The organism is Shewanella hanedai, from assembly GCF_007197645.1.
Taxonomy (GTDB): domain Bacteria; phylum Pseudomonadota; class Gammaproteobacteria; order Enterobacterales; family Shewanellaceae; genus Shewanella; species Shewanella hanedai.
Window position 1 is genome coordinate 1 of the sequence record NZ_VKGK01000017.1, and the last position, 115,343, is coordinate 115,343.

Here is a 115,343-nt window from a genome sequence, read left to right on the forward strand (position 1 = left end):
TGGCTCACATTTTGAGGCTGTTAGTGGGGTTGCCGTACTCGACTCCAGGAGCCATCCCAGGGCAACTAAAGTACTTCTATGATATGGCAGAAAGCCTAATTTTAGAGCCTCGACGAACGAGATCATTTCCTAGGACGGTTAAACGAAGACCTCAGAGATACGCCAGGAATAAAAAATGCCAGTAAGCTTAACTTACCGGCATTAAACCTCTAGGTTGCTATTTTTTTGTCTAGATTAAGTTATCTTTCAGGCAAGATCTCAGCAATCTGCCATTTAATGCCATTCTTGTGAAGTCTGATAGTACGATCATCAATCCAAGGACTTCCCCCTTTCAGACCGTGCATCTTGACGATGACGGTCACATCCTGAGCTGACTTTCTGAAAAAGTCGATATCGATCTCTTCTATCTCAAGTGTCACATTCGTCATGGACAAATTCAGCATGTGTCGCTGAACAGATGAGGCGATATGATAATGCGAAATGACCTCTTTCATCGGGTCGCTAACATAGAGTTGTGCTTTTTTAATGTCTTTATCGACGTATATCGCGGTGAAGAAACCTAATGAGACATCTTCAGGTGACAGGATCGGACCACTTTTTGAGGTGTCAGGACCACAGCCAAAAAGAAAAAACACACAAAATATAGCTATTATTCTCATATACTTGATACAAAGGGAATTTGGATTCAGTATCGCTATTTATGGGGAGGTTGGCAAGTTATTGGCTTAACACTGCTAATCTGTAAAATTTTAATGCTTGACCTAAAGTGTTAAATCAGTCATATCTGAAAGGATAAGTTTTAACTGTTATCCACAAAATCTGTGGACAAGTATGTTGAAGACTAGATGCATAACTTTTAAAGTGCTGTTTTTAAATGATTTATATTGCTGGTTAAAAAGTGACGCATACCTGTTTTTATCAATATTATTCAGTTTATATACAGTAACGTATTCTTTTTGTGCATAAAAAAGCCTGTCATTGACAGGCTTTTTTAGTTTGCTTCATACTAAAGTATGAAGCGTTATTTAGCTTGTTCCGCTTGCGCAGCTTGGATTGCTGTTAGGGCGATGGTGTAAACGATATCGTCAACTAATGCACCACGAGACAGATCGTTAACAGGCTTACGCATACCTTGAAGCATTGGGCCAATACTGATTAGGTCTGCACTTCTCTGTACGGCTTTGTAAGTCGTATTACCAGTATTGAGGTCTGGGAATACGAATACTGTCGCTTGGCCAGCAACTGGGCTGTTTGGTGCCTTAGATAGTGCAACGTTAGGCATAACGGCCGCATCATACTGAAGTGGACCATCGATGATCAGATCAGGACGCTTCTCTTTAGCAATACGAGTTGCTTCACGTACCTTATCAACATCAGAACCTGTGCCTGAACTACCAGTAGAGTAACTGATCATTGCAACACGTGGCTCTATACCAAATGCCGCAGCTGAATCAGCTGATTGGATAGCGATATCAGCAAGTTGGTCAGCATTTGGATCTGGGTTAATCGCACAGTCACCATAAACAAGCACTTGATCAGGCATCAACATAAAGAAGATTGAAGAAACCAAGCTTGAACCTGGTGCAGTCTTGATCAACTGAAGTGGAGGACGAATAGTGTTGGCTGTAGTATTTACCGCACCAGACACAATACCATCGACTTCATTTTGGGCTAGCATCATGGTACCAAGTACCATGTTGTCACAAAGTTGCTCACGAGCAACAACTTCAGTCAGGCCTTTATGACGACGTAGGTCAAGCATTGGCTCAACATAGTTTTCACGTGCGACATCTGGCTCAATAATTTCAACACCTTCACCAAGCGTAACACCTTGCTGTGCTGCAATACGTTCAATCTCTTCACGATTACCAAGAAGCACACACTTAGCGATACCGCGTTCAGCACAGATGCTTGCTGCTTCGATAGTACGTGAGTCATGACCTTCAGGTAGAACAACGGTTTTACGTGCTGCACGTGCCAGTTCAGTCAGCTTGTATCTAAACGCTGGAGGAGACAGTCTGTGCTCACGAGGAGAGTTTTCTGTCGCACTTTGAATCCAGTTTTGATCAATATGACTTGCAACGTACTCTTGGACTTCTTCAATGCGTACCGCGTCATCAACAGGAACTTCATGATCGAAACGTTGGATGTTAAGCGATGTCTGCCAAGTATTGGTGTCAATCAAGAAGACTGGAAGACCAGTTTCGAAAGCTTGCTCACACAGTTCCATGATTTGTGGCTCAGGCTCATAACTACCAGTAAGCAGTAGGGCACCGATTTTAACACCGTTCATGGCGGCAAGGCAGGCTGAAACGATGACATCAGAGCGGTCACCTGAGGTAACCAATAGTGAGTCAGTCTTAATGTGTGTAACCATGTTAGGTAGGCTACGTGCACAGAAAGTGACTTTACGCAGGCGACGAATGTTCATCTCACCAGCGTTAATGATTTTTGCACTAAGGTGCTTAGCAAGATCAGATGCACGAGGTGCAACCAGATCGAGGTTGTAAGGTACGCTGCCTAAAATGCGCAGTGAACTCTTACCTGGAAGTTGGAACATATTCGCTGGATCTGGACGCTGAACATCAGTGTGATCAAAGACTTCAGATAGATCTGGACGCGCACGGCCTTCATTATCAACTGGCGCACCAATTTTGTTGATCATTGCGCCAATAATACGCTTGTTGTTAGTGCCGCCCCATGACTTATGAGCGATCTCTAGGCGATTCATCAGTGCAGTGGCACTTTCATTACCGGGTGTGGCAACAAAGATGATATCGGCATCAAGAGATTTTGCGATAGCGTAGTTGATGTCGCTTGAGAACGGGTGGTTTCTAGTCTGTACTAGGCCTTCAACGACAAGGGTTTCTGTATCGTCAGTACATTCAGTGACACGAGCAATGATCTGCTCCATCAAGACATCAGTCTTATCACCGCGAATTAGCCCTTCAGCATGATCCATCTCAAATGGCTCAAGTGGGTTAACAGTGGGTGACTTACTTAAAATCGTCGTTGAACGCTCTGGTCCGCTATCTTGTGGACGTTGCTGTGCAATTGGCTTGAAAAAACGAACTTTAACACCGTGGTGCTCAAAAGCTCGAACGAGACCTAAACTGATTGAAGTGAGACCGACACCTGTGCCGATAGGGACGAGCATAATATTGCGAGACATAAAAACCTCTGTTTGAAGCTTAGACAGGCGTAGTAATACTACACCGAACTGTATGGTGCAACTCAATAAGAAGATGAGTTTTGGCCTGAAACCCAAAAAGGGTTTCAGGCCAATGTATTACTTCAGAAGACGCATCGCATCTTCTGCAATAACCCACTCTTCATTAGTAGGGATAACCATAGCAACAGTACCTTCGTCGGTAGTGATTTGGCCACCGTTACCGAAACGAGCAGCAGCGTTACGCTCTTTATCTACGTTGAAGTTGAAGATAGCTAGAGAATTAAGTACTTTCTCACGGATTAGGTCAGAGTTTTCACCGATACCACCAGTGAATACTACAGCGTCTAGACGCTCTAGTGGCACAGTGTAAGAAGCGATGTACTTAGCTAGACGGTAGCAGAAGATTTCTAATGCGAGTGTTGCGCCTTTATGACCCTGTTCAAAACCTTCTTCGATGCCGCGACAATCGTTAGTCAGTTCAGATATACCAAGTAGACCACTTTGCTTGTTAAGTACTGACTCAACTTCGTCTAGTGTGTAACCTAAACGGTTAACTAGGTGGAAGATAACAGAAGGATCTACGTCGCCACAACGTGTTCCCATTACCAAACCTTCTAGAGGCGTTAGACCCATAGAAGTATCTACACTCTTACCGCCTTTAATAGCAGTAACAGATGCGCCGTTACCAAGGTGAGCACAAATGATGTTTGTGTCAGCTTCATCTTTACCTAGTGCTTTAGCCGCTTCACGGCTGATGAATAGGTGGCTAGTACCGTGCATGCCATAGCGACGGATAGCATTTTCGCGGTATAGCTTGTATGGAAGCGCGTAGATGAACGCTTTTTCAGGCATAGTCTGGTGGAAAGCTGTATCGAATACGGCGACTTGTGGAAGTTCAGGGAATGAAGCCTGAGCTGCACGAATACCGATCAAGTGAGCTGGGTTATGAAGTGGAGCTAATGCTGCACAATCTTCAATACCGTGGATCACACTTTCATCGATGATTACTGACTGAGTGAATTTTTCACCGCCATGAACAACACGGTGTCCGATAGCATGAATTTGTGATGCGATTTCAGGGTTAGCACCAAGTACATCTTTAACGATAAATTCAACTGCTTCGCGGTGAGCAGAGAAAGCACCTAGGCTAGCTTCTTGTTTAACACCATTGACTTTCCATTTAATCTTAGCGTCTTCTAAGCCAAAACATTCGGCTAGACCTGAGATCTGGTCATCACCTGTAAGGGCGTCGATAATCGCAAATTTTAATGACGAGCTACCGCAGTTAAGTACCAATACCAGTTTATTTGACATCTTTAAAACCTTTTACAATGTAGTGAACGTTTGTCACTGAACAATAATGACTTCATAGGTAAAATCACGAAGCCGCTAGAAGTGCTCTGGGTTCAGAGCGGGGACTGCTGATAAAGCAGCTACAATGCCTTGGGGCTCTATTGCAGCTTGTGCTATTGTAAAAGCAGTATCCCATTCAATCGGTGTAACACTTGAGCATTCAAGCTTTCAAAACGTTGGTTCAAGGTCGTCAATACATGACAACTTGGCCTATGGTCAGAAAACTTAGTTTTTATTTCCCTGAGTATCGCGTTATTCGCGCCACTCAGATTGCTATACCTGTGATGCCAATGCTGGCACTACTGGCTGCAGCGAGTCAGCTGTATATCCATGGTTGGGGATTTCTTCCACAAGCCATTACATTAGCGCTGTTTTTTATTAGCTTACCTATTCAAGGTTTGCTGTGGTTAGGTTGGCGATCTCGCCATCCATTACCCTTATCTTTGTTCGAGTGGTGCGATAAATTGACCACTCAAATGATCGCCAAAGGGATCAGTTGTCGTCCATTAGGACCTAAAGCGTGTTACTTCGACATGGCACTTATTCTCAAAGCGGCATTCGAACGTTTAGACGAAGAGTATTGGGAGGAACTTTAACTAGTACCTTTTAACACTCATCGCCTCAATGCTTAGTAGATGGCGTTTAATCCAGCCTCTACAAAGACTTGTTTAATTTGTTCCATTGTTTCACCCGATGGAGGAGAGATGTCATTAAGCTCATACTTTTCTCCCATCGCTTCCCACTTATGTTTGCCCAACTCGTGATAAGGGAGTAACTCAACCTTCTCGACATTGGTCATAGGCTTAAGGAATTCGGCTAACTTCTTGGCTGAAGCAATATCATCGGTATAACCGCCAACTACAACGTAACGTATCCAGGTTTTTTGCTGGCGCTTATGTAGGTGTTCTGCAAACTGCAACGTGCGGTGATTACTGACCTTAGTGAGGTCAATATGGCGCTTGTCATCAATATGCTTTATATCCAGTAATACCAAATCAGTATTATCGAGCAGCTCATCAATGATAGGGGTATATTTTCTGACAAAACCATTGGTATCGAGACAAGTGTGAATGCCTTCTTTCTTACAAGCTTCAAAAAGAGCTGAAACGAATTCTGCTTGTAATATGGCTTCACCACCACTGGCTGTAACACCACCACCGCTGGATTCAAGAAAAGGGCGGTAGCTGATAATTTGAGACATGAGTTCTTCAACCTGCACCTCGGTGCCGCCGTGTAGATCCCAAGTATCGCGATTGTGACAGTAGAGACAACGCATTAAACAGCCTTGCATAAAAGCGATAAACCTTATGCCTGGACCGTCAACGGTGCCAAAGGATTCCAATGAGTGGATCCGACCAGTTACTGCCATTGTGACTCCATATGTAAATTTGAAATTCCTAATATTGCAGCTTTATATCGATGCGACAATCTTAAGTTTTAAATAAATATACCCAAGCTACCTTAAAATGTTGGTTTCAGAGTTCCCGTAGGATAGCTGAACAAGGCAGTGATAGAGAGAATGGTTATTCCCTTGTTGATATCACAAACGCAGTGCAGTTATTCTACGGTAACTCCCGAAGGGCATAGCGTGAAGCAACATGTTTTTGCGTTATGAAATATTGAATTAGAATAACTAGTCCAGCAATTTCATGCCTTAAACTCTGTCACTTCTCGATATGCTGAATTCCACATTTCGAGATAGTTTGGGTATCGGCTGTACTTTAATCAGTACAGCCTAGTCATAGCCCGTTATTACCTTAATATCTTAGAGATATATTAGGTATTACATACCTTTAGTGAAGGTACGAGTAATAACGTCTTGTTGCTGCTCAGGTGTCAGTGCGTTGAAGCGAACTGCATAACCAGATACACGGATTGTAAGCTGAGGATACTTCTCAGGGTTAACAATCGCATCTTCTAGCATTTCACGGTTCATCACGTTCACGTTTAAGTGCTGACCACCTTCACGGCTATCACTATGGGCGAAATAACCGTCCATTAGTGCCGCTAAGTTAGTGCGACGACCATCTTCATCTTTACCTAACGCGTTTGGCACGATAGAGAAGGTATAAGAGATACCGTCTTGAGCGTGTGCAAACGGAAGTTTAGCAACAGAAGTCAGTGATGCTACAGCGCCTTTCTCGTCACGACCATGCATAGGGTTTGCGCCCGGAGCAAATGGTGCACCAGCTGGACGACCGTCTGGAGTCGTACCGGTTTTCTTACCGTACACAACGTTAGAAGTGATGGTTAAGATTGACTGAGTAGGGATAGCGTTACGGTACATTTTCATGTTACGGATCTTAGCCATAAAGCGTTCTACAAGCTCAGTTGCTAGATCATCAACACGTGCGTCGTTGTTACCGAACTTAGGATAATCACCTTCGATTTCGAAATCGACAGCGATACCGTTCTCGTCACGGATTGGCTTAACTTTCGCAAACTTAATTGCAGAAAGAGAATCGGCAGCGATAGAAAGACCTGCGATACCACATGCCATAGTACGACGAACGTCACGGTCATGAAGTGCCATAAGAGCAGATTCATAAGAGTACTTGTCGTGCATGAAGTGGATAGAGTTCAGTGCAGTCACATATTGTGTTGCTAACCAATCCATCATAGTGTCTAGGCGACCTAGAACGTCATCAAAGTCTAAATACTCAGAAGTGATAGCGTCAAACTTAGGACCGATTTGAGTCTTAAGTTTTTCATCAACACCGCCGTTGATAGCGTAAAGCATAGTCTTAGCTAAGTTAGCGCGTGCTCCGAAGAACTGCATGTGCTTACCTACAACCATTGGGCTTACACAACAAGCGATAGCATAGTCATCTGACTCGAAGTCTGGACGCATTAGATCATCGTTTTCGTACTGGATTGAGCTAGTGTCGATAGACACTTTTGCACAGTACTTTTTGAAGTCTAGTGGTAATTTTTCAGACCATAGAACAGTGATGTTTGGCTCTGGACTTGGACCCATGTTGTACAGGGTGTGCAAGAAACGGAAGCTAGACTTAGTCACCAAAGTACGGCCATCAAGACCCATACCAGCGATTGACTCAGTAGCCCAGATTGGGTCACCAGAGAATAGCTCGTCGTATTCAGGAGTACGTAAGAAACGAACCATACGTAGCTTCATCACGAAGTGGTCAACCATCTCTTGAGCTTGTTGCTCAGTGATTAGGCCACTTTTAAGATCACGTTCGATGAAGATATCAAGGAAGCTTGAAGTACGACCAAGCGACATTGCCGCGCCGTTTTGGCTCTTAACTGCAGCTAGGTAGCCGAAGTAAGTCCACTGAATCGCTTCTTGTGCATTAGTTGCAGGAAGAGAGATGTCGAAACCATAGCTTGCAGCCATTTTCTTCATCTGACCAAGTGCACGATGCTGCTCTGCAATCTCTTCACGAAGTTGCATAGTGTAAGACAAGTCTTCACCAGCTTCGAAGCCTGCTTGAAGTGAACCAAACTGAGCAAACTTATCGGCCATCAAGTAATCGATACCGTAAAGTGCGATACGACGGTAATCACCAATGATACGACCACGGCCGTATGCATCAGGTAAACCAGTCAAAATACCAGACTTACGACAACCCATGATTTCAGGGGTGTAGATATCGAAAACACCTTGGTTGTGAGTTTTGCGTAGTTCAGAGTAAACATATTTAACGTCAGCGTTTAGCTCACGGTCATAGGCTTTACAAGAACTTTCAACCATGCGAATGCCACCATTTGGCAACATAGCACGCTTAAGAGGCGCTTCAGTCTGTAGGCCGACAATGGTCTCAAGCTCTTGCTCGATATAGCCAGCTGCGTGTGAAGTGATGGTTGATACTACTTCAGTATCAAAATCAACAGGTGCGTGAGTCGCGTTTTCCTGCTTGATGCCTACCATGACTTTATCCCAAAGCTGTGTAGTAGCAGGAGTTGCTTCAGCTAGGAAAGTTTCATTACCCTCATAAGGAGTGTAGTTAGCTTGGATAAAGTCACGAACGTTGACTTCAGTTTTCCATTCGCCAGCGGTAAAACCTTCCCACGCGTTAGCAAACTGTTCAGTTTTTTCGGTCATCGTACAAATACCTTTTAGTTGAGATACATGTTATTAGTTATCGACGTTGGCTTTAGAAAGCAAGGGTATCGATATACCAATAGCTAAGTCTTAAAAAGCTTCCTCACAATATTGTCTGGTGGAGGAAACTGGTTTCCGAGTTTGTTAAGACTCGGAGTGATCTGTCGATTTGATACCGATATGAAAATTGTTCCGTTTACGATGAATATCGGTTATCAGTAAATTGGTAAGACCAATTAACCACGTTATATTAACATAAGCAAAAATAGCCTGCATCCTAATACGTTTGGTTTTGGTCGCTAAATTCAAAAACTGTTATCTATGCATCAGTTTTTAACTAAAATAACGTTTGCACCCAAGATTAATGTCAGTTACCAAGACGATGACGAGTCACTTGTGTTGCAAAAATTTAATGCCAATGTAAAAGCTGGTAACAATTGCAAAGTCGAAATTGTTACTGCCTTAACTGAGGAATTATCTCTCTATGCAGATTGTTTATCGTCATCACTAAAACTGATATTAAGTGTTATACGAAACATCATCAGATCAATGCTGAATCAATTGAAGCTGGTTGAACCCATCATTGAGTCGATAACGAAAAGTGAAACTCACTTCTCGTTATCAATGTTTTGTTATAACAGGGCTGGGATCCCAGTGATCATACCGACAGCAAGCATGGCTGCTAAACAGATCACAAAGGCTAAGCCTGGAATAACAATGCGGTCAGCGAATGACAGTGATTTTGCACGTTCTTTGTCGCCGATTAAGCCATTGTTGTCTAAGAACATGGTTAACGCCCATGCCAGTACTGGGTTAGCAACAAAAGAGGCGAAAATACAGATACCCGCAGCCTGACTGTTCTGAGTGTTTTTAACCATCTGCATACCGGCTTCAAGTAGAGGCAAGAACACTCCCACAAGTAACGCGATTGACATGACTGGTTGCCACACCGCGATATCCATTGGGTAACCAATAATCGCGACAACGATACAAAGTAGGCCTAACAAGATTGCACCTGCTGGGATTGGACGCTTTGCCGTTGCAGCAGGGATCATGTAAGTCCCCCAAGATGAAGTGATGTTACCGCCACCCACTGCTGTACCTACTATTTGACGTAAAGAACAGGTCGTCATGGTGTCATCAACATCCATCAAGACTTTTTCAGACCCTTTAGGGTAGTTCAGTTCTTGAAAAATACGGTGTCCCAAGAAGTCAGGTGACCACATTGCCACGGCTAAAATAGCAAAAGGTAAAGATGCAATAAAATGCTCTAGATTCGGTAAGCCTAACTGCCAACCTTGCTCAGTCGAGCCCCACCAGTAAACAGGGTTAAGGTTTGGAATACCTGGTTCAGTTACAAACTGAAGATCCAGTCCTGCACCGAGGCCAAAGGCCATCGCAACCGCAGCAATAGAACAAAGTGGGATCGCCAACCAGCGTTTACCAATCTTTGCCAGGATAGCGTACAAGATCACGTTGGCCAGTAAGATGAAAAAGGCGACATAACCTAAGCTGTAACCGAGGTCATGCTTGGCTTGTAAACTTCCCGCCCATTCAAATAGTGAGCTGATTTGTCCCTCTGCGCCCATAAAGCCAAGGAAAACAAGTAAACCGCCGGCGACACCGCTGCTGGTGAGGTTCACTAAACGAGAACCGCCTTTGAGGTAGCTTAATATCAGACCAAACATACCCAATAAGATAGCCAGCGCCAACGGGTGTGCTCCAGCCAGTGCGATTGCACCAATCAGTGGGATCATTGGACCGTGGTTGCCAGCCAAGTTAGCTTTAGGGTTGAGGAACCCAGAGCTGATGATACAGAACAATAGCGCAGGGATAAGCATCTCTACACGTACAACCTGAGTCGCAAACTCTGCACCAAGGTTTACATGCTCCCATCTCTCGCTAAGACCTGCCGCCCATGCCGCCATAACCGCAGAGTACATCACGGTAATACCGATCGTTCCCGCAATGGCAGGGACAAGATCTTCCCATTCAAATCGGAAGTCTCTTCCTGGCAGGTTAAGTCTCCAACGCCTAGGCTTCATGATTTTTAGTTCATTGTCTAAGTACTCTTCACGAGTAGCAAACTCAGACACTGGACGATGAAGCTCTTGGTATGATTTTGTGGAGTCTTCGTTCTGTTGGTTTTTCACTGTTTCTGACATATTTTCTCATTCTCCGAGAAGAACATAGTGATTCATCTAATGTGATGACAACTTATAATGATCTTTGAGTGTTAGCTTGAATATGACGAACCAATTGGCTGCATTATTCATTGAGGTTAAGAACCTGCAAATGTGGTTCAGGATCTAAAGATGATCCGGCCAACGATGCTGTTGTTTCCTCTAACAATCTCTACTTAATTGGTAAGACCAATTTACCTCATAAATTTTAACACAGAGAATGAGCTTCTTCATCAAGTATCAATATTGTTGAATCAGGTGTTTTAGGTATTTGAGACCCACTTAACAACTTATACAGAGATCGCTAAACAAATACCGCCTCGGCACATATATTGCGTTGTTTATCGATCACGTATTGCTGCATATGTGTGGAGCAAGTAGCGAATCTGGCTGTGAGTTGAGATCTATCGGTCTTTTATGCTTTTCTAAAGGTATATCACAACATGCTAATCTATCGGTGTGATTGTGATCACGCTTTGAGCGATATTTACCACTAGGCGGCTAACAATTACTTTAATGGGTTTCATTTGTACTTATATGTTTGGTCATCATCAATTTTCCTTATAACAGACCAATACTCGGTAATTTAGCCATTACTTTGTGAGCGAGCATTACCACTCATAAACAGAACGAATTTGACGGAGAAAATTCAATAATAAGAGGATACGTAAAAGTTGTTACTTTACAATCACTTAGATTTTTATGGCTTTATTCTGTGATTTAACATTCTGAAACATTCACTTTTTCGTATCAAGTAATTTGATACTCACCATAATAATTATCAAATTTTATTAGCTCATATTTCTCGTTATCTTGTCAGCACAAAATAACAAGCTGAAGATACAGAGAGATATATACAAATGAAAAACAATAGATTACGACGTCTTCACCTGGATGATGACAAATGACGTCTACGAATAAGGTGAGTGAGTTATTGCCGGCTCATTCTCTCCATAAAGCAGTGGACACACCAAAACCAGTGCAGGCGAGTCTATATCAACAAGCCGAGCATTATGGGGAGTCAAAAGTCATTAAGGCGACCTGGCAATCTTTTGGTCTAGCCACTTTCGCAGGGGCTTTCATAGCGCTTGCTTTTGTCTTTTTTATCACTGTAACGACAGGGAACGATGGCAGTTCTTGGGGGTTAGTCCGTCTCGTGGGAGGCTTAGCCTTCAGTTTAGGTTTAATGCTCGTGGTGATATGTGGTGGAGAGCTTTTTACCAGTACTGTATTAAGCAGCGTAGCGTGGGCCCAAAAACTGGTGACAACACCGGACCTTATCAAATGTTGGTGCCGAGTATACGCAGGGAACTTGTTAGGCGCGATGATCATGCTGGCGTTGATAATGTCTGCGCGTATGCATGAGCTCGATGGCGGTCAATGGGGGCTCAACGCACTGCAGATCGCCCAGCATAAGCTTCATCACGGATGGATGCAGGCTTTTGTGCTCGGTATTTTGTGTAACATGTTGGTGTGCTTAGGTGTTTGGATGACCTTTGCAAGCAAAGACGCGCTGACTAAAGCGATTCTACTGATGTTGCCAGTAGCCATGTTTGTCAGTAGTGGTTTTGAGCACAGCATTGCAAACCTATTTATGGTGCCTTTAGGGATCGCGATTTCTCAATTTGCTCAACCTGAGTTTTTTACCTCATTGGGTATCAATTCTGCACAGTTTGCTGATCTAACCTTGAGTCACTTTATCTTCAACAACCTTATTCCTGTGACCTTAGGCAATATTGTGGGTGGCGGTGTGTTTGTTGGCTTAGGTTATTGGCTTATAGAAAAGTCAGTACCGGCTGTTCAAGTTCCTTCTGCCCACAGTGTTCCACAATTTGAAATCTCTGCACAAATATACCCGTTATTACCCTCTGGAGTATCGATAAAAATGCCAAAAATAATTCAAAAATTACGTGTACAAGATCTGATGGACACCAACCCGCTAACCATCTCAGCTGAGCTGTCTGTCTATGCTGGCTTGACCTTACTTGCCGATAACGATTGCAGAAGTGCACCAGTATTAGATGAGCAAAAGCGTTTACTGGGTTTTATATCGCAACAAGACTTACTTCGTAGTTTATGGTCTGAAGAGTTTGCCAGAGGCGTATCTTATAAAGTCAGTGACCTGATGCAGAAAGAGGTCATGACGTTGTCACCATTAGATCCCGTGGCTGAATTGATTGAGTTAATGGTTGTAGATCGTAATAAGCTATTCCCTGTTAATGAAAATGGGATATTAACTGGCAATACCTTCACCAGTTATGAAGAGAGATTGCGTTGTGCTTCAGCCGATAAACCTAGCATGTTCCCTGTATTGGATAAGGGAGTATTGTGTGGCGTGATCACCCGTGATGCGATTGCCAAAAAGGTATGTGATATCTATAAGGTATAGGCGTAAATCTTGCCAGCTAGCCTTGAAATGAAGGCTAGCTATGCTTTAAGTTTTCCCTCAAATAATCAATTAATAACTTTACCCTGATTGGAATTCGGTCCCGAAGTGGGTAGAGTATTTTTAAAGGAACATCTGTAGAGCTATAGTCAGGCATTACTCGAACAAGCGTTCCATTATCAATGTGTTCGTTTACCATCCAAATCGGCAGTTCAGCAATGCCAATTCCGTTGATAACTCCCGCCAGTATTGCATCACCATTGTTACTCGAAAGGTTACCGCTAACATGTATGTTTTGAATCTTTTTATCTTTGGTTAAAATGAGTTTTTTGGCTGGTTTTAGTAATGTGTAATTAATAAAATTATGTTGTTCTAAGTCTTTAATAGTAATTGGAGAACCGTGCTTCTTTACATATTCAGATGAGGCTACGAGTTGCAAAGGGTTATTACACAGGCTTAATGCTATGAGAGAGGAGTCATCAAAATTACGACTTGCCCTTATTGCAATATCAAATGAATCAGAAATCAAATCTTCTTGTGTATCACTGAGGATTATTTCAATTTTAATATCGGGATGTTTTTTGTAAAACCCAGGAAATAAAGGCACCAACACTCTTGATGAAAAGGGGATAGGGGCTGTGATTTTCACACTTCCTTTGTCAGAGTTTTGATTGCTACGTAATATGTACTCAATATTATCTATGTCGGCTAACGATGACTTGCATTGTTTGTAGTATATATTTCCATCATCAGTCACAGATAGCTTGCGGCTGTTCCTGTTAATCAATTGACAGTTTAGCTCGACTTCCAAAGCTAACACTTTTTTACTTACAGATGCTTGAGTTATGTTTAGTTCATTAGCGGCATCTGTGAAACTCTTCGTTCGTACAACTGCTTCGAATGCACGCATCGCACTTAATTTATCCATATCATTCCATTATAGAATACTATCTATTCGTATTAGGTCTTTTCATTTACATTTCCAGAACATATAGTAGTTAACACTAGATAGCTAATTAAATGCAAAACATTATTTTGGTATATTTCTTTAAAGTTATCTCTTGTTCTATTTTGTTCTATCTTGTTTATTTCGTGTTCATAAAGTGAACAGGTAGATGCGTGTGTTGTTTAATTAAATATTAACGACTATCTGGTTTATTTTAAATTCTATTTTGATGAACATGAGCATAAAAGACTACAGTATTCCAATAGAGGCTATATGTGGTCTTACGGTCATATTTTGGTGTTCATCTCAATCAGTACTGTCGGTGCAGCCCTTGAGGTGATGAATGATAAAATTGGTGGTCATGCAGAGGTTAGTTTACACGTTGTAAATGCTATGGTTGTGGTACCTACGGCCATTTTCATGGTGTCAATGTGGTTGCTCAATGATCTGTTTTCGAAGCGAAGTTTCGAGGCTAACTTACTCTATCCAGCCGCGGCAATGTTGGTATTAACGACACCATTTTTTGAGTATGGCACCTTCGCTGTGGGACTTTTACTGTTATTAACGTTAGCCATTAGGCTGAAAATGGATACTGCTAGCTCACCGACTGAGTATGTGACTAATTTATAAAAAAATCGATTATATAAATGAGGATTAAATAATGAATAACAAAAATGATCAGACAAAAAAATTCTTACCTATTTGGGTATGGGCTGTCGTGATGATACAGATAGCGCTAGTGCTTTTATTTTCTGTGGGTACCGCGATAAACCCTGGTGATTTTATCCCTAACGTGACTGAATTAAACTATGTTACGCAGCTGTATATCACGAGAAATGTAACAGTGGCATTAGGAGTGATCATTGCGTTACTGTTAAAGTCCCATAAAGCCCTTTTTGTCATGTTAATAGTTAGAGTATTGACGGACATATCCGATGTCATAACCGTGTATGCACTTAATGTAGAAGTGATTAAATCGAGTGTACCAATGGTATTGGTCTTACTTATTATTCCCGCACTACTTGCCGTTATGTATCTGTGGAAAGTGGTCAAAAATGAACAAGATGTGACTGCGTAGTAAGAGCGCTTCAGTTGAATGAAAGGTAAGTTTTGGGTTCAAAACTTTTACTTACCTTTCAAGCGTCGATAGTGGCTTAGCGGTCTTATTCACTCATGATGCCTTGTGAATCCGTTAAAGTAATTTGACGTAACTCTCCATCTGAATGTTCATTTTCTCTTGTAAGTATTGACCTTTTGTCTGCAGTGTTTCTGTTTCTATCAAAGGAATGTCGTTTTTGAAGGCGAGTACGATGGTGTTTTCATTATCGACCTCGAAACTGAGTAGTCGATTTTCAAATTCGACTGTGAGCAATTCATCTAATTTTTTTCGTAACGTAAGTGCCGTATGGCAGATGTTGAGCACCAGAACGCCATGATCACTCAGGGCATTTTTACAATCGCGTAAGAAGGATAACTGTACTTGATTTGGCTCCATACCTTGAGCGTTGTATAGATCTGAAAAGATGATATCGCTTTTTATGTCAGTGTTGTTCATATAGTTAGCAGCATCACCTATATGAATGATGAGTCGTTCTGTGTCAGGTAAGTAAAAATATTTCTTGGCTGCCTTAACCACTGCTTCACGGTGTTCTATTGCGTATACATTCAATTCACTGAAACTAGCGAGTAGCTTCTTTGCAATTGAACCTGCGCCCAGCCCCATTATAGTGGCTGTCTTGATGACGGGGATAAACAATAATCCTGTCATCATGGCTTGTGTATAACCAAGCGCTAACCCATTAATGTCATTTAATTTCATGTAACTTTGATAGATTTTTCCATCAAAGCTAAGGATCCGACTGGTTCTGGTTTGATAAACATGGACAGGGCCGTGTTCATCGACTGTTGTTGAGATACAGTGTCCGTTAATATCCATGGTATTTTAAACATCGCTTAAATACGAGGAAAGAGTAGAGCATCATAACGGATAAACGGGGCGGGTCTTTGTTTGTTTTCGTTTAAGCTTTACCATTGAGATGATTTTACAGAGATTAACGCCTATTTACACTCCGGTTAAACTTGTCGAAGAAGTGTCCTGTTATGTTTTATGCCCATGAAACTATTGGTAACAAGGGCATATTGATCTGGCCGTTAAAGTGAGTTTGTTCTCGGATAAGTTATTCTTTATTTTGTTGCTCTAAAAAGCCCTCAAACTCCACTTCATATAATTTAAACAAGACTAAGGTCACGGCAAAAACGATTGGACCATAAATTAAGCCGATTAAACCAAACAACTGTAATCCGCCGAGTAAAGAGAAAAACAGCAGCAGGGTGCTCATGCCCGTATTACCTTGCATTAACCACGGCCTGAGGAAGTTATCAATGGAACCGACGACAACGACCCCCCACACTATTAAGAATGTTCCCCACTGCCAGTCCCCAGTTAAGAACAAGTAAATTGACGCTGGGAGCCAAATCATGGCGGTGCCGACGAAGGGAATAAAGGATGCAAACGCCATCATGCTCCCCCAGAATAAACCTGGGAAACCTGCCAGTGCCATAGCAATACCACCGAGAACGCCTTGGGCTAAAGCAGTCAGTAATGAGCCTAACACCGCCGATTTAGCCACCATGCCCACTTCATTTAAAATGAGGTCTTCTTGGGAGCGTGATAACGGAATGATGTGTCGTAGATTATCGATTATTTTGTCTTGATCTCGTAAAAAGAAGAACAACACAAATAACATCAAAGAAAAATCTAAAATCGTATCGGCCAGATCACCAACTAGACCTGTACTTGCTCCTATCAAACTGCTGCTCAGTGCCGTGGCTGTTGATGCAGCGCGTTGGACAAACTCATCGGGTTTAATGGTGTCAAATGGCAACCATTTATTTAATAAGGTAATACCACTGTGGATCCAAGGGTGAGCAAAGAAAGCTTTTGCGCCACCTTCTGTCAACCATTGATAGGCATTACTCATGAAATTGATGCCTTGATCCATAATGGCTGCAGTGACCAGCAATAATGGAATTAACACCATCACGGTGACTAATGTACATGATAATGCAGAGGCCATATTGGGACTGGCGGGCATTTTATGTTGAACTCGCGCATGAATGGGCAAAAACAATAGGGAGACGATAAACCCGAGTACAATAGAACCTAAGTAGGGGGCTATGAGTAAGTAGCAGGCATAGATGGCTACCGCTAAGGAGAGCATCAATACCAGGTGTCGCGGTTTTAGTTTCAGGCTGTTCATCAACAAAACTCCAGAACAAATGAAGGTGAATCATTTGGGGACAGAATTAAATCATGGCTACCCACTTGCCACAAGTTAATTAGACCACTTAGTTGTCCCAAAACACTTGCTAGAAGACGATAGTTTTTACGTTGTTAACAGAGGGGACTTAGATGCTTGAGCAAATATACTTTTTTAAAAGGATGGCCCGATAAGTCGTTAAACTCATCGGGTAGGCTAGATTCGATTATTTCTTCATTTGTCGATTGCGGCTTAGTCGTCTTGCTTCAGTGATAATGCAATCACGCAGCGGGTTTTCACCTGAGTCGGCACGCCAAATAAACGACAGATGGCGTTGCATGTTCAGTTGTGGCGTTTGTAAGATAACCAACTCACCGTTCGCGACCTCTTTTTCCACATCAAGGAAGGGTAAGCTGCTGATGTATTGTCCATGCTTAACAAGGGACTTTAATACTGAGACCTGTTCATACTCTTTCCATACATTGAGCTTCTCGATAATGCCATGAATGGCGCCTTCGAATATTCGTCTGGTTCCAGCCCCTTGCTCCCGTAAAACCCATTTTGCTTGCTCGAGTTGCGATAAACTGGTCATTTCACATTTAGCATAGGGATGGTGAGGGGAGGAGAACACCACTAAATGATCATCAATCCAACGTTCTTGATGCAATCGAGTGTCATCATTTCTGCCCTCTATAATACCAAGGTCAAACTCATAGTTGAGTAAGCCATCAATGACATTTTCGGTGTTTTCGACCATGAGATCGATTCTTAACTCGGGAAAATCAGTATCAATTTTGCTGATTAGTTCGGGGATCAAATGCTCCGCTGCGGTTTGGCTTGAACATAACCTAAACTTTCCGCTGATAAGGTGTTGTTCGTGAAGGCCTAATTCAATATGTTGGGCATCTTGTAGTAAACGCCTTGCCTTAGGGCGTAGCCAGTTCCCCCAGTGGCTTAATGTGAGCCTATTCCCCTGACGGATAAAGAGTGGTCGCCCTAGCAAATTTTCTAACTGACCCAGTGACATACTGACTGCCGATTGTGTCATCGATAACTTTCTGGCGGCAGCACTCACACTTTCCATGCTCGCTACGGCGTCAAAAACGGTGATCTGCTTGAGTGAATACTTCATCGACTCCCTTTGGCTTCCCTATATCAAAATAACAACAATGAAAACTATCAATTTAATTGATAAGCGTATGTTTTTGATTTTAGAGTGTAGATATGGGCTTAACAAGCAGAGTTGATGATGGTGTAACAGAAGTTAGAGCAGTCTCACCCTTTTTAGGTAGATAGAGGTTTCTTTAAGTTTTTCTTCTGTATTATCTATAGGTTATAAGAGGCTGTTTTTCGTGGTCAATAAAAAAGAGCGCGATGTGATCGCACTCTTTTCAGCATTTTTCAAATGTTAATACTTAGTCTACAGAAGGACTAAACATCCCACTTAGTATATTTAGCTTTGGCTTTTTGCAACTTGTCATAGGCGACAAGTAGGCTTTGATGCTTCTTAAAGCTGAGTAATTCATTCACAGATTTAAGATCATAGCCTTGTGCTTCATTTGAGACGTGAAGCTTTGCTTCGTTATAATCGGTCTCAGTAAACATGCGCTTGAGTTTAGCTTCATACTGGTCAAGATCTTTACCGTCTAGCTCAATATTAATGATGGCCATCACTGCATGATAGAAACGCAGACGTTTCTGTTGAGCTGGGGTTATCCCACCGGCATTAAAGTCAGTCGTCCATTGTGCCCATTCGTAGGCAGATTCAAGATCATTAAGGGCTAAGTTGAGTAAACATTTGAACTCGCCCATTCTCAGTGTTGCCCAAGGTGTATTTGCATCGACGCCTAGACCTAACAACTGATCCAGTGGTTGGAACTCATCGAGATCGAGTTGATCGACAGTGTCTAAAATAGATTGAGTTAGCTCAACATCACTGCTGTCATTTAGCCATTGCTGGATCATGGCGCGAAGTGCCATACCGCGGTTATTGTTAACCCAAGTCAGCTCATAAACGGGGTAAATTTCAGAGTAACCAGGAACAAGCACGCGACATGCATAAGTGCCGAGGTGCGCGTAATCTGCAATGTAGACTTCAGCGCCGAGTTTATGGAATTGGCCTAAAAGTTGAGCGTATTCCTCTTCGGTTGTGCCAGTGAAGTTCCAATCAACAAATGGGAAATCAGCATTTTCTTTAAACATATCCCATGAGATAAGCCCTGAAGAGTCGATGAAGTGAGTTTCAAGGTTGGTATGCTCAGCCACTTCGTCGTTATCAAAAGACGGGCTAGGGAAGATGTCGAGATCCTTAAGACTACGGCCTTGAAGAAGTTCAGTTACGGTACGCTCTAAAGCGATTTCAAACCTTGGGTGTGCACCGAAAGATGCGAAACACCCGCCATTTTCTGGATTGAACAACGTGACACAGATAACGGGGTAATCGCCACCTAATGAGGCGTCAAAGCAGGTGATTGGGAAGCCTTGTTTTTCAAGCTCATCGATTGCAGCAACCACTTTGGGAAAACGATTCACGACTTCTGCTGGAATTTCAGGAAGCGATATCGCGTCTGCAATGATGCGGTTTTTAATGTAACGCTCAAAACACTCTGAAAGTGCCTGCGTGCGCGCTTCAGTCTGGCTGTTACCCGCAGACATGCCATTGCTGACAAACATGTTGCCAACGATATTCATTGGAATATAAGTGAGCTCACCGTCAGATTGACGTGTAAAAGGCAAGCTACATACGCCGCGCTCAGGGTTACCAGATTGAATATCAACAAGACCTTCTAGCGTGACTTCGCCTTCAGGATCGTAGTGATCCCATAAGGCTTGGTTCATCATGCCTTCTGGACGAGTGTTGTCAGAAACTGGGAACCATTTTTCATTGGGGTAATGAACAAAGTCGCTGTTTGCCACTTTGTCACCTAAATGGAAATCGGCGAAGAAGTAATTACAGGCTAAACGTTCGAAGTATTCACCCAGTGCGCTTGCAAGTGCAGCATCACGGCTAGCGCCTTTACCATTGGTAAAGCAGGCGGGGCAGTTACGGTCACGGATGTGCACAGACCAAACATAAGGTACTGGATTAAGCCATGAGGCTTCCTCTATATCAAAGCCCAGATCAACGAGTCTTTGTTGCATGGTGGCGATAGATACTTCGAGTGCTTCGTCTTTACCTGGAATGTAGGTGTGGTTCATTACTGCCTCTATAACAAATTGGGAATACTGGTCATTTTTGTGACACCAAGGTGTTAAAAAATGTGATTGCTGAGATCAAGTCCGCAATTGTATAGATAAGGTGGCCAAAGTGGAAATTTGAGCCGTGTGTTTTGAAGAATTTAGTGGGATTTTATGGATATTGATGATAACTATCGGTGATTAGCTTCTCAACTGAACGCTAAGATGGAGAAAGTGCTTATCCGTCGGGGGCAATTCTGCGGATTAGCCCTAGCCTGTGCACTGGCTTTAGGTATAAAATCTGCCATCTGATTTATTTTCCACATTACTTTTTATGTCCTCACTGTCTAAAACTGCACTGATGCTGACTTTAGGTTATTTTATCCTATGGTGTGCAGGTCCTCTCTTTATCGATAAAACTTGGGTGTTGTTCGGACTGCCAGTCTGGTTTTGGTTCTCCTGTATTTTAGCGCCACTCGTATTGATTTTATCTCTTGTTATTTTTGTGGGAAGAGATCATGACTAACTTACTTCCAGTGCTAATCTATTTAATACTCAGTCTTGTGATTACCCGTTGGTGGAGCAGTCGAACATCTGATACAGACTCTCTTCATCAAGATAAAGCGAAGCGCTTTTTTATTGGTGGGTCATTTCTCAATGGTCCCATGTTGGCACTGACTCTAGTTGCCACATATACCAGCGCCAGCTCCTTTATTGGTGGACCCGGCGCAGCATATCAAATGGGGCTTGGTTGGGTGTGGCTAGCATTAATACAAGTGCCGGTTGCCGTATTAACATTAGGCGTTTTAGGCCCTAAATTTTTAGCCATGCGCGAACAACAGCATGCAACCTTAATTGAATGGCTCGACAGCCGATTTCAACATGCGTGGTTGAGTCGACTGGCCATTGCGAGTTTGGTCATGGGTTTTATCGCCATGATCGCAGTACAGTTCATTGGTGGCGCTCGCCTATTTTCAGGGGTTAGCGGAATAAGCTATGAAATAGGGTTAGGCCTATTTGTATTAACGGTACTGGCTTATACCTTGACCGGTGGTTTTAGGGCGGTGGTGTTAACTGATGTTTTGCAAGGGGTGGTGATGCTGGCAGGCTTAATACTCCTGTTCGTCACTATTTTATCTCAGGGAACCTTGCCCGAGCTCATGGCAAAGGTGAATGACCATTCTCCTGAGATGCTTAGTCCTCATGGGGTTAATGATTACCTTGGTTGGCCAATGATGCTGTCGTTTTGGGTACTCATCTGTTTTGGCACCATGGGGTTACCTCACACCTTAGTACGCTTACTGGCGGTTAAAGACAGTCATTCACTTAAACGTGGCATGGTGTGGGGAACGATAATTTGTTTCCTCATGACCCTGCTGCCGCACTTGTGTGGAGTCTTGGGACGTGCGATTTATCCTGATCTGAGCGTGCCCGATGAGATAATGCCTAAATTAATTTCCGGTCTATTCACTCCATTTTGGGCTGGGGTGTTACTTGCAGCGCCCATTGCTGCGGTGATGTCGTCAGTTGATTCCATGTTACTGCAGTCGGCAGTAAGCCTTGTCCGTGACGGTGTTGTTAAACGCTGTCCTAATTTAAATGCGTTACAGCAGGTCAAACTAACCCGAGTGAGCATGTTGCTCATTACCATTGTTGCGACCTATTGGGCGATTAAGCCTCCTGAGATGATTGTCTGGATCAACTTAGCGGCATTTGGTGCCCTGCAGGCGGTATTTCTATGGCCGATAATAGCGGGTGTATTCTGGAAAAACATCAATGGTAATAGTGCATTTTTCGCAATGATATCAGGGCTGCTTAGCTACCTAAGCTTACAGTTAAATGCACCGCTAATTTGGCATGTTCATCCCATCGTACCAGCCTTAGCCTTGTCTTTATTTGTGATGCTACTATCCCATGTTATTAGTACAAAAATGCCCCAAAAGGCGCTTGATAGTTAGCTCTATGTCATAACTAACACGATGAGACTCATTATTTTAATATTGATAGGCTTAGACTGTCGATTGGTGAGTTTCATTGTGTTTAACAGCCTCATAGTTAGCGTTATTTTCTTGATGCAAATCTATAAAATGATATGTAATTAGTTTATATTTGCAGCCATATAATAATTAGAATGGCCCAAGCATGAACACGCAAATCCCTTTATCGCAAGATGGACCACCAGAGCCCTCATTAGAAACGCCAATAACTCAGCCAAAAACTTGGCAGATGCCCGATACGTTAGTCCTCATCTTTTTTGTCGCAGTCGCAGCGGCTTTACTTACTTATATTGTGCCAACGGGCTCGTTTCAAACCCAAGACGTTAACTACCTTGTTGACGGGGTTGAAAAAAGTCGCAGTGTTATCGATCCAACTTCATTTAGCTATGATCTTGACGATAACGGTGATCCCAAGCTTGCCCCTGTCGGTTTATTTGAGGGCAATGGCGGCGCTGGTTTTTTTAATTTCGCGTTTGAAGGGTTAGTCTCTGGTTCTAAATGGGGCAGTGCCATTGGTGTCATCATGTTCATGTTGGTGATCGGTGGCTCTTTTGGTGTCGTGATGGCAACGGGCACCATCGATAACGGGATATTAAAGTTAATTGATAGAACTCGTGGCAATGAATCGCTATTCATTCCTGTTATCTTTGTGCTGTTTTCACTGGGCGGTGCAGTATTTGGCATGGGAGAGGAGGCTATTGCGTTTGCGATTATCATCTGCCCGTTAATGATACGACTTGGTTATGACGGGATCACCACGGTAATGGTCACCTATGTGGCGACTCAGATTGGATTTGCTAGCTCTTGGATGAACCCTTTTAGCGTTGCGATTGCTCAAGGAATTGCTGGTATTCCTGTACTGTCTGGCTCAGGTGTACGTGTCGTGCTTTGGTTCGGTTTCACCCTCATCGGGCTTATTTTTACGATGCGTTACGCTAACAAGGTTAAGCACCAACCAACACATTCATTTAGCTATCACAGTGATGCCTACTTTCGAGAAAACCAGAGTAAAGCAAGCTTAGACAGTCGATTTAATCTTGGTGATATTCTGGTTATAGCAACGATTGTAGCAACCATCATCTGGGTTATTTGGGGGGTTGTGTCTCAAGCGTGGTTTATCCCTGAAATAGCCAGTCAGTTTTTTACCATGGGGATCGTGATTGGCATCATAAGTGTCATCTTTAAACTCAATGGGATGAAGGTGAACGATGTCGCTGTAAGTTTCAAGCAGGGTGCTGCTAATATGCTGGAGCCTTGCCTTTTAGTCGGCTGTGCATCCGGTATTCTGATCTTATTGGGTAATGGCGGACCCAGTGAGCCTAGTGTGCTTAACTCCATTTTAAACAGTGCTGGAAACCTAATCGGTCAGCTACCTAATGCGCTTTCTGCTTGGTTTATGTTGGTTTTCCAAACCGTTTTTAACTTCTTTGTGACCTCAGGATCTGGCCAAGCAGCGTTGACCATGCCATTAATGGCACCGCTTGCAGATATTGTCGGTGTCACAAGACAAGTTGCAGTATTGGCATTCCAGTTAGGCGATGGTTTCTCTAATGTATTGGTACCGACATCGGCCTCGTTAATGGCAACATTAGGGGTGTGTCGTGTTGATTGGGGAGACTGGCTTAGGTTTATCTGGCGATTTATGTTGGCATTATTTGTAGTGTCTAGCCTTGTGGTGGTAGGGGCTCATTATATGGGCTTTAACTAACCCAAAAATCAACCAACCAAGAAAATGCCAGTAATTAATCGTTACTGGCATTTTATTTTGGCGTTTATTTATGCTTTAAGTGTGCTTGGTCTGTAGTGAGAGAGATAACGATAAGTGACATAAAGCACCACTGCTGTTGATATAAATAACTCTCCTTGTGCACTATAAGCGATGAAATCTGTAAATTGACTCGATCCGTAAGATTGACTTAACCAATCAGCAGTTTTAAATAAAGCCGTTGCACCTATCACCATAGGAAAAGTAAAGGCTGCATAGCCAGGTGAGAATGGCAGTCTTAGTAAGTGAAAGAAAGCTAAGTAAATAACACTGGTCATTAGGACAGCAATGCTAAGCAAGAGTGCCACGATAATGAGTGATGGCTGGCTACTTACTGTTAAGTATCCTGCTAAAGACAAGCTCGCTGGTGCAGCCATTATCGCGATTGTTGGTTTTGCAGCATCGGCAATTGGGGCGCAGAATATCAAGCGATATAACATCACCGGTAGCATGATGAGATAACAGCACATGCCAAAGTTCAACGTTGCATTTGCAAGCCATTGGTATTGATCGCCGGGGAAACTGACCGCTGCGACTATGATCCCTATTGGGGGAACAAACCAGCTTGGTACCATATGCTCGAGTTTAAAATCAATCGCACGAAAGTAAACAAACATGGCTAAAAATACGATGTGGATGGCAATGGCTGCAAGCCAGAGAATAAGCCCCTCTGTTGGAAAGTAATGCCCTAATGCATTAGAGACAACCATCAAGCCCATGGCAAAAGTTGGGATCACACTGCCGACCACTGGATGTGAAAGTTCCTGCTTTAAAATAGCAGGGTGAAGTATAAATTTAATGACTAAAGACGTGAGGATGAGACCTGCTACAACGGCACTGATTGCTTGGCCGCGTCCACCCATGTTGGGTAGCATGTTTTCCCATGCCCAGCCTAAACTGGCAATAGCGAGTGCGAGGCCTGCCATAGGGCTGGGTAGTCGAGATGCATAATATGAGATTTTTTTGAATGAAGATTTCATCTCTATTCTCTTAGTAAGTAGTCTATGACTAAATAATAAAAGAATAGATATGGTAAGAATATTTGAGTTTAATTAATCATAGGTTAAGTATTTCTTAATCTCGAGTGAATTAACTTAAACACTCGATGGTTTACGTTTACACCTGAGTAAAGTGTGACCTAAACCTATCTCATCAATATCTTCATCTACATAGAGACCCGCTTGAGATATAAGAGATAACATCTCTTTTGAGTGATACATGCGGCTGTCGCCATTTGCCATGGCTGTAAAGTAGATTGAGGTTGCATTAACGCAATATGCGCCAGCTTCAAAGGGCTGTCTGTCCCAGTAGGTTTCTAAGATGCAGAGTTCACTGTTGACGCTCATGCTTTGGGCTGTGCGAGTTAGAATGCTTAAGATTTGCTCTTTAGAGAAACAGTCGAGAAATTGGCTCATCCAGTAGAGATCGCCATCCTGACAAAAGTCTTGTGACTCGTCGAGTAGATCACATTGAAAGCCGGAGATTCTGTCGGCTACGCCTTTCTCTTTGGCATTGGCAAGGGCGACTGCAAGTTGGCCCGGCAGATCCATGATGGTGATATTGACGTTAGGATCATAGGCTGTGCAAGCAAATGCCCATTTGCCTGTGTTACCACCAACGTCGACGATATGCTTGGGTTTGGCCTGAAAAATAAGTGGCAGTAATTGACCGAATGCATGATCTGAATAGTAATGATCAAATTCGAACCAGCTTTGCTTTACTTGGTGAGGTAACTCACTCAAGGTTGGATAAATGGTTTCCCAATCGCCGAATACCTTAAGCCCATTCGGCTTGCCTTCAAGCAAAGAGGACTCAAGTTCAAACATGCCTTGATAACAAACATCATGGACAAAGTTAAGATTAACCTTAGCCATATCATCCAGCACGAGAAAGTGGCCTATTTTGTCGAGTAGGTATCTGTCCTCTTTTTGCCAAAGTAAGCCCATGCTAAGGCCCATATCGATAAGAACGCTAATGGCATACTCTGTTAATCCGGTTTTTTCTTGTATATCAGCTAAGGAACACCCTCGTTCTGCTGAAGCCTCTATTTGCTCTAAGATGCCAAATTCAAGCAAACATCGTGCGACTTGAAAACTAATGGGAGCAAATGCGATTTTTTGTGCTTCAAATTTAGCGTCAAATGCGCTTATTTTCTTTGGTGATTGGTAGAAAGCCATAGATATTCCGGAGCCATTTCTCATGATTGAGGGACAATATCATGATCAGGCTTGTTGAAAGTATGAAATTATTCTCATAGAACCCAAATTTTTAACTATGTGATCTGAGTGCTTGGAATGTGTTATCTCACTGTGTGTTTTATGATCTCCGCAAAGAATGCAGGAAAAGTGCCTAGTCCCATAACGACAGCGATAATAAACCAGAGACTAGCGCGCTCTCCTGTTGTCGATGCACTGCTTCTTTCTACTTGGTTTATTGACGATAACATCACCATGATGATTCTAAGATAGAAAAACAGCCCTATTACGCTGGCAATGACCAAAAAGGGAAGCGGCCACAAAACCTGATTAGAGATGGTTGCAGTGACGAGATAAAATTTTCCCATAAAGCCTATCGTTAGCGGGATCCCTGCGAGCGAAAGCATTAGAACACTTAAGCTGGCAGCATGCAGTGGACGAGTCCAGAAGAGTCCTGTCAGTTGCTCCAGCTTAGTTTTCCCCTCTAACTGCATTAAAACGGTGAAGGTACCGGTTAATGTGATGAGATAAGCTGATAAATAGAATATGAGTGCTTCGAGTGGAAACTCGGCATTTTCAAGTAAATCGGCATCTTGGTTAAACAGCAGTAATAAAATCAGCAGGTAGCCGAAATGGGATATTGATGAAAATGCCAATATGCGAAGAATATTATTTTGTAACAAGGCCAATAAATTCCCGATGAGCATAGAGGCCACAGCAACGAGTCCGATGATTTCGAGGATAATGTGATCATGTTGCCAACCACCTAAATTGAACATTTTCCAAAGTACGACAAATGAAGCCAGTTTAGAGATGGTTGAGAGCAAAGCCGTTGAGGGAAGTGGTGCACCTTGAAAAATATCGGCAACCCATAAGTGGCAAGGCACCATGGAGAGTTTAAAAAAGAGCCCAATAAGAATAAAGATAATGCCAGTGGTGGATAAAAGCGGTATCGAAGATGATGAGCTGACCTCATTGGTAACTTGCTCAAATGCAAGACTGCCTGTTTGCAGGTAGAGAATGGCGATGCCCATGAGTATGAAGGCTGAGGCGACTGCCGACAGTACTAGATACTTTATTCCGGCCTCTTGGCTGACAGGTTTATCTTGTGAGTAAGCGATCAATCCGACAAAGGATAGGCTCATCAGTTCTAAGGTTAAAAAGAAACTGGCAAAATGCTCGCTGACTATCATGCCTAATGCACCTAAACTCACTAGTAAGAGCAGTAGATAAAACTCCTCTTTATGGCCCTTTTGTTTCGCTAACCAGGCGTATAGTTGCAGCCAAAGAAAGATGAGTATGCTTAACATCAATAAACTGAGCAGGCTACTCACAGGGGAAAAGGCAAATAGTCCGTCTGATGAATTCGGCAAATATAATAATATGCACTGGCTAAAAAAGGCACCAATGAGACCGAGTCCGGTTATCACATATGCCAAGTTATGGGCGCGTTTAAGTGCGATGGCCAGTAACAAGATCAATATGGTGATAGAGATGATCATCGCAGGGAGAAAATGAAGGCTCATAGCTGCACCTCTATTAGTAGGATCTCTGGTTGAAAGGATGCTTGAAAGAGTGAGGCTATCTCGATTAATGAGCCATTGACCAAATTGAAAATGGGCTGAGGGTGAAGACCCATGAATATGAGGCTCAAACACATCAGCATTAAGGTTATTTTCTCTTTAGCATTCAGATCTGTGATGATCTGCTTGGACGTATGTCCTGTTTTATTCTCTCTGTTTTCATCAGCGTTCACGCTTACGCCAAAGAAACTCTTTTGGATCATGCGCAGTGAATAGACAGCCGCCAATATCAGTCCAGATGTTGCCACTAGCGCAAACATCGGAGCTTGTTTAAAGGTGCCAATCAGCACTAATAACTCAGCGATAAAATTACCAAGACCTGGCATGCCTAAAGAAGCCATACCAAAAAATAACCCCATGGCTGACAGTTTAGGCAAGGTGCTCCAGAGTCCACCGAGTTGATTGAGATCTCGAGTATGAAACTTATGTTGGATTAATCCAACCAACATAAACAGAGCTGCGGTGCTAACTCCGTGTGCCAACATCTGCATGACAGCACCTTGTAGCGCATAAAAATTGAGGCTAAAACAGCCTAAGAGCACAAAGCCCATATGACTGACACTTGAATAAGCCACTAGACGTTTAAGATCCGTTTGCGAAAAGGCCATCATGGCGCCATAGATGATACTAATCCCCGCAAGTCCCATCATTAGCGGTGACCAAAATTGGCTGGCATCAGGGAACAGAGGTAATACAAATCTAAGTAACCCATAGCCACCAGTTTTGAGCAGAACGGCTGCCAGTATGATACTGGCTGGCGTTGGTGCTTGTGTGTGAGTGTCAGGTAACCAGCTATGGAAGGGGAAAGCGGGCAGTTTGACGATAAACGCGATAATAAAGCCTAGACAGATCCATTTGGCAAATTCAGAGTCGATGGGCGATTGCACCAATACTTGATAATCGAAACTAAGAATTTGAGTTTGCTGATAATGTAGTACGGCCAGAGCAACGATACTCAAGAGCATCAATAACCCTCCGGCTTGGGTAAAAAGGAAGAACTTTAATGCGGCATAGCGACGGTTTTCATTGCCCCATATAGCGATAAGAAAATACATGGGGACTAGCATCACTTCCCAAAAAACGAAGAAAAGTAGCAGATCCATCGCCAAAAACACACCAATAATGCCTGCTAATGTCCACAAAAAATTGCCATAGAAGAAACCTGAATGTTGGCTTATCTCGTTCCAAGCTGAGGATAAACCGACCAGTCCCATTAAGAGTGTTAATAGGATTAACACAAAGCTGAGTCCATCCATGGCGAAGTGGGCACTAATATTGAGTCTTGGGATCCAGGCAAGTGTTTCATCGACAAGCCAAAGATTTGAGGGATCCATACTGGTGAAAAGTTTAATCGAGATTAAGAAGGCTAACGACAAGAGTAAGCACAGACTGGCTATCCATTTGGGTGCATCTTGGTGTACTCGCTGGCTCCAACATGCGATAACACCGCCAACAAGTGGCAGTAAGATAAGAGTAAATAACATCATTGTATTAACCCCCACGCGATGGCCAACACGCAAAATATCACCAGACTCGCACTGTAGTGCCGTAGTTGCCCTGTTTGAAAACGGTTGAGCTGTCGATAGAGCAGTGAACTGAATGTTTCAAGCTGACGATAAGCTAAGTCGATGATATCTCTTCGGTTATATTCTGTGACGAGTTTAAAGGGCTTGATAAATATCAAGCGGTATAATCTATCGAAATCCCAACCCGATAACAAAAACTGATGCAGTTTTTGCTTAAGACTCACAGAGGAACCTTCCGATGGCGTTGTGGGCGTAAAATATCCCTTAATAAACATGAACCAAGCTAAGGTGACGGTGAATATGGGTAAGAGGATCGGCAACCAATGTTGGAACAAGCTAAGAGTATGACCAGGTGATGCAGAGTCTGCTGGTGCTGAAAAGTGGGTAAATAAACCTTGAGGCTGTACACCACCAACGAGTGACAGTAGCATCAAGATCATGAGCACTATTACCATTGCCGTTGGTGTGTTATGAGTACTTGGCTGGTTTAATTTGCCAAAGAAAACAATAAAAAACAGCTTAGCACTGTAAAGCGCTGTAAAAAATGCGCCAATGACACCGCCCCACCAAAGTAAAGGTTGATGCGCAAGAAGTGTTTGTTCAAGGATGAGTTCTTTACTAAAAAAGCCTGAGGTCATGGGAAGCGATGCTAGCGCGGCGCATCCAATGCCGAATGAAAAGGCTAGCAGTGGCTGAGACTTTCTTAATCCTCCCATTTTAAAAATGTTCTGCTCATGGTGCATGCAGTAAATCAATGCTCCGGCACTGAGGAACAATAGCGCTTTAAAGAAAGCATGGGTCATTAGATGAAATACGGCTGCTGAGGCGGAGCCAACACCAAGGGCTAAAAACATATAACCGAGTTGGCTAATGGTTGAGTAGGCGAGTATGCGCTTTAGATCTGATTGAGCCAGCGCTGACGTCGCGCCTAAAATTAAGGTGACCACCCCGATAATGGCGATAAAGTGAAGTACATCGGGAGCGAGTTGAAACAGATCCATATTTCTTGCTACCAGATAGATACCTGCAGTGACCATAGTCGCAGCGTGGATCAAGGCGCTAACAGGCGTGGGACCTGCCATGGCATCGGGAAGCCAGGACTGTAGTGGCACTTGAGCGGACTTACCTGCAGCACCAGCAAATAACAGTAGGCAGCATAAGCTGATTATTTCGGTTGTTGGCAATTCATCCATTTGCAACAGTTGTTGAGATTGTAGCTGTATCTGTTGGATATTTAAGGTATCGAATTGGTAAAAAAGCAAAATAATGCCGATTAACATGGCGGTATCACCGATACGTGTGATGATAAATGCCTTATTCGCGGCTTGGCTATTCTTTTGCTCTCGATACCAAAATCCAATAAGCAGGTAACTGCATAAACCCACACCTTCCCATCCTAAGTAGAGCAAGATCAGATTATCGGCGAGCACCAGAAATAACATGGCTGAGACAAAAAGATTGAGATAGGCAAAAAAACGGCACACATCAGGATCATCTTTCATGTAGCTGGCTGAATAGAGATGTATCAGCGCACCCACACAGGTAATAATGGTCACCATTATCAGCGAGAGTGGATCGAGATAAAGGGTAAAGCCTAAAGATAAATTATCAATGGAAAGCCATTGTCCAAGCGATACCTGAAGCACAAATTGTGCTTGGTCCCACAATTGGACGTTTAAGATTAATGCCAATAATGCCGAGAGGCTTATAGAACCAACGGCGATAATTTGAGTGAGTAAAAGTTTAGGTTGCCAGAAAATCAGCAGGCAAGCGCTAAACAAGGGCAGCAGCGGGATTAAGCCAAGCAATATGGTCATATTAGCCTCGCAACTTAGTCAGTGTATCGACATCGAGATTTTGTTGCTGTCTGTAGATCTGTATGACCAAGGCCAGTCCAACGGCGACTTCTGATGCGGCCAAGGTGAGCACCAGCAGATACATAATTTGCCCATCGTTATTGCCATGCAGATTAGATGCTGCAACAAATAACAAGATGATCCCATTAAGCATGATTTCTAGGGATAGCAGGATAAAGAGTAGGTTTCTCCTGCTTATGAGGCCAAATATGCCGATGGCGAACAGTGAGAAGCTCAATATTATGACCCATAGTGTCTCTATCATGAGTTTGCCTTCTGCTGTTTATTTGCTAATTGAGTCTCTTCTGGACTGAGGTCAACGTCTACATGTTTTGGTGTTTTACGCGCAATGTGTATGGCGGCGATTAATGCAGAGAGCAGTAACATGGCGGCAATGATGACCAACAAACGATAGGGGCCGTAGAGTTGTATGGCGAGAGATTTGACGGAGTTGGGCTGTGAGGTGTTATCGCGTTGAGCTGAATCCTGTTCTGCCTCATTGCTAATCGCGCTAAGAGGAACAAGTGAAGAGTTCATTTCTAGCGGCTGCACACTAATCATGAGCAGTTCAGCAATGAGTATTGTGGCCAGTAATAGCGGACCTTTAGCATTTTTCAAACTAAACAGGGCTTTCTCATCAAGGTTACTTTTCTCGCCTTGGTGCAGCATCATGGTGACAAACACAAACAGCACCATTACGGCTCCCGCATAGACAATAATCTGCAGCGCAGCGGCAAAAGGTGAGCCAAATAAGAAAAAAATCAGCGCGATAGCGATCATCATTGTCACTAGATAGAGCAGAGCATGTACTGCATTGTGGGCAGTCACCGTCAGTAGTGCCGATATAAGGCAGACGATTGCAGTAATCATAAAAATGGCTTCAATCATAATCTTGTCCCTTTGCCTGTTTAGGGGAGACCTTGTTGATTCTCATGGCAATAAACTCCTCACATTGATGGGAGCTAATTCATTTTGAGCGTCTCCTTTCTCTTTGCCATCGATGGCTTTCCCACTGACTTTGTAGAAATTGTAATTATGGTATTTACCAGGACCTGAGATAAGCAGATGCTGCTTCTCATAGACGAGATTTTGTCTGTCATATTCAGCCATTTCTACATCGGGGGTGAGTTGAATTGCGTGGGTAGGGCAGGCTTCTTCACAAAACCCACACATGATGCAGCGGGAGAAGTTAACGGTGAAACTTTCAGCTTCCCAGCGCCCGTCTGGTTTCTCTGTTTTAACCACCGAAATACAATCGACAGGGCAGGCGACAGAGCAAAGATTACAAGCGACGCATCGCTCTTCACCATCGGGATCACGAGTTAAGACGATTCGGCCACGGTAACGAGGCGACAGGTAAGGCTTCTGTTCCGGGTACTCGACAGTGTCAGCACGAGTAAAAGTGTGCTTTAGGATTGTGATTAGCGTTCTTATTTGACTTAACATGTCACGCTCCTCTTAAAAATCTGTAGTTAAACACCTATGGTTAATTTCCATACTGCGGTAAGCAGCAGATTTAACAGTGCTAATGGCAGTAAAATGGACCAACCAAAGCTCATGAGTTGATCGTATCTGGGTCTTGGGATCGCGGCGCGAAGCAGAATAAAAAACATCACGAAAAAGACGGTTTTGAGTGTGAACCAGACAATGGGTGGTAAAAATGGTCCCTGCCAACCACCGAAATAAAGTGTGGTGATTAAGGCGGAGATGAAGATCACCCCTAAGTATTCTCCAATGAAAAACATACCAAACTTCATGCTGGCATATTCGGTATGAAACCCTGCCACTATCTCCGTTTCAGCTTCAGGCAGATCAAATGGGGCGCGATGACTTTCGGCAACACCAGCAAACAGAAACAGTAAAAAACCTAGCGGTTGACTGAGAATAAACCAGTATTGGCTTTGGGCATGAACGATATCATTGAGGCTGAAACTACCGGCGATGACGACAACGCCCATCAAGGCCAGTCCCATAAAGACTTCATAGGAAAGCATTTGAGCCGTGGTTCTTAGCGCACCTAAAAGGGCATATTTACTGTTTGATGAGAAGCCTGCCAACATAATGCTATATACAGACAAGGAGCTAAGGGCCAATACAAATAGCAAGGCGTTATCAAACTCAGTGATCTGAATATCTGGAGAGAATGGAATAATGGCGAAGCCAAGCAAAGTCATGATCATCAAGATCATGGGTGCGATAACAAATAGGGCTTTATCTGCAAACGGTGGGATCCAATCGTCTTTGGTGAAAATTTTTATCATGTCGGCGATAACTTGAAATAGGCCAAATGGACCCACTCGGTTTGGTCCTAATCTGTCTTGCCAAATACCCAATAAGCGTCGCTCTAGCCACGTTGACCAAGCGGCGGCAAGCAGCAAGACAATCAGAATCGCCAGCGGGGTTAAAAGAGAAGTTAACTCAATCATGTTTTCTCCTCATGCGAGGGGCGCTGTAATGGTGTTTGTAATTGCTCTTGCATCGGCTCTGTAGATGATTGCGGCGCAAGTTCTTGTTGAGGCTCTGATGTGAGTTCTGGTGTAGAGAGTCGAGTCCATTTCACCCAAGTGCCAAGTCGCGAGAAATATTCGCTTGGAATTAGAATTAACTCCTTGGCTTGGCTTGAGTTCAATATGCACGTGAGTCCGACTTGGGTGTTGGCAGTATATAAGCTGATGGTATCTCCTTCAGCTAATTGCCATTTCTTCGCTGTTTCAGGGTGAATACTCGCCCGCATTTCTGGTGCTAATGAAGCAAGTGCTGTGGAATATTGTGCAAGTTCAAAATCGGCATAGAGATTTGCAGAGGCGCCCAGTCTGATCTTGTCATTGTCATGTTCAGAAGCAAGTGACTGTGCAGATGGATAACATGGAACTGTTATTTTCATCGAGCTTGATGTGGGGAAAATCTTTATGCCTTTATTCCAAATCGACCATAAAGAGTCTGTGGCTTGGTCATGACTGGCTTGACCACGGCTTTCACCTTGATCAGAGTTCCATTTAGGTGACCACCGATTAGCTGGCAGTACTGAAATAGGTTGCACTAGCGTTTGACGAAATCCAGCTACGCCCTCCATGGAGTTATTAATTGGGGCCATTAAATCGATAATGGGCTGGCTCTCTTTCACATCGTCAACAGCGTGAATTGCGGTTCTACTGCTGTCTCTCACCGTTTGTCTGGCTATTCTGAAAGGGGAGAGTTCATTGAACCTTGTCAGCTCAGCAAAGGATTCCATCTTCTTTAGTAGGGTCAATTTAGCTGATATCCAACGCACCAACTCGCCATAACTCGGGAGTGCGATTAGCGTCGACAACCATTGCCATGGTGCTAATCGGTCCTTGATGGGAGACATGGTAGCGAACGAAAATTGTAGCCTTCCTTCAGAGCTTAAACTGCAACCGTATGATTCGGAAAATGAGGTAGCGGGAAGAATGAGGTCTGCCATGCTCGCTGTTTTAGTAAGGAGTTGATCGATAACGATGATCTGTTTGACTTTGTTTAGGGCATTGTCGAGCTGTGTATTGTCTAGATAACGGTAAAGATCGGTCTCTAATATTATTAAGGTTTCAACAGACTCAGTATTGAGTCGTTCGACCAGGGAGTCTAGCCCTTGTACTCTTGAGCCATCACTTGCACCATCATTTGGCCCCTTATTTGACTCACCATTTAATAATAGCCCTAGGTGAAGGTCGTTTGCAGCTTGAGTTGCGGCATAAAACCCTGTGTTTGGGTTGAGCTGTTTAAGTGTGTTGGCAATTTGAATACTTAATGACAATAATTCTATATCTCTGCTTTGAACACCGGTTAACAATAAAGGTCGCTGGGCACTTAGCAGATCGTCGACGATACTTTTGGCCTCGTTCGACACTGATTCATCTGGACTTTGATGAGTACCAAGTAGCTTCTCATCTAACAAAGATGCGATCTCTTCAAGTAATACTATCTGCTCAGTAGGGTGTAAAACCATGCTTTGGGTTGCGATGGATGTCAGTTCACTGGCCTGGCTCTCAACGATATGCAGAGGTGATAATGTGGTTTGGGCGATATTGCGAACTGCGCCATCTTGCCAATGTTGTACGCCAAGTTTGGCTGCTTGCTTCAGTCCTGCATTACGACTCATCTGTCGTACGCTTAATGCCAGTCTCGGTGCTGTGTGGGTGATATCTTCGTTGATAATAAGCGTGGCATCACAGGTTTCAATTTCTGTTAACGACATGGGACTCAACGAGGTGTCGTTGTAGGTTTTGCATAAGAGATTTAATAGCTGAGCGTGGCTATCATTGATGCCAAGATAAAATTGCGCTTCGCCAACGAGCTTTAACAGCGCCCCGTTATTTTCGATGTGAGTTCGAACAGAGCCTACAGCAATACAATTCCCTGTTGGTTTATTGCAATACTCACTCAGCAGCGCTTGAGCTTGTTCTGAGGTGAGTATGTCTGTGGTTTTACGCTCATTATTACGCTTAAGTGGCCATTCTAGGCGTTCACTGTGATTGACATGCTCATAACCAAATAGGCCAGTATTACAGAGGAAGTGGCCATTAATGTCATTGTGTTGGCGATTGGTGACCCTTCTTATGCTGCCGCTGCGTTCGCCTAGTGTGAGGTTACAGCCCAGACTGCAGTGGGGGCAGACTACAGGGGCGGTTTGTAGATCCCATTTACGGCTGTAATGGTGTGAAAATGGCTTATCGGTAAACACGCCAGTGGGGCAAACTTCAGCAAGGTTACCTGAGAAAGGGCTTTCAAGCACACCAGATTCAGCACGTCCAAAATAGAGGTGGCTTTTAGAACCAAACACATTGAGATCGCTACCGCCACAATAATCGCGGTAAAAACGAACACAACGGTAGCAGCTGATACAGCGATTCATCTCATGATTTAGCAAAGGCCCTAAAAATTGGTTGAGATGGGTGCGTTTCTTTCCCGGATAACGACGGTTGATGTGTTTGCTCATCAAGGTCATATCTTGCAGGTGACAGTTTCCTCCCTCTTCACACACAGGGCAATCATGAGGGTGATTGGTCATGATGGCGGCAATATTGGTTTCTCGGAACTGTTGTGATTTGTCATCTTGAAGAGAAACAATCATGCCTTCGCTTACGGGCGTCATGCATGACATGACTAAACGGCCTCGGATATCTTCGCTATTTTGATATTGCATGACAGCGCATTGTCTACAAGATCCAACTGAACCCATGGACGGATGCCAACAGAAATATGGCAAGTTTAACCCTAAGGATAAGCAGGCCTGAAGTAAGTTCTGCCCTTTATCGACATCATAAATTTGGTTATCTATGGTGAGTGAGAGGGTAGCCACACTCTCAACATTGTTGCTGCCAGTATTAGACTTGCTCATGGCTCTCACCTCCGTCTGTATTCATAGAGCGAGAATGGTCAGCATCGAGTTTCAGGGATTGTTTTGCATGGAAAGGACAGCAAGCTTGCGTAATATGAGACTCAAAATCCTCCCTGAAATAGTTAAGCGCGCTTTGTAAAGGCTCTACTGCGCCGGGGGCTAGGGCGCAAAAAGTATTGCCGGGGGCGGCAAAACGGCAAAGTTCTTCAAGTTGGGTGATATCTTCAAGTTCGCCTTCACCACGCTCAATTTTCTCAAGTAATACTTGAGCCCAAGGTAAGCCATCACGGCAAGGTGTGCACCATCCGCAAGATTCTTGAGCGAAAAATTTAATCAGGTTGAGTACCATCGAAACTGGGCAGTATTTATCATCCAATATGATGATGGTACCGGTGCCCATTCGACTTCCCTGTTTGCCGATGGCGTCATAATCCATCGGGACATCTAAATGTTTTTCCACTAAAAAGTCGGTGGAGCCACCACCGGGCAGAAAGCCCTTAAGTGAGTAGCCGTCACACATACCGCCAGCGTGTTGCTCAATAATCTCTCTGATGGGAGTTCCCATTGGCAGTTCCCACAATCCGGGGTTGTTCACTCTGCCACTGACGCCAAAAATTTTGGTACCAGCGTCATCTTCACGTCCTAGCTCTTTAAACCATTGAGGGCCAAAATTAATAATGTGTGGCAGATTACAGAAGGTTTCGACATTGTTGACGATGGTGGGTTTGCCCCATAAACCAGCGACTTGAGGAAAAGGCGGCTTAGCCCTTGGAGTGGCGCGTTTACCTTCCATTGAATTGATTAAGGCGGTTTCTTCGCCGCAGATATAACGGCCTGCACTCGTATGAAGGTGAATGTCGAAGCTTAATTCCGATCCTAAGATATTCTGACCTAAAAGTTTAGCGTCTCGACACTCATTCAGTGCCTGAGTTAATCGCTCTTCAGCTAAGTAGTAGTCACCACGCAGAAAGATATAACCGATCGAAGCCCCTAAGGTTTGTGCTCCGACAAGCAGACCTTCAATGATTTGATGAGGCGTTTTTTCCAATAACATGCGATCTTTAAAAGCACCGGGCTCCATCTCATCAGCGTTGACAATGAGATAGCGAGGCGAGGGGGCATCATCTCCCCTTGGTACAAAACTCCATTTAAGGCCTGTGGGAAAACCTGCGCCGCCTCGTCCTCTGAGATTGGACTCTTTGAGGGTGTCGAGGAGTTGGCCTTGACTCATCTCCAAAGATTTACGAAAACCTTGGTAGCCACCATGGTTTTGATACTGCTGAAGACACCAGCTTGCTTCATCTGAGGTGATGAAGCGCGTTAAGGGGTTATGGGGGAAGGTTTGACTCATTTATTCACCTCGCCTAATGCCCTAATTAACTCAGGTATTTCGGTTTCAGTCATATTCTCGAACAGTTGTTTGTTGGCTATCATGACTGGTGCTTTATCGCAGGCGCCCAAACAAGGAAGTGGTATCAGGGTGAAATGATTATCCGCTGTTGTCTCACCTGCATTGATATTCAAGTGATGGCTTAGACACTGACGAATATGCTCAGCTCCCATTAAGTCGCAGCTGATCCCGTCACAAGGATGCAGCACTATGGTTCCAACGGGTTGGCGAAAGATGAGGTTATAGAAAGTGGCGACACTGTCGAGATCTGCAACGGGAATATTGGTGTAGATGGACAAGGCATTTAAGCTAGCATCACTGATCCAACCTCGTTCTGCTTGAATCAACTTTAGAGCATCGATGGTGATCCCTGCAAGTTGAGGAGAGTGAGATATCAGGGCATCAATGCCATGCTGCTCTTTTTCGCTCAAGCCGCTAGCGTCAGTTTCAACTAATGCTATGGGGATCGCTTGTTGGGGTCTATTTGCCATCATATCTCCTACCTGTCCACGTCGGCCATTACAAAGTCGATACTGGCTAAAATCACAATAAGATCTGCCACCATTAAGCCTTTTGCCATTTTAGGTATCATCTGTAAGTGGGCAAATGAAGGTGTGCGGATTCGGGTGCGATAACTTGTGTTGCTGCCATCGCTAATTAGGGTATAGGCGTTGATACCTTTGGTGGCTTCAACGGCGAAACAAGACTCGCCTTTGGGCATTACCGGTCCCCAACTCACATTCAGGAAGTGCTGAATTAAGGTTTCAATGTCCTGTTTGCTACGTTGATTAGGTGGTGTCGTTAATGGATGATCTGTTTTAAAATCTCCTTGGGGCATGTTGTTGATACATTGTTGGATAATCTTAACGCTTTGCCTCATCTCATCTATTCTAAGTTGGCATCTGTCGTAGGCATCGCCATTGTTGGCTGTGGGGACTTCAAACTCATAATTCTCATAGCCTGAATAGGGACGCGTTTTACGAAGATCTAAATTGAGTCCAGTAGCGCGTAAACCTGCGCCGGTAATGTTCCAATCTAACGCTTCTTGTGTGTTGTACTTACCAATTCCGACAGCACGTCGCTTTAGGATGCTGTTATGCATCACCATGACTTCATATTCATCGAGTTTTTTAGGAAATTCATCAATAAACTCTTGCATCATTCTGTCCCAACCTTGGGGAAGGTCTTGAGCTAGACCACCAATTCTGAACCAGCTTGGGTGCATGCGTGCCCCTGTTATGGCTTCTATGATGCCAAACAGTTTCTCTCTATCGATGAACAGATAAAAAATAGGGGAGAGCTGACCCACATCTTGGGCAAATGTTCCAAAGAACAGCATGTGACTTAAGATCCGAAAGCATTCAGCTAACATGATCCTGATGCATTTGACTCGCTCTGAGACTTGAATGTTAGCCAGCTGTTCTATGGCCAAAATGTAGGGGAAGTTATTCATTACTCCCCCGAGGTAATCTATCCTATCTGTGTAGGGAATAAAGCCATGCCAGGTTTGGCGTTCAGCAATTTTTTCAGCACCTCGGTGGTGAAAGCCAATATCGGGAACGGAGTTGATGATGTGTTCACCGTTGAGCTGCAAGGCTATGCGGAAAACGCCATGAACACTGGGATGATTAGGTCCCAGATTTAAGAACATGTAGTCATTATTTTTGTTGTTTTCCTCCATCCCCCAGCGTTTTGGATCGAACTTGAGTGCCTCTTGCTCTATGGCTAAGCGTTCATCATCTAAGCTAAATGGCTCCGTTTCTGTGGCGCGCCCCGGAAACTCTTTACGCAGTGGATGACCTTTAAATGTGGGAGGTAGCAGAAGACGGTATAGATTCGGATGGTCATCGAATACGATACCAAATAGATCCCATGCTTCTCGTTCATACCAATTTGCCGAAGGCCAAAAACCGGTAATAGTTGAGATATGAGCTTGATCTTGAGGGAGTGCGACTTTAAGCCTGATATCTTGGTTACGACTCACTGACATCAGTTGATAAATTAAGGTGAAATCTTTCGCTGGGATCGTGTTTTTATCCAATCTAAGTCGCTCGTCGACAGCATAAAGATCAAACAGAAGGTCGAAAGGTTGTTGCATCCCTTTGAGTAGTTTAAGTGCTGGAATGAGCAGTGTTTTATCTATCCAAAGCGTTAAAATCTGATCAACACAGGTTTGTTGCTGCGACGAGCCGCGCAATAAGCTATCAAGCTCGGGTAACATGGCTAGGCTCAATGTTTGTGGATTTTTTTCGGACTGAATCTTATGTAGTGACATTGCTTTAGTGTTTATGTTCATGATCACACCTCGTCTGGCGGTGTGAGCTTATCGGCTTGGATCCTCTGCTCATGTTTTTCATCGCGCATATTGCGACAGGCAAAAACTTGGATCTCTTCAGGCGTGATTGTTCTATTAAGCGGTCTGGCTTGGCGAGGTTCCCCTTTTTGTATTGCCTCTTGCAGAAGAGTCAGTCCATACATCAAGGCTTCGGGTCTTGGGGGGCAACCAGGAACATAAAGGTCGATAGGGAGAAAACGATCTGCACCTTGCACTACGCTATACACATCATACATGCCGCCAGAGTTGGCACAGGAGCCCATGCAGATCACCCATTTAGGCTCTAACATCTGATCATAGAGATGTTTAATCACAGGCGCCATTTTAAGAAAAACAGTACCGGAAATAACAATAAGATCAGCTTCCCTAGGGGTTGCTCGGATCACTTCAGAACCGAATCTGGCGATATCATGGCGGCTAGTAAACGAGGTTGCCATCTCAACATAACAGCAAGAAAGGCCAAAATTAAATGGCCAGAGGGAGTTACTTCGCCCCCAAGCGACAAGATCTTCGAGTCGGGTGACAAGTAGATTTTTCTCAACCACTTCTTGCATGGTTTGAGGCGACGTAGGAATGATGTCAGGCTTACTCAGTTGCCAGCGCATGGCTACTCTCCTTGTTGTCTTTTACCCCAATCGAAAGCACCTTGTTTAATTTCATATATCAGTACGATGAACAGAGCTAAGATGAAAAGGCTGGCAGTGGTTAATCCGGGCCAGCTCGTCTCTAGCACAACCAGAGACCATAAGTAGAGGTAAACGGCTTCGATATCGAAGATGACAAAGGAGATAGCAATTAAGAAATAGTTAACGTTCCAACGAATATTGGTATCCCCAACTGGCACAATGCCAGATTCGTAAGGGTAACTATTTTTCCTTTTATGACCTCTAGGGTTTAGCGCATGGGAGACAAGCAACATTGTCACGGTGACAATGACGATAGCGAAAGCGTAAAAAATAAAACTCGCAGATACCATAACCTAGCGCCTTATTCTTTGTTTCTTATATTTATTAGCTTGTTGGCTTGGAGGAGAAAAGCATAAACAATATTGTGCAAACTGCCTGATTTATGAACAATGATCAAGTTAAATGCACAATTAATAGTCAATATTGCAAGCCAATATCTTTGATCTTCTATCTACTATTAAGGCTCAGCGTGAGGCTTAAGCAGGTAAAAAAGAGCACGTTAAAACGTTATATATGTCACACCAAACGGGAGTGACCTTGCTTGTACATGGCTTTTAATTGGTCATCGATAGCCTTTAAAACATCCGAGCGGCTGATCACGCCGATAAGTTTGTTTGATTCATCTATGATGGGGTAGATTTTGGGTTTCGAATGAGTCATTTGTTGGGCGAGGTCGAGCACTGATGCATCTGGGCTCACAGTTAGAGGCTTATCATGCATGATGTCGCCAATGACATAATGATCTTCATTTAGATAGGTCGCTTCGAGCATTTTGATTAAGCAATCTTGTTCAGAAAGAAAACCAATAACATGATTGTTTTCATCGATAACAGGTCCACCTATCTGCTTGGCGCGAAGAAAGATTTCAACGGCTTCAGCAATATGCATATTGGCTGTAAATGTCACTGGACGTCTGTTCATAAAGCTGGATATTTTAATTGATTCCATATCAAATCCCTTAATTGCAACTTAGTAGTCCTGTCTGCCATAGTAAGATAACCTATAGGTGGATGAACTCTTTGGTTATTTTCTTTCATTGCTTATAAGATTAGTCTGGATTTATTTATATTGTTCAATAAATTAATTTTTATCTATGGCTGAACAAATACCTATTAGTTTTAAGGTTAGTTTTTTGGATCTCAAGTCCTGGCTAACATGAAAATTACGAACTGACTCAAGGATCTGCAATGACTCACCTATTGACCTATGTTGGACGTCAGACGAGCCGAAGTGATGGAGAAGCGCGTAGGGTTATTATCCTCGAAGCCACGCTCAGGTTGATTGTTAAAGAGGGGATCCGCGGAGTGCGTCACCGCGCTGTGGCAAAAGAGGCCAATGTGCCTTTAGCTTCTACAACTTATTACTTTAAAGACATTAAAGTTTTGATCAGTGATTCACTAACTTATTTTGCCGAAAAAACCTTGTGGATGAATAAGGTACTAGAAAGTCGCAGTTTCGAGTTAATCAATTATCTGAGTAAGCAAGGTAACAATAGAGATGAACAACTACAGATACATTTAACTCAGTTTATTTGTGAACATATACGTGAGCAGGTTAGGCATAGCGATGACAGAATTTTAGAGATGGCATTTCACGAAGAAGCATTAAGAAGCCGTCAGCTAGCCGATGCGATTATCACTTTAGATGATTCTTTTTTGGCAACCATTAAACTGTTTTTTGAGAAACTGAACTCAAGCACTCCTTTAGCGGATGCCTATCAGGTGTTGGGGCTGATTAAATTATTAGAATATCAGTACGTGATGAGGGGCAATATTGATAAAGATAAGAGTCAGTTTGAACATATCGTCAATTCAAGCGTTAGAAAAATTATTGGAGCTAAAACACCAACGAGTCTGGATAGCTAAGCGCGATAAAAAAACCAGATTTAATCTGGTTTTTTTATCTTGTTTATTGCCGTTATTGCACGTTTTCTGAGTCGCCAAATTCGCCTTGGAATAGGACTGATGATAGGTAACGTTCTGCCGCAGAGGGTAAGATAACGACAATCGTCTTATCTTTAAACTCTGGTAGTGCCGCAATACGGTTTGCTGCTACAACTGCAGCACCAGAAGAGATCCCAACCAGAATACCTTCCTCCTTCATTAGACGCTGAGCCATCTCAATGGATTCTTCATTGGATACAGCTTCAACACGATCAATCATCTCTAAATCTAAGTTACCTGGAATAAAGCCTGCGCCGATACCTTGAATTTTGTGCGGTCCAGGTTTTAACTCTAAGCCTGAAATGGTTTGTTGAATAACAGGGGAATCAGCTGGTTCAACCGCCACAGACGTGATCGCTTTACCTTTCGCGTTTTTAATATAACGGCTTATTCCTGTAATCGTGCCACCAGTGCCCACACCAGCAACAACCACATCGACTTCACCATCAGTATCATTCCAGATCTCTGGACCCGTGGTTTTTTCGTGAATTTCTGGGTTAGCTGGATTATCAAACTGCTGTAATAATACATATTTTTCAGGTGCGGATTGGCGTATCTCTTCCGCCTTATCAATTGCACCTTTCATGCCTTTAGCACCTTCGGTCAATATCAAGTTTGCACCGAGGGCTTTAAGTAGTTTACGACGCTCCAGACTCATTGTGTTTGGCATGGTTAGGGTTAGCTTGTAGCCTCGGGCTGCAGCAACATAAGCCAGCGCGATACCTGTATTGCCTGAAGTCGGTTCGATTAATTCTTTATCTTGGGTTAGGGTGCCTTTTTTCTCAGCATCCCAGATCATATTGGCACCGATACGACACTTCACACTAAAGCTAGGATTTCTGGCTTCTACTTTAGCTAAAACATTACCTGGGCTAACGCGCTTAAGGCGAACAAGAGGGGTGTTACCGATAGTATGTGAGTTATCTTCGAAAATGTTGCTCATGGGTCACTTGCTCCTAACAATATTGTTATTGAATCATAATCGCCTTTTACAGCAATAGAAGTGATTGTTTGTTCTTCGTTATTCTTTTTAGTTATGAATGATTTAATTCTTATGAGTAAAATCTACGTTGCTTAGCCGTTAAAAATGTTAATCTTCGTTTTTATGCATAACACATTAAGCATCATTTATAGCGTTTACTTTGAAACAGAATATAGATTATATTCGATTTGAGTGTAAGTGTTTGCCTTTGAAAATGAATCATTTTAATAAAAATAATAAGAAAGTGAGTTGATATGACTAAGGATAATCAAGACCCAGATCCTAAATCCATGGTGACTCCTTTTGCCTTCGAAATCGCACCAGAAATTCTTTATACCCCACTGGCAAGCCCTTTAAAAAGGGGCTTAGCCATGACGATTGATGGTTTACTTGTTGCAGTGTTGGCTGAGCAGGCGGGCTGGATATTTATATTACTTGTGGCTTTAACCCTATTGATACAAAAAAAGAGCCGTGAAGTAGGTAAAATTTTTAAATGGGGTTTGTACCTGCTCATGCTTGTCATGATGATTTTGGTGGTTACTGAGCACTTTACCTCATCGGACAGTTCGAGTGTAAAGGGAGATGTGACCGACGGGCGTGAGATAAGCTCGCTTAATGTGATTGAGGATTTGTTAGGTTATGGTCCCAAAATTATCAGCTTTAGCCAATGTATGGATAGTAGTTGCGCCGAAAATGAGCTTTTACATCTGCTCCTTGCCATTAAAAAGTCAAGCTTAAGCCTTGATGAGCAAACATCGATAGTCACCAATTTAATTAATGAACTTCCTCTTTCAATAGATGAAAAAAAGCGGTTATTAGAGACGATGAATACCGATCTGAATCAGTCTTTGAGTGTTTATCCTTCAGTTTTAGAGACTAATTCGGCGCAGATAGACTCGCTACAATCTCAGGAAAATGCTCACAGTAAAGAGATGAAAGACATTACCGCGCAATCCTTGGAGAGTCAAAATGAGGCTTCACAGTTTTTTGATGAAAAGCAGCTTGTTGATCTCGAACAATTAGATATAGAAGAGAAAGAACAAGAGCAAGAATATAGTCTACTTGCTTGGGCGAAAGGGATGTTGAATGATTTGGGGCTAGGTTTTGGTTGGGCTGCATTTTATTTTACCGTTTTTACCGCTTGGTTTGATGGACAAACTTTAGGTAAAAAGTTATTTCGGATCCGAGTTGTCCAACTCGATGGAACAGGGTTGTCACTCTGGGACTCTTTTGGACGTTACGGCGGTTATGGTGCTGGGTTTGCAACAGGTTTACTGGGTTTTTTACAGATCTACTGGGATGCAAACAGGCAAGCGATTCAAGATAAAATATCGGCAACAGTGGTTATTGATTTAAATAGATTAACAAAAGATCAGACGAGTTCTTACGACACAAAGCATAGTACTACCAGAGCGCCAGAGACATTAATCCCTTTAAATTTACTCTTAAAATTTCAATCAAAGGTTAGGGAACTAATTGCTAAATGATGAATTTAGAAAGAGAGAATGTGGGATTCATGGCTCTGCAAGTTGAAGTTTGAGGAGAATAGGTTGCGAATATTAGTCGTCGAGGACAGCAGAGTCGTGTCCCGTATTTTACAACACCTTATCGCGCAAGAACTGGGTTGCGAAGTTGATTTTGCAGAAGACATGCTCAGTGCTGAACAGTTATTAAAAGAGCATAAATACTTTGTTGCTATCACCGATCTTAATTTACCCGATGCCCAGAATGGGGAGGTAGTGACGTTGGTGCAGTCTCATCAAACGCCTTGCATCGTGTTGACGGGGAGTCTGGATAGCCAGCAGAGAAAACGCTTACTGCAGCTTGGTATTGTTGATTATATCTTAAAGGAAAACCGTTTCAGCTATGAGTATGTCGTCAGGCTGGTAAAACGCCTTAAACGCAATGAAAATGTAAAAGTGCTGGTGGCCGATGACTCGTTGGTTAGCCGCAAGTTTGTCAGGAATTTACTGGAGCAACAGTTGTTTCAAGTGATCGAAGCTGATGATGGATTGTCTGCATTTGAGATATTACAGTCCCAGTCGGATATTACTTTGCTTATCACTGATTATAATATGCCTGGTCTAGACGGTTTTGGTTTGATTCTCAAAGTGAGAGAGATATTTAGTCGAGAAGAGTTGGCTATTATTGGTTTATCCAGCGATGCCGATGAGAGCCTTTCTGCTCGTTTCATTAAAAATGGAGCGAACGACTTTTTGCAAAAACCTTTTGTTCATGAAGAGTTCCATTGCCGAGTTCTTAACACATTAGATTCTTTAGATATGATACGTAAGCTCTGGGAACAGGCTAATTTAGACTATCTAACGGGGGTGTATAATCGTCGCTATTTCTTCGGATTATTTGAAGAGCAGTTGGAACAAATTAAGCTGAAAAAAAGTAGCTTAACGGTCGCTTTACTAGATATCGATTTTTTCAAGAAAGTGAATGACACCTATGGTCATGACGTAGGCGATGAAGTGTTAGTGGAGTTCTCTTCTCGCTTAAATCGCTTATTCGGACAGCATTTTACGGTATCTCGTTTTGGTGGTGAGGAGTTTACTGTTGCTTTTAAAGGGTTAAACGAAGATAAAGCGTTCTCCTTGATGGATACGTTTCGAGCTCAGTTAGAAGCCGAACCTATTTTAACCTCCCAAGGCCCATTAACGATAACCGTTAGCACAGGAATTGCCGGCTTTACTGATGGCAGTTTAGATAACTTAATCAATCGAGCCGATAAAGCCCTTTATGACGCAAAAGAACTGGGTAGAAACTTAGTCTGTATTGAATAGATGGTTTAATGATAATGATGAAAGCGGCTTCGGTAAGTGCAGTATGGATGGCCGCTATCGTTTTTAGTACCCACTGATATGAAGGCGTATTTATGTTAAATCAATGGGTTGCCTTAAGTTGTTGCTGAGTGGTTTCCAATCAATATGCAATAATACTGAAGTTGCTAAGTTTCTCTAAAGCTACCTGTCTTGGGTTTAACTTTTCACAAAATGGAGTAAACGGTTGTTGGCGGGCATTGCGTGGTCGTTAACTAATTTCAGCCCCTGACCCCCTGCAAGTTGTTCTACCCACTCTATATCTCGAATTGCACTTCTTGGGTCTTGTTGCGCTAATCTGATATCAAATAGGGCATTACTCTCACTGGTATATTTTCCTGCGTAATTGAATGGCCCATAAATACAGAGTTGACCTTGAGTTTGTAAGTGAATTCCAACACCTTCAAAGAATGCCTCTACCATCTCTTCAGACATGATATGCAGTGTATTCGCTGTAAAAATGCCATCGATATTAGTGTCAGTAGGGATAGGCCATGGTTGAGTGACATCAAGTACTAAGGGTAAGCGCAAATTAGGCTGTTCAGTTAATGCGAGTTGTTGCTTTATTCCCTCAATATAAGCATTTTGATCGCTAGTTTGCCAGGTAAGGTGCGGTAAGTTTTTGGCAAAATGAACTGCATGTTGTCCTGTACCTGTGCCTATTTCGAGCAGGTGAGCGGAGGTTGAAAAAATGGTATTAATAATACTCAGTATTGGGGCTTTATTATTTTCACAAGCTTGAGAAAAGGGGAGTTGGCTAATGGTCATTCTTCGATACTCAATTAATGTAATTCAAGTTTATACCCAAGCTACTTGGAAATGCAGAATTCAGTGGGAATTTAATGCACTTTAAGCAAGATATTGTTTGCAGTTAATGGTTGTTCCCTTAGCAAAATCAATAACGCAGAATAAAGAGCATTAAAACCCATCGTAGAAGGCTTTGCGCAAGCCCACTTCGTTGTTGCATTAACTTAAAAGGGAGTCACCATTCCTACGTCAATGCGTCTAGAATTGCACTCGCGCAACGCCTCTGAAACTAGTATTCTCAGGTAGTTTGGGTATATACCGCTATGGTATGTTTAATTTACACTGTATCGTGAATAATCGATTCAAAGAAGAGGGTGACAGATTTATGGTGTTGTATTTATGAAGGTGTTGCTATGAGGCTTACTCAAGTGAGCCAAGATCATGTTTTGCAGATGATGAGTTGGTTTAATGATGCCGATTCTCTTTTTTCATGGGCAGGCCCTGGTTTTCGTTATCCATTTACTCATTGCAGCTTTACCGAAGATCTTAAACTCGACACTTCAGTGTCGTTTTCTCTCGTGACCCATGACGGTGAACTTGCTGGGTTTGGTCAATGTTACCTTCGTCATGATAAATGTCATCTTGGTCGATTGCTCATTGCACCCAATTTTAGGGGCAAGAGGTGTCAAATAGGCCCACTGGCATCGTTGAAAGTCAGTCATATTCTAATTCATCAATTGATTGAGCAGGGATGCAAGGAATTAGGGGTTAGGTTAATCCCAGGGTCAGTCTCTTTATTTGTATTAAATCATAATCTAGCTGCACTTAACCTCTATCTCTCATTGGGGTTTGTTGAGAGTCTGTATCCTGAACCGATCCCGATAGATAACTGCATCTATATGATAAAGTGAGTCTCCACTTAAATCAGCTTAAAACGTAAATTGTACGTGAGGCGTTAATGTCTGAATATCTAGCCAAGATTAGCTGGAAGCGCACTGCTGATGAAGCTTTTGTCGATAATCAATACAGTCGAGGCCATCTTTGGTCTTTTGACGGTGGTGCTAGCGTTAGTGCATCTTCTTCGCCTCATATTGTTCCCTTGCCATTTTCTGTTGAGGCTAATGTGGATCCGGAAGAGGCATTTGTCGCTTCGATTTCTAGTGATACCAACCTCATTAAATATGTGGTCAGTTCAGAGCCACTCAGGCTTTTTAATTCAAGGCGCATTGATGAGGAAATGCTTACCCCCTTTTAAGTCAATGCAACACGGAAGTGGAACGCCTGAGCCGAGAATCACTGTTAGCGTCAATCATCTGTCTTGCCTACAGCACTTAGCATTCCCGCTGAAAGAACAGATATTTAGTAGGATTGGTATAATATGTTATTTTTTAGGCATTGCGGCAAAAATAAAGTGGCTTGTTGATGAGTACCAAGACAATGCGCTTGGGGGATTGGGAAGGGTGAGTACGGAAATATGACCATGACCAAAGTGATTTTTTCTGGCCAGAAGCAACCAACCTCAGCTCAACTTGAAAAAGTGCATAATCAATCCCACCAACAGTGTTTTATCGCCAACTCAGTCAAAACCGAAATGGTGATTGAAATTGTGTTATAACCGTTGAGGTTTAGCTTTCGATGTATTACAAAGCGGAACGGGGTTAAATAGGTTAGCTTAATTAAAAACAAGTCGAGCACTGGTCCTGCTCGACTTAACTCGGGTTGTACATGATGACTTGCTCTTAGGCTAGTTTCATGTTTTTCACATTCAAAAAACAGCAAAATAATTGAGTGGCAGATTGACTGCTTGTGCTCGCTCCCTAGGCGGTTTTTCATTGTAAGTTTTTGTTTTCTCATTGCACAAGTCAACTCGAAAATTAAGATTAACAAACTATCTGTCTAAATAATTAGACTAAAACCGCTAGCAATGTTAAAAATATGTTTTCGTTATTCGAGAGCGGCAAAAATTGTGGAGCTCGAATCTAGTATCAACGGCCAGTGGCAAAAGGAACTTATGTTCACTACACCAGAGATAGTAAAATCGCTTCGATTGTCACAAGGATATAGTGTCACTGAATTAGCGAGCAAGATGGGTTGCAGTCGACAAACCATATATAACTGGGAGGATGGTATTTCCGAACCTAAGCTGTCTCAGTTTTTACATTTATGTGTGATTGTCGGATTAAGTCCCACTAATCTTCTGCCTAAAATACCATCTAACATGAAAGGTCAGTCCATCTCAGATAAGGAGCTTCAAGATGATAGTCAACAATCTTCCACCCACATACCAAAGTAATCAATCTACTGTGGCGTCAAAAAGCGAGTCTGAAATCACAACAAAAACCAGTGGAGGGTCAGTCCAGCCACCACCAAATGCGCAAATCGCTGAGTCTGTTACTTATGCCCGTGGTATTTCAGGTATTGAATCACCGATTTTGGTTAGAGATCTGCAAGTTTCAGAGAACTTAACTCATATATCAATTAGTGTTTGAATGCTGTTCGATGTGGGGTTGTTAGTTAATATGTTGTCTGAAAAAAATTAATGATAATAAGTGTTTACTATTAAATGAAATGCAAATCAGGATTTGTTTGGTCTTATGAATGAGTATTTCCTATTATTTAATCGTATTGAGTGGGCATTAATTTTTATTGCTTTTGCTGTTTGCTTTCAATCTCCTAACATTCGCTGGTTAATCGGTAATATTATTGTTTTAAAGACGGTAGATATTTTAACCATAGGCATCATTGTACAGTGGGGGGCATTTTATTATCTTGCTATTTCACTCTATGATGTCGTGATTATTTCAATGATATTGAAACGCCAAAAAACAGCTGGTTATATTGCGAGTCTAAAGATCCCTTGGCTGAGTCGACTAGCTAGAAGCTCAGCTCAATATTATAATCTTACAAGCAATGAAATTAGCCTGATTATATTGTACTTGTTCTCTATCGTTATCAACTTGGCTTCGCTTGCAGAGCGTTTGATACGAAAGTACTCAGAATTTGATCCTATGTTCATCTATAACAACTACCCAATGGCCAAGTTTGTGGTAACCGTTTTGAGTGTGCTCATTCTTTGTTCTTTAGCAATAAATGGCGCGAACAATATCTATCAGGACAGAAAGTCGAATAAACTATAGCTGTTGTTTGAGGTTTATTGATGGATATGGAGTTGGCTACAAAGCGCTATAACCAACTCTGAGATGGGGCTATTACGTTTTTAAATGGAGTATTAACATTCCGCTTTACCTGCTTCTTTCGCCTTTTTAATATCAAAATTGTCCAATAAAAGTAGATTGTCAGCTAAAGCGGATTTTAGTTTGGTTGCCGGCGGCTTTTTCTTTGAATGATTTAAAGATTCCCTTCTTGTGACAGACTCTAGTAGTGCTTCAAGTTTCTCCGGAGAGTTAATTTCGAGTTCGGGTAATTTGTTCGTGGCTGCATCATTATAAAGCTTAAACTCATTTTTCAGATTTTCTTGGGCTTCTTTAATCCTATTCATTTGCGCTTCTCCATTTTAAAATGCTTAGTTATTAAGCTAGTTCATAAGTGGTTTTTTCGCAAGCAATTGAATTTGTCATATAAAACCATATTTTTAGTGTGTGAAAAAGCGATAAGATTATTTCAACGTGAAAAGGAACGTTAATTCAAGAAAAACGCGAATTGTGGGCAATGAAATTGAACAAACGTGTGGGCTTAGCGATGAGATATATAAAAAGGCTCTCTTGAAAATATGAGAGCCTTGATTGTTTTATTGTGTAAGCAACTCCCTAAGTAAAATAGAAAGTAGCAATATACTGTCGGTCAATTTATTTTACAGGTGTCGTTAGATCGATATTGTAGATGGCAAAACCAAACTCATCGGTTAAGTCTGTACGCTTAGTGAGTGGTCGTACTTGGTTCTCCGTGACAAATTGATCTGCGAGTTCACTGTTTTGAGTTTCGAAACGGATATCTAACTCAGTCGTGGTGTTGATTGTTACGAAATCCCAGTTATTATCAGCTGAAGGATCAACTTCAGAATGAGCTTCTGTTTCATCAGTAATGTATTGTGCTAGTGCTTCACGGTTACTGTCTGGTAATTCCATTATGACGAAATCAGAACCTGTACCGGCAAACTTCCCACCAAATGCACGGTAGTTGTTGGTCGCGATAATGAACTCTTTCTTAGCTAAGTCAGCATCTGTGAATACGTTATTATTTTCATCAGTATAAGTGAGCCCAACAATACGATTTGCTGTGGCATTTACAACTTTACAGTCACCATCAAATTTCGTTGGTTGTGTCACATCGATTTTGTATGTTACGCCATCAATGACATCGAAGTTATAGGTGCGATGTGTATCCCAGTTGATGAGGTATTGTGGGATCGTGACGTTTGGATCGACTTGATTGAACTGATTAGCACTGCACTCTAACCAATCTTGGATCTCTGCCCCTGTGACTTTAACGGCAACCAATGTGTTTGGATACAGGTAAAGATCGGCGGCATTTTTATAGGTCAAGTCGCCTGCGGGCACTTGCACGTAAGAATCAGCATCTGCCGCCGTACTATGACGTCCACCTGCTTTAAAGGGCGCTGCAGCTGACAGCACTGGTATATCTTTAAGTTCGTCAGTTAGGTTGGCCTCTACTTTGGCAATTTGCGCATCAGATACAATTTGCACTGATGGATCATCTTGAACTAAGGTCAGGAAGCTGTACATGTCAGCAGAGGCTCTACCGATTGGTTGGTCGACATAGTCGAGTGTGCCTTGGTGTTCGAGAGCCACTGCATCACGAATGCCATTATCTGCACTTACTAGCTCTGGAACATCTGCATTTTTGTCGTAAATTGGCGATGCTTTTGCTGTGCGGTCGATAACGACCCATGCACCATTTTTCATCTCTAGCTTAAGATCGACAATACCGAGGTTATCTCCCCAACGACCAGGCATAACAGCAGCAACACCATTGATGGTGCCTTTCTCTAAGTCAGCATTTTCCAGTCCTTCGAATGTTGCAGATGGGAATACTGAATGGCTGTGACCAAACGTGATTGCATCAATCCCTTTAACGAGCGAAAGGGCATAAGTGGCGTTTTCGTCGTTAACATCTGTTGGGTTTGACGGCGTGCCTACACCTGAGTGTGGAATGGCGACGATAACATCAGCGCCTTCGGCTTTCATCATGGGGATGAACTTCTCAGCCGCTTCAACAATGCCCATTACTGAGACTTTACCTGATAGGTTTTGCTTATCCCAAAGTAGAATTTGTGGGGGGACGAAACCGATATAGCCAATCTTCACAATTTGTTGATCGCCATTGCTGTCGATAACGGCTTTTTCTTCAATGATATAAGGAGTGAATAAGTTGTCACCTTTGGCTTTACCTTCCCAACAATCTGCTTCGCACAGCACGTTAGCGTTGATGTAAGGGAAATTAGCCCCTGAAAGTGCCTCACTGAGGAAATCTAGGCCATAGTTGAACTCGTGGTTACCTATGTTCCCGACAGAGTAACCAAGGGTGTTCATGGCTTTGTACGCTGGGTGTGTGCCACCAATGGTATTATCACGCTTAAAGTTATCGGCAACAAAGTCACCCATAGGGCTGCCTTGCAATAGATCGCCATTATCAACTAACACGAAGTTGCTGACTTCAGCGCCTTGCTGCTTAATTAGACTGGCCGTTCTGGCAAGGCCTATGGTTGGATCATACTTTGTTTTGTAATAGTCATAATCCATGATGTTAGTGTGTAAATCTGATGTTTCAAGAATACGAAGATCGACTTGAACTGCTGACACTTCCTCTTTTTTATCATCAGAAGTACAAGCTGTTAATCCTAGCGTTGATGCGATCACTACCGCGAGTATTTTTTTATTAAACATATCCATCGTTCTCTTTTTTTATTTAGACCCCGAGAGAGTGCCATTGCATCTCCCTCATTTAGCTGATGAGATAATCTTTGTTATGCCCTATCAGCATGATGGATTATAAAGAAATTCAATGGCATTTATGTGATAACTGATAGGGTTAAAGTGATGTTTTTTGTGATCAGCGTGTTGCTTGCTGGATTTGTGAACTTCGGCGTTGTATGTGTTGTTACATAAGTTGATGGTTAGTTTTAATGATGTGATCTTTTTGTATTGCTGTTTGGTTCGTGCGTAGTGGATTTAATACTAGTTATTGTTTCAGCGTGATTAAGACATCGTATTCGACGTTTTAAATTGATATTTAAAACATTAAAAGGAGGGCTGCCTTGACATTCAAACATAAAAAAGCACGGCATTAGCCGTGCTTTTTAGTCTTATAGGAAGTTACTTATTCAGAAGTCCACGACTACGAAGTAATGGCTCTATCCCTGCTTCTTTACCGCGGAACTCTTTATAGAGTTTCATCGGATCTTCACTTCCACCTTGCGACAGCACTGTATTTCTAAATGCATCGGCAGTGGCTTTATCAAAAATGCCATTCTCTTTGAAGGCTTCAAAGGCATCGGCACCTAAAATATCAGACCATAGGTAGCTGTAGTAGCCAGCAGAGTATCCACCTGAGAAAATATGTGCGAAGTAAGTACTGCGATAACGAGGTGCAATCTCACTGATTAAGCCCATTTTATTAAGTGAATCAGCTTCAAATTCAGCTGCATCTTTTGGTGTGAAGTCAGTGAGTGTATGCCAATCTAAATCCAGTTTTGTCGCTGCCATATATTCAACCGTTGTAAACCCTTGGTTAAACTTACTTGCAGCTTGGATTTTTTGAACGAGTTCCTGAGGGATCACTTCACCTGTTTTATAATGCTTAGCGAACTGAGCAAGCACTTCAGGTTGAGTCATCCAATTTTCCATCACTTGTGATGGGAACTCGACATAGTCACGTGGTACTGAAGTACCTGCCTGTGAGCGATAATTCACATCAGATAGCATCCCGTGCAGTGCATGGCCAAACTCATGGAAGAGCGTACTTGCTTCATCGAAGGTAAGTAAAGATGGCTCGTCGCCAATTGGGCGAGGGTAGTTGAGTACGTTAACGATAATTGGCATAGACTCGACACCATTCATATCGTATTGCTGACGGTACGAGTTCATCCAAGCACCACCACGCTTACTATCACGCACGTAGTAGTCACCCATAAAGATAGCCATTAATGAGCCATCTTTGTCATACACTTCCCATGTACGCACTTCTTCATTGTATTTAGGTAGATCGGTACGTTCTTTAACGGTAATACCGAATAGACGATTAGCCGTATGGAACACGCCTTTTAAGGTGTTTTCCAGAGAAAAGTAAGGCCGAGTCTGTTGCTCATTAAAGCTGTATTTAGCGACGCGAATTTTGTCGGCATAATAATCCCAATCCCAAGCCGCAAGTTTGAAGTCGCCACCTTGCTCATCGATAAGCTCTTGCATCACAGCGACTTCAGCTTTGGCTTGACCTAATGCCGCAGGCCATACCTTGTCCAGCAAGTCATAGACGTTTTCAGGCGTTTGTGCCGTGCGTTCTTCGAGGACTAAATGGGCATGGGTTTTATAGCCTAATAGTTGAGCACGCTCTGCACGAAGAGCTGCCATCTTGGCTAAGATCTTCTTGTTGTCATTGGCGTTGTTATTGTTACCGCGCTCGACATAGCCTTTGTAGATGTTTTCGCGAAGTTCACGATTATCAGCGTAGGTCAGAAAGGGGGTGATAGAAGGGCGTGATGTGGTGAATACCCACTTGCCTTCATGGCCGCGCTTTGTGGCCGTTTGTGCTGCTGTGTTGATTACATCGCTTGGCAAGCCAGCGAGATCTTTTTCACTGTCTATTACAAGTTCAAATGAATTGGTCTCAGCCAATAAATTATCACCGAACTCCAAGTTCAATTTACCTATTTGATCATTCAATGTACGCAGGGTCGTCTTATCTGCTTCATTGAGATTGGCTCCGCCACGAGCGAAAGACTTATAGGTGTCTTCCAGTAGTTTTGCTTGAGCTGTATTGAGGTTTAAGGTTTTGCGCTGCTCATACACGGTTTTTACTTTCTGGAACAGTTTGTCATTCAATAAGATGTCATCACCGGCTGCTGAAAGCATAGGTGAGACCTCTTTAGAGATCACTTGGAGCTCATCATTGGTGTCAGCACCTGTGAGGTTATAGAAGACGCTGGCGACTTTTGAGGTGAGGTCACCTGAAAACTCCATCGCTTCAATCGTGTTCGCGAAGGTTGGAGCTTGAGGATTGTTGATAATAGCTTGGATTTCAGCTTTGTTTTGTGCAATACCCGCTTTAAAGGCGGGTAGGTAATGCTCGGGTTTGATCTTATCGAAATCAGGAATGCCAAAATAGGTGTCGTATGGCATAAAAAATGGGTTAGACGCATTATTTTCGATGATCTGCTGTGCGACTGCATTCGGTGCCACATTTGTTTCTGCTGTGGTTGAAGCGTTGCTACATGCACCTAAAGCTAACGTGAGTGCAATGGCTGATACTAATGGTTTGAGGGTTAATCCCTTCATAGTGTTATATCCCCGACTATTTTTGTTAAGTTGTTTTTATTTTTTTACGTTAATAGTTCTAAGTATCATGGTTGAAGGTGTTAAATCCATTGAAATTATGTTTAGTTTGTAACAAATGTTTTGAATGGTGTGTTTTTATACATTATCTGGCTGATTTTATGGCAAACTAACAGAGTTTCCTGATCATAATAACAATTGGATAACCGATGAAATACTTAACTAAATCGATAACTTTAGCCATAAGCTGTGTGATGGCTTTTTCTGTACAGGCGCTCAGTCCAGAATCTCAGTCTGTTGCGGATTATGCAGTTAAAACCTACGAGCAGGCGATGGTAGATTCCTTGACCAAATTAGTCAGTTTTAAGACGGTAGCAACAGAGGGGATGACACCGGATAATGATCCTGAATTTATCGGTTTTAAGGCAGAGCTTAAACAATTGGCTCTAGAGCTGGATTTAAACTATTTCCTAATGCTTTGAGTTTTGGGCCGACAATGCCAGACAAAGAGTACACGGGACATACTGAAAATGAGTTTATGACACAGGAGCAGTTTATGCTGAATTTGAAGATGTATACTGCCGCATTTATCGAACTCGCGGTGGAGAAGTAATACCAATCAGTATAAGAAGTTGATCTACTCAGAGTGTTTTTTGGCAAACTAATTCAAGGCGAATGAAAGACATAATGGTTGTTCCCTTATGAGTTCATTCAACACAGAAGTAGGCAGCCAAAAACACTCCTTACAGGCGAGTTTTAGCGGTTCTGATCCTGTGTTAACGAGCTTAACCGTAGAATAACTATGCTCTTCACTCGTTGCCTTGCCTCAGAACCGCTAAACTCTCGCTGAGCGATCAAATCTTTATACTGATTGGTATAATACCTAATTGAGTTATAAAAGTTATGTCAGAAAATAGAAAACGCCAGAGCTTATGACTGCACTGGCGTTTTTTGATGAAGTTAACTGATCTGATTACGAGATAGTTAGTAACCTAAGGTTTCACTGCCTGCGCGTCTTGGATCGGATGCACCAAATATCCCTTGCTCTGTTACCATAATTGATTGGGTTGAGCCCATGGCATTATTGACCTTAACCTCATGTCCCTTAGCTCTTAACAGATCGATGGTGTCGCGATTTAAACTATGTTCTACGCGTAAGATGTCGGGTAACCACTGATGGTGAATACGTGGTGCAGCCGTCGCTTCGGCGATATTAAGATCGTGATCAATCACATTCATGATGATCTGCATAGTGGTGTTGATAATACGCGAACCACCCGGGCTGCCAGTGACGATAAAAGGTTTACCGTCCTTCATCACTATGGTTGGGCTCATCGAGCTAAGAGGGCGCTTGTTACCTTCAACGGCATTAGCATCACCACCCACTAAACCATAACCATTAGGCGTTCCCGGCTTGGCAGAGAAATCATCCATTTCGTTATTGAGCAGTATGCCAGTTCCTTTTGCAACCAAACCCGAACCATAACTGAAGTTAAGGGTGTAAGTATTGGATACGGCATTGCCCCATTTATCGACAACCGAATAATGGGTTGTCTGGTTACTTTCATAAGGCGCTAGGTTACCAGGCTTAACCTCACTGCTGGGGGTCGCTTTATTGATGGCTATCTGACTGGCGAGCTTTTTAGCATAATCTTTGTTTATCAGTGCTTGTACTGGCACAGTATGAAAGTCTGGGTCGCCTAAGTATTCACTGCGGTCAGCATAGGCGCGTCGCATGGATTCAGTCATTAAATGTAAGGTCGCAGCGGTGTTATGGCCAAGCTTGTCGATAGGGAAATGCTCAAGCATATTGAGCATCTCTATGATATGCACGCCCCCAGATGACGGTGGTGGCATAGACACAACTTGATAGCCTCGATAATCTCCCTGAACAGGTTGGCGTTCAACAACTTTATAATTTTTTAGATCCTCTAACGTCATGATCCCGCCAGCTTCTTGAATGGCTGTTATTATTTTTTCAGCTGTTTCGCCTTCATAAAACCCTTTACTGCCTTGTTGTGCAATAAGGGATAGAGAATGGGCGAGTTCAGGCTGTTTAAGTCGATCGTTGACTTGGTAATCACTGCCATCTTTTTTATAGAAAATCTCGGCTGAGCTTGGCCATTGTGCAATACGACGTTTTAACCCAGTCAGTGAGGTTGAGAGATCTGGCGTAACATCAATGCCATTTTTAGCCATTTTTATCGCCGCTTGAGTGACTTGCTTCATGGTCATGGTGCCATATTTATCAAGTGCTAACTCCATGCCCATTACTGTGCCAGGAACACCCACCGCTAGACCATGCTCTCGGCTAAGAGCGGCAACAGGATCACCTTGTTCATTGAGGAAAATATCTTTGTGGGCTTTTGATGGAGCCATTTCGCGATAATCGATCGCTATGGTTTTGTTTTGATCTGCAATATGAACCATCATAAAGCCGCCACCGCCAATATTACCGGCTCTAGGGAGGGTTACGGCCAGACTAAAACCGACCGCAACCGCGGCATCTACTGCATTACCACCTTGTTTTAATATTTCAACGCCAGCTTGTGTGGCTAAGGCTTCTTGACTGGATACCATGCCATGTTTAGCCCATATTGGTTGCGCCGTCGCCTTGTGACTATATATGGATGTTTCTGCAGCTTGGACTGGTGTAACGAGTATTGTGGAGAGGCTGATGATAGGTACTGCTATCGACATAGCAACAAATAAGGTCTTGAACGTGCGCATAGTCTTCCTTGTTATTAGTTATAATTAATTATCAGTGCAATGTGACGTTAAAGAAAACAAATTGCAAGTGTTAGCGATGTTACGACTACTTTGAAGGAATAAAATACTAGCTAGCTCTGATAGGACTTACTAATTATACCCAAGCTACCTCAAGATGCTCGTTTCAGAGCTTCCGTAGGATAACTGAACAAGGCAGTGATTGAGGATAATGGTTATTCCCTTGTCGATATCACTAACGCAGTGCAGGGATTCTACGGGAACTCCCGAAGGGCATGGCGAGAAGCAACATTTTTCTGTGTTATGAAATATTGAATTAGAATAACTAGTCCTACTATTTCATGCCTTGAACTCTGTCACTTCTCGACATGCTGAATCCTGCATCTTGAAGTTGTTTGGGTATATACTCATTTAAATTATTGTTTTTTATCCTTAGCGAGCCTAAACATTCATGTCAGAGATCCGCATTGAGTTTAATCCCGAAATCACATCAATCCCTGCGGATGAGTGGAATGCGTTAATGGCAGATAAGTCTGGTAAATCAGCGGGAGTTAATCCCTTTACACGGCATGAATATCTAGCTGCATTGGAGTCGAGCGCTTGTGTTTGCACTAAAACAGGTTGGACGCCTATGCACCTCATTGCTTATCAAGGTGATCGGCGGGTTGCGGTCATGCCGCTTTATGCTAAGACTCACTCCTATGGTGAATACATCTTTGATTGGGCATGGGCAGAGGCATACGAACGTAACCAAATAGACTATTACCCTAAGTTGGTTAGTGCCGTTCCCTTTACTCCTGTAACCGGTTCACGTGTCGGGATGTGTGAAGAGTTAAAGGAAGGTGAGGCCGCGCAAGTGTGGTCTGCGATAACCAGCAGTTTATTGGAGTTGATGCAACTTGGTGGATATTCAAGCTGGCATGTTCTGTTTCTTCCTCCTGATGAGTGTGAGCAATTTTCGAATAGAGGTTCACTGGATCGGTTAGGCACTCAGTTTCATTGGCAAAATCATGGATATAACAGTTTCGATGATTTCTTGGCAAGGATGAATTCCCGCAAGCGTAAAGATATTCGTAAAGAGCGAAGCCGGGTTGCTCAACTTGGGCTTAATATTCGCTTTATTGATGCCAGTGAAGTAACAGAAACTCAATGGCAGGCTTTTAGTCACTGTTACCAAATGACCTATGCTAAACGTTCTGGTCATCATGGTTATCTAAACTTGGCGTTTTTTAAGGCGTTAGCGGTAAGCATGCCTGAGCAGATTAAGCTGTTGTTGGTGGAGACCAAAGATGAGGAGGGCCAAACGGCAAAAATTATCGCTTCAGCTCTCTATTTTTGTAGCGATACCCATCTTTATGGACGTTATTGGGGAGCATTAGAGGCTGTGGAAGATTTGCATTTTGAAGCTTGTTACTATCAAGGCATCGAATATTGCATTCAACATGGTTTACAAACATTCGATGCCGGAGCTCAGGGAGAACATAAAGTTTCCCGTGGGTTTGAGCCGATAGATATCCACTCAAACCACGAGATTGCCCACCCTGGATTTCGTGATGCGATAGAGCATTTCACGCATCAAGAAAAGGCTCAGGTAACTTGCTATATAAAAGAGATGACTAAAGGGTTACCTTTTAAATCTGGCGATTAACCGAGTGCTAGCCAGATACCTACGCCAATCATTAAACTACCCGCGATACGGTTTAACCACTTGATGTTATCACCACGACTTAAAAAGAGTTTCAAGCTTTTTCCACCGGTAGCGTAGGCTATCATACTGATAAATTCGGTGAACAGTATTATGCTTAACAGGGCGATAAACTGAGGAGCTAACTCTCTATCAACATTGATAAAAGGAGGAAGTAGGGAGATCATAAACGCCCAGCCCTTAGGGTTGGCAATGGCCGTAATAAAGCCTTGTGACACGAGAGCGCCATTACTGATCCTAGATGATTGCTCATCGAGCTTTGCCATTTTGCCTTTAGCGCGCCACATCTGCACACCGATATAGGCTAAATATATCCCACCAACCCACTTTAAGAGTTCAAATATTTGTGGGTAATTAAGCATGATGCTGGCGACGCCCATAACGGCGGCAACAGCAACAAGGGCGACTCCGACGAGCTCGCCGACCATCATCCATAAAGTTCGGCGCACTCCAATGCTCATCCCGAGTGTCATGGCTAATGTCATGCACATTCCTGGTGTGATTGAAACGAAGAAGAAAGTAGGTAAAAAAACCGCAAGCAGTGCGAAATCCGGCATGGTAAAGATTACAATTAAGTGATTAAGGGAGGGGATTTTATACCTATATTTGGTCACTGAAAACAAAAACCAGCCACATGGGCTGGTTTGATAACGCATTGATGCTAAATCTGTAAACCATTAGCTCAAATGATGACGAAAACTCAGTGTTTTATAGAACACCGCGGCGCTGTTGGTCACGTTCGATAGACTGGAATAGTGCGGTAAAGTTACCTTCACCAAATCCAAGGTTATTCTTGCGCTGTATAATCTCGATAAAGATTGGACCAAATAGATTCTTAGTAAAAATTTGCAGTAGATATCCATCTTCATCACCATCGATCAAAATCTGATGATGCTTAATGCGATCTCGGTCTTCTGTGACTTGAGGTAACTTGTCGAAAATCGTTTCGTAGTACTCAGGGATAATATCTAAGGTTTGGATTGACGACCCTTCCATCGCATCGAGTGAAGCGACGATGTCACGGCTTCTGAAGGCTAAGTGCTGTACACCAGGACCATCATACTCACGTAGGTATTCATCAATCTGGTTCTTCTCGTTGCCTTTACCTTCGTTGATTGGAATACAGAAGCTTCCATCAGGTGAACGAAGCGCGTAAGAAACCAATGCCGTTTGAGAGCCTTTAATATCAAAGTAACGCACTTCGGTGAAACCAAAGATATCTTTGTAGAAATTAGACCAGAATTCCATCGTACCTTGGTAGACATTATTGGTGAGATGGTCGACTTCCATGAAGCCCTTTTCTTGGGTAATAATTGGATCTTCAAGGTCAACAAAATCATTTTGATAGATATTGTTTTCTTCACCAAATATATCGATGAAATAAATCAGGCTGTCACCAATACCGTAAATAGCAGGGTATGGATGATCTTTACTGGATTCTTGTGCTGGTTTTGCGCCACGAGCAACAGCACCTTCGAAAGCAAACTTGGCATCTTCAACGCGCCAGCCCATTGAGCAGATAGCTGGACCGTGAGTCTTAGCAAACTCAGAAGAAAATCCACTACGTTCGCTATTCAGCAGGAAGTTAATATCATTCTGTTTATAGTAGGCAATCTCTTTTGTTTTACTTTTTTTCAGTTTAGAGAATCCGAAATCGATAAATACCTGATGCATGAAATCAAGTTCAGGTGTGGCAAATTCAGTAAATTCGATGCCCAGTAATCCCAGTGGATTTTGTTCGCTTGCCATTTTCTTATCCTCATTCATGTAATGAACACTCGCGGCCACTCTATCGATGGCTATTAAATGAAACGTTAACGTTTCACTAAACGTTGCGGTGAACGGTGCTTCTTAATATTTAAAAAGCTAGGGTCTTCTCACTGTTTCACCCATATGATGTCTACTTGTTTATCGGTGTAGCTCATAAACAGAGTGTTCAGCGTGATCTATCTATCAATCTAGTAGGTGACATCAACAAAGAAAAGAATAATAATTAGCCTGATTCAATCTAATTATTTGATGGTATATTTAGATTTACACCTTGGAGGTCATATGCGGATCGATGTTGATGCTTTTAAAGTGCTGGAAGTTTTAGTCCAAGAGGGGAGCTTTGCTAAGGCTGCAGAGCGTTTGCATAAGGCTCAGTCAGCAGTGAGCTACCAAGTCAAAAAACTTGAGCAACACTTAGGTGTAAATCTTTTTTGTCGCGATCAGTACCGTGCTGAATTAACACCTGAGGGCAAAGTTATTCTTGCCGAGGGACAAAAGCTGTTGCAATACCTTGCCAATATTGAACATTTAGCCAGCAGGTTTAGTGATGGCTGGGAGCCAAAGCTTGAACTGATTGTCGATGGTTCGTTGCCGATGGAACCCATAATGAAAGCATTAAAGCGTATGGCATCGGAAAACATCCCGACAAAAATTCAGTTAAATGTTGAGTTTCTTGGTGGTGTACAGGCTCGATTTGAGCGAGATCATGCTGACTTGATGTTAGTGAAAGACTATAGAACAGGCCCTAACTATCGCCCACAATCACTCCCAGATATCACCAGTATTCTCGTTGTTTGTGCAACACATCCTTTAGCGTTAGAAAAAAATATCTCCTTGTATGACTTACAAAGACATGTGGAGTTAACAATCGAAGATTCATCACCAGACATTAACTATTACGATGAATTGCAGTTTGGTGGCGACAAGGTGTTCTATCTTTCTGACTTTGCGATGAAGAAAAATGCGCTGGAGATGGGGCTTGGTTTCGGCTGGATGCCTGACTTCCTTATTCATAAGGAGCTTGAGAGCGGTGAGATGGTCGAAGTTGATTTTAATGGCGGCAGTCAATACAGCTTTAGCCCTAAATTGGTTTCGACTATGCAGAGGCCATTAGGCAGGGCGGGGCTGCTATTTACTGAGTTCATTCTCGATGAGTTTGCTAAAGCAGATTTATGATTTCGTCGTTTTCGACAATTTAAATGACTTGTTGAGCATGCAGTCCTTTATTGCGTTGCAAAATGAAACACTCACTTGTTTCATTTACATTTAACCATGGTTCGAGCGATTGTTTTTGCGTGACATATTTTGCTAGTAAGACTGCTGCGTTAATAAATAACTATCTTCAGTGTTTAGCTAAGTGGTTGTAATATAATACCAATGTGGTGGAAAAACCTTAATTGACACTTCATACCGTTAAGCTTGGGTTCAGTTACTCTCCCTTAGGATGAGAGCACTATTGAATTGGATATGTTGGTACAGCATATGCAGTTCTATTGAAGTAAGTTGTTATTAGGGGAAGAATCTTCATTTACACGAGCACATTTTTCCCGCTTGTAGGAGGTGTCAGATGGAACCATTATTGCAAAGACATACATCCGATTTTTATACTAAATATGTAAGTGACTTAGCCTGTGGTGAGCAAGCACTATCAATATGTAAAATAAGTGATTTCATCGATGAGCTTGCCGATAATCGATTATTACTAGCTGATTTTAACTGGGATGATTGGTACAGCAATAGCCATTTAGTTGATAAACCAGAATACATTGCCAGCGCCAGTTTATATGAATGCCAACTTTTACTGACTGCGATGGCACGCTTAGAGCGATTAAGCCCCGGAGTGATGGATAATATGCGCCATAATGGTGTATTACTGGCGATATTAGCGCGATTTAATTGCATATCATTAACGTTAAGTTGATAAAAAAACACCAGCTTATTGCTGGTGTTTTTGCGTTAAGTTTTCAATTTAGGTTTTGAAAAATATTAAGTCCTACTCAGCAAAGGGAGCGGGCCTTGGCGTTTTGGCATTTGAAGGCGGTAAAATAGGCAATACTATTTGAGGCTGATCACCGGTTAATGATTTAAGAAAGGCAACCATCTCTTGAGTTTCTTGCTTCGATAGATCTTGCCCTAATTGAATCTCAGCCATCACATTGACGGCTTCTTCCAAAGTCCACGTCGCACCGTCATGGAAGTACGGATAGGTTAGTTCAATGTTTCGTAACGTCGGCACTTTAAATACGTTCATATCTGCTGCGTTACCTGTTACGGCAATTCGACCTTCTGCAGGGTTCTTTGTATGGAATGGTTTGATTAATCCCATTTTCATGTACATGGTTCCGCCAACAGCAGGGCCGTTGTGACAACTCACGCACCCTTTGTCTTTAAATAACTGATAACCTGCGGTCGCTTCCTCAGAAATGGCAGATTTATTGCCGAGTAAATACTGGTCAAAAGGACTGTTTGGCGTGACGAGTGTTTTTTCAAAGGCAGCGATGGCATCGGTAATATTATCGATAGTTATCTTTCCGTCGCCGTATACATTTTCAAATCTGGCTTTGTATGCAGGCATAGAATCGATAGTTGATACAGCAAGCTCGTGCGAGAACCCCATCTCTTTTGGATTGGCGATAGGTCCGCCTGCTTGTTCTTTGAGATCCTTAGCTCGCCCGTCCCAAAACTGTGCCAAACCATATTCAGCATTTAATACGGTTGGTGAGTTAATTGGGCCCTCTTGCCAGTTATGGCCAATTGAGGTTGGTAATGCATCGACACCACCAGTAGATAAATTATGACAAGAGTTACATGAGATAAACCCTGACATTGATAGTCGTGGTTCGAAGAAAAGCATCTTACCCAACTCAACTTTTTCCGGTTCAGTGATCATCACTGGTTGAATGATCTCAATAGGTTCTTTAGCCATAACAGAAGAGGTATAAATTGCTGCAATAATGGCAAGTGCTAGGGGAGAAAATGGTTTCATAATAGACCTTAGAATAAGATGTTTAATTCGATTCAGATTATCGACGCGACATCATATTCAGTTCTAGAAGTTTTTCATAACACTTTGTTTCGATAGAGACTATCGTGGATTTGGATTAACTCTTCGTGAGAAAGATCTCGGAATTGTAGGGGGATTTAAGGTAGGCTTCTTGCTTGAGTTCATGCTTTGTTTAAAAGTGTGAATTTGATGATTGTTTGTGAAAGACAAAATGCTGCAATGTTATGACAATTTCATCTTTCTTAATAAAATTTTTCTGTCGATCCAAGCGGCAGACGTTGATAATTGCTTCTGGCTTTTACGCAGCCAGATTTTAGCCCAAGGGTATTCCAAACTTAGAATCGCCAAACCTATGGGTAAAAGTAACCAAGCAGGACCCGGTAATATCAGTAAAGCAGCCCCAAGTAAAGTCAGTCCTCCTCCTAGCACTGTAATGGCAGTCTTTCGTAGCATAAGCACCTCTCTAGTTATCATTTAATCTCATCTTCTCACTGTTTATTGTTTGCTTTCCAGCGAAGAATTGTAACAAAGGTTGATTTATTTTTGAGCAGCTCAGGCTATACTTTATAGCCTGATTACTGTATTCACATACTCGTTTGCAGTTGTATCAGCCTGTTTATTATTAGGGAGGATTTGATATCTATGGTGATAATTTCATAATTTGTTATCGCAAGAATAGAATGCGAATAGTGACTCTTTGTACTCTTATAGGGATACTTGGAGGTTTTTTTGCGCCCCAGATTAAAGCTGATACTTTGCACTTAACCTCTCTTCATTGGCCGCCGTATTCGAGTAGTAAAATTCAAGGCCAAGGGGCTGTTATTGCGATCACTCGTGCGGCGGTTAACGCCATGGGTCATGAGCTTGTCGTGGATTTTTACCCATGGAGTCGTGCTGTTAGATTAGTGAATCGACACAACTCTAAGTATGAAGGTTATTTACCTGCTTATACTTTTCCGACAGAAAAATTTGTATTTTCAGATGTCATTGGTAGTAGCCCACTTGGTTTAGTCGAACAAGATCGACACCCCATTAGCTGGTTGCAAGTATCCGATCTTAATCAATATACCTTAGGTGTTGTCAGGGATTATGTGAATTCCGCTGATCTTGATGCGATGATTAAGTTGGGGACTCAGAAAGTTGAAGTGGTTAATTCCGATGAACATAATCTCAGAAAAGTGGCGACAGCCAGAATTGATGCTGCTGTTATGGATACCAACGTGTTGAAATATCTTCTCTTGCAAAAGGAGTTGAAGTCATTGAGTAAAAAGGTTCAAGTCAACAAGAAGACGTTAGAAAATAAACAGATGACAATTGCGTTTAATAATACCCCTGAGGGGCATTTTTGGCGCGATGTGGTCAATGCTGGATTAACCAAAATAGATAAAGACTCAATGCTTGCTGATTACATGGAAAATACCGGAAATAAATAGCTTTTATGGCCAATGTCAACAAATTAGCAGCCTTAAAATGACATCTTTGACAGCTGCTATATCCACTAATATGCGTTACAGCGTATGTTTTCCAACTTCCCAGCCTTCTAGTGCTAACAAGCTTTCCCCTGATGCAATCGCCCCCTCTTCAAGTGTGGTGGCCATTGAGTCATTCCATCTATTCAGATATCCAAACAGGGAGATCACGCCCAGTATTTCAACTATTTCATCTTCTTCCCAATGCAGATGTAGACGCTCATTGAGTTCTTGATTGACGCCATTAGGGACTGTTGACGCAGCGACGGAAAAATCCAGAGCGACTCTTTCTGCGTCACTAAATGCGGGGTGGGTTTGATACTCCCACACATTGTCTAGTTGCGCTTGTTCTGCACCATAGCGTTCAGCCGCTCTAATGGTGTGTGCTTGGCAATATCGACAACCAGTGACATGACTTGATACATACGCGATTAACCGTTTGAGTGAGCTAGTGACGCGTCCTTGATTGTCCATTACCGCCATATTGAGGTTGATAAAGGCTTTCGCTATTTTTGGCCTTCTCATCATGGTCAATACACTATTAGGACAAAAGCCTAAGGTTTCATTAAAAAAGCGCGCCAGCTCTATCACTTCCTGATTCGATTCATTCAACGGGCTAACTAATGGCATGGTTAAGCTCTCTTCTCTATCAAGTGAATATTCAGCTTACAGATTCTCTTTTCGGTAAAAAAGAGACACTAAGTGAACAGAAGAACGGTACAATTTGCATGAGATGTTTAATATTGGTATTTTTTCCTCCCCTGTATCGGTATTAATGCGGTGAATATTTAAAGAGTGATGTCACAATGTCGAATAAGAAATACCAGAAAGTGGCTGAGTCACTGTCACAACAGATCTTAACGGGCTGTTTTCAACCCGGTGAAAAGATCCCGTCGGTTCGGGCAAGTCGTGAGCAATTTAATGTCAGCATGACCACGGTTCAAACAGCTTATGGGATTTTAGAAGACAGTGGGTTGATTAACAGCCGTCCTGGTTCTGGTTATTTTGTTTCGCGCTTACCTGATGTTGATCATTTAACGCCAATGAAACCACAAGATATTTCAGTTTATAATCGCATGATGTCAGTGTTAACCGAATGCCATAAAGAGGGCGTTACAAATTTAGGTACAGCGGTGATATCGCCAGATTTATTGCCTATAAATCAGTTAAAAAAGATCCTGAACAAGCTAACTCGTTATCATATGCTTGAGTTAGTCTCTCCTGAATTTTCGTCAGGCTTCTTACCTTTAAGAAGAGAATTTGCCAAACGAATGCTCAATGTTGATGTGGAAGTTCATCCTGATGATATTCTAGTCACAGGAGGTTGTCAGGATGCTATCGCTTTAGCGCTCAGTTCTGTGGCAAGTGTCGGTGATATTATCGCTGTTGAAAGCCCCTGTTTTCCGGGTTTACTGCAGGTGATCGAATCTTTAGACATGAAGGTGTTGGAGGTGCCTAGTTCCCCCGTTTTAGGTATGAAGCCTGATGCTCTGCAAGATGCGTTAATGAACTGGCCAATTGCCGCCTTAGTGTTGGTTCCCTCATTTAGTAATCCCACTGGCAGCCTTATGCCTGTGGTGAATCGAAAGAAAATTTTGGCATTATCTGAGCTGTATGATATTCCGTTAATAGAAGACGATCTGTTTTCTGAACTTAATTATCAAGGCAAACCTTTACCAGCAATAAAGTCGATGGAGAGTAATGCGAATGTGATCTATTGCTCTTCAGTGTCTAAGTCTTTAGGCTCAGGATTCAGGCTTGGTTGGTTATGCGGTGGAAAATATCATCGTAAAATAAAGAAGTTAAAAGCCTTTAGAAACGTATCAGAACCTTTGATTATCCAGATGTTAATTGCTGAGTTTATGAAGCTGGGAGGCTACAGTCGGCACCTTAAAAAGTTGAAAATGACACTGCATCAAAATCAAAAATGGCTGCAGGCTTGTATTCACGATTCTTTCCCAGAGGGAACAAGAGTTAACCTCAGTGATGGTGGATATGTATTGTGGATTAAGTTGCCCGAACAGTGCGATTCCAGACTCTTGTTTACTCAAGCTATCGACAATGGCGTGGCTTTTTTCCCTGGAGACGTGTTTTCACAGCATGAGCATTATATTGGCTACATAAGATTGAATTTAGCCATAGAGTGGGATAATGCTATTGAAAAAGCAGTTAACACGCTAGGGGAGTTGATTCATCAACAAATTGAGATGAATCAACGGGAACCCTAGTTTACATTATGTCAGATAAGCTAATACTTTACGCTCTCGCGACAACGGTTTGGCCTATTGGCGTTAAGCTCAATATGGCTAACTTAAGGTGCTGTATACCAAATGGAATACCTATAATGGTGACGAAGCAGGCGACGGCATGAGTAAGGTGGCCGATGGCGAGCCAGATCCCGAAAAGTAGGAACCAGACTATATTCCCTATCGTTCCGAATGCACCAGTGCCTATATCTTCGTTACCAGTGAGGTTTCTTCGGTTCATGTGATCTTGACCAAATGGCCAGAATGTCATTTCACCTATCACAAAGCATGCACGCCCGAATGGGATACCTATAATACTGATATAGCAAAGTAAACCTGCTAGCCACCAAGCGAGCCCCATCACGAAACCACCGAGAACAAACCAAGCTATGTTAAATATCAAACGTAATATTGCCATTAAATGACTCCTAATAAAGACGAAAGCTCATAGAAAGAGCACTGATTTAATCATTTCTATGATCACGTTCTACTAAGCTATTTTCATGCCAATATTTTATGTTGTTGATACAAGGAGTTTTTATCGTTTTATTCTGTTTTTTCTACTCATTGAGTTGGTCAACAATACCTGTAATTAGTTATTTTTCTCAATTGGTCAAAATGGTAAAATATCCAAGTAATCGTTGGAGGTCTATTTGATGAGATTGGTATCATATGAAGTTAAGTAACACACCTGTTGATTCGATTAACATGTTCGACAGGGATATTTTTATTAAGCGGGACGATCTTCTTCATCCAGAGTTTTCAGGCAATAAAGCCCGTAAGTTTGCTTATTTTCTTGCACGTGACTTCCCTAGTGTGGAAAAACTTATCGGTTATGGTTCACCTCAAGCAAACTCTCTCTATTCTATGTCAGCATTGGCTAAACTTCGTGGTTGGGAGTTAGACTTTTATGTCGATCATGTTGCTGCACACATTAAGACTCAAACTGAGGGGAATTATGTTGCTGCCCGTGCGAATGGTGCAAATATTATTGACCTTAGTGAGTGTCCTGACAGAGAGGGACGTTCCAGTGAGCAGTATATTACAGATAAAATATTGGTTGATGAGCCCAATGCGCTGTTTGTGCCTGAAGGCGGGCGTTGTGAATATGCCGAATTCGGTGTTGCGCAGCTGGCTAAAGAGATTATTGACTGGGCAGAAGAAACAAGTCAGCAAACATTAACTGTATTTCTCCCTTCAGGGACGGGAACGACAGCACTGTTTCTCAATAAATATTTTATCGAGTCTAACGTTAATATTCGCGTTTTGACTTGTGCATGTGTGGGCGGAGATGACTATCTGAACCTGCAGTTTACTGAACTTTCTCAAGAAAAGGCATTTCATCCGAAGATAATCTCTCTGCCGAAAAAGTATCATTTTGGTAAACTGTATCGTGAATGCTATGAGATGTGGAAACGTGTTGGTGAGCAAGGTATTGAGTTTGAACTGCTGTACGACCCAATTGGTTGGCTTACGCTTGAGGCATATGTAAACCATTGTGGCGAACACGGCCCTATTATGTATCTACATCAAGGGGGCTTATTGGGAAACTGCAGCATGCTACCAAGGTATAAACGAAAATTTGGGTAATGAAAGAAAGTTAACAGGATTGGTTTTTAACTGGGGAGTTTTAGGTTTTACCAGTTGGTCAGGCTAAGTATCTGTGAAATTGATACGGCCTAGACCAAAGGTAGATGTTACTTGAATGCTTAATAGCCGATGTAATGAAGTCGGTCCTATCCGTTCTTTTTAAGAACACTCGATACTGATAAGAGGAGAGTATCGAATTGCATTATGTTGACTTTTATAACGTGTGTTGCGATTTACTTGTTGCTTGAAAGCAACCATTTCATAAACGTTAATGCTTCTGTACGCTTAGAAAATGTCTGTCTATTTTTCCCAACGCTATCGGTGAATGCGATAGAAGACTTGTTTAGAGAAATAGAATTTACTGGAAAACTTACTGTGATCTCATGACCATTTATGTTGTACGACATATGTCATACTCCTTTATATTGTTGTACTGCTTTATTGGCAGTGAATATGTAACTATAAAATATCCTTAGCATTTTTGCGAAAGATGAATTTAGGGTTCGTTTTGAGCCTACCCATCTTCGGCATCTTAATCAAGACTATTCTCAATCTATAAATGTTAGCGTTTGTAACAGTTTAGATTTGAAGTTCATTGACTTAGTCAGATTTAATCATAGTGGTATGACAGTAATATGACTAGTTTTTAGATGCGAACCAGGTGTATTAATATTTTTGCGAGGTATTGACGAGAGGAGTCAAACAAAAAGCAAACTACTTTAACAAGGGTACTCAAAATCAAATTGCAGTATACCTGTCGCTTTCCAAGTGTCAATATTTATTTTATTAATTACTTCGTGTTTAAATTGCCTTCATAAACTGCTGTTTTATTAGGTAAGTAGTAGTATTTACAGGTATTATGTAAAGAGAAATGGGTGTAAATGAGATGTTTATGTCTCCGGTTGTATTGCTAATTTCAGCAATGTTAGCGGCGAGCGTGTTAATGTCACTTTTGAAGTAGACGTTTGATGTTAGACCCTTGATGGGCGATGGTTTACGCGAGAAACAGGTGAATAAATAACACGTCAAACAGGTGCCTTTATATGGGCATTATGGAAGTTGTGCAATAACATGGTTCTAGAATTATTCCTGTTGTGTTTTTAGCTGCTAAAATATAATTATCTATGAGTAGGTGAGTGTCATGTATGCCATCTTGTTCGAATTGAGACTTTGGTTCGACTATGGATTTACTGGCTACCATTAACAAGCATTACTGTCAGAGACGAAGTGTCTCTTATTTTCCGAGATTTGTATTATGGCAAAAGTACTCGATTCAGTTGACCAACGCACGCAATTAGTCGGTGAAAACCGCTTAGAACTTTTATTATTTCGTATTAATGCGACTCAACTCTTTGCAATAAATGTATTTAAAGTCAAGGAAGTAGTGAAATTACCTCCGTTAAGTTCTTTGCCCGGTAGTCATAAGAGTGTCTCGGGGGTTGCTAATATTCGTGGGACCTCAATTCCAGTGATTGATTTAAGGGGCGCGATCGGCTTTTCCCCTATGACCGACGCTCAAGAACGTAATTTGATTATCACGGAATATAATCGAAGTGTTCAAGGTTTCATGGTAGGTAAAGTTGAGCATATTGTGAATATGACTTGGAGCGACATTTTACCTCCACCTAAAACGGCAGGCACTCATAATTACCTCACTGCAATATGTAGACTTGAGATTGATGATGTGATCAATATGGTGTCGATCATTGATGTAGAGAAAGTACTGGCTGAGATCATTAATTATGATATCCGCCTATCTGAAGGTGTCTTGGATGAAGAGCTAGCCAAAAAGATGGTAGGGCATAAGATCCTTATCGCAGATGACTCATCTACCGCAAGAAGGCAAATTAAAGAGACATTAGAACCCTTAGGCATTGAGATACTGGAAGTGTCTGACGGCCTACAGGCACTGCAGTTACTGCAGAGTTGGTGCGATGGGGGAAAATCGGTTTATGATGAGATTTTAATGTTGATTACCGATGCTGAAATGCCAGAAATGGATGGATATAAACTCACCTCGGAAATCCGGAGTGACGAACGCATGAATAAACTCTTTGTCGCGTTAAATACATCACTGAGTGGCAGTTTTAATGAGGCGATGGTCGTGAAGGTGGGCTGTGATCGATTTATCTCAAAATTCCAACCCGATCTCTTGGTCGGTGTTGTTCAGGATTGCCTTAGGAAGTAAAAGTGGATTGCTAATTGACGCAATCCATTCCAAGAAAAAGCAGCATTATGCTGCTTTTTTATAACAGATAAATTAAAACCACGTTGAGTTACTTAGCTCTTCACCTTGTTCAATGGCAAGATCTTTTAAAACCTCTTGTTTAACTCTTTTATTTGAAGTGATATTAATGCGGCAAAGTCTAACGGCGTAACCAAATCTGGCGCGTCCGACCTGCGATACAACCGCTTGAAGAAACAGTTTATCTAAACCTAAAGTTTCGCTGTAGTGACTTATTGCTTTTGACAACGAGGGATACTTTACACCGTCAAATTCAAAGTTTGAATTGACTTGATCACTCTCTAACGGAACACCGTCAATAACGATTGGCCAGCTAGGTGCATTGACTCTGTCTCTGGCGATGAGGTACATCATCCAGCCACTTTTTTTAAACCCTTCAAATACCTTACAAGAAAACTCAGAATCGATGAGCTCCTGCTCTGTCCAATTAATGCCAATCGCTAGATGCTTTGCATATATGCGCATCAGCTCATCCTTTACCGCTACCTGACATTCCCATATAGAGGTCAATTTATGTTGTTTTGCCAGTTTTAAGCACTCTTTACAGGCGGGTACTGACAAGCTTGGATGTGAGGTGTGGTTGTTGGCATGATATTCAAAGTGAGCATCGCATGGTTCTGCACAAAACCAACAGGTATGGCGAAGATCGAATGGAATATCGATAAGGGGGATAGATAGCGTCATAAGATTTTAACCTGTCTGACGCCATTATTCATCTTGTTCATATTAAATGACTTGATTTAATCGAGAAGGATTACTCCTCTTCGACATTAACCAAAGAATTAGCAAGAATGATAGGGTCCATCTCTAGACAGTCGTGGTTTTCTTGCCAGTTTAAGCCAATTAACACACCATCTTCATTAAGATCTGCTATCCAAAATTCGAGAAGCTCGGTTAACGTGATTGCAACAGGCGAATATTCAGCCCACTCTTCAGTACAGTGAACTTTAGCTTGAGCTTCCGTTGACCATAGAGGCATAACATCAGTGTCTTCATACTCAGAAGAGTCACAAACGACCCAACCTTCACCTGATTCATCTTGCAGTCCCCAGACTACCTGGTGTTGTTTAACATCTTCGATAAAGCTGGTTAATATTGGATTTGTTTCTGTCATTTCAGGTCTCTTCTGTGTGGTATTTCTTCGTGGCCATTATACGACATCAAGTGTATTCGCCAAGTGAATCTTTACCAATTACGAAGCTAATTTACTCAGAAGATAAAATTTGAACTCAGAATGAATGATAAAGACACAATTTTAATCCAACCTTCATAAAAAGTACGATATATCAAAATTAAGGGGAATTCCGTCTTGCTTGAGTATGGTAATTATGGCTCAATTTGAATTCGGGATCTTAGGGCCTTTTTTAGACTGATATGTCGGCCTGTGTTCATCAACAACATTTTTGGAGTATTCATCATGATTAAAAATGTCTCTTTAGTATCAGTGCTACTTTTCTCTAGTTTGGGGTCATCTCTTGCTTTTGCTACTGATTTTCCTAGTTGTGTGGTTGAACTGCAAAAAACGGCCAAAGCTCAAGGGTTGTCGACTGATACTATCGACAATACTTTAGGTAAAGTGAAGTATGTTGCCCGTGTCATCGAACTTGATAAGAAGCAGCCAGAATTTAGCCAAACTTTCGATAACTACTTTAGTAAGCGTGTTACTGACTGGCGAGTAAAAGAGGGCAGGCGTCTATTGGAGGAGAATAGAGAGTTCTTGAACCAGCTAAAAGCACAATATGGCGTTCCGCCTCAATATTTGATGGCTTTTTGGGGGTTAGAGACTAATTTCGGTTCCTATAAAGGCAAAATGCCAGTTCTGGATTCATTGGCCACCTTAGCGTGCGATCCTAGAAGAAGTCAGTATTTCACCGGTGAATTGATGAAAGCCCTTAAGTTGAAAGAGGAGTATCAATTTGAAGCCTCTGACATGGTGGGCTCTTGGGCGGGCGCTATGGGACATACTCAATTTATGCCATCGGCGTATGCCGCGTACGCTATCGATGGCGACGGTGATGGAAAGGCCGATCTCTGGAATAGTACTGCTGATGCTTTGACCTCTGCCGCGAACTTTTTGCAACAACTTGGCTGGCAACGAAATGAGCGGTGGGGACGTGAAGTCAGTTTGCCAAACAATTTCAGTTATGAGTACTTAGGCAAAAGCCACGAGCAACCATTGATTAAGTGGGCAGAGCTTGGTGTGATGACAAGTGAGGGCAAATCTATTTCTACACCAGATATGAGTGCCGCTCTGTATCTTCCTGCTGGTTATACAGGTCCTGCATTTTTTGGATATAAAAACTTTGATGTGATTATGCGCTGGAACCGTTCGACCTTCTATGCGATTGCTGTGGGTCATTTAGCTGATCGTATTAATGGTGGTGTAAGCCTGAAAGTCGCTCCCCCTAAGCAAGATAATTTAAGTCGAGCTCGAGTTAAATTGCTACAAGCAAAGTTAAATGAGAAAGGATTCGACGTTGGTAAGCCTGATGGGGTTCTGGGCTCTAATTCAAAATCTGGATTACGCCAATTTCAACGTTCGGCGGGCTTAGTCGCTGATGGGTTCCCGAGTGAAGCAAGCTTTGCAGCCTTAGGTGTGCAGTAAAATCTAGCTTAAACTCTTAGCTCTTGTATAAATACTAGAGCTACTAGAGGAGTTTTGGTAAGCTTCGTTTCCAAAATTTAAGTCAGTATTATGGTTAAGGACAATTAATGAGCATTAAAAACGATATGGTAGTTCAGTTTAATTACACATTACGTGATGAACAGGGCGAAGTATTAGAAACCAATGAAGGCTTAGATCCAATTGCATACCTTCATGGCCACGACAATATGATGCCGGGTGTTGAAGATGCCATTACTGGTAAAACCGCTGGTGAGAAGTTTTCAGTTACCCTAGCACCTGAAACGACTTATGGTGTTCGCAATGAAGAAGCGACTCAACGCGTATCTGTTAAGCATCTTCAAGGCGAGAAAGTGTGGAAAGCAGGCATGCGTGCATTGTTAAATACTGATCAAGGTCAACGCCAAGTGACAGTAATTAAAGTGGGTAAGTTCATGGCAACTGTTGACGTTAATCACCCGCTTGCGGGTCGAGAGTTAACGTTTGATATTGACGTGATTGACGCAAGAGATGCGACAGCTGAAGAGATTTCACACGGTCACGCCCACGGCAAAGGTGGTCACCACCACTAATCGTTTCTCCCAAATAGCTTGGGTATAAGATTAGATAGGCAGAAAAAACCAGCAAGCATGCTGGTTTTTTTATTTTACGGTTACTTTTCAGGAACAGACTATGGTCATCGATTTCTCACAGGGGAAGATTATTCTGACACCATTTGAGGTGCAGATTAAATTATCCGCATCAGGTAGTGGGATGTATGCCATGGCTGAAGATCTTACGTTTATTGATGATGCCTTAATCATAAGCGCTGATGCAGGCTCAATAAAATGGAGTCTTCGTCTGGATACGCTTGAACAGCTGTTGATGATCCGTGCAGAGATTGGTATTGGTTAATACCAATCAGTATAAAGATTTGATCGCTCAGCGAGAGTTTAGCGGTCCTGAGGCAAGGTCATTAATTGCTCCTGCATTAATGACATTCACCACATCCATGTGGTTTGCAACGAGTGAAAAGCATAGTTATTCTACGGTTAAGCTCGTTAACACAGCATCAGAACCGCTAAAACTCGCCTGTAAGGAGTGTTTTTGGCTGCCTATTTCTGCGTTGAATGAACTCATAAGGGAACAACCATTATGTCATCCATTCACCTTGAATTAGTTTGCCAAAAAACACTCTGAGTAGATCAACTTCTTATACTGATTGGTATAATGTGTCAGTCTGGGTCATTTGGAGTGACTAAAGTTCAGGTGTAGCAAGTACCAATGCATTTTGATGGCAAAAATATAAGTGATAACAATCTAAGGAAACATATGTCAGTAGTAAAATTAGAGCGGATAACCATAGAGCCACAATCTAAAGCCACAGCCTGTGTTATTTGGCTTCACGGTTTAGGCGACTCAGGTGCGGGTTTTGCGCCAGTTGTTCCAGCGCTCGGTTTACCAGCAGATAACAGCATACGTTTTATCTTCCCTCACGCTCCAGAGCAGGCGGTTACCATCAACCAAGGCTATGTTATGCGTGCTTGGTATGACATCAAGAGTATGGATTTACACAATCGAGCAGACATGCAGGGCGTGTTAGCGTCTGAAGTATCTGTAAGAGCCTTGATTCAAGAGCAGATTGATTCAGGTATTCCAGCAAACAGAATCGTGCTTGCAGGTTTTAGCCAAGGCGGCGTGATGAGTTTATTTACTGGACTTAGATATCCAGTACAACTTGCTGGCATTATGGCGTTATCTTGCTATTTACCTACAGCAGATAAGCTTCCTGAAGAGTTGAGTGAAGCGAACAAAACCACGCCTATCTTGCAGCACCACGGAGAGCAAGATGATGTTGTGCCTGTCAGTTCAGGTAAGATGGCAAACACGTTACTCAAAACCGCTGGCTATAACACGCAATGGAAAACGTATCAGATGCCGCACAGTGTTTTACCCGAGCAGTTAAATGACATCGGAGCCTGGTTACGCACTGTACTGGCTTAGTTTTTGCTTTCTAAATGATGTTGTCGGCAGATGATACTGATGTGGATTACTGTCGACTTATCCTCCTTGTTCTTAATTCAGAAAAATCCGCCTGCAAACTGATTTAATATAAGTTGTTGAAAATAACTATAAGTTTATTGGGCTTATAAGCCTTCCTTCATTTTTATTCTGCTTTAACAACCTTATTTTTATTATCTGTTTTTATATACGCACAGTAGTGTCCTATAAGTATATGTTTTAACAAATATTTTACCTATTTTATTTAACCTAGTTAACAGTTTTTTCATTACATTTTGGTATGATTGGAATTAGCGAGATCAGAGAATCCGTAATTTTAATTATTAAAAATAACTAAAGGGTTGATGTAATGATGAATAAACTAGTCAAAGGTTTAGTCGCAACAGCAGTTTTGGCTGCATTAGCAGGTTGTAACAGTAGTGATGATGACAACACGCCTTTAACAGCGTGTGAAGCGGCAGGTGATGCTTGTACTCAATTTACCGTGATCCATACTAACGATAATCATGGTCGTTTCTGGCAAAACAAGAACGGTGAATACGGTATGGCGGCTCGTAAGACTGTCATTGAGCAGATCCGCAACGAAGTTGAACGCAATGGCGGAGAAACCATTTTACTGTCTGGCGGTGACATCAACACGGGTGTTCCAGAGTCAGATATGCAAGATGCAGTACCTGATTTTATCGGTATGAGCATGCTGGGTTATGATGCGATGGCGGTGGGTAACCATGAGTTTGATAACCCATTATCAACGCTAGATATGCAAGCCACAATCGCTCAATTCCCTATGTTAGCCGCAAACATCTATAAAAAAGACCTTCAAGGTAATGTTACTTCAGAGCGTTATTTTGAACCATACCGAGTGTTTGAAATTAATGGTCTTAAGGTGGCCATCATAGGTTTCACTACGGTTGATACACCTAAGGTTGTTAGCCCTGATAACGTCGCTAGTTTGCATTTCACCAATCCTCAAGATGAAATTCAAACCGTTCTTGCTGAGATTAAGGCTAATGAAAGCGTCGACATGGTGTTTGCCTTGACTCACATGGGTCATTACGCAAATGGTGAGCATGGCACGGAAGCTGCCGGAGATGTGATGCTTGCTCGTTCATTAGAGCAAGGCCAATTACAGGCGATTATCGGCGGTCATTCGCAAAATCCTGTCTGTATGGAAGGCGATGATTATGCTGACTTCAACCCAGGTGATGAGTGTAAACCTGATATCCAAAACGACACCTTTATTATGCAAGCCCATGAATGGGGTAAGTATGTCGGCCGTGCTGATTTTGAATATATGGATGGTAAGTTGACGCTTGCTAGCTATAAATTGATCCCAATTAACCTTAAAGAGAAAAATGAGAATGACGAGCTTGTTTTCATTACCGAAGAGATAGAGCAAGATCAATTGGTTATCGATGCGCTGCAGCATTACCAAGATCTTGGACAAGAACTGCTCGATGTTGTTATCTCAAGCACTGATGGCAAGCTTGAAGGTGACCGCGCCGTCGTACGTGTTGAGCAGACAAACTTAGGTCAACTGCTAACTCGTGCTTATGGCGATTGGGTTACGGCTAATTTCGAACCAACCGTTGATTTTGGTGTAATGAATTCAGGCGGTATTCGAGATTCAATTGTGCCGGGTGATGTGTCATACCGTGATGTACTCACCGTGCAGCCATTTAGTAATGATGTGGCGTTTGTCACCATGACAGGATCTGAGGTTGAAGCATATCTAGCTAATGTGGCTTTAAAGACTGGCGGCGGTATGGCACAGTTATACCCTATGGATATGTCGGTGACTTGTGATGCGGTTGAAATAAACCCTGATGCAACCCCATCTGATATCGTTAAAATTAATAGCCTAGGTGGCCGTACATTCAACAAGGCTGAAAACTACACTTTCTCACTGATTAACTTCAGTGCGAAAGGTGGTGATGATTATCCTAAGATTACAAATCATGCAAACTATGTCGACACTCAACGTAGTGATGCATCAGTGCTTCGTGAATACTTTGAGAAAACGCCAAGCATTAAAGTTGCTGATTACGATCCAGCTAATGGCGGTCACCCAATATTCTACCGTGGTGGAAGCATCGTTAAGAGCTGTGCTAAATAGTCTCTTAACCAAATAAAAGTCGCGGATGTTTTGATAAGAGCAGCGTTCAATAAGCTGCTCTTTTATATTTGCAGCCTTTATTCTACCCAAGCTTTGAAGCTTATCATTTAACATACTCAAAAATTGGTTAATGAAATGCGGTGAATAATGAAATATATTTGTAAAAATATCGATAGTTGTGAGGGCCAACTGTTCTCTATTTACGTTGAATGTAATGCTTTTGCCTGCTAAAGCTAATCGTTTGAATTAACATGAAAGTCTCGCAGGATTTATCCATCAGGCTATATCTTCAATAACAAATTCATCAAAACCTCTTCTCACTTGTTTTTTACGCAAAACAATAAACAACACAAAGCCCCGTATCCAGCATCATATTTGCAGTAAAGTGTCACTCAAATGACACATTTGCGATACATTATTTGCTATTATGTCCGCCAACGAGATCATAGAATCCGTAATTTAAAAAATGATGGTAATACTTAAAACTATTCAAATAATAATCTAGGGGTTGATAATAATGAAAAATTTGTTAATTAAAGGACTTGTCGCAACATCAGTGCTGGCAGCATTAACAGGGTGTGGCAGCGATGATAATGATGCGCCGGTTAAACCGACGACTTGTGCCGAAGCGGGTGAGGCATGTACTACTTTTACGCTTCTTCATACTAACGATAACCATGGCCGTTTCTGGGAGAACAGGCATGGCGAATATGGTATGGCTGCGCGTAAGACGCTGATCGATCAGATCCGTGCAGAAGTCGAGTCAAATGGCAGTGAAACGATTTTGTTATCAGGCGGTGATATCAACACGGGTGTCCCTGAGTCTGACTTACAAGATGCACGTCCTGATTTTGTCGGTATGAATTTGATTGGTTATGATGCAATGGCTGTTGGTAACCATGAGTTTGACAATCCATTAGCCACTGTTGAGATGCAGCGTGAACTGGCTAATTTCCCAATGTTGGCAGCCAACATTTATGACAAAGCATCAGGTGAGCGTTATTTCGATGCTTATAAAGTATTTGATGTAAACGGCCTACGAATTGCGGTAGTTGGATTAACCACTGAAGATACGAAAAAGATTGGTAACCCCGAATTTATCAGTGGCTTAGAATTTACCGATCCTGCTACAGAGATCCAAAAAGTCATTAAAGATATTAAAGATGCCGATGCTGCGGATATCATTTTTGCGACGACCCATATGGGACATTATGCCGATGCACAAAACGGTAGCAATGCATCAGGCGATGTAGCAATGGCGCGTGCGGTAACTGCAGGCGATCTACAAGCTGTCATTGGCGGTCACTCGCAAAATCCAGTGTGTATGGAATCAGGCACCAACAATTATGCTGATTTCAATCCAGGCGATGACTGTACTCCAGATAAGCAAAATGGCACTTACATTATGCAAGCCCACGAGTGGGGCAAATATGTTGGCCAAGCAGACTTCGAATATTTCAATGACGAGCTACATCTTGCAAGCTACAAGCTCATTCCAGTTAATTTGAAGAAGAAAAATGAAGCTGGCGACCGTGTACTTATCGGTGATGAGATTAAGCCAGATGGTACCGTGTTAGAAATTCTTAAGCAGTACCAAGAAAAAGGTCAAGAGCAGTTAAGCGAAGTGATTGCCACCACTGCTGAGGTGTTAGAAGGAGACCGCGCTAAAGTACGCTTTATGCAAACTAACCTAGGTCATTTAATCTCAACAGCTCACACGAGTAAAGTTAATGCCGATGTGGGTGTGATGAACTCTGGTGGTGTACGCGCTTCAATAGATGCAGGTGATATCACGTATAAAGATGTGCTCACCGTGCAGCCATTTGGTAACTCGATAACCAAGAGTACTGTAACCGGTGCTAAGTTAACTGAGTATCTAGGTGCGGTCGCTTCACTACAAATTGATTCAGGTGCTTATGCTCAACTCACTGGCGTGACGATGACTGTCGATTGTATAGCAAAAACGGTTGATATCAGCGATGTGAATGGCAAAGGCTACGATGCTGCAGCCACATACAGCTTCACTGTTCCTAGCTTTAACGCTGCAGGTGGAGACGGCTATCCAGTTCTCACTCCTGTGATGACAGGCTTTGTTGATGCTGCTGTAATGTATGACTTTTTAAAGGCTAAAGGTTCTATAGCAGCGGGTGAGTTCGCGCCTACTGGTGACGTTGTTTATGAGAACTCGATGAATGCATATGGTTGCCAAGTGCTAAGTCAGTAAATGTTTAGGTAAACCATATCAACAAAAGGTAGCTTTCAAGCTACCTTTTTCTTTTGGGAGCATTTAATACTTTTTTACTGACTACCCTTGAAAAGTTAAATCCTCGTCTACATATAGTTAAGTATGGAACGCTCAATGAGGTTTCTAGTTAATAAAATCTTGATGCCTTCGGGGTCTAAGTTTATTAACGAAAACAGGGTGCGACAGAGAGTAGAGTGTTCTACAGATGTTGGCCAATATATACCCAAACTACCTGAGAATGCTGATTTCAGAGACGTTGCACGAGTTCAATTCTAGACGCATTGACGTAGGAATGGTGACTCCCTTTTAAGTTAATGCAACAACGAAGTGGGCTTGTGCAAAGCCTTCTTCGATGGGTTTTAATGCTCTTTATTCTGCGTTATTGGTTTTGCTAAGGGAACAACCATTAGCTACAAACAATGCCTTGCTTAAAGTGCATTAAATTCCCACTGAATCCTGCATTTCCAAGTAGCTTGGGTATAGTCATTATATTGCTTTATAAAAAGGATATACATATGCGTAATTATGATCTAACTCCCTTATACCGTAGCGCCATTGGTTTCGATCGTTTAGCCCAGCTTGCAGAGCATGCTGCATCGAATAAAGGCAATTCGGGTTACCCGCCATACAACATTGAACTGCTTAATGACACACGCTATCGCATCACCATGGCCGTTGCTGGCTTTGCTATGGATGAGCTGGACATTACCAGCGAAGGCGACAAGTTATTAGTTAAGGGCACCAAAGCCGAACAAGATAAAGAGCGTAAATACCTCTATCAAGGCATTGCAGAGCGTGGTTTTGAGCGAACATTCCAGCTTGCAGATTATGTCACCGTGATCGGTGCCAACCTTGAAAACGGTCTGCTCAATGTCGATCTTGAACGTAAAATACCAGAGGCATTAAAGCCTAGAAAAATCGACATAAGTACGTCGAGAATGATTGATTCAGAGTAGTTTTTATAGCCTGGACTCTATAATTTTAAATAACATTCAGAAGATCAAAAAGGGAGCCTAAAGCTCCCTTTTATATAGAAATATGTTTATCCCACCGATAGAGAGGATTTGTCCTTCTTAAGCTCGCATGGATTTCTCACCACGGCTAAGGCCAACCACACCAGAGCGAGAAACTTCAATGACCTTAGTGATTTCACCAACGGCACAAATAAAGGCATCTAGCTTAGCGCTGGGCCCCGTGAGCTGTACTGTGTATAGCTCAGCTGTAATATCGACAATTTGAGCGCGGAAAATATCAGCCGTACGTTTAATCTCTTCACGAACATTGCCTTTGGCTTTTACTTTCACCAGTGCCAGTTCTCGTTCGACATGTTCAGACTCTGTAATATTGGCCACTTTCAAAATATCGATCAATTTATGTAGCTGTTTTTCAATCTGCTCGAGTACATTTTCATCCGCAAACAGGGTGATATTGAGGCGAGATAACGTCGGATCATCTGTTGGTGCAACGGTTAAGGTTTCAATGTTATAACCGCGCTGCGAAAACAGGCCAACAACACGAGATAGTGCGCCTGGTTGGTTTTCAAGTAATACCGATAGAATACGACGCATTAGCTTTTCTCCTTTTTGCTCAGCCACATTTCGTTCATCGCACCACCGCGAATAAGCATAGGGTAAACGTGTTCAGTCTGATCGACATTGATGTCGACAAATACCAATTTATCTTTCATTGATAGCGCTCTTTCGAGTTCAGATTCAAGTTTAGCGGGGTCGCTAATGGTGATGCCAACATGGCCATAAGCTTCAGCAATCTTGGCAAAGTTGGGTACAGAATCCATATAAGAGTGTGAGTGACGGCCTGAGTAGATCATGTCTTGCCACTGCTTTACCATACCTAGAAAGCGGTTGTTAAGATTGATGATTTTTACGGGAATATCATATTGTAATGCAGTTGATAGTTCCTGGATGTTCATCTGAATTGAACCATCACCAGTAACACAAAGCACGGTTTCATCAGGCATAGCAAGTTTGACGCCCATTGCCGCTGGAAGGCCAAAGCCCATTGTCCCCAAACCGCCAGAGTTGATCCAACGACGTGGCTTATCAAATGGATAATAAAGCGCAGCAAACATTTGGTGTTGACCCACATCTGATGCCACATATGCATCACCATTAGTGAGCTTATGTAAGGCTTCAATGACCTCTTGTGGCTTAATCTTATCGGTTGTTTTGTCGTAGGCTAAACTTTTTTTAGCGCGCCAGTGATTGATATCACTCCACCAACTATCGATGGCTGCTACATCTTGGTTTTTGTCTTCAGTAGCGTCTAATTGGGATAACATCTCATCGAGGATATTATCCGCCGAACCCACAATGGGGATGTCGACCTGAATCGTTTTTGAAATTGAAGATGGGTCGATATCGATATGTAAGATCGTTGCATTAGGGCAATATTTCTCGACATTATTGGTGGTTCTGTCATCGAAGCGTACACCAATACCGAAAATCAAGTCGCAGTTATGCATCGCCATATTGGCTTCATAACAGCCATGCATTCCTAGCATGCCTAAGCTATTTTTGTGACTGCCAGGGAAGGCACCTAAACCCATTAACGTGCTGACAACTGGAATGTTGAGCTTTTCAGCAAGCGCTAAAATTTGCTTATCACACTCGGAAATAACGGCACCACCACCCACATAAAGTACGGGCTTCTTGGCGGCTAATAGTGCGTGTAAACCACGGCGGATCTGCCCTTTATGGCCCGATGTTGTTGGATTGTAAGATCGCATGCTGATCTCTTTTGGATACTCATAATCAAACAGTATCGCAGGATCCATACAATCTTTCGGGACATCGACAACTACTGGACCAGGTCTACCACTGGCAGCAATAAAGAAGGCTTTTTTGATTATTTCAGGAATGTCTCTTGCATCGGTGACGAGGAAACTGTGCTTCACGACTGGACGTGAAATACCTATCATATCGCATTCTTGGAATGCATCATTACCGATTAAATTACTGGGTACTTGACCGGAGACAATGACCAGTGGAATAGAGTCCATATAAGCGGTTGCGATACCTGTAATGGTATTTGTCGCGCCTGGACCTGAGGTGACAAGAACAACCCCAACTTCGCCAGTAGCACGAGCGTAACCATCGGCCATATGCACGGCAGCTTGTTCGTGGCGTACTAAGATATGTTCAATTTTTGACTTTTCGTGTAGGGCATCATAGATATCTAACACGGATCCGCCTGGATAGCCGAATATATGTTTTACGCCTTCGTCAATAAGTGAACGGACGATCATACTGGCGCCTGATAACTTCTCCATTTGTAAACCCTCATAAGTTACCGCTACGGTATGCAGTATCTAGATACAGCGACGGTAATCGCTTAAATATATTGAGTTTGGACGGTGATCCTTACTCTCGAAATGCCAAATGACTTTTGGTGTGAAAGTCATATCCACCCTGTAAGGTGTGACATCTGTCTCAAATGAACAGAATTTCATCATATAAAAAAGAGCACATATTTCAAGCCTTTTATGTAAAAAAAGCCATTAAATGAAAAATAATCCGCTTAAAGGGGTTATTTGAATGTTTCTCCGTACAAATAACGCTCAAAAGTGAGGTTATTGAATGTCTGTATTAACACCATTAGCTGCAAAAAATTGACAACATCCGACTAAAACAACAGCACTTAACATCAAGGCTGAAAAGGGAACTGCTGTACCCGTATAAAATACTGCGAGCAAAGGACCTGCCATTGCGCCACAGCCAAAACGTAGCGTGCCAATAACTGCCGTTGCCGTCCCCGTCTCTTTTTTAAATTTCATTAACACGATAGCATCTGCGTTGACTGACATTATTCCTAAAAAGCCCATGAAAGGGATCAACATCAATACGGTGTAGTGAAAACTGAGCTCAAATACGTTAACCAGTAAAAGTGCAGTGCCTGCAATTATGGCCATTAAGGTTGAGACTTTTAGCATTAACCTAGACCCATAGCGCACTACTATTCGGCTATTGATCACATTGGCCAGCATGAGTGCCCCCACGTTGATACTAAAGAGAATGGCGAATAAGGACTTATCTAAGCCAAAGACCTCCATATAAACAAAGGGGGAGGCGGTTAAATAACAGAAAAAAGCAAAAGAGGTCAGTACGCCACTGGCGATATGCAATTTAGTACCAGGCTTGGTAAATATTACCGCATAAGCCCCGAAGAATGATTTTTGACTGCGGCTACTTTTATCACTATCGCTTGGCATCTTTAACTTCCAGATAACCAAAGTCAGTAGTAAACAGGCATAGGTGGCTAAGATGAAGAAGATCAGGTGCCACTCACCAAACTCTAAGATAAGGCTGCCTAAACTTGGGGCGATTAGCGGTGCCAGCATCATGATTAAACTGACGTAAGACATACCTTTAGCAGTATTGTCCCCGTAGACTTCTTTAATATACCCAGGTACAACCACAGTGGCAGCAGCGCCGATAAAGGCTTGTGCAAATCGTAATGCCAAAAAAAGTTCAATACTGGTGACGAAGGCTAAAGCTAAGCTGACAAACATAAAACCAGTTAACCCGAGTATCACCATCGGGCGTCGACCAATTCTGTCTGCGATAGGACCAAAACTCAGCATTCCCAGCGCATAACCAGCAAGGTAGAGACTCAAGGATTGTTGCACAGTCGTGATGTCAGAATGAAAACTGCTGGCTAGGGTGGCCATCGCCGGCAGATACATATCGATAGCCAAAGGCGTAATCGCGACAATGGCTGCTAGCATGGGGATTAAAATGGCAAGGTTGACGATTGATGCTGGAGTTGTAACGGATGACCGATGTAATTCTGATCGCACTAAAAACCTCTTGAATAAACTTGCATGGATAACGTCAACGAAACTAATTATACCTTACTAGAATTCAATATGTCGAAAATTAACCAATCCTCTCTTTGGGCCTAATGAGCCTTGCCGCTAATACGCTCAAGCTTAAAATACTAATAAACAACAGTGCGATAGCAGGTGATTGCAGCGAAAAATCCACTGTCGAATGAAGTAACATATGTACCATGGCTATCGCGCAACCAAATGATACACCTTGGTAAAGCGGTGTGCGCCTTTTTACCATGGTGTGCAGACTGAGCCACAAACAATATAAAATCATGCTACCAAGCAGTAAGGTTATCGGTAATCCAAGCTCTACAGCAAATTGAATATAGTCATTATGGGCATGATCATAAAAGCCAGAATAGGGCAACGGATGATACGACGGGAAGGTCGAATAATAACTGCCGCCACCGGATCCAAATAGAGGGAACTCAGCAATAATGGGCAGTGAGTCTCTCACCACTTCATCACGGGTTTCCGACGCTAAACTTGTTTCCATCAAACGTTGCTTGACTTTTTCGACCCCAAAAATCGCACCAATTAAAATCAAATCAAGTACAAAAAAGCTGACAATCAAGAGTCGTAAGTGTTTTGGCTTTCGATGATAAAAGAAAAACGCAAACACACTCACAGATGCAAGTGCGATAAAAAAGGCAGAGTTACCCATGCGTGATCGCGTTAGAATAAGGGCGATGATCATAATGATCAAACTCAGACGGATCACCATCTTCGGGCTTAAAATCATTTGTGCAATGCCACGGGCTTTATGCCAAAACTTATCACCAGAACCATTAAGTGATAACTGACTAATTAACACCCCGATACCGATAGATAGCGTTAGCGCCAAAAAATTAGCCAGTTGGTTTTGGTACATAAACGTACCCATGGCTCTATCGGTATAAGCCACATCAAACACTGGGCTACTCATGCCAACATTAAGGTTTAACCAAGCTGCATAAATTCCCTGAAACAAGCCAGTGATCACAATGATGAGTGCAAAACGATACAGCCGATGACTATCACTCACATAGTAAAACACCATCGAGGCAAACAGAGTTAATGCCAGTGTCTTCAAAAACATAATGTGCGTTAACGAAGGGTCAAGTGACAAGGTATCGAGTGGTCGTGAAAACAGAGGGCCAAGACCTGGTGTCATCTGTAACACTAGCCAAAGTGTGGTAACGACAAGAGGGATGATAACAGGCCAACAAAATCGGGGTGGGAAGGGCGTGTCGTTGTGTCTAAATGTAAAAATTAAATGTACTGCAAATACCATAAAGACGAAGAATTCGATACTCGAACTGGCCCAAATGCGATTCGCGCCTAACGGAATAGGGGCATAAAAAACAATGGCGCATAGGGAATAAAAAATGAATGAAGAAAAGCGAGAACGAATAGGCATAGAAACTTCACAAGCATATAAATAAAAATGAACAAAGACAGTCATAAAAAATAGAAAGGACTAAGCCCTTTCTATTTTTTCTTTAACCTAGATAGCTAGAATGTGAGGCTTATTGGCCGCCAGAAATTCCGCCGCCACCACCGCCGCCACCTGAGTTGTTGTTACCAGAACCAGCATTATTACCAGGAGCTGCAGGAGCCGCTGTTGGAGCTGTAACACCTGTAGTAGGCGTACCAGCTGCAGTGGCTAAAGATGCGGTTGTTGCATCAACGCCGCTAGCAATGGCTATCACTGTGACAGTATCAGGATCAACGCCAGCATCGACTGCAGCAGCAATAATGCTAGAAGTCGCTGTAGAATCAGCAGGAGTAGCGGTAATGGCAGCAGCTAAAATGTCTGCAGTCGTTTCGCTATCGGCACCAAATGTCGCAACAGCAGCAGTCACTAGACTTGCGGCCATATCAGGATTAGCAGCAACTGCAGCAGCAATTAAGTTTGCAGCCATCTCTGGGTTTGCAGCAACCGAAGCCATTACGTTATCAACAAGGCTGCTACCTTCAATTGCTTGTGCTTCTGGGTTCATTCCAGTAGCAATAGCCGTGTTATCAGCAATGGCTGGAGCCGCTGCAATGGTCGCAAGTAAAAGACTTGCGAGGGTTACTTTCTTCATATAAAAATATCTCTTTTATTAGTTGGTTAATCATTTAAAGATAATGCACTGGGTGAAAAAAAATTGTTATTTTCCTTTTCACGTTCAAATAAATGCATCGTTTGTTGGATATAATCTCCCTGCACGCCATCGCAATGCAGTTCGTTTAAAATAGCCAAACTTTCGGCGTATTTAACATGGGGTGATAACACTTTAATACCCACGCTATGTCCAATTTGAGTCACAGCCTGAATAAAGTAGCGATTTTCGGGGTGCTTATCTAAGTCGCGAATAAAAGCACCATCGATTTTCAAATAATCAATATCCAAGCCTTTAAGATACTTAAAAGAGGTAAAGTTTGAACCAAAATGCTCAATACAAATCTGACAACCCAAATGTTTAATAAAGTGAATAAAGTCAATGCTAGATTCAACTGATGCAAGTATCGCGCTTTCACTCACTTCAAATACAATGTTAGGTAAGGTTTCTTGGTTATCATGATGGAACTGTGATAACCATTGTCTAAAATCAACATCATGTAGGGATTGATGCGTTAAGTTAATCGCCACCGTTACACCAGATGCAAAACTGCTTAGCTTAGCGAGCTCTTTGAGCGTCTTTTTATCGAGTGTTGTTGATTTATTTAAACGTTCTGCCATCGCATATAGCTGATTATTCGCGATACTTTCCTGATTAAAGACAAACTGAGGAAACAACTCGAAATACAAGACTTCATTATTTTCACAAGATTTGACGGGTTGAAACATAAACTTGACGTTATCAGACGTAGCGATGTCATCAATCATGCTGGACCACTGACGTAAGCCATGAGTGGATTTAACCTCGATATCGGAGTAAATCACCCCATCTTTGCCTGTTGAACTTTCTTGGGTTAACAAAGTATCCAGTTTTGACAATAACGAACTCAGATCGTCTTTCTTAGTATAAGAAGTGGCAATAATCTCACCAAATCCTTGAGGATAAGCCGTCGAGTTTAATGCCGAGAAACGATAATGAAGTGACTCACACAAGGGCATGATATTGTTGGCAGCATCTTGAGTGGTGAATAAAAAAGTACCGCCAGCCCCACGGAAAAGCTTAAAGCTGCTAAGTATTCCGAGTTTTTCATTAATAGCTTGTGCTACCAAACAAATATAGGCATCGCCAGACTTATAGCCTTGCTCAATATTGATGGTTTTCAAAGAGGGCAACTGAATCATACCGAACGTGGCAAGGTCTTTTGGTTCCATTTCCACTAAGTCAGCTTTAAATTGACTCTCAAACGCACGACGGTTACCTAATTGGGTTAAGGGGTCGACATACAAGTCTTTGTTGAGCTTGTCAGCGTGCTGACTCATCTGCATAAACGATATTTGAATATTGGTGACCATGGTATTCATCGCAGTAATAACAGTGCGCAACTCACGTGTCATGGGCAATTTATCAATCAAAGAAAACTGTTTGCGTCCCACAGACACTGCTTGTTGTTCAACTTGCGCTAATGGTCTTAACACGGCTCTTAAAATGAGGTGTGCAATAAACAAGGATAAAAGGCAAATAATGAACGATGATAAAAAATTATTGATCCCGTGTTTCCATAGCTTGAAATAAGAATACCCAGGGTGACTTTTAACACTTAAAGTACCAGCCATGTTCCAACCGTTGTTAAGCTCTGTAACCGCGAGTGGTGAATTTAATGAAAAAGTATCAATAAACCAATCGGGTACACCATCAACGGACACTGGGTTTGCACGCTGATGCACCACGTCTTCGTCAACGTCATGCAATATAATTGTTTCGTAATAGCCAGAGTCAAAAATCGCCGCGATCATGGTTTCGATGATGACAGCGTTACTGCTATTACCATCCAAATAAGGGGTGATCGACAACCCTAAACTGGTCGCCGTATCTTGAGCGTGAATTTCCATCTGCTCGTTTAAATAATTGCGGGTGGTATTAATGTTTATCCAGCTACTGCCAATAAACGAGACGATCGCAATACCAACCACTAACGCATAGAGTTGTGCTTTTAAACTTAAACCAGCCTGTGTGTTCGTGTGACTCATCTACCTACCTATCCTTTTTACTTGCTGGCACATTCATTTCGACCTGCTCAATGCGTTGTAACAACTTAGTCCAAGCTGAAACACCACTGCTGTTTTTAACCTTTTTACCTAACCCTTTGGCTTTCGACATCCACAAGCCTGAACCGTTAAAGCTATAAATTGGCTTTAAATCTGGGCGTTTGTTAGCAGGAAGAATACGTGGGTTAAAATTATCGAGTACCAAGGGGATCGCTTTCTTATTTTCAAAATAAATCAGCACCATGTGTGGCTCATCTATCTGCAGTTGCCTTACATACATCAATCGCAGTTTTCCCTCGGGTATACCAAGGGCAAGGAGGCTGAAATATTTAGCAATGGCGAAGTCTTCACAGTCTCCTCGTCCTCGTCCTAGCGTTTCAGCTGGAGAGGCCCAATAGTCTTCTTTGTCCCAGAGTGATAAATCCGTTTCGTAAATCACACTCTTATTAATAAAGTCATTGATTTTATTAATTTTATTCCAGTCATCGTTACCGCTATTTTCGACAAGAAAAGTCTCCCAGTTTTTGGCTCGAACTTCAGCTTCTTTGCCATACACTGCGCTAAATTTCTGATAAAAATCCGCTGTAAAATGTTCCTCTAAAAAACAAGAAACAGTGAAAGGAATAAGTAAAAGCAGTATGCAGAACAGCACAATAAAATATTTCAAATCACTCCCTGTCCTGAAATGGTGAACGACAAACATTATTAGACGATGATAATTGGTGAAAAGACACACAACGAAATTAAGCTGAGTACTCAGTTGAGTATAAAGCAAACTAAAAAACACTAGCAAGCTGTTTTTATTAACGTAATTACTATTTTTCAACCAAAGTAGGTTCAGATCACATTCTGGATATAAAAAAGTTGATTCGGTTGCTACACATGTGTATATTTCCGTAAAAAATCTAATGTTAAAAATATTTAATGCTGAGTGCGGTTGAACTATACATGATTTGTTGTATTTTTTATTGTTTAAAATCAGTAGTTAGCGTGTCTTTTGTTATTTAACCTAACATATGTATCATTAGTTTTATCTATGACTAAATTAAGGATCTAGAATAATATGACACGTAAAGTAACTAAAGCAGTGTTTCCTGTTGCGGGGCTAGGTACACGCATGTTACCTGCTACCAAAGCTATCCCCAAAGAGATGTTGCCTATCGTTGATAAACCACTTATTCAGTACGTAGTAAACGAAGCCGTTGCGGCTGGCATTAAAGAAATAATTTTAGTGACTCACAGCAGTAAAAACGCAATTGAAAACCATTTCGACACCAGCTTTGAGCTAGAAGCCACCTTAGAAGCGCGAGTAAAACGCAGCCTGTTAAGTGAAATACGCGCAATTATTCCAAAAGGCGTGACGGTTATTTCCCTGCGACAATCTGCGCCACTGGGATTAGGCCACGCCATTCTAACGGCGCGCTCAATCGTCGGTGAACAACCCTTTGCGGTGTTATTACCTGATGTGATCATCGACAAATACTTAAGCAATCACAGCAGCGACAATCTGGCCGAAATGATCAATCGTTTTGAGCATACAGGTCATAGCCAAATCATGGTGGAGTCAATCCCCCATGAAAAAGTAAACCAGTATGGCGTCGTCGATGTGAGCAGTAATGTAGATCTTGAAGTGGAACTAGATGCAGAGCGCGATGCGGGTCTTGATGCCGGTTTTAATGCGATAGCCAACAAAAAGCAACGCACCATGCTGCCCGGTCAAAGCGCCGTGATCTGTGACATGGTTGAAAAACCTGAGCTGGACCAAGCACCAAGCAACCTGGCTATTACTGGCCGTTATGTATTATCCGAGAAAATCTGGGATCTATTACAAATCACCACCCCAGGCGCTGGCGACGAAATTCAACTGACTGATGCGCTGCATAAGCTACGCGAAATCGAAACCATCGAGGCGTATCACATCAAAGGTAAGTCACATGATTGCGGTTCTAAACTCGGCTACATGATGGCCAACGTTGAGTACGGCATGAAGTGCGGCAAATTAGGCGAAGAGTTCAAAGCAGCACTTCACAGCCATCTAGCAATAGAAGATGCCAAGCAAAGCACAGAGCAAGATTCGCAGCAAGAAGTGGCTAGGGCTGAGTTTTAAGCGGTAAGCCATAAGTTTTAAGAAATAGCACAAGCACTAAGTAATAGCAGAAAGCAGTAAGAAGCTTTAAGAGATAGCAGTAAGTCGTCCTCTTGAAAGGGGCAGTAGATCATTGGCAGCGTGTTTAGCGGATTTATCATTTGATAAAACCGTGCGGTAGCTATGGTGCCGCTTCAAAAGTGAAGACCACAAAGTGAAGAGACCACGAACGAGAGACAGGATGTCGAACTGGCACTTGTATATGGACATATTTGGTAGTTTAGAAACTCGCTCAGCGAGTGACAAGACAAGGGCTTCTCACCACGGAGGACACGGAGCGCTGCGCTACACGGAGAAGAGCTGGAGTTTTTGGAGATAAGGTTTTGTACTTGCTTTACTCCGTGGTCCTCCGTGTTCTCCGTGGTGAATCGCTTTTTTAGGCAGGTAAGTAGGTAGTTAATTGCGGTTTTGTCATTTGATAAAACCGTGCGGTAGCTATGGTGTCACAGACCTTTATCTTTCTTCGTTATCGCTGTGGTGAATAGTTCTGTCAGTAGTAGCCCCGTGCTATGTAATTTTTTCTGGTCTTAATCGTGTAATCGAGATGAGCCGTTCCTAGCTCACATTTTTAAAATTTAATTTATTGAAGAGTATTATGGATATTTCCCAAGCGCGTATGACCCATTTGAAACAACTTGAAGCTGAGTCCATTCATATTATGCGTGAAGTGGCCGCTGAGTTTGATAACCCAGTAATGCTATATTCAGTGGGGAAAGACTCAGCAGTAATGCTGCACTTATGCATGAAATCGTTTTACCCAGCTAAACCCCCATTTCCATTAATGCACGTTGATACCACCTTCAAATTTAAAGAGATGATTGAGTTCCGTGACCAAGCCGTTAAAAAATACGGTATGGATTTAATCGTGCATAAAAATGAACAAGGCATTGCAGCGAATATCAATCCTTTCGATCACGGCAGTGCAAAATACACAGACGTAATGAAAACAGAAGGGCTTAAGCAAGCATTAAACAAACATCAATTCGATGCTGCATTTGGTGGTGCTCGCCGTGATGAAGAAAAATCACGTGCTAAAGAACGCGTGTATTCATTCCGTGACAAAAATCACCGTTGGGACCCAAAAGTTCAGCGTCCTGAGCTGTGGAATACATACAACGGCAAGGTCAACAAAGGCGAAAGCATTCGCGTATTCCCATTGCCAAACTGGACTGAGCTTGATATTTGGCAATATATCTACCTTGAAGGTATCGAGATTGTACCGCTTTACTTAGCGAAAGAGCGCCCAGTAGTCGAACGTGACGGTGCGCTAATCATGGTTGATGATGCGCGCCTGCCGTTACACGAAGGTGAAGTACCTATGATGAAAAGCGTACGTTTCCGCACCTTGGGTTGTTACCCACTAACAGGCGCTGTTGAATCTGAAGCCGCCACGTTGCCTGAGATCATTCAAGAAATGCTTTTAACCAAAACATCTGAGCGTCAAGGACGGGTCATCGACCATGATTCGTCAGGCTCGATGGAAAAGAAAAAAATGGAAGGCTATTTCTAGCCGACTTTCTGAATTAAAAGAAATTCACCACGGAGGTCACAGAGCGCTGCGCTACACGGAGAAAAGCTGGAATTTTTAATACTTTACTCGCTCTTGCCATACTCCGTGTCCCTCAGTGTTCTCCGTGGTGAGCCGCTTTATCTTTTATAAGTAAATCAAAAGATAGATATCACCGCAACGGCCGAAATTAAATGAGCTTATAGCTAGCAGCTTACAGTTTCTCCTAGGATTTATATGACTACCGAACAAACGCTTTTAGAAACAGATATTGAAGCCTATTTACAAAAGCATGAAGACAAAGACATGCTGCGCTTTTTAACGTGCGGTAATGTGGATGATGGTAAATCAACCCTGATTGGTCGCCTGTTACATGACTCCAAACTGATTTTCGAAGATCACATGGCCGCGATTAAATGCGACTCTAAAAAATACAACACCACAGATGGTGAGTTTGACTTAGCCCTATTAGTTGACGGCCTGCAGTCTGAACGTGAGCAAGGTATTACCATTGACGTGGCTTACCGCTATTTTGCTACCGAAAGCCGTAAGTTCATTATTGCCGATTGCCCAGGGCATGAGCAATACACACGTAACATGGCAACGGGCGCATCAAACTGTGACCTCGCGATTGTGATGATTGATGCGCGCTATGGAGTGCAAACCCAAACTAAACGTCACTCATACATCGCATCCTTATTAGGGATTAAGCACGTAATCGTCGCGGTAAACAAGATGGATTTGGTTGACTATAGCCAAGCTGAATACCGCAAGATCAAATCGGCTTATAAAGCCTTTGCGCAAGACTTGAACATTCCTGACATTCGCTTTGTACCGATTTCAGCCTTAAAAGGCGACAACGTAGTAAACAAGTCTGAATCAATGGATTGGTATCCTGGCGCGACGTTGATGGAGCTGCTTAATTCAGTCACTATTAATGAAGATAAAAATCTAGAAGACTTCCGTTTCCCTGTGCAGTTTGTTACCCGTCCGAATCTGGATTTCCGTGGTTTTTGCGGCACGATTGCGGCTGGCGTGATTAGCGTCGGTGATGTGATCACGGCGATGCCATCGGGTAAATCGTCAACAGTTGCACGTATAGTGACTGCAGATGGTGACTTAACCAATGCGTTTGCTGGTCAAGCGATAACCATTACCACCAATGATGAAATCGATATTTCCCGTGGTGATGTACTCGTTAAATCTAATCAATTAGCAACAGCGTCAGACAGCTTCGAAGCAACCATCGTTTGGATGGATGAGGTTGCACTGCAACCGGGTAAAGAATACGAGTTCAAAGTTGGCACTAAAAACACCTACGGCCGCATAGGAAGCATTAATCACCGCATAGACGTGAACACGCTTAAGCAGATTGAAGTTAATGCAATGCAACTTAACGAGATTGCGTCTTGTAATGTCCACGTTTCAAGCCCTGTAGTGATAGATGTTTATAACAACGTGAAAGGCACGGGTTCGTTTGTAGTGATTGACCGCTTAACTAACGTGACTGTTGGTGCGGGGATGATCACTAAAACGACTGTGAGCGAGGCTCGCAGCTCAAAGCTCGAAGCTCGTGTTTATACGCAGGCTGAAATTGAGCTCAATGCGTATGTTAGGAAGTGTTTTCCTGAGTGGGATTGTCATGTCGTGGAGTGTATAAAATACTAATGTTAAGACTAATTATCGGCAAAGCTTTTTGGGACAGTGCTAAGAAACTAAAACAGTTCCTAAGATTTTCATTTCATTCAGTTTTTAACAGCTATTATGATTCTATTGATTATGTAGTTAATGATGAAAAAAAAATAGTATACATCGTTAATTCTAAATGTGGTTGCAGCACTTTTAAACGAACCCTAGCGTTAAATGATGAGTTTGATGGCGAGAATATTAATTACCAAGAGATACATAAGCGTACAAAAGAGAAAGGTTTAATTACAAAAGTATTATCAGAAGAGCAAAGGAAATATTTTCGTTTCACGTTTGTAAGGAATCCATATAAAAGAATTGTTTCATTATACATTAACAAATTCCTGGATAACGACAAAATCAATGATGGTTTAGGTTTCGAATATTCATCTTATTTAGGCGGTTATATAAATAGAGAAATTAGTTTCGAACAGTTTGTAAAATTAATAGTAGTCATCCCCAATAATCTGGCAGAACGCCACTTTATGAAACAGTCTGACTTGGTTTATAATCAATCAGAAAAGATAGATTATATTGGTAAGCTAGAGGATTATTCTAATGATATTATCGATTTGGAATCTAAGTTAGGTTTTAAAATGTCAAACGGAAATGAAAGTAGAAAAGAAAATCAGTCTAAAACATATAACTATATGGATTATTATACTAAAGAAACGTTTGAGCTTCTTCATGAGTTCTACAAAAAAGACGTAGAGAAGTTTGAGTATCTAGAAGAAGAAAAAGAACTTAAAACACATTTAGGAATTAAATAGTGAAGAATATAGCGGTTATTTTAGCTGGTGGGAAAGGTAGTAGATTTGGTTCTGAACTGCCAAAACAGTTTAGTAAAGTTGCAGGTAAAATGGTTATTGAACATACAATAGCCGTTTTCGAAAATAATAAGTCTATTGATGAAATTTGTATAATATCTAACTCTGAATCAATACACTTGATTGATGATTTAGTGTTGAAAAATCAATTCAGTAAAGTTAAAAAAGTTCTTTTAGGTGGGAAAGAAAGATCAGATTCTAGTATGGCAGCAATTAATAGCTATGACTTTGAGTGCAATTTAATTTTCCATGATGCTGTTCGCCCATTAGTCACTGATATCATAATTAACAATACAGTTAGTGCATTGTGTAAAAATAATGTTGTCGATGTAGCAGTCAAAGCTACAGATACAATAGTAAATTGTTCTAATGGCTTAATTAACAATATACCCAACAGGGATGATTTGTGGAATGGACAAACTCCTCAAGCATTTAAAAGAAGTGTAATTAAAAAAGCTTATGAATATGCACTGTCAGATCCAGAATTTTTGGCTACTGATGATTGTGGTGTTGTGAAGAAATACCTGCCAGTTGAAGATATTTATGTGGTTGAAGGCGATGTTACAAATATCAAATTAACTCATAAGCAAGATTTGTTTTTAATTGACAAGTTATTCCAATTAAAAACTACAGAAATAGTTGAACGTTACAATGTAACTAAACTTAATGAAGCAATGAAAAATGATGTTGTCCTCATAGTAGGCGGTTCGTACGGTATAGGAAAAAGTTTTCATGATGAGTTGATGAGAATTACCCATAATGTTTATAGTCTGTCACGTAGTGAGAATGGAATTGATATAACCAATTATACTGATGTAAATAACTTTATTGAAAAGATTTATAAAACTCACGGACGAATAGATAAGATAATTATTACTGCAGCAAAACTAGACAAACAACCATTATTTAACATGTCAATGGAAGATGTGATATCGTCGGTGGACATTAATTATTTGAGTGTTATAAATATTCTGAAGAGCTCTTATGAATATTTAAAGGAATCACGTGGTAAAGTTTTGTTATTTACATCCAGCTCATACACCAGAGGTAGATCTTCATATTCTATATATTCATCTACGAAGAGTGCAATAGTAAATTTAACGCAGGCATTATCTGAAGAGTGGTATCACGATGGTATAACTATTAATTGTATTAATCCAGAAAGAACGAATACACCAATGAGAACTAAAAACTTTGGAAATGAAGATCAAAAAACCCTTTTGAAAAGTGAAGATGTAGCAAAAGTTTCACTTATGTCTTTTTTAACAAATATCAATGGTAGTGTTATTGATGTAAAGGTGAATAATGAGTGATTTAGATTTAAAGCCATTACATGATGTTTTATATAAGTTACTTAATCAACTAGATGAATTCTGTAGAGCGAATAATATAGAATATTGGATTGATGCAGGGACATTATTAGGTTATAAACGCCATGGTAAAATTATCCCATGGGATGACGATATTGATATATGTATGAAAAGGGCAGATTATGAAAAATTTATAACGACTTATAAAGGACGGGAAGGATATGAGTTAGTAACTTTTGATAATAATGATAAATATAAAAAGATTAATATTCCATGTAAATTAATGTACACACATAGCCGTGTTAAAGAGACTTACGATATAGAACATAATGTCACCGATGTATCATTTGGTATTTTTTTAGATATATTTCCTTATGATAAGTATTCAAATAATTATGTTGTAAGGCGTTCTCAAAGATTGTTGTCAATGTTATATAAATGTAAATACGCTTCATTTACGTCAATGCCTTCAATGTTGAAAAAAATTATGGGAACAATAGGGAGGATATTACCTATACCATTACTTTACTGGGCGAAGAATCAACAGCTTAGAGTTATGAGTTTCTCTAATAATGGAGTGTACTCAGCGGGGATCGAAACGCCTTTTCATCGTGCAATATTTGAAGAAGATGAAATATTCCCACTAAAAGAAGTAGACTTTAATGGTTTTATGGTCTTCGCACCGAATAATATTGATGTATATTTAGAAAAGATGTTTGATAAAGATTATATGTCACTTCCACATGAAAGTAATAGGGTTTGTCATATTGAGAGTTATGAAATTTTAAGTAGACAATAATATCTCAATTAATCCCTATCATAATAGTTGAGGTTTATATTTTTTAATTCGTTATTTATTATCTTCACTGTTTGGCGTTTGTATGGGGTTTTATAGAGTTTACAAAACGATTCAATAAAGTGATGCGAGAAAAATTTCCGGTAAGGGTTTAGTTTGTTTAAAATAAAAGAAATGTTATATGTCATGTTAATTCCTCTGCTACTTTATTTTCTTCTGGTGGAGTTAACCGGAGTGATAAATTACAAAGTATATGAATTAGTATATGTGTTTCTACTTCTTTCAGGTTTGATTTGTTTTTTTTTAAATAAGAACCAATCAGCGTTAACGCTTTTGTACTATTTTTATTTCATTTTATTTTTCGCGATCCCTTTTTTAATTCAGAAATACAATGGAATTTATCCTTGGGGCGTTCATTATATTAGTGAGGATAATTTATCTAAAGGGTATTTAATTCTTATTTATTTCCAGGTGTTTTTTATGTTAGGAAATAATAAAAAACATGTAAGTAGGGAATATAAAAGTAAAGATAAAGATTTCCTTTATATGATTAGAATTACGAATGTCGCACCGATAGTTTTGTTGATATTTATGGCCGCATATGGGTTTGGTGATTTTTTTATAGGAAGAATGGAAGACGTTATAATAGAACGTAGTGGGTTTAAAGTATTTATCCAAATGCTAGTATTTATTTTATTTTTTACTGTGCTAACAATAAACAGGTTTCACTCTAATCAAATAAAGATCCTTTTTATAGTTACGGCGTTATTGCTTGTTGCATATTTTCCATTAGCACAACCACGATTTACACTATTAGGTGTACTGTTGGCAATTTATTTTTCATTTGTTAGAATGAGTGATTTCAATGTGAAAATAATAAATTTCCTATTATTTTCAATAGCGTTGGTTTTAGTTTTTCCTTTTATCAAATACATTAGCAAAGATGGTTATAGTGTGCTTAATGAAATAGCTAATATTAATATATATGACCAATTCTTACATATTGATTATGATGCAATGTTATTATTCATGGAAACAATTCTGTATCTTGATAGTAATGATTTTTCATATGGATATGGTTTTTTAGGGGTCGTATTCTTTTTTGTCCCTAGGGCGATATGGCCTGAAAAACCATATGGTACATCTTTTGAAATTAGTGAGTATTTTTCATATTATTATAATAATTTATCTAACCCATTACCATCTGAACTCTATTATAATTTCGGAATAATTGGTGTTGTAATTGGAGCTTTCCTTTTTGGACGTGCAATTACTTACCTTGAATTTAAACGTTTAGAAATATACTCCAACAAGTACAGTATTAGTATTTTTGATATTTACACTATGGTACTTTACTCTACCTCGGTTGCTTTTATTGTAATTACATTAAGAGGTTCTTTAAATGCAGTGTTTCCTATGTTTGGTTTTGGTATATATATACCACTAATGCTCATGTTTTTCTATAAGAATAGGTATGGTAAGTGAATATATTACTGGTAAATGATTTTGAAAAAAATGGTGGTGCAGAAACTGTTTTTAATGAACAGTTTAAATTATTAAAGTCAAAAAATATTAACGTTTATAAGTATGTTTACCAAAGCAGCAAGATTAATGCACTTAGTTATATATTTAATATAAAGGCACTGATTGGGTTGTTAAGGTTTGTTAGAAAAAATGAAATTAATGTTGTGTGGATTCATAATTTTTATCACTTGCTATCCCCTTCGATATTGGCTATTAAATACTTTTCCGATGTGAAAATTATTTATACAGCGCATGATTTTCATCTTGTGTGCGCAAACCCCTCATTTCAGTTTTTTGAACAGAAAAATGGGTATAATTTCAAACGATTTACGTTTAAAGACTTATTAACAAAAAGATTAGATAGGAGAGGTGCTGTTTATTCAACTTTACGTAAAGTGCAGTGGTTTTTAAATTATAAACTATTGAAACTGCATAGAAATATTGATGTAGTAACTGCACCATCAACATTTCTGTTGGGGAAAATAGAAACAGTACACAAAAACGTAAAACTATTAAGAAATCCTTTAATCAAACCATTAGAAGCAAGTTTTAAAGTTGAGTATGATGATCGGTTATCCTTGTTATATATAGGTAGGTTAAGTGATGATAAAGGTGTTTTAGAGTTTTTAGATCAGGTTGAAAATTCAAAATACATTAAGGATATAATAATTGTTGGTGATGGCCCTCAATATGAAATTTTAAAAAGTAGGTTTAAAAATAACTTTATAATAAAGTTTGTAGGACGTATTGAGAACACTGAAATTTCAAATTATATCTTACAATCAGACTTGTTATTTTTATCGTCGCTATGGTATGAAAATGCACCGATGACTATATTGGAGGCCGCACAGTATAAGAAACAGATCCTTTTAAATGACATAGGAAGTCTATCCTGTTTTGGTCGGCAAGTTGGTAATGCTTGTTATTTCAATATGGAAGTTAGAAATGTTGACGAGGTGCTTTCTCAGTTAGTAAATAGAAAGTTCGTGGTCAACCTAAATAATCGTGAATTTTGTTATGATAAATATTTTAATGATATAAATTCAATTTTAAATTGCGTAGGTTGAGTAAAGTGAAAGTAGCTATTGTACATGATTGGTTAGTTGAATCTGGTGGTGCTGAAAAAGTACTTTCTGAACTTGTAAATATATATCCACAAACGGAAGTTTTTTCAACTGTAGATTTCTTATCTGACGAGCAAAGACATATTATTCTAAAAGGAAAGTTTGCAACTACCAGCTTTATTCAGAAATTACCAAAATCAAAAGATTATAAAAAATATTTCACTTTTATGCCTTTAGCTATATCAAGTTTTAATCTGTCAGAATTTGATTTAGTTATAAGTAGTAGTTCTTCTGTAGCTAAAGGGGTTGTAACAGGTCCTAATCAGTTGCATATTTGTTATTGTCATTCACCTATGCGTTATGCTTGGGACTTACAACATCAGTATTTAAAAGAAAGTGGCTTTGATAAAGGCGTTAAGGGCTTTTTAGTTAAATATTTCCTACATAGGATGAGGAAGTGGGATGTCACCTCTTCATTTTATGTAGACCATTTTGTTGCGAATTCAAATTTTATAGCACGAAGAATTAAGAAGTTCTATCGCAGAGATGCGGATGTTATATATCCAAATGTTGAAGTTGGTGAATTTGATCTCGTTAAAAACAAGGATGATTATTATTTTACTTGTTCACGAATGGTACCTTATAAAAAGATTGATCTCATAGTCGAGACGTTCTCAAATATGCCTGATAGAAAGTTAGTTGTAATTGGAGATGGTCCTGATATGGATAAGATAAAAAGTAAAGCCACGAGTAACATTGAACTGATGGGATACCAGAGTTTTAGTGTATTAAAAGATAAAATGTCTCATGCTAAAGCTTTTGTATTTGCTGCTGAAGAAGATTTTGGCATCGTCCCTGTCGAGGCCCAAGCATGTGGTACACCTGTTATAGCCTTTGGCAAAGGCGGAGCTCTTGAAACAGTTAAAGAGGGGGTTAGTGGTATTTTCTTTAAAGAGCAGAATGTTGATTCATTATCTGATGCAATCAACATATTTGAAACAATGAAGTTTAATCCTGTTTTAATAAGAGAGCATGCGGAACAATTTTCAACAGAACATTTTAAGTCACAAATTCAATCTTTAGTGAATAAGAAATTTAAAGAGTATCAATTGGACTGTGTCTTATAACGCACCATTCAAACATTCATGTATCCATTAAACTTTTATGTACATTTCTTTTTATATGTAAAGTATTTTAGTAACAAGGTACCTTATGATCTTACCCGTAATAATGGCTGGCGGTAACGGCACTCGGCTATGGCCGCTTTCTCGTGGCAACTACCCTAAGCAATTTCTGTCGCTACATGGTGAGCAAACCATGTTGCAGCAAACACTGTCACGTTTAGAGGGCATAGAGCACCAGCCTTGCATGCTTATTTGCAATGAAGAGCACCGCTTTATTGCAGCAGAGCAAATTAGACAATTGAATGTGGCCCACTCTGGCATATTTCTAGAACCCGTTGGTAGAAACACGGCGCCGGCTATCGCGTTAGCGGCATTTAAAGCCCTTGAGCAACAACAAAATAGTGGTGTTGATGAAGCGATACTGTTAGTGCTTGCCGCCGATCATGTGATTGAAGATATTGGTGCATTTCAAACGGCGGTAAAGCACGCACAAGAGCATGCTGCTAATGGCAAGTTAGTCACCTTCGGTATAGTCGCGGATAAGCCTGAAACGGGCTATGGCTACATTAAGCGCGGTGACATAGTGGCGAGCCAGCAAGATCAAATAGCCTTTAGTCTTGATAGTTTTGTTGAAAAGCCCGATCTCACCACGGCTCAACAATATCTATCCAGTGGCGATTATTACTGGAACAGTGGCATGTTTATGTTCAAGGCCAGTGTCTATTTACATGCGCTCAAGCAATGTAGCCCTGAAATCTATGCCGCATGTCAACTAGCCATGCTCGGTCAAGCAAACGATAGCGATTTTATTCGTGTCGATACCGCAGCTTTTACTGCGTGTCCTGATGATTCGATTGACTATGCGGTGATGGAACCAATGTGCCAACAAGATAATGACTGCGCTGTCGTCGTTCCTCTTGTCGCAGGTTGGAACGACATTGGTGGTTTTAGTGCCTTGTGGGATATCAGTAACAAGGATCAAGATGGTAATGCTTGCAAAGGTGATGTCATGACTGTTGATAGTCATAACTCTCTGATCCTTAGTGATGACAAACTCATTGCGACGATTGGTGTTAATGATTTAGTGATTGTGAGCACTAAAGACACCGTTTTAGTGGCCCATAAAGATAAGGCTCAAGAGGTTAAAACCATTGTCAATGAGCTTAAAGCGCTGCAACGTAGTGAAGTGACTTCTCATCGTGAAGTGTACCGCCCTTGGGGTAAGTATGATTCGATAGATAATGGTGAGCGTTTTCAAGCTAAACGTATTACCGTCAAGCCCGGCGCCAAGCTCTCAGTACAGATGCACCATCACCGCGCCGAGCATTGGATTGTGGTCTCTGGTACTGCCAAAGTGACCAATGGCGATAACACCTTGTTACTGACAGAAAATCAATCGACTTATATTCCTATCGGTACCATTCATGCCCTTGAAAACCCAGGTGTAATAGAGCTTGAGCTGATTGAAGTGCAGTCAGGTTCATACTTAGGTGAAGACGACATCGTCCGTTTTGAAGACAAATATGGTCGTGTTTGAGTTCGTTAATAAAGTAGCAAGTCAGCACCATTAGAAAATAGAAAATAGAGAGTAGAGTGAATCAACATGTCTGATAAGTTAACTGCATTTAAAGCCTATGACATTCGAGGTCAGTTAGGCACAGAACTAAACAATGACATTGCATACCGTATTGGCCGTGCATTTGGACAGTACTTGTTTTCAAAACTAGCGCTTTCGGAACATAAGTTGTCGGAAGCTGCACGAAAAAAAGTGGTTGTCGGTGGCGATGTACGCCTTACCTCTGCAGAGTTAAAACTTGCATTAGCAAATGGGCTGATGGACGCGGGTGTTGATGTTATTGACATTGGCATGACGGGCACTGAAGAAATCTACTTTGCGACTAAGTTCCTTGGCATAGATGGTGGTGTTGAAGTAACTGCAAGTCATAATCCAATGGATTACAACGGCATGAAGTTAGTGCGTGAAGACTCAAAACCAATCAGTGGTGACAGTGGCCTACGTGAAATCCAACAATTAGCAGAAGCAAATAACTTTGCGTCAGTAGTTGAAGATCAACGTGGCACACTAACGCAGCAATCGACCTTGATTGAGTATGTCGACCATTTAATGACTTACATCACGCCCACTAATATCAAACCGATTAAATTGGTTGTTAACTCGGGTAACGGTGCGGCAGGTCATGTTGTAGATGAACTAGAAAAGCGTTTTCAAGCATTAAATATCCCTGTCGAATTTATTAAAGTTCATCATGAAGCAGACGGAAACTTCCCGAACGGTATCCCCAATCCTTTATTGCATGATTGCCGAGCAGATACTGCCAATGCAGTCATCGAACATAACGCTGATATGGGTATTGCATGGGATGGTGATTTTGACCGTTGTTTCTTGTTTGATGAAAATGGTGAGTTTATCGAAGGTTATTATATTGTTGGATTACTAGCTGAAGCATTTTTACAAAAAGATGCCTCACAAGGTAAAAGCGACACTAAAATTATCCACGATCCACGTTTAAGCTGGAATACGATAGATATCGTAGAAGCGAATGGCGGCGTGCCTATCATGTGTAAGACGGGTCACGCTTTCATTAAAGAACGTATGCGCAAAGAAGACGCGGTATATGGCGGTGAAATGAGCGCACATCATTACTTCCGTGACTTTGCTTACTGTGATTCAGGCATGATCCCTTGGTTGCTTGTTACAGAATTACTGTCTGTTAAAAACATGAAACTGTCAGAGACAGTAAAAGAACGCATTGAAGCCTACCCATCGTCAGGTGAAATCAACTCAAAACTGGTAAACCCTGCTGAAGCAATCGAAAGGGTTCGCGCACAATACGAACCTGATGCGTTAGTTGTTGATGAAACAGATGGTATTAGCTTAGAGTTCTCTTCGCAAGCTGGGGATTGGCGTTTTAACCTACGTTCATCAAATACTGAACCTGTAGTTCGTTTAAATGTTGAATCACGTCAAAACATTCCGTTGATGGAAGAAAAGACCAAAGAGTTATTAGTCTTACTTAGGTCTTAATAACAAATGAAAGATAAAATAAAAAACGTCATTGCTAATAGTGAACATCGTAATACAGCCATCAATGCATTTATAGCACTCTTTATTCGTGTATTAGGCGCTGGCATGGCGTTCATTTTTAATCTATTAGTGGCAAGGCATCTAGGTGCTGAACAGTCGGGTTACTTTTTTCTAGCTTTTGCTTTGGTTATGTTTCTATCTGCTTTTTGCCGAATTGGTTTTGAGAATACAATTTTGCGATTCTCAGGTATTGCAGCAAAACAGCAGCAGGGTAAGTCAATTACAGCCATATTACATTATGCATTTAAATATACCTTGCCCCTGGCTGCATTGATGAGTGTGTTGTTGTATTTGATGGCAGAGCCTTTAGCTGTGTATGGTTTTAGTAAACCTGAGATGATAACTACATTAGAAGCGATAGCCCCTGCGATATTTGGTATTTCTATTGTGACGCTACTCGCAATGAGTTTACAAGCGCAGCAAAGGTTAACGGCTTCGATACCTTGCCAAAATATTGTGCACCTTGTATTAACTTCAGTGGCTATTTTAGTGTTTAGCATATCGACAGCCACTGAGGTGAGTGTTGTATTTTCAATAGCCTTAATTGTGTCATCAATTATATTTTACACAATATGGTCGAAGGGACTTAATCAACAAGGTCAAGGTTCTACTAAAAATAACCAACTGTTAGACAACAAAGAGTTATTGCCTAATACCAAAGCGCTATGGACTAGTGCTCAATCGAATTGGCTGATCACCATGATGGGGCAAACGGTGCAATGGATAGGACCGTTAATAGCGGGTATGTGGTTATTGGCGGAAGACGTAGCCTATTTGTCTGTTGCCATGCGTATCGCCATGTTGACTAGCTTTATTTTGATGGCGATTAACTTAGTGGTAGCACCTAAGTTTGCCGCGTTCCATGCCAGTAAAGATATGCAAGGCTTACGCAGTACCGCCCTGTTTTCGGTGCGGTTATTAATATTGTCCGCCGTGCCGATTGTGTCATTCATGTTTATATTCCCTGAATTTTTAATGGAGCTATTTGGTGAAGACTTTGTCAGCGCCGCAGGGTTATTACAAATTTTGGTGTTAGGTCAGTTTATTAATGTGGTCACGGGATCTGTGGGTTATCTACTGACCATGTCAGGCCATGAGCGAGATATGCGTAATATTACCTTAGTAGCAGGCATTATGGCTGTGGTATTAACCTTATTACTAACCAAGAGCTACGGTGTTACCGGTTGCGCCATAGCAACTGCAACCAGCCTGGCATTTCAAAACCTTGCCGCTGTTTACTTTGTCAAAAAACGCTTAGGGTTTAATACCCTACTGTTTTGGCAGAAGATATGAAGGGATTAGCTATCAGCTTACAGCTTACGGCTAACAACTTATCGGTCATTTTATGAATCTAGAACAATGGACTGTGATGGCTATTTTCGTTGGTACGTTAATAGGATTGATTTCATTTCAAAAGTTCCCTGAACGCGTGTTTGCAGTTGCCTGTTTAGCTTGTTTAGGGTTCTCTTTTATTAGCAAAGATGAGCTATTACATAATGCAGTCAACCCGGGTTTAGCCACCTTGTTACTGCTGGTGATTAGCTCCTTTGCATTTGAACGTACCAGCTTATTAAGACGTTTGTCGGCGATATTATTTAACGGATCGAAAACCAAGAGTTACTTCAAAACATTAGTGGGTACGGCATTAGCTTCGGGGTTATTAAACAATACTGCTGTTGTGGTCACATTGATCAATCCGGTAAAAAATAATACCTTGATCAATCCTGGCAAACTGTTACTCCCGCTCTCTTATGCCGCGATACTAGGTGGCACATTGACGTTAATTGGCACTTCGACCAATTTAATCGTTAACTCCATGCTATTAGAGCGAGGGCAGGTTGGTTTCTCATTTTTCGATTTTACCCAAGTTGGCATCGTGGTGTTAATTTGTTGTTTAAGCGTTATGGCGCTGACAATCCGTTTTTTACCTGTAAGTGATATTGAACAACAGCAACTGCATCACTATTTTGTAGAAGCTGAGGTAACAGCGGCGTCTTCACTTTGTGGTCAATCGGTTGAGGAAAATGGTTTACGTAATTTAGAGTCCTTGTTTTTAGTGGAGATCATCCGTCAAGGACGACTTATTACGCCTATTGCGCCAAGTGAAGTGATACAAGCGCAGGACAAACTGATCTTCTCTGGTGATGTTAGCAAGGTTAAGGTGCTACGTCAGTTTGATGGTTTAACGACTTTTGCTGAAGAGGACGGTTTGCTACGGGATAACTTAATCGAAGTGGTGATTAAACCAGGTGCATCTGTTATCGGTAAAACATTAAAAACCGCAGGTTTTCGTGCTCGGTTTGATGCCGCGGTGGTGGCTATTCGTCGTGAAGGGGAGCAGCTTTCAGGTAAACTCGGTGATATTGCCATTCAAAGTGGTGACTTTTTGGTATTGGCGGTGGGGCATGATTTTGCTGAAAGACCAAATTTGGCCAAAAACTTCTATGTGATAAGTGACGTTGTCACAGCCAATATGCTCAGTGGTATCAAAGAGAAAATAGTGCTTTGGGGTTTTGCCATTAGCGTATTAAGTTCTGTGGTGTTGGAGCTATCACTATTTAGTTGCTTTCTATTTTATTTGGCCTTATTAACCGCCACTAAATGTTTGTCATTGAATGAAGTTAAGCGTCGTTTACCCATTGAGTTGTGGATCATAGTAACCAGTGCGCTTTGCTTAGCCACTGCGCTCGATAATAGCGGCATCACGGCTTTACTTGCAGATGCTGCTGATCAGTACTTGCATGATAAAAGTGTTTATATCGCCTTTATCGGGGTGTATTTGATGACTTTGGTTTTAACCGAGTTAATTACCAATAATGGCGCCGCTGCATTAACATTTCCGATTGCATTTAGTATCGCTTCTGGTTTGGATGTGAGCTATTTCCCCTTTGTGATGGCTGTCGCTTTTGGTGCCAGTGGCAGTTTTATCAGCCCTTATGGTTATCAAACTAACCTCATGGTATTCAATGCCGGTAATTATAAATTAATCGACTTTGTTAAATTCGGACTCCCAGTCTCTATTATCTATAGCTTGGCGGTTATCGTCATGATCCCCATCGTGTTTCCGTTTTAAAAAGTAGTTCTTAGCTTACACCTTACAGCTATCAGTTGTCAGCTCACAGCTTAAATTAGGATTTTAATGTCAAATCAAGTTTATAAAAATGTCGATACAGAAAGTGAAAAATCATCCGATGTGGTTTGGCACCTAGCCAGTGTGACTCACGAAGATCGTGTGCTCAGTCATGGCCACAACCCCGCGGTGCTTTGGTTCACCGGATTAAGCGGATCGGGTAAATCAACGGTTGCTAATGCGGTGGATAAAATGCTGCATGATATGGGGTGCAAAACCTATGTGCTCGATGGTGACAATGTCAGACACGGGTTAAATGGCGATTTAACCTTTACAGACACTGACCGCATTGAAAATATTCGTCGTATTGGTGAAGTGGCTAAGCTATTTGTTGATGCGGGTTTATTAGTATCAAGTGCCTTTATCTCTCCTTTCATCGTTGATCGTGACATGGTGCGTAAACAATTAGCAGAAGGTCAGTTCATTGAGGTGTTTATCGACTCGCCATTGGCAGTATGTGAGCAACGTGATCCTAAAGGCTTATATAAAAAAGCCCGCAGTGGTGAAATCAAAAACTTCACCGGCATAGACTCCGCTTATGAAGCGCCTATATCACCTGAAGTACATGTTAAAACGGCTGAGTTATCTGTAGAAGATTGTGCCAAGCAAGTGATTAATTATTTAAAAGCGGGCGGTATGCTAACAGTTTAAAACTATCAGCTATCAGCTATCAGCTATCAGCTTCAAACTTACAGCTCGCAGCTTCTCTTAGGATATTTATGAATTACGATGTTTTTAATGGTGATGCTGACGGTATTATCGCATTACTGCAATTACGTTTGAACGAGCCGAAAAAGGCGCAATTGATCACTGGGGTTAAACGTGACAATAACTTGCTCAAACATGTTGATATTCAACAAGCACGCTCAGTGGTTGCACTGGATATTTCGATGGAAAAAAATACCCAAGCATTGCAAGCGATATTAGCCAATGACATTGAAGTGTTTTATTGCGATCACCATCGTACAGGTGAAGTACCAGTGTCAGCTAAGTTATCGCTATTAGTGGATACAGCCCCAGAAGTTTGTACTAGCTTATTGATCAATGAATTGTTGGAAAACAGATATATCGATTGGGCGATAACAGCAGCCTATGGGGATAACTTGGTAAGCAGAGCCGATGAACTGGCATTGCAACAGGGGTTAACTCAGTCACAAAGTACATTCCTATGCGAACTGGGCACTTTAATTAACTATAACGGTTATGGTGCGTCACTGGCGGATCTACACTTTGATCCTGCTGTCTTGTATCAAGCGTTATTACAATATGAGAGCCCATTTGCAGTTGAAGCAGATGAAGAGTCAGTGTTTTATACCTTACGTCAGGGCTATCAAGCAGATCATCAAAACGTCAGTCAATTAGTGCCATTTATTAGCAATAATACTTGTGAAATATACCAGTTACCTTGTGAAGGTTGGGCAAGGCGTATCAGTGGTGTTTTTGGCAATGAATTGGCTAACCGTAATCCAGACAAAGCGCACGCAGTATTAACACTAAATGCTGATGGTAGTTATATGGTGAGTGTTCGTGCCCCTTTGAATAACCGCACGGGTGCTGACGAGGTTTGTGTACAATTTGCTACTGGCGGTGGCCGTAAAGCGGCGGCTGGCATTAATCAATTGCCTGAAGTGGTGATAAATCAATTTGTTGATGTATTGATGTCACAATATCAAAACTAACAGCGGCATAAATCATCTCCCATGTATTACCCAGTAAATCCATTTCTGGTGAGTATGGTTATTTTTTTAATAACACAGAGGGGGAAGATGAAGAAGCCATAGTCAATATGATCCGTCAGTCAGGTGCAAAACTGTTATTTGTCGCGATCACGTCACCTAAGAAGGAAAACTTCATCAATAAGTGGCAAGACAAACTGGGTGTGGATTTTGTCATGGGCGTCGGCGGTACGTTTGATGTGGTGGCAGGTAAGGTGAAACGTGCGCCACTTTGGATGCAGAAATATGGCTTAGAGTGGTTGTACCGTGTGATTCAAGAGCCTGGCCGTATGTGGAAACGCTATTTAGTGACCAATACTAAATTTGCTTGGTTGATACTAAAAGAGCGCTTTTATTCTAAAAAATGATGTAATTCATTTAAGACCCTCAGGTAATGCACCAGAGCTTCGTTGTTATGCAGAATCTCGATCTCACGACTCAGCCTACGAGTTAGTGAAGAAGGTGTTATCGACACTATCACAGTAGTCATTTTTACTGATTTAGGGCTAAGTTCTGATGTTAATGACTTTACCTTAAAACCTCAAAACTAACACTTGTAACGGATCGGGGTGGTTTTTTTATCTGTTTTAGCTGGTATTTTTAGGTTGTTCATCTGTATATACATGTAAGTAGCGTGGTAAAAAACTGCGCAGTCAAATAGAACCTGTTTTTGTAACACAGGTGTAACCCTTTATTTTTAAACAAAAATATTGTTAGTCTTACCAGAAGTGTTAATATTCTGCCAGTTTTACATGCCAAAAATTAATTGTTAATAGCTTGTCATAAAGAGATATTTTTATTGCGTCCTTCAAAAACTTTTTCAACTAGTTCTAATAGTTATTCGTCTGTGTATCGTCTTATTGATTTGGCGGTCATATTTCTATCATTACATCTCGCGGCAGAGCTTTATAAGATCCCCCATAGTCATGCTTATTCCACTTTAGCATTATGTGTTTCGGTGATTTTTTTATACCTTGCAGAGACATTCAAGTTATATCGCTCTTGGCGGATTGGCCGTTTTACTTCAATGCTGACCAATGTTTGGGGGTGTTTAGTCGGCTCTTTCTTACTGGTGCTGTTACTGGTTTTTCTATTGAAACAAACTGAAGTGTTCTCTCGTGTCACCCTCGTTTTGTGGTTTACGATCGCGCTATTGAGCAGTTTGTTTTGGCGTGTTGCGCAACAACTCTATATTAAAAAACGACGCTTGGCAGGACATAACATTAAACGGGTGGCGATTATTGGTGCCACGGCTTCTGCTCAAGATATGCTTACTGAGATAAGAGCGCGTGATGAGCTTGGTTTTAGTTTTGCTGGTATTTATGAAAATAAAAACCGAGCGAGCTGCTTTGGTGAGACCTATCTAGATGTCCGAGGTGACATTAATGATGCCATCAATCTGGCTCGTGATGGCCGGATTGATATCTTATTTATTGCATTACCGTTAAAAGCAGATAAGCGTATTACTGATATTTTACGCCGCCTTGGTGATACGACGGTTGATGTGCATTTTATTCCTGACTTTTTCATCTCAAATTTAATCCATGCCCGTATAGCTCATGTTGGGGATATCGACACGCTCAGTGTGTTTGAGTCGCCTTACTTGGGGGCAAAACAGTGGATAAAGCGCAGCGAAGATGTGGTGTTTGGCAGCATTATATTAGCCATTATTGCCATTCCTTTGTTGATTATTGCCATGGCGATAAAGCTGACATCTAAGGGACCTGTGTTGTTCAAACAGCGCCGTTACGGTTTAGGCGGAGAGGAGATTGAGGTGTGGAAGTTTCGTTCGATGAGCGTGATGGAAAACAGTGACAAGGTGGTGCAAGCGACTAAAGGCGATAGCCGAATTACACCTTTGGGTCGATTTTTACGCCGTACATCACTGGATGAACTGCCGCAATTCTTTAATGTACTCAACGGCAGTATGTCTATTGTGGGCCCTCGTCCACATGCCGTCGCGCACAATGAGGAATATCGCGGTTTAGTACAGTTTTATATGCTGCGCCACAAAGTTAAGCCTGGCATCACTGGTTGGGCGCAAATTAACGGTTGGCGCGGTGAAACTGACACCTTAATAAAGATGGAGAAACGGATTGAGTTTGATCTGCAATACATCAAAAACTGGTCGTTACGCCTCGACATTAAAATTATTTTTCTAACCATTTTTAAGGGATTTGTTAATAAAAATGCCTATTAATTCAATACTGATTTCACGGAGCAATAAAATGATTCTTACCCCATTAAGCCGCGCAGTGACCGCTGCGCTGTGTGGCCTTTCTTTCAGTGGAGCTGCGCTTGCTATTGAGCCTGCTGGCCACACAACTGAATCTGGGGTTGTGATCACTCCGCTATTAGATACTGGGCTTAAATATGATGACAATATTTTCAGTCAATCGAATAACGAAACCAGTAGCAGTATCTACACTTTAGCGCCTTCGGTTAACTTTTTACTTGATGATGGCGTAAACCAGTATCAGCTTGATGCAGCTTTTGAATCTGGCACCTATTTAGACAGTTCTGACGATAATTACCTTACGGGTAATTTGGCGGCCAGCACGCATTTAGAAGCAAGTTCGAGCTCACGTTTTGATGTGTCTTTGATGGCAAATTGGGATTCTGAAGAACGTGGTACGGGTCTTAGTGAAGGCACTGGTGATAGTATTACTGAACCATTGACTTTTGTTGAGCAGACAGTCGCTGCCACTTATGAATATGGTGCTATGTCATCGAGTGCACGGGTTGCATTTGACGCTAAGTATTACAACAAAGATTATACTAACTATGCCGAGATCACTGAGTTTAACAATTACGACTCGCTGTATTTAGGTTCAACGTTTTTCTACACTACCAACGCTAGCACCGATGCTTTTATCGAATTAAGCCGTGATGCTATCCGCTATGACAAGCTTAAAACCAATACTGTCTCACGTGACTCTGATGATTACTTCGCTCTGGCTGGGGTTACATGGGAAGCAACTGCACTCACATCTGGTTCGGTAAAACTGGGTTATCAACATAAAGCATTTACCAGTAGCGGCCGTGAGGATTTCAGTGGTTTAAGCTGGAATGCTGAAGTGACTTGGCAACCACTGACTTATTCAAGCTTTATGCTAACGACTTCGCGTATGGCACGTGATCCGAACACTGAGGGTGATTACATCGATGCAACCTTGTATGGCGTTAATTGGACCCATGATTGGAGCGAGATGGTCAGCACTAACTTAGGTGCCAACTATACGCAAGAAGACTACAAGGGTAATACCAATCGTCAAGATGAAACATTTAGTCTTAACGCCAGCGTTGATGTTGAACTGCGTCGCTGGTTAGGGGTTTCACTGTATGTATCTATGACTGATAAGGACTCTAATCGCGATAACATCGCATACGATAAGAGCATTATCGGAGTTAATTTTACAGCGTCGTTGTGATCCTGAATTTAGGATAATCCTAGATTAGGGTAAACCCAATATTAGCTACACCACCTCGACATGCACAATTGTGCATGTCGAGGTTTTAAGGTCAATTAATGAAAAGTTTGTATCTATTTGTTTTACTTTTGCTTGCACCTGTTAGTTGGGCGCAAGATCTTTATCTGCTGGGTGCTGGCGACAAAGTTGCGATTAAAGTATTTGGTCACGAAGATTTATCTATTGAAACCTTGCTTGGTAATAGTGGCAAGATCAATTACCCATTCTTAGGTGAAATTAAGGTGGTAGGGATGAGCCTTACCCAAGTTGAGCAAGTTATTATTAAGGGATTGAAGGGCGATTATCTTAAGAATCCTAATGTGTATGTGCATGTAGTGGAATATCGCCCATTTTACATTCACGGTGAGGTTAAAAAGCCGGGTGGGTATCCATATCAACCGGGTTTGACAGTCAATCAAGCTGTGGCTTTGGGTGGCGGGTTAACTGAGCGTGGCTCACAAGACAAAATAATCATATCGCCGGAAGGCAAAAAAGATCAGCATATTAATGCCTCCCTTAATCATGTGGTTAATGCCGGCGACACCATCACAATCGAGCAAAGGTTTTTCTAATGAGTACACCATTTCCCTCGGCGCTTAATTCGTCAGCCGAACAGTCCGGCAACAAGCCTAATGCTGAAGAGGTGATTGATCTACGTCAGTATATTAAGGTCATTAATAAATACAAATGGCGTATTGTTCTATTAGCGTTCACGGTTGCTGCACTTGCTGCCGTGGTCGCGTTAAATATTACCCCACAATACCGCGCTACGGCGACTTTGCTGATTGAGGCTGACCAAGCTAAAGCGGTTTCGTTTGAAGAGATTTACGGCCTTGATTCAAACCGTAAAGAGTATTATCTCACGCAATTTGAAATTTTAAAGTCACGCAATATTGCTCAGGCTGTAGTGCAAAAGCTTAATCTGAAAAATCATCAAGATTTTCTCTCTGAACCCTCTTTTGTTGATGATATTAAAGCGTTAAAAGATTCAATTCCGTTTATCCCTAAAAAAGAAGTTG

The 115,343-nt window shown here is 41.7% G+C and carries 99 protein-coding genes and 2 pseudogenes (1 of these 101 running past the window's edge); 52 read left to right on the top strand and 49 right to left on the bottom strand.

The features are described 5' to 3' along the window. A pseudogene (locus FN961_RS14155) lies at positions 1-185 on the top strand (IS4 family transposase); the annotation flags it as partial. 54 nt (positions 186-239) lie between these two features. Here the strand turns inward: FN961_RS14155 and FN961_RS14160 are convergent. From FN961_RS14160 to ackA, 3 genes are all read right to left on the bottom strand, one after another. Continuing rightward, complete coding sequence (locus FN961_RS14160) at positions 240-659, bottom strand: hypothetical protein (protein ID WP_144040833.1); 420 nt, start codon at positions 657-659, stop codon at positions 240-242. A gap of 362 nt (positions 660-1,021) precedes the next feature. Continuing rightward, positions 1,022-3,172 (bottom strand): phosphate acetyltransferase, encoded by a 2,151-nt coding sequence (gene pta / locus FN961_RS14165; protein WP_144040834.1) that lies wholly within the window; start codon positions 3,170-3,172, stop codon positions 1,022-1,024. A gap of 117 nt (positions 3,173-3,289) precedes the next feature. Next, the gene (gene ackA, locus FN961_RS14170; RefSeq protein ID WP_144040835.1) at positions 3,290-4,486 is read right to left on the bottom strand and encodes an acetate kinase; all 1,197 of its coding nucleotides are present in this window, start codon (positions 4,484-4,486) and stop codon (positions 3,290-3,292) included. Positions 4,487-4,677: 191 nt separating this feature from the next. Here ackA and yfbV point away from each other — a divergent pair, with 191 nt between their 5' ends. Further along, complete coding sequence (yfbV, locus tag FN961_RS14175) at positions 4,678-5,121, top strand: terminus macrodomain insulation protein YfbV (RefSeq protein WP_144040836.1); 444 nt, start codon at positions 4,678-4,680, stop codon at positions 5,119-5,121. A 32-nt stretch (positions 5,122-5,153) separates the two neighbouring features. Here yfbV and pflA read toward each other — a convergent pair whose 3' ends face one another. From pflA to FN961_RS14190, 3 genes are all read right to left on the bottom strand, one after another. Beyond that, on the bottom strand, positions 5,154-5,894 hold the full coding sequence (gene pflA / locus FN961_RS14180; protein ID WP_144040837.1) for a pyruvate formate lyase 1-activating protein: 741 nt from the start codon (positions 5,892-5,894) through the stop codon (positions 5,154-5,156). Between the two features lie 414 nt (positions 5,895-6,308). Then, entirely contained in the window at positions 6,309-8,591 is a 2,283-nt protein-coding gene (pflB, locus tag FN961_RS14185; protein WP_144040838.1) for a formate C-acetyltransferase, read from the bottom strand. Positions 8,592-9,223: 632 nt separating this feature from the next. Further along, a complete protein-coding gene (locus tag FN961_RS14190; protein ID WP_144040839.1) occupies positions 9,224-10,756 on the bottom strand; it encodes a DUF3360 family protein in 1,533 nt (510 codons plus the stop codon). Between the two features lie 922 nt (positions 10,757-11,678). Between FN961_RS14190 and focA the strand changes: the two genes are divergently transcribed. After that, entirely contained in the window at positions 11,679-13,163 is a 1,485-nt protein-coding gene (gene focA, locus FN961_RS14195) for a formate transporter FocA (protein ID WP_144040840.1), read from the top strand. Between the two features lie 34 nt (positions 13,164-13,197). Here the strand turns inward: focA and FN961_RS14200 are convergent, their stop codons facing one another. Further along, on the bottom strand, positions 13,198-14,088 hold the full coding sequence (locus FN961_RS14200) for a LysR family transcriptional regulator (protein WP_144040841.1): 891 nt from the start codon (positions 14,086-14,088) through the stop codon (positions 13,198-13,200). Between the two features lie 222 nt (positions 14,089-14,310). Here FN961_RS14200 and FN961_RS14205 point away from each other — a divergent pair, with 222 nt between their 5' ends. Beyond that, entirely contained in the window at positions 14,311-14,736 is a 426-nt protein-coding gene (locus FN961_RS14205) for a low temperature requirement protein A (protein ID WP_268241166.1), read from the top strand. A gap of 31 nt (positions 14,737-14,767) precedes the next feature. Then, the gene (locus FN961_RS14210) at positions 14,768-15,184 is read left to right on the top strand and encodes a hypothetical protein (protein WP_144040843.1); all 417 of its coding nucleotides are present in this window, start codon (positions 14,768-14,770) and stop codon (positions 15,182-15,184) included. Positions 15,185-15,298: 114 nt separating this feature from the next. Here the strand turns inward: FN961_RS14210 and FN961_RS14215 are convergent, their stop codons facing one another. The 4 genes from FN961_RS14215 to ycaO form a co-directional block, all read right to left on the bottom strand. Beyond that, positions 15,299-16,042, bottom strand: coding sequence for a spermidine synthase (locus tag FN961_RS14215; RefSeq protein ID WP_144040844.1), 744 nt, complete (start codon positions 16,040-16,042; stop codon positions 15,299-15,301). Between the two features lie 241 nt (positions 16,043-16,283). Continuing rightward, positions 16,284-17,366, bottom strand: coding sequence for an AI-2E family transporter (locus FN961_RS14220; RefSeq protein ID WP_144040845.1), 1,083 nt, complete (start codon positions 17,364-17,366; stop codon positions 16,284-16,286). A 226-nt stretch (positions 17,367-17,592) separates the two neighbouring features. Beyond that, entirely contained in the window at positions 17,593-18,498 is a 906-nt protein-coding gene (locus tag FN961_RS14225; RefSeq protein WP_144040846.1) for a LysR substrate-binding domain-containing protein, read from the bottom strand. A gap of 299 nt (positions 18,499-18,797) precedes the next feature. Beyond that, a complete protein-coding gene (ycaO, locus tag FN961_RS14230; protein WP_144040847.1) occupies positions 18,798-20,564 on the bottom strand; it encodes a 30S ribosomal protein S12 methylthiotransferase accessory factor YcaO in 1,767 nt (588 codons plus the stop codon). A 497-nt stretch (positions 20,565-21,061) separates the two neighbouring features. On the opposite strand from ycaO, the gene panF reads away from it, so the two are divergent. Both panF and yfcC read left to right on the top strand, forming a co-directional pair. After that, positions 21,062-22,501, top strand: a complete 1,440-nt coding sequence (panF, locus tag FN961_RS14240; protein ID WP_144040849.1) for a sodium/pantothenate symporter — start codon at positions 21,062-21,064, stop codon at positions 22,499-22,501. A gap of 268 nt (positions 22,502-22,769) precedes the next feature. Then, a complete protein-coding gene (yfcC, locus tag FN961_RS14245) occupies positions 22,770-24,248 on the top strand; it encodes a putative basic amino acid antiporter YfcC (RefSeq protein WP_221936122.1) in 1,479 nt (492 codons plus the stop codon). 68 nt (positions 24,249-24,316) lie between these two features. On the opposite strand, the gene FN961_RS14250 is transcribed toward yfcC, so the two are convergent. The 16 genes from FN961_RS14250 to FN961_RS14325 all read right to left on the bottom strand — a co-directional run bounded on the left by FN961_RS14250 (position 24,317) and on the right by FN961_RS14325 (position 42,180). Then, positions 24,317-25,285 carry a TDT family transporter gene (locus tag FN961_RS14250; protein WP_144040850.1) on the bottom strand — a complete coding sequence of 323 codons (969 nt, stop codon included), beginning with the start codon at positions 25,283-25,285 and terminating at the stop codon, positions 24,317-24,319. A 114-nt stretch (positions 25,286-25,399) separates the two neighbouring features. Continuing rightward, positions 25,400-26,482 carry a methyltransferase gene (locus tag FN961_RS14255; RefSeq protein WP_144040851.1) on the bottom strand — a complete coding sequence of 361 codons (1,083 nt, stop codon included), beginning with the start codon at positions 26,480-26,482 and terminating at the stop codon, positions 25,400-25,402. Between the two features lie 122 nt (positions 26,483-26,604). After that, complete coding sequence (locus tag FN961_RS14260; protein WP_144040852.1) at positions 26,605-28,026, bottom strand: NADH-quinone oxidoreductase subunit N; 1,422 nt, start codon at positions 28,024-28,026, stop codon at positions 26,605-26,607. Continuing rightward, a complete protein-coding gene (locus FN961_RS14265; protein WP_144040853.1) occupies positions 28,023-29,570 on the bottom strand; it encodes a complex I subunit 4 family protein in 1,548 nt (515 codons plus the stop codon). The genes FN961_RS14260 and FN961_RS14265 overlap by 4 nt, the downstream gene beginning before the upstream one ends. Further along, the gene (gene nuoL / locus FN961_RS14270) at positions 29,567-31,426 is read right to left on the bottom strand and encodes an NADH-quinone oxidoreductase subunit L (protein WP_144040854.1); all 1,860 of its coding nucleotides are present in this window, start codon (positions 31,424-31,426) and stop codon (positions 29,567-29,569) included. The genes FN961_RS14265 and nuoL overlap by 4 nt, the downstream gene beginning before the upstream one ends. Before the next feature lies 1 nt (position 31,427). After that, on the bottom strand, positions 31,428-31,730 hold the full coding sequence (nuoK, locus tag FN961_RS14275; RefSeq protein WP_144040855.1) for an NADH-quinone oxidoreductase subunit NuoK: 303 nt from the start codon (positions 31,728-31,730) through the stop codon (positions 31,428-31,430). Beyond that, on the bottom strand, positions 31,727-32,353 hold the full coding sequence (locus FN961_RS14280) for an NADH-quinone oxidoreductase subunit J family protein (protein WP_144040856.1): 627 nt from the start codon (positions 32,351-32,353) through the stop codon (positions 31,727-31,729). Before FN961_RS14280 ends, nuoK begins: the two co-directional genes overlap by 4 nt. Before the next feature lie 42 nt (positions 32,354-32,395). Beyond that, positions 32,396-32,911, bottom strand: coding sequence for an NADH-quinone oxidoreductase subunit NuoI (nuoI, locus tag FN961_RS14285; protein WP_144040857.1), 516 nt, complete (start codon positions 32,909-32,911; stop codon positions 32,396-32,398). Between the two features lie 26 nt (positions 32,912-32,937). Beyond that, positions 32,938-33,891 (bottom strand): NADH-quinone oxidoreductase subunit NuoH, encoded by a 954-nt coding sequence (gene nuoH / locus FN961_RS14290; RefSeq protein WP_144040858.1) that lies wholly within the window; start codon positions 33,889-33,891, stop codon positions 32,938-32,940. After that, positions 33,888-36,821 (bottom strand): NADH-quinone oxidoreductase subunit NuoG, encoded by a 2,934-nt coding sequence (gene nuoG / locus FN961_RS14295; RefSeq protein WP_144040859.1) that lies wholly within the window; start codon positions 36,819-36,821, stop codon positions 33,888-33,890. Before nuoG ends, nuoH begins: the two co-directional genes overlap by 4 nt. Next, the gene (nuoF, locus tag FN961_RS14300) at positions 36,808-38,172 is read right to left on the bottom strand and encodes an NADH-quinone oxidoreductase subunit NuoF (protein ID WP_229814770.1); all 1,365 of its coding nucleotides are present in this window, start codon (positions 38,170-38,172) and stop codon (positions 36,808-36,810) included. The genes nuoG and nuoF overlap by 14 nt, the downstream gene beginning before the upstream one ends. Beyond that, entirely contained in the window at positions 38,169-38,702 is a 534-nt protein-coding gene (nuoE, locus tag FN961_RS14305; protein WP_144040860.1) for an NADH-quinone oxidoreductase subunit NuoE, read from the bottom strand. The genes nuoF and nuoE overlap by 4 nt, the downstream gene beginning before the upstream one ends. Positions 38,703-38,710: 8 nt before the next feature. After that, entirely contained in the window at positions 38,711-40,507 is a 1,797-nt protein-coding gene (nuoC, locus tag FN961_RS14310; protein WP_144040861.1) for an NADH-quinone oxidoreductase subunit C/D, read from the bottom strand. A gap of 2 nt (positions 40,508-40,509) precedes the next feature. Beyond that, complete coding sequence (locus FN961_RS14315; RefSeq protein WP_221936123.1) at positions 40,510-41,100, bottom strand: NADH-quinone oxidoreductase subunit B; 591 nt, start codon at positions 41,098-41,100, stop codon at positions 40,510-40,512. Positions 41,101-41,153: 53 nt separating this feature from the next. Next, positions 41,154-41,522: an NADH-quinone oxidoreductase subunit A gene (locus tag FN961_RS14320; RefSeq protein WP_144040863.1), complete on the bottom strand. Its 369-nt coding sequence runs from the start codon at positions 41,520-41,522 to the stop codon at positions 41,154-41,156. Between the two features lie 226 nt (positions 41,523-41,748). Beyond that, positions 41,749-42,180 carry a CBS domain-containing protein gene (locus tag FN961_RS14325; RefSeq protein ID WP_144040864.1) on the bottom strand — a complete coding sequence of 144 codons (432 nt, stop codon included), beginning with the start codon at positions 42,178-42,180 and terminating at the stop codon, positions 41,749-41,751. A gap of 239 nt (positions 42,181-42,419) precedes the next feature. Here FN961_RS14325 and FN961_RS14330 point away from each other — a divergent pair, with 239 nt between their 5' ends. Then, on the top strand, positions 42,420-43,097 hold the full coding sequence (locus FN961_RS14330) for a TetR/AcrR family transcriptional regulator (RefSeq protein WP_144040865.1): 678 nt from the start codon (positions 42,420-42,422) through the stop codon (positions 43,095-43,097). 52 nt (positions 43,098-43,149) lie between these two features. Here FN961_RS14330 and cysK read toward each other — a convergent pair whose 3' ends face one another. Continuing rightward, complete coding sequence (cysK, locus tag FN961_RS14335; protein WP_144040866.1) at positions 43,150-44,118, bottom strand: cysteine synthase A; 969 nt, start codon at positions 44,116-44,118, stop codon at positions 43,150-43,152. A 293-nt stretch (positions 44,119-44,411) separates the two neighbouring features. Between cysK and FN961_RS14340 the strand changes: the two genes are divergently transcribed. Both FN961_RS14340 and FN961_RS14345 read left to right on the top strand, forming a co-directional pair. Then, a complete protein-coding gene (locus FN961_RS14340; RefSeq protein ID WP_144040867.1) occupies positions 44,412-45,644 on the top strand; it encodes an RDD family protein in 1,233 nt (410 codons plus the stop codon). A gap of 63 nt (positions 45,645-45,707) precedes the next feature. Continuing rightward, complete coding sequence (locus FN961_RS14345; RefSeq protein WP_144040868.1) at positions 45,708-46,946, top strand: diguanylate cyclase; 1,239 nt, start codon at positions 45,708-45,710, stop codon at positions 46,944-46,946. A gap of 195 nt (positions 46,947-47,141) precedes the next feature. Here FN961_RS14345 and FN961_RS14350 read toward each other — a convergent pair whose 3' ends face one another. Beyond that, positions 47,142-47,750, bottom strand: a complete 609-nt coding sequence (locus FN961_RS14350) for a DUF938 domain-containing protein (protein ID WP_144040869.1) — start codon at positions 47,748-47,750, stop codon at positions 47,142-47,144. A 392-nt stretch (positions 47,751-48,142) separates the two neighbouring features. Here FN961_RS14350 and FN961_RS14355 point away from each other — a divergent pair, with 392 nt between their 5' ends. The 6 genes and pseudogenes from FN961_RS14355 to FN961_RS14375 all read left to right on the top strand — a co-directional run bounded on the left by FN961_RS14355 (position 48,143) and on the right by FN961_RS14375 (position 50,866). Next, the gene (locus FN961_RS14355) at positions 48,143-48,640 is read left to right on the top strand and encodes a GNAT family N-acetyltransferase (RefSeq protein ID WP_144040870.1); all 498 of its coding nucleotides are present in this window, start codon (positions 48,143-48,145) and stop codon (positions 48,638-48,640) included. A gap of 47 nt (positions 48,641-48,687) precedes the next feature. After that, positions 48,688-48,891, top strand: a pseudogene (locus tag FN961_RS14360) (OsmC family protein); the annotation flags it as partial. 318 nt (positions 48,892-49,209) lie between these two features. After that, positions 49,210-49,344, top strand: coding sequence for an OsmC family protein (locus tag FN961_RS26195; protein ID WP_268241165.1), 135 nt, complete (start codon positions 49,210-49,212; stop codon positions 49,342-49,344). Between the two features lie 396 nt (positions 49,345-49,740). Further along, positions 49,741-50,022, top strand: coding sequence for a helix-turn-helix domain-containing protein (locus tag FN961_RS14370; RefSeq protein ID WP_144040871.1), 282 nt, complete (start codon positions 49,741-49,743; stop codon positions 50,020-50,022). Next, positions 49,985-50,218, top strand: coding sequence for a hypothetical protein (locus FN961_RS25825; RefSeq protein ID WP_185972797.1), 234 nt, complete (start codon positions 49,985-49,987; stop codon positions 50,216-50,218). The genes FN961_RS14370 and FN961_RS25825 overlap by 38 nt, the downstream gene beginning before the upstream one ends. A 105-nt stretch (positions 50,219-50,323) precedes the next feature. Further along, the gene (locus FN961_RS14375; RefSeq protein WP_144040872.1) at positions 50,324-50,866 is read left to right on the top strand and encodes a hypothetical protein; all 543 of its coding nucleotides are present in this window, start codon (positions 50,324-50,326) and stop codon (positions 50,864-50,866) included. Between the two features lie 92 nt (positions 50,867-50,958). On the opposite strand, the gene FN961_RS14380 is transcribed toward FN961_RS14375, so the two are convergent. The 3 genes from FN961_RS14380 to FN961_RS14390 form a co-directional block, all read right to left on the bottom strand. Next, positions 50,959-51,228 (bottom strand): hypothetical protein, encoded by a 270-nt coding sequence (locus tag FN961_RS14380; RefSeq protein WP_144040873.1) that lies wholly within the window; start codon positions 51,226-51,228, stop codon positions 50,959-50,961. Positions 51,229-51,535: 307 nt separating this feature from the next. Then, positions 51,536-53,593 (bottom strand): bifunctional 2',3'-cyclic-nucleotide 2'-phosphodiesterase/3'-nucleotidase, encoded by a 2,058-nt coding sequence (locus tag FN961_RS14385; protein WP_185972795.1) that lies wholly within the window; start codon positions 53,591-53,593, stop codon positions 51,536-51,538. A gap of 429 nt (positions 53,594-54,022) precedes the next feature. Then, complete coding sequence (locus FN961_RS14390; RefSeq protein ID WP_144040875.1) at positions 54,023-56,200, bottom strand: M3 family metallopeptidase; 2,178 nt, start codon at positions 56,198-56,200, stop codon at positions 54,023-54,025. Between the two features lie 206 nt (positions 56,201-56,406). Here FN961_RS14390 and FN961_RS14395 point away from each other — a divergent pair, with 206 nt between their 5' ends. Beyond that, positions 56,407-56,679, top strand: a complete 273-nt coding sequence (locus FN961_RS14395) for a hypothetical protein (RefSeq protein ID WP_144040876.1) — start codon at positions 56,407-56,409, stop codon at positions 56,677-56,679. A 502-nt stretch (positions 56,680-57,181) separates the two neighbouring features. On the opposite strand, the gene ggt is transcribed toward FN961_RS14395, so the two are convergent. Next, positions 57,182-58,927, bottom strand: coding sequence for a gamma-glutamyltransferase (gene ggt, locus FN961_RS14405; RefSeq protein WP_144040877.1), 1,746 nt, complete (start codon positions 58,925-58,927; stop codon positions 57,182-57,184). Positions 58,928-59,375: 448 nt separating this feature from the next. Between ggt and FN961_RS14410 the strand changes: the two genes are divergently transcribed. Continuing rightward, positions 59,376-60,572 carry a GNAT family N-acetyltransferase gene (locus FN961_RS14410; protein ID WP_144040878.1) on the top strand — a complete coding sequence of 399 codons (1,197 nt, stop codon included), beginning with the start codon at positions 59,376-59,378 and terminating at the stop codon, positions 60,570-60,572. On the opposite strand, the gene FN961_RS14415 is transcribed toward FN961_RS14410, so the two are convergent. Beyond that, positions 60,569-61,186, bottom strand: a complete 618-nt coding sequence (locus tag FN961_RS14415) for a LysE family translocator (protein ID WP_144040879.1) — start codon at positions 61,184-61,186, stop codon at positions 60,569-60,571. The two genes, FN961_RS14410 and FN961_RS14415, sit on opposite strands and share 4 nt — an antisense overlap. Before the next feature lie 151 nt (positions 61,187-61,337). Continuing rightward, the gene (gene hppD / locus FN961_RS14420; RefSeq protein WP_144040880.1) at positions 61,338-62,378 is read right to left on the bottom strand and encodes a 4-hydroxyphenylpyruvate dioxygenase; all 1,041 of its coding nucleotides are present in this window, start codon (positions 62,376-62,378) and stop codon (positions 61,338-61,340) included. A gap of 303 nt (positions 62,379-62,681) precedes the next feature. On the opposite strand from hppD, the gene FN961_RS14425 reads away from it, so the two are divergent. Beyond that, positions 62,682-63,575 (top strand): LysR family transcriptional regulator, encoded by an 894-nt coding sequence (locus FN961_RS14425; protein WP_144040881.1) that lies wholly within the window; start codon positions 62,682-62,684, stop codon positions 63,573-63,575. 391 nt (positions 63,576-63,966) lie between these two features. Continuing rightward, positions 63,967-64,320 carry a DUF6508 domain-containing protein gene (locus FN961_RS14430; protein ID WP_144040882.1) on the top strand — a complete coding sequence of 118 codons (354 nt, stop codon included), beginning with the start codon at positions 63,967-63,969 and terminating at the stop codon, positions 64,318-64,320. A gap of 72 nt (positions 64,321-64,392) precedes the next feature. On the opposite strand, the gene FN961_RS14435 is transcribed toward FN961_RS14430, so the two are convergent. Further along, complete coding sequence (locus FN961_RS14435; protein WP_373293467.1) at positions 64,393-65,325, bottom strand: cytochrome-c peroxidase; 933 nt, start codon at positions 65,323-65,325, stop codon at positions 64,393-64,395. A 300-nt stretch (positions 65,326-65,625) separates the two neighbouring features. Further along, the gene (locus FN961_RS14440; RefSeq protein ID WP_144040884.1) at positions 65,626-65,856 is read right to left on the bottom strand and encodes a PGPGW domain-containing protein; all 231 of its coding nucleotides are present in this window, start codon (positions 65,854-65,856) and stop codon (positions 65,626-65,628) included. Positions 65,857-66,083: 227 nt separating this feature from the next. On the opposite strand from FN961_RS14440, the gene FN961_RS14445 reads away from it, so the two are divergent. Beyond that, a complete protein-coding gene (locus tag FN961_RS14445) occupies positions 66,084-66,836 on the top strand; it encodes a substrate-binding periplasmic protein (RefSeq protein ID WP_144040885.1) in 753 nt (250 codons plus the stop codon). Positions 66,837-66,911: 75 nt separating this feature from the next. On the opposite strand, the gene FN961_RS14450 is transcribed toward FN961_RS14445, so the two are convergent. After that, positions 66,912-67,502, bottom strand: a complete 591-nt coding sequence (locus FN961_RS14450) for a carboxymuconolactone decarboxylase family protein (RefSeq protein ID WP_144040886.1) — start codon at positions 67,500-67,502, stop codon at positions 66,912-66,914. A gap of 176 nt (positions 67,503-67,678) precedes the next feature. Between FN961_RS14450 and FN961_RS14455 the strand changes: the two genes are divergently transcribed. Continuing rightward, on the top strand, positions 67,679-69,100 hold the full coding sequence (locus FN961_RS14455; protein ID WP_144040887.1) for an aminotransferase-like domain-containing protein: 1,422 nt from the start codon (positions 67,679-67,681) through the stop codon (positions 69,098-69,100). Between the two features lie 28 nt (positions 69,101-69,128). Here the strand turns inward: FN961_RS14455 and FN961_RS14460 are convergent, their stop codons facing one another. Then, positions 69,129-69,536, bottom strand: a complete 408-nt coding sequence (locus FN961_RS14460) for a YccF domain-containing protein (RefSeq protein WP_144040888.1) — start codon at positions 69,534-69,536, stop codon at positions 69,129-69,131. Between the two features lie 254 nt (positions 69,537-69,790). Here FN961_RS14460 and FN961_RS14465 point away from each other — a divergent pair, with 254 nt between their 5' ends. Beyond that, positions 69,791-70,708 carry a pyridoxal-phosphate dependent enzyme gene (locus tag FN961_RS14465; RefSeq protein WP_144040889.1) on the top strand — a complete coding sequence of 306 codons (918 nt, stop codon included), beginning with the start codon at positions 69,791-69,793 and terminating at the stop codon, positions 70,706-70,708. A 233-nt stretch (positions 70,709-70,941) separates the two neighbouring features. On the opposite strand, the gene FN961_RS14470 is transcribed toward FN961_RS14465, so the two are convergent. Continuing rightward, positions 70,942-71,115: a hypothetical protein gene (locus FN961_RS14470; protein ID WP_144040890.1), complete on the bottom strand. Its 174-nt coding sequence runs from the start codon at positions 71,113-71,115 to the stop codon at positions 70,942-70,944. 848 nt (positions 71,116-71,963) lie between these two features. Between FN961_RS14470 and FN961_RS14475 the strand changes: the two genes are divergently transcribed. After that, the gene (locus tag FN961_RS14475; protein ID WP_144040891.1) at positions 71,964-72,896 is read left to right on the top strand and encodes a chemotaxis protein CheV; all 933 of its coding nucleotides are present in this window, start codon (positions 71,964-71,966) and stop codon (positions 72,894-72,896) included. A gap of 72 nt (positions 72,897-72,968) precedes the next feature. On the opposite strand, the gene FN961_RS14480 is transcribed toward FN961_RS14475, so the two are convergent. Both FN961_RS14480 and FN961_RS14485 read right to left on the bottom strand, forming a co-directional pair. Continuing rightward, positions 72,969-73,637 carry a hypothetical protein gene (locus tag FN961_RS14480; protein ID WP_144040892.1) on the bottom strand — a complete coding sequence of 223 codons (669 nt, stop codon included), beginning with the start codon at positions 73,635-73,637 and terminating at the stop codon, positions 72,969-72,971. Positions 73,638-73,707: 70 nt separating this feature from the next. Next, positions 73,708-74,067 carry a DUF2750 domain-containing protein gene (locus FN961_RS14485; protein WP_144040893.1) on the bottom strand — a complete coding sequence of 120 codons (360 nt, stop codon included), beginning with the start codon at positions 74,065-74,067 and terminating at the stop codon, positions 73,708-73,710. Positions 74,068-74,370: 303 nt separating this feature from the next. Between FN961_RS14485 and FN961_RS14490 the strand changes: the two genes are divergently transcribed. The 7 genes from FN961_RS14490 to FN961_RS14525 all read left to right on the top strand — a co-directional run bounded on the left by FN961_RS14490 (position 74,371) and on the right by FN961_RS14525 (position 82,894). Next, positions 74,371-75,558 carry a lytic murein transglycosylase gene (locus tag FN961_RS14490; protein ID WP_144040894.1) on the top strand — a complete coding sequence of 396 codons (1,188 nt, stop codon included), beginning with the start codon at positions 74,371-74,373 and terminating at the stop codon, positions 75,556-75,558. A gap of 107 nt (positions 75,559-75,665) precedes the next feature. Then, positions 75,666-76,148, top strand: coding sequence for an FKBP-type peptidyl-prolyl cis-trans isomerase (locus FN961_RS14495; protein ID WP_144040895.1), 483 nt, complete (start codon positions 75,666-75,668; stop codon positions 76,146-76,148). Between the two features lie 100 nt (positions 76,149-76,248). Then, positions 76,249-76,470: a DUF3389 family protein gene (locus FN961_RS14500; RefSeq protein ID WP_144040896.1), complete on the top strand. Its 222-nt coding sequence runs from the start codon at positions 76,249-76,251 to the stop codon at positions 76,468-76,470. Between the two features lie 417 nt (positions 76,471-76,887). Further along, positions 76,888-77,559 carry an alpha/beta hydrolase gene (locus tag FN961_RS14510; protein ID WP_144040898.1) on the top strand — a complete coding sequence of 224 codons (672 nt, stop codon included), beginning with the start codon at positions 76,888-76,890 and terminating at the stop codon, positions 77,557-77,559. A 367-nt stretch (positions 77,560-77,926) separates the two neighbouring features. Continuing rightward, positions 77,927-79,693: a bifunctional UDP-sugar hydrolase/5'-nucleotidase UshA gene (gene ushA / locus FN961_RS14515; protein ID WP_221936121.1), complete on the top strand. Its 1,767-nt coding sequence runs from the start codon at positions 77,927-77,929 to the stop codon at positions 79,691-79,693. A gap of 517 nt (positions 79,694-80,210) precedes the next feature. Beyond that, positions 80,211-81,917 carry a bifunctional UDP-sugar hydrolase/5'-nucleotidase UshA gene (gene ushA, locus FN961_RS14520; RefSeq protein WP_144040899.1) on the top strand — a complete coding sequence of 569 codons (1,707 nt, stop codon included), beginning with the start codon at positions 80,211-80,213 and terminating at the stop codon, positions 81,915-81,917. 536 nt (positions 81,918-82,453) lie between these two features. Next, the gene (locus tag FN961_RS14525) at positions 82,454-82,894 is read left to right on the top strand and encodes an Hsp20 family protein (protein WP_144040900.1); all 441 of its coding nucleotides are present in this window, start codon (positions 82,454-82,456) and stop codon (positions 82,892-82,894) included. Between the two features lie 117 nt (positions 82,895-83,011). Here the strand turns inward: FN961_RS14525 and ilvN are convergent, their stop codons facing one another. The 7 genes from ilvN to FN961_RS14560 all read right to left on the bottom strand — a co-directional run bounded on the left by ilvN (position 83,012) and on the right by FN961_RS14560 (position 91,586). Next, entirely contained in the window at positions 83,012-83,506 is a 495-nt protein-coding gene (gene ilvN, locus FN961_RS14530; protein WP_144040901.1) for an acetolactate synthase small subunit, read from the bottom strand. Further along, entirely contained in the window at positions 83,506-85,227 is a 1,722-nt protein-coding gene (locus FN961_RS14535; protein WP_144040902.1) for an acetolactate synthase 3 large subunit, read from the bottom strand. The genes ilvN and FN961_RS14535 overlap by 1 nt, the downstream gene beginning before the upstream one ends. A 300-nt stretch (positions 85,228-85,527) precedes the next feature. Beyond that, a complete protein-coding gene (locus FN961_RS14540) occupies positions 85,528-86,754 on the bottom strand; it encodes a multidrug effflux MFS transporter (protein WP_144040903.1) in 1,227 nt (408 codons plus the stop codon). 79 nt (positions 86,755-86,833) lie between these two features. Then, entirely contained in the window at positions 86,834-88,186 is a 1,353-nt protein-coding gene (locus tag FN961_RS14545) for an O-antigen ligase family protein (RefSeq protein ID WP_144040904.1), read from the bottom strand. A gap of 109 nt (positions 88,187-88,295) precedes the next feature. Next, positions 88,296-88,856 carry a hypothetical protein gene (locus FN961_RS14550; RefSeq protein WP_144040905.1) on the bottom strand — a complete coding sequence of 187 codons (561 nt, stop codon included), beginning with the start codon at positions 88,854-88,856 and terminating at the stop codon, positions 88,296-88,298. A 26-nt stretch (positions 88,857-88,882) separates the two neighbouring features. Further along, positions 88,883-90,901 (bottom strand): bifunctional diguanylate cyclase/phosphodiesterase, encoded by a 2,019-nt coding sequence (locus FN961_RS14555; protein ID WP_144040906.1) that lies wholly within the window; start codon positions 90,899-90,901, stop codon positions 88,883-88,885. A 4-nt stretch (positions 90,902-90,905) separates the two neighbouring features. After that, positions 90,906-91,586: a transglutaminase-like cysteine peptidase gene (locus tag FN961_RS14560; protein ID WP_229814775.1), complete on the bottom strand. Its 681-nt coding sequence runs from the start codon at positions 91,584-91,586 to the stop codon at positions 90,906-90,908. Positions 91,587-91,982: 396 nt separating this feature from the next. Here FN961_RS14560 and FN961_RS14565 point away from each other — a divergent pair, with 396 nt between their 5' ends. From FN961_RS14565 to FN961_RS14665, 21 genes are all read left to right on the top strand, one after another. Further along, entirely contained in the window at positions 91,983-93,026 is a 1,044-nt protein-coding gene (locus FN961_RS14565; protein WP_144040908.1) for a UTP--glucose-1-phosphate uridylyltransferase, read from the top strand. Between the two features lie 634 nt (positions 93,027-93,660). After that, positions 93,661-94,575, top strand: coding sequence for a sulfate adenylyltransferase subunit CysD (gene cysD / locus FN961_RS14570; protein ID WP_144040909.1), 915 nt, complete (start codon positions 93,661-93,663; stop codon positions 94,573-94,575). A 234-nt stretch (positions 94,576-94,809) separates the two neighbouring features. Next, positions 94,810-96,240, top strand: a complete 1,431-nt coding sequence (gene cysN, locus FN961_RS14575) for a sulfate adenylyltransferase subunit CysN (protein WP_144040910.1) — start codon at positions 94,810-94,812, stop codon at positions 96,238-96,240. Beyond that, positions 96,240-97,028: a sulfotransferase family 2 domain-containing protein gene (locus FN961_RS14580; protein WP_144040911.1), complete on the top strand. Its 789-nt coding sequence runs from the start codon at positions 96,240-96,242 to the stop codon at positions 97,026-97,028. The genes cysN and FN961_RS14580 overlap by 1 nt, the downstream gene beginning before the upstream one ends. After that, on the top strand, positions 97,028-98,398 hold the full coding sequence (locus tag FN961_RS14585) for a bifunctional cytidylyltransferase/SDR family oxidoreductase (RefSeq protein ID WP_144040912.1): 1,371 nt from the start codon (positions 97,028-97,030) through the stop codon (positions 98,396-98,398). The genes FN961_RS14580 and FN961_RS14585 overlap by 1 nt, the downstream gene beginning before the upstream one ends. Next, entirely contained in the window at positions 98,391-99,194 is an 804-nt protein-coding gene (locus tag FN961_RS14590; RefSeq protein WP_144040913.1) for a LicD family protein, read from the top strand. Before FN961_RS14585 ends, FN961_RS14590 begins: the two co-directional genes overlap by 8 nt. Positions 99,195-99,671: 477 nt before the next feature. Beyond that, the gene (locus tag FN961_RS14595) at positions 99,672-100,676 is read left to right on the top strand and encodes an O-antigen polymerase (protein WP_144040914.1); all 1,005 of its coding nucleotides are present in this window, start codon (positions 99,672-99,674) and stop codon (positions 100,674-100,676) included. Continuing rightward, entirely contained in the window at positions 100,673-101,782 is a 1,110-nt protein-coding gene (locus FN961_RS14600; protein WP_144040915.1) for a glycosyltransferase family 4 protein, read from the top strand. Before FN961_RS14595 ends, FN961_RS14600 begins: the two co-directional genes overlap by 4 nt. Positions 101,783-101,787: 5 nt before the next feature. After that, complete coding sequence (locus tag FN961_RS14605) at positions 101,788-102,906, top strand: glycosyltransferase family 4 protein (protein WP_144040916.1); 1,119 nt, start codon at positions 101,788-101,790, stop codon at positions 102,904-102,906. A gap of 85 nt (positions 102,907-102,991) precedes the next feature. After that, a complete protein-coding gene (locus FN961_RS14610) occupies positions 102,992-104,440 on the top strand; it encodes a mannose-1-phosphate guanylyltransferase/mannose-6-phosphate isomerase (RefSeq protein ID WP_144040917.1) in 1,449 nt (482 codons plus the stop codon). A gap of 66 nt (positions 104,441-104,506) precedes the next feature. Continuing rightward, positions 104,507-105,949 carry a phosphohexomutase domain-containing protein gene (locus FN961_RS14615; RefSeq protein ID WP_144040918.1) on the top strand — a complete coding sequence of 481 codons (1,443 nt, stop codon included), beginning with the start codon at positions 104,507-104,509 and terminating at the stop codon, positions 105,947-105,949. 6 nt (positions 105,950-105,955) lie between these two features. After that, positions 105,956-107,302: an oligosaccharide flippase family protein gene (locus FN961_RS14620; RefSeq protein ID WP_144040919.1), complete on the top strand. Its 1,347-nt coding sequence runs from the start codon at positions 105,956-105,958 to the stop codon at positions 107,300-107,302. Between the two features lie 52 nt (positions 107,303-107,354). Beyond that, the gene (locus FN961_RS14625) at positions 107,355-109,082 is read left to right on the top strand and encodes an SLC13 family permease (protein WP_144040920.1); all 1,728 of its coding nucleotides are present in this window, start codon (positions 107,355-107,357) and stop codon (positions 109,080-109,082) included. A 66-nt stretch (positions 109,083-109,148) separates the two neighbouring features. Further along, positions 109,149-109,790: an adenylyl-sulfate kinase gene (gene cysC / locus FN961_RS14630; protein ID WP_144040921.1), complete on the top strand. Its 642-nt coding sequence runs from the start codon at positions 109,149-109,151 to the stop codon at positions 109,788-109,790. Positions 109,791-109,858: 68 nt separating this feature from the next. Further along, complete coding sequence (locus FN961_RS14635; RefSeq protein WP_144040922.1) at positions 109,859-110,818, top strand: DHH family phosphoesterase; 960 nt, start codon at positions 109,859-109,861, stop codon at positions 110,816-110,818. 41 nt (positions 110,819-110,859) lie between these two features. Further along, entirely contained in the window at positions 110,860-111,222 is a 363-nt protein-coding gene (locus FN961_RS14640; RefSeq protein ID WP_280525064.1) for a WecB/TagA/CpsF family glycosyltransferase, read from the top strand. 4 nt (positions 111,223-111,226) lie between these two features. Beyond that, a complete protein-coding gene (locus tag FN961_RS14645) occupies positions 111,227-111,340 on the top strand; it encodes a hypothetical protein (RefSeq protein WP_229814776.1) in 114 nt (37 codons plus the stop codon). Positions 111,341-111,653: 313 nt separating this feature from the next. After that, positions 111,654-113,054, top strand: a complete 1,401-nt coding sequence (locus tag FN961_RS14650) for an undecaprenyl-phosphate glucose phosphotransferase (protein ID WP_144040923.1) — start codon at positions 111,654-111,656, stop codon at positions 113,052-113,054. 28 nt (positions 113,055-113,082) lie between these two features. Beyond that, positions 113,083-114,285, top strand: a complete 1,203-nt coding sequence (locus tag FN961_RS14655; RefSeq protein WP_144040924.1) for an outer membrane beta-barrel protein — start codon at positions 113,083-113,085, stop codon at positions 114,283-114,285. Between the two features lie 98 nt (positions 114,286-114,383). After that, positions 114,384-114,896, top strand: coding sequence for a polysaccharide biosynthesis/export family protein (locus FN961_RS14660; RefSeq protein ID WP_144040925.1), 513 nt, complete (start codon positions 114,384-114,386; stop codon positions 114,894-114,896). Continuing rightward, positions 114,896-115,343, top strand: partial view of a GumC family protein gene (locus FN961_RS14665; protein WP_144040926.1) — the beginning only. It continues 1,832 nt past the right edge of the window; the window shows 448 of its 2,280 coding nt (coding positions 1-448); it begins with the start codon at positions 114,896-114,898; its stop codon lies off the right edge, out of view. Before FN961_RS14660 ends, FN961_RS14665 begins: the two co-directional genes overlap by 1 nt.

What these genes read in the sequence shown, in the direction of transcription:
- FN961_RS14555 (WP_144040906.1), bottom strand. Translation starts at nt 90,901, where the DNA reads ATGAGTCACACGAACACACAGGCTGGTTTAAGTTTAAAAGCACAACTC.
- FN961_RS26195 (WP_268241165.1), top strand. Translation starts at nt 49,210, where the DNA reads ATGACCAAAGTGATTTTTTCTGGCCAGAAGCAACCAACCTCAGCTCAA.
- FN961_RS14200 (WP_144040841.1), bottom strand. Translation starts at nt 14,088, where the DNA reads ATGGATAAATTAAGTGCGATGCGTGCATTCGAAGCAGTTGTACGAACG.
- FN961_RS14250 (WP_144040850.1), bottom strand. Translation starts at nt 25,285, where the DNA reads ATGAAATCTTCATTCAAAAAAATCTCATATTATGCATCTCGACTACCC.
- FN961_RS14385 (WP_185972795.1), bottom strand. Translation starts at nt 53,593, where the DNA reads ATGTTTAATAAAAAAATACTCGCGGTAGTGATCGCATCAACGCTAGGA.
- ilvN (WP_144040901.1), bottom strand. Translation starts at nt 83,506, where the DNA reads ATGCGTCGTATTCTATCGGTATTACTTGAAAACCAACCAGGCGCACTA.
- FN961_RS14370 (WP_144040871.1), top strand. Translation starts at nt 49,741, where the DNA reads ATGTTCACTACACCAGAGATAGTAAAATCGCTTCGATTGTCACAAGGA.
- FN961_RS14510 (WP_144040898.1), top strand. Translation starts at nt 76,888, where the DNA reads ATGTCAGTAGTAAAATTAGAGCGGATAACCATAGAGCCACAATCTAAA.
- cysN (WP_144040910.1), top strand. Translation starts at nt 94,810, where the DNA reads ATGACTACCGAACAAACGCTTTTAGAAACAGATATTGAAGCCTATTTA.
- nuoF (WP_229814770.1), bottom strand. Translation starts at nt 38,172, where the DNA reads ATGAGTCAAACCTTCCCCCATAACCCCTTAACGCGCTTCATCACCTCA.
- FN961_RS14460 (WP_144040888.1), bottom strand. Translation starts at nt 69,536, where the DNA reads ATGGCAATATTACGTTTGATATTTAACATAGCTTGGTTTGTTCTCGGT.
- FN961_RS14500 (WP_144040896.1), top strand. Translation starts at nt 76,249, where the DNA reads ATGGTCATCGATTTCTCACAGGGGAAGATTATTCTGACACCATTTGAG.
- FN961_RS14535 (WP_144040902.1), bottom strand. Translation starts at nt 85,227, where the DNA reads ATGGAGAAGTTATCAGGCGCCAGTATGATCGTCCGTTCACTTATTGAC.
- FN961_RS14480 (WP_144040892.1), bottom strand. Translation starts at nt 73,637, where the DNA reads ATGACGCTATCTATCCCCCTTATCGATATTCCATTCGATCTTCGCCAT.
- FN961_RS14450 (WP_144040886.1), bottom strand. Translation starts at nt 67,502, where the DNA reads ATGCCATTAGTTAGCCCGTTGAATGAATCGAATCAGGAAGTGATAGAG.
- FN961_RS14655 (WP_144040924.1), top strand. Translation starts at nt 113,083, where the DNA reads ATGATTCTTACCCCATTAAGCCGCGCAGTGACCGCTGCGCTGTGTGGC.
- yfcC (WP_221936122.1), top strand. Translation starts at nt 22,770, where the DNA reads ATGCCCGATACGTTAGTCCTCATCTTTTTTGTCGCAGTCGCAGCGGCT.
- FN961_RS14495 (WP_144040895.1), top strand. Translation starts at nt 75,666, where the DNA reads ATGAGCATTAAAAACGATATGGTAGTTCAGTTTAATTACACATTACGT.
- FN961_RS14225 (WP_144040846.1), bottom strand. Translation starts at nt 18,498, where the DNA reads ATGAAGTATTCACTCAAGCAGATCACCGTTTTTGACGCCGTAGCGAGC.
- FN961_RS14430 (WP_144040882.1), top strand. Translation starts at nt 63,967, where the DNA reads ATGGAACCATTATTGCAAAGACATACATCCGATTTTTATACTAAATAT.
- FN961_RS14620 (WP_144040919.1), top strand. Translation starts at nt 105,956, where the DNA reads ATGAAAGATAAAATAAAAAACGTCATTGCTAATAGTGAACATCGTAAT.
- pflB (WP_144040838.1), bottom strand. Translation starts at nt 8,591, where the DNA reads ATGACCGAAAAAACTGAACAGTTTGCTAACGCGTGGGAAGGTTTTACC.
- FN961_RS14610 (WP_144040917.1), top strand. Translation starts at nt 102,992, where the DNA reads ATGATCTTACCCGTAATAATGGCTGGCGGTAACGGCACTCGGCTATGG.
- FN961_RS14615 (WP_144040918.1), top strand. Translation starts at nt 104,507, where the DNA reads ATGTCTGATAAGTTAACTGCATTTAAAGCCTATGACATTCGAGGTCAG.
- cysC (WP_144040921.1), top strand. Translation starts at nt 109,149, where the DNA reads ATGTCAAATCAAGTTTATAAAAATGTCGATACAGAAAGTGAAAAATCA.
- FN961_RS14220 (WP_144040845.1), bottom strand. Translation starts at nt 17,366, where the DNA reads ATGAACAGCCTGAAACTAAAACCGCGACACCTGGTATTGATGCTCTCC.
- FN961_RS14445 (WP_144040885.1), top strand. Translation starts at nt 66,084, where the DNA reads ATGCGAATAGTGACTCTTTGTACTCTTATAGGGATACTTGGAGGTTTT.
- FN961_RS14380 (WP_144040873.1), bottom strand. Translation starts at nt 51,228, where the DNA reads ATGAATAGGATTAAAGAAGCCCAAGAAAATCTGAAAAATGAGTTTAAG.
- pflA (WP_144040837.1), bottom strand. Translation starts at nt 5,894, where the DNA reads ATGGCAGTAACTGGTCGGATCCACTCATTGGAATCCTTTGGCACCGTT.
- FN961_RS14580 (WP_144040911.1), top strand. Translation starts at nt 96,240, where the DNA reads ATGTTAAGACTAATTATCGGCAAAGCTTTTTGGGACAGTGCTAAGAAA.
- FN961_RS14255 (WP_144040851.1), bottom strand. Translation starts at nt 26,482, where the DNA reads ATGGCTTTCTACCAATCACCAAAGAAAATAAGCGCATTTGACGCTAAA.
- panF (WP_144040849.1), top strand. Translation starts at nt 21,062, where the DNA reads ATGACTAACTTACTTCCAGTGCTAATCTATTTAATACTCAGTCTTGTG.
- cysK (WP_144040866.1), bottom strand. Translation starts at nt 44,118, where the DNA reads ATGAGCAACATTTTCGAAGATAACTCACATACTATCGGTAACACCCCT.
- FN961_RS14455 (WP_144040887.1), top strand. Translation starts at nt 67,679, where the DNA reads ATGTCGAATAAGAAATACCAGAAAGTGGCTGAGTCACTGTCACAACAG.
- nuoL (WP_144040854.1), bottom strand. Translation starts at nt 31,426, where the DNA reads ATGACCATATTGCTTGGCTTAATCCCGCTGCTGCCCTTGTTTAGCGCT.
- FN961_RS14550 (WP_144040905.1), bottom strand. Translation starts at nt 88,856, where the DNA reads ATGAAGAAAGTAACCCTCGCAAGTCTTTTACTTGCGACCATTGCAGCG.
- FN961_RS14545 (WP_144040904.1), bottom strand. Translation starts at nt 88,186, where the DNA reads ATGCCTATTCGTTCTCGCTTTTCTTCATTCATTTTTTATTCCCTATGC.
- FN961_RS14565 (WP_144040908.1), top strand. Translation starts at nt 91,983, where the DNA reads ATGACACGTAAAGTAACTAAAGCAGTGTTTCCTGTTGCGGGGCTAGGT.
- nuoK (WP_144040855.1), bottom strand. Translation starts at nt 31,730, where the DNA reads ATGATAGAGACACTATGGGTCATAATATTGAGCTTCTCACTGTTCGCC.
- FN961_RS14465 (WP_144040889.1), top strand. Translation starts at nt 69,791, where the DNA reads ATGAAGTTAAGTAACACACCTGTTGATTCGATTAACATGTTCGACAGG.
- nuoH (WP_144040858.1), bottom strand. Translation starts at nt 33,891, where the DNA reads ATGATTGAGTTAACTTCTCTTTTAACCCCGCTGGCGATTCTGATTGTC.
- FN961_RS14375 (WP_144040872.1), top strand. Translation starts at nt 50,324, where the DNA reads ATGAATGAGTATTTCCTATTATTTAATCGTATTGAGTGGGCATTAATT.
- FN961_RS14395 (WP_144040876.1), top strand. Translation starts at nt 56,407, where the DNA reads ATGAAATACTTAACTAAATCGATAACTTTAGCCATAAGCTGTGTGATG.
- FN961_RS14320 (WP_144040863.1), bottom strand. Translation starts at nt 41,522, where the DNA reads ATGGTATCTGCGAGTTTTATTTTTTACGCTTTCGCTATCGTCATTGTC.
- ackA (WP_144040835.1), bottom strand. Translation starts at nt 4,486, where the DNA reads ATGTCAAATAAACTGGTATTGGTACTTAACTGCGGTAGCTCGTCATTA.
- pta (WP_144040834.1), bottom strand. Translation starts at nt 3,172, where the DNA reads ATGTCTCGCAATATTATGCTCGTCCCTATCGGCACAGGTGTCGGTCTC.
- FN961_RS14355 (WP_144040870.1), top strand. Translation starts at nt 48,143, where the DNA reads ATGAGGCTTACTCAAGTGAGCCAAGATCATGTTTTGCAGATGATGAGT.
- FN961_RS14350 (WP_144040869.1), bottom strand. Translation starts at nt 47,750, where the DNA reads ATGACCATTAGCCAACTCCCCTTTTCTCAAGCTTGTGAAAATAATAAA.
- FN961_RS14210 (WP_144040843.1), top strand. Translation starts at nt 14,768, where the DNA reads ATGAATAACAAAAATGATCAGACAAAAAAATTCTTACCTATTTGGGTA.
- FN961_RS14595 (WP_144040914.1), top strand. Translation starts at nt 99,672, where the DNA reads ATGTTAGGAAATAATAAAAAACATGTAAGTAGGGAATATAAAAGTAAA.
- FN961_RS14525 (WP_144040900.1), top strand. Translation starts at nt 82,454, where the DNA reads ATGCGTAATTATGATCTAACTCCCTTATACCGTAGCGCCATTGGTTTC.
- FN961_RS14425 (WP_144040881.1), top strand. Translation starts at nt 62,682, where the DNA reads ATGCGGATCGATGTTGATGCTTTTAAAGTGCTGGAAGTTTTAGTCCAA.
- FN961_RS14660 (WP_144040925.1), top strand. Translation starts at nt 114,384, where the DNA reads ATGAAAAGTTTGTATCTATTTGTTTTACTTTTGCTTGCACCTGTTAGT.
- FN961_RS14435 (WP_373293467.1), bottom strand. Translation starts at nt 65,325, where the DNA reads ATGGCTAAAGAACCTATTGAGATCATTCAACCAGTGATGATCACTGAA.
- nuoG (WP_144040859.1), bottom strand. Translation starts at nt 36,821, where the DNA reads ATGAGCAAGTCTAATACTGGCAGCAACAATGTTGAGAGTGTGGCTACC.
- FN961_RS14265 (WP_144040853.1), bottom strand. Translation starts at nt 29,570, where the DNA reads ATGATGTTATTTACTCTTATCTTACTGCCACTTGTTGGCGGTGTTATC.
- nuoI (WP_144040857.1), bottom strand. Translation starts at nt 32,911, where the DNA reads ATGTTAAGTCAAATAAGAACGCTAATCACAATCCTAAAGCACACTTTT.
- nuoC (WP_144040861.1), bottom strand. Translation starts at nt 40,507, where the DNA reads ATGAACATAAACACTAAAGCAATGTCACTACATAAGATTCAGTCCGAA.
- FN961_RS14475 (WP_144040891.1), top strand. Translation starts at nt 71,964, where the DNA reads ATGGCAAAAGTACTCGATTCAGTTGACCAACGCACGCAATTAGTCGGT.
- FN961_RS14315 (WP_221936123.1), bottom strand. Translation starts at nt 41,100, where the DNA reads ATGCAAGAAGTGGTTGAGAAAAATCTACTTGTCACCCGACTCGAAGAT.
- nuoE (WP_144040860.1), bottom strand. Translation starts at nt 38,702, where the DNA reads ATGGCAAATAGACCCCAACAAGCGATCCCCATAGCATTAGTTGAAACT.
- FN961_RS14485 (WP_144040893.1), bottom strand. Translation starts at nt 74,067, where the DNA reads ATGACAGAAACAAATCCAATATTAACCAGCTTTATCGAAGATGTTAAA.
- hppD (WP_144040880.1), bottom strand. Translation starts at nt 62,378, where the DNA reads ATGGCAAGCGAACAAAATCCACTGGGATTACTGGGCATCGAATTTACT.
- FN961_RS14410 (WP_144040878.1), top strand. Translation starts at nt 59,376, where the DNA reads ATGTCAGAGATCCGCATTGAGTTTAATCCCGAAATCACATCAATCCCT.
- FN961_RS14325 (WP_144040864.1), bottom strand. Translation starts at nt 42,180, where the DNA reads ATGGAATCAATTAAAATATCCAGCTTTATGAACAGACGTCCAGTGACA.
- FN961_RS14390 (WP_144040875.1), bottom strand. Translation starts at nt 56,200, where the DNA reads ATGAAGGGATTAACCCTCAAACCATTAGTATCAGCCATTGCACTCACG.
- FN961_RS14280 (WP_144040856.1), bottom strand. Translation starts at nt 32,353, where the DNA reads ATGATTGAAGCCATTTTTATGATTACTGCAATCGTCTGCCTTATATCG.
- FN961_RS14490 (WP_144040894.1), top strand. Translation starts at nt 74,371, where the DNA reads ATGATTAAAAATGTCTCTTTAGTATCAGTGCTACTTTTCTCTAGTTTG.
- focA (WP_144040840.1), top strand. Translation starts at nt 11,679, where the DNA reads ATGACGTCTACGAATAAGGTGAGTGAGTTATTGCCGGCTCATTCTCTC.
- FN961_RS14415 (WP_144040879.1), bottom strand. Translation starts at nt 61,186, where the DNA reads ATGCCGGATTTCGCACTGCTTGCGGTTTTTTTACCTACTTTCTTCTTC.
- FN961_RS14260 (WP_144040852.1), bottom strand. Translation starts at nt 28,026, where the DNA reads ATGAGCCTTCATTTTCTCCCTGCGATGATCATCTCTATCACCATATTG.
- FN961_RS14635 (WP_144040922.1), top strand. Translation starts at nt 109,859, where the DNA reads ATGAATTACGATGTTTTTAATGGTGATGCTGACGGTATTATCGCATTA.
- FN961_RS14625 (WP_144040920.1), top strand. Translation starts at nt 107,355, where the DNA reads ATGAATCTAGAACAATGGACTGTGATGGCTATTTTCGTTGGTACGTTA.
- FN961_RS14330 (WP_144040865.1), top strand. Translation starts at nt 42,420, where the DNA reads ATGACTCACCTATTGACCTATGTTGGACGTCAGACGAGCCGAAGTGAT.
- ycaO (WP_144040847.1), bottom strand. Translation starts at nt 20,564, where the DNA reads ATGAACCACACCTACATTCCAGGTAAAGACGAAGCACTCGAAGTATCT.
- ushA (WP_221936121.1), top strand. Translation starts at nt 77,927, where the DNA reads ATGATGAATAAACTAGTCAAAGGTTTAGTCGCAACAGCAGTTTTGGCT.
- cysD (WP_144040909.1), top strand. Translation starts at nt 93,661, where the DNA reads ATGGATATTTCCCAAGCGCGTATGACCCATTTGAAACAACTTGAAGCT.
- FN961_RS14190 (WP_144040839.1), bottom strand. Translation starts at nt 10,756, where the DNA reads ATGTCAGAAACAGTGAAAAACCAACAGAACGAAGACTCCACAAAATCA.
- FN961_RS25825 (WP_185972797.1), top strand. Translation starts at nt 49,985, where the DNA reads ATGATAGTCAACAATCTTCCACCCACATACCAAAGTAATCAATCTACT.
- FN961_RS14440 (WP_144040884.1), bottom strand. Translation starts at nt 65,856, where the DNA reads ATGCTACGAAAGACTGCCATTACAGTGCTAGGAGGAGGACTGACTTTA.
- FN961_RS14340 (WP_144040867.1), top strand. Translation starts at nt 44,412, where the DNA reads ATGACTAAGGATAATCAAGACCCAGATCCTAAATCCATGGTGACTCCT.
- ushA (WP_144040899.1), top strand. Translation starts at nt 80,211, where the DNA reads ATGAAAAATTTGTTAATTAAAGGACTTGTCGCAACATCAGTGCTGGCA.
- FN961_RS14590 (WP_144040913.1), top strand. Translation starts at nt 98,391, where the DNA reads ATGAGTGATTTAGATTTAAAGCCATTACATGATGTTTTATATAAGTTA.
- ggt (WP_144040877.1), bottom strand. Translation starts at nt 58,927, where the DNA reads ATGCGCACGTTCAAGACCTTATTTGTTGCTATGTCGATAGCAGTACCT.
- FN961_RS14215 (WP_144040844.1), bottom strand. Translation starts at nt 16,042, where the DNA reads ATGGATATTAACGGACACTGTATCTCAACAACAGTCGATGAACACGGC.
- FN961_RS14160 (WP_144040833.1), bottom strand. Translation starts at nt 659, where the DNA reads ATGAGAATAATAGCTATATTTTGTGTGTTTTTTCTTTTTGGCTGTGGT.
- FN961_RS14470 (WP_144040890.1), bottom strand. Translation starts at nt 71,115, where the DNA reads ATGTCGTACAACATAAATGGTCATGAGATCACAGTAAGTTTTCCAGTA.